We start from the raw sequence: 115,343 nt of genomic DNA on the forward strand, positions 1-115,343 counted from the left end.
TGAACCCGACTCCTCCGGATCCGATGCAAGCGAAGGTCATGAAAATGATGCCAATCATCTTCACCTTCTTCTTCCTGTGGTTCCCGGCTGGTCTGGTGCTGTACTGGGTTGTGAACAACGTACTGTCGATCGCCCAACAGTGGTACATCACACGTAAGATCGAAGCGGCTACCAAAGCAGCTGCCTGATTTACACTGTGGATAACCACTCAAGACGCCCCCTAGTGGGGCGTTTTGCTATCTGTCACTTTTGTCTGGATACCGGTTTATGAGCGCTCCGCGTGAAACCATCGCCGCCGTTGCCACAGCCCAAGGGCGCGGCGGGGTAGGCATCGTGCGTATTTCCGGGCCGTTGGCCAGCGTTGCGGCCAAGGCTTTCAGTGGTCGAGAACTCAAGCCGCGATTCGCCCACTACGGTGAATTTCTCGGTGACAACGACGAGGTACTGGATCAGGGTATCGCGCTGTATTTCCCCGGACCGAACTCGTTCACCGGCGAAGACGTACTGGAACTGCAAGGCCACGGAGGTCCGATTGTTCTGGATATGCTGCTCAAGCGTTGTCTGGAACTGGGTTGCCGTCTCGCCCGGCCGGGAGAGTTCAGCGAGCGCGCGTTCCTCAACGATAAACTCGACCTGGCCCAGGCCGAAGCCATTGCCGACTTGATCGAAGCCAGTTCTGCACAGGCCGCTCGAAATGCCCTGCGGTCCCTGCAGGGGGCATTCTCGATACGTGTGCATAACCTGACCGAGCAATTGATCGGCCTGCGTATTTATGTCGAGGCAGCCATCGATTTCCCCGAAGAGGAAATCGACTTTCTGGCCGATGGGCATGTGTTGAGCATGCTCGACAAAGTACGCGACGAGTTATCCACCGTGTTGCGCGAAGCCGGGCAGGGCGCCTTGTTGCGTGATGGCATGACCGTGGTCATCGCCGGCCGTCCGAATGCCGGCAAATCCAGTCTGCTCAATGCACTGGCAGGGCGCGAAGCAGCAATCGTGACAGAAATCGCCGGCACGACCCGGGACGTTCTTCGCGAACATATCCACATAGATGGCATGCCGCTGCACGTGGTCGATACTGCGGGACTGCGAGACACCGATGATCATGTGGAAAAGATCGGTGTCGAGCGCGCCTTGAAAGCCATTGGCGAGGCTGATCGTGTGTTGTTGGTCGTTGATGCCACTGCCCCCGAAGCCCTCGATCCATTCGCCCTGTGGCCGGAATTCCTCGAAACCCGCCCGGATCCCGCGAAAGTAACGTTGATCCGCAACAAAGCTGACCTGACGGGTGAAGCCATTGCCCTGGAAGTCAGCGAGGATGGCCACGTAACCATTAGTCTGAGTGCAAAGTCCGGGGGTGTCGGCCTGGAATTGCTGCGTGATCATCTCAAGGCCTGCATGGGTTATGAACAGACGTCGGAAAGCAGCTTCAGTGCCCGTCGTCGTCACCTTGAGGCGCTTCGTCATGCCAGCGCAGCCCTTGAGCATGGCCGGGCACAATTGACCCTGGCCGGCGCCGGGGAGTTGTTGGCCGAAGATTTACGCCAGGCGCAGCACTCCCTCGGAGAAATCACCGGGGCATTCAGCTCGGATGATCTGTTGGGAAGAATTTTTTCCAGCTTCTGCATCGGCAAGTAACAGCCTCGCTCCCTCAGACAGGCCGTTCGTGCCTGTCTGCATCTTCCTTTTTCTGAACCTGACGCCAGTGCTGAGCGGATTTTTTCCGCTTGAGCGGCGTTTTCACGTGTGGATTTTGTTCCTGCAGTCGCTTTTCTGTGGATTAAGCCCTGTGAATAACCGCGGCTAAGGCCAGTTGATAACAGGGCCTGAAAACTGAACATAACTGCCACTGTGGATAACCACCCCTTTCATCCACAGGCTTACACCGGTTATCCAAGGGCCTCATTGGCACATGATCACAGGGTTTTGAATCTCTATACACGACGTAAATAAAGGCCTACAGGATTCTATCCACAGAAAAGTAGGTGCATAGAAATAAACATAAAAACAAAGATTTAATAAATTTCTTTCTTTTTAATTTCTATAACTCCGACTTTTCCACAGCTGGTTAAATTTTGTGCAAAGGGTTCTTTAGGAACGGCGAAGTCCCTATACTTGTCGACCAGGTCCAAAAACCTGAGCTCAAACTATTCCTGAATTACCTACTTAAGCAGGCACGAGGTGCGTGGTGGATTTCCCTTCCCGTTTTGAAGTGATCGTCATCGGCGGCGGTCATGCCGGTACCGAGGCAGCACTGGCCTCAGCACGTATGGGGGTGAAAACCCTGTTGCTGACGCATAACGTGGAAACCCTCGGTGCCATGAGTTGCAATCCGGCCATTGGTGGTATCGGCAAAAGCCATCTGGTCAAGGAAATCGATGCCCTCGGCGGCGCGATGGCCATGGCTACCGATAAGGGTGGTATCCAGTTTCGCGTATTGAACAGCCGCAAAGGCCCGGCCGTGCGCGCTACCCGCGCCCAGGCAGACCGGGTGCTGTACAAGGCAGCTGTGCGCGAAACTCTGGAAAACCAGCCGAACCTGTGGATATTTCAACAGGCTGCTGACGATCTGATCGTCGAGCAGGAGCAAGTGCGTGGTGTCGTTACCCAAATGGGTCTGCGTTTCTTCGCCGATTCCGTGGTGTTGACCACCGGTACGTTCCTAGGTGGACTTATCCACATCGGCTTGCAGAATTTTTCCGGCGGTCGCGCTGGTGATCCACCATCGATCGCATTGGCTCACCGCCTGCGTGAGCTGCCATTGCGTGTGGGTCGTTTGAAAACCGGTACGCCGCCGCGTATTGACGGCCGGTCTGTGGATTTCTCTGTTATGACCGAACAACCGGGTGATACGCCGATCCCGGTGATGTCGTTCATGGGCAACAAGGAACAGCATCCGCAGCAAGTCAGTTGCTGGATTACCCACACGAATGCCCGCACCCACGAAATCATTGCTGCGAACCTCGACCGTTCGCCGATGTATTCCGCTGCCGGTGAGATCGAAGGTATCGGTCCGCGTTATTGCCCGTCGATCGAGGACAAGATCCATCGCTTTGCCGACAAGGAAAGCCATCAGGTGTTCATCGAACCGGAAGGTTTGACCACCCATGAGCTGTATCCGAACGGGATATCCACAAGCTTGCCGTTCGATGTGCAATTGCAGATCGTGCAATCGATCCGCGGCATGGAAAACGCGCACATCGTGCGTCCGGGTTATGCCATCGAGTACGACTACTTCGACCCACGCGACCTGAAGTACAGCCTGGAAACCAAAGTCATTGGCGGCTTGTTCTTCGCCGGGCAAATCAACGGCACCACCGGTTACGAAGAAGCCGGCGCCCAGGGTTTGCTGGCCGGAACCAACGCAGCACTGCGCGCACAGGGCAAAGAAGCCTGGTGCCCGCGTCGCGACGAAGCCTACATCGGCGTGTTGGTCGACGACCTGATTACCCTGGGTACCCAAGAGCCGTACCGGATGTTCACGTCCCGTGCCGAATATCGCCTGATCCTGCGCGAAGACAACGCCGACCTGCGCTTGACCGAAAAAGGTCGCGAATTAGGTCTGGTGGATGACGCGCGCTGGGCGGCTTTCTGCAAAAAACGCGAAAGCATCGAACTGGAAGAGCAGCGACTGAAAAGCACCTGGGTTCGCCCCGGCACTGAACAGGGGGATGCGATTGCCGAAAAATTCGGCACGCCGCTGACCCACGAATACAACCTGTTGAATCTCTTGAGCCGTCCGGAAATCGACTACGCTGGTCTGATCTCCGTGACGGGCGGCGGCGCAGAAGATCCACAGGTTGCCGAGCAGGTCGAAATCAAGACCAAGTACGCCGGCTACATCGATCGCCAACAGGATGAAATCGCTCGTCTGCGGGCCAGCGAAGATACAAAACTGCCTGTGGATATCGATTACACGAACATTTCCGGTCTTTCCAAAGAGATCCAGAGCAAGCTCGGCGCGACACGTCCTGAGACCCTGGGCCAGGCATCGCGTATCCCGGGCGTCACCCCGGCAGCCATTTCGCTGTTGATGATTCATTTGAAAAAACGCGGCGCGGGCCGTCAGTTGGAGCAAAGCGCTTGAGTTCGTTGGTCACTTCGCAACACGCAGAAGAGTTATCCACAGGCGCTCGCCAGCTGGGCGTATCCCTGACTGAAACCCAGCACGCACAGATGCTGGGTTATCTGGCCCTGTTGATCAAATGGAACAAGGCTTACAACCTCACCGCGGTGCGCGATCCCGACGAAATGGTTTCCCGCCATTTGCTCGATAGCCTGAGCGTCATGTCGTTCATCGAAAACGGTCGCTGGCTTGATGTCGGCAGCGGTGGCGGCATGCCGGGAATACCTCTGGCCATTCTGTTTCCGGACTCCCAGGTGACTTGCCTGGACAGCAACGGCAAGAAAACCCGCTTCCTGACCCAGGTCAAACTCGAACTCAAACTGGATAACCTGCAAGTTATCCACAGTCGCGTCGAAGCCTTCCAGCCTGCTCAAGCCTTCAACGGGATCATTTCCCGGGCATTCAGCAGCATGGAGAACTTCAGCAACTGGACTCGCCACCTTGGCGATACCGAAACACGTTGGCTGGCAATGAAGGGCGTTCATCCCGCCGATGAGCTGGTAGCATTGCCGGCAGACTTCCACCTCGATAGCGAACACGCCCTGGCCGTACCCGGTTGCCAAGGCCAACGCCATCTGCTGATACTGCGCCGCAGGGCATGATTGGGAACACAAGCAAGAATGGCTAAGGTATTCGCGATAGCGAACCAGAAAGGTGGTGTGGGCAAGACCACCACCTGCATCAACCTCGCAGCATCCCTGGTCGCTACCAAGCGCCGGGTGTTGTTGATCGACCTCGATCCACAAGGCAACGCCACCATGGGGAGCGGTGTGGATAAACATGGCCTGGAAAACTCGGTCTACGACCTGTTGATCGGCGAATGTGATCTGGCCCAGGCCATGCACTTCTCCGAACACGGCGGTTACCAGTTGTTGCCAGCCAACCGCGACCTGACCGCGGCCGAAGTGGTTCTGCTGGAAATGCAGATGAAGGAAAGCCGCCTGCGCAGTGCGTTGGCGCCGATCCGGGAAAACTACGATTACATTCTGATCGACTGCCCGCCGTCGCTGTCGATGCTCACGCTGAACGCACTGGTCGCCGCCGACGGGGTCATTATCCCCATGCAGTGCGAATACTTCGCGCTCGAAGGCTTGAGCGACCTTGTGGATAACATCAAGCGTATCGCCGAGCTGCTCAATCCAAACCTCAAGGTCGAAGGCCTGCTGCGCACGATGTACGACCCGCGCCTGAGCCTGATGAACGATGTTTCCGCGCAGCTCAAGGAACACTTCGGCGATCAGCTCTACGACACCGTCATTCCGCGCAACATCCGCCTGGCCGAAGCGCCAAGCTACGGCATGCCGGCGCTGGCATACGACAAAGCGTCCCGCGGCGCCGTTGCCTACTTGGCCTTGGCGGGCGAGATGGTTCGTCGTCAACGCAAAAACTCACGCATCGCCGCAGCTCAGGCAACTTAAGGAATCCCCATGGCCGTCAAGAAACGAGGTCTCGGACGTGGACTGGATGCACTGCTGAGTGGTCCGACTGTCAGCGCACTGGAAGAACAAGCGATACAAGCCGATCAGCGCGAGCTGCAACACCTGCCGCTGGATCTGCTGCAGCGCGGCAAGTACCAGCCACGCCGCGACATGGACGCTCAGGCGCTCGAAGAGCTGGCTCAGTCGATCAAGGCCCAGGGCGTGATGCAGCCGATCGTGGTTCGCCCGATCGGTGGCGGTCGCTTCGAAATCATTGCCGGTGAGCGCCGCTGGCGCGCCAGTCAGCAGGCGGGTCAGGAAACAATCCCTGCAATGGTTCGCGATGTGCCGGATGAAACCGCCATCGCCATTGCGCTGATCGAGAACATCCAGCGCGAAGACCTCAATCCGATCGAAGAAGCGGTAGCCCTGCAGCGATTGCAGCAGGAATTCCAGCTGACCCAGCAGCAAGTCGCCGAAGCTGTGGGCAAGTCGCGGGTGACCGTGGCGAATTTGTTGCGCCTGATTTCGTTACCGGAAGTCATCAAGACCATGTTGTCCCACGGTGACCTGGAAATGGGTCATGCCCGTGCTTTGCTCGGTTTACCGGAAAATCAGCAGGTGGAAGGGGCGCGACACGTTGTCGCACGTGGGCTGACCGTACGCCAGACTGAAGCACTGGTTCGCCAGTGGTTGAGTGGTAAACCGGAGCCTGTGGAACCTGCAAAAGCGGACCCGGATATCGCCCGCCTGGAACAGCGCCTGGCCGAGCGCCTAGGCTCTGCGGTGCAGATCCGCCACGGAAAGAAGGGAAAGGGACAGCTGGTGATTGGCTACAACTCCCTGGATGAGCTTCAGGGTGTGCTCGCACACATCCGCTGAAACAATTCCCCATGTAGCGTGCAGTCGGAAATCACTACCTGACAGTTGAATAGGGGCTGAACCGCCCCTATACTCTGCGCGCATTTTGTCGGCACAAATTATGCCAAGTTATTGAATTTCGGCAGCCGGCCATGGGAGAGAAAAAGTGATGGAGACCCGCACGCCAAACCGCTTGCCGTTCCATCGCCTGGCAGTTTTCCCGGTGTTGATGGCTCAATTTGTCGTTCTGCTCATTGCCGCTTTGGCGCTCTGGCAACGGTATGGAGTTGTTACCGGGTACTCGGGACTCTGCGGAGGCCTGATCGCCTTGCTACCCAATGTTTATTTTGCCCACAGGGCGTTCCGGTTTTCCGGTGCCCGGGCAGCTCAAGCCATCGTCCGGTCTTTTTATGCCGGCGAGGCGGGCAAACTGATTTTGACGGCGGTGCTTTTTGCATTGACGTTTGCAGGTGTGAAGCCACTGGCGCCGCTAGCTGTATTCGGCGTCTTCGTGCTGACCCAACTGGTCAGCTGGTTCGCTCCCCTGCTGATGAGAACAAGACTTTCGAGACCTTAGGGCGTTTGAGGCAACCATGGCAGAGACAACCGCTTCGGGCTATATCCAGCACCACTTGCAGAACCTGACCTTCGGTCAGCTACCCAACGGCGGCTGGGGCTTTGCTCACACCGCAGCAGAAGCCAAAGAAATGGGCTTCTGGGCTTTCCACGTCGATACCCTCGGCTGGTCGGTCGCTCTGGGTCTGATCTTCGTACTTCTTTTCCGCATGGCGGCAAAGAAAGCGACTTCGGGTCAGCCGGGTGCTTTGCAGAACTTCGTTGAAGTATTGGTCGAATTCGTCGATGGCAGCGTGAAAGACAGCTTCCATGGCCGTAGCCCGGTGATTGCACCGCTGGCACTGACCATCTTCGTCTGGGTGTTCCTGATGAACGCCGTCGACCTGGTACCGGTCGACTGGATTCCTCAACTGGCCATCCTGATTTCCGGCGACCCCCACATCCCGTTCCGCGCCGTGTCGACTACCGACCCGAACGCGACCCTGGGCATGGCGATCTCGGTTTTCGCACTGATCATTTTCTACAGCATCAAGGTCAAGGGCATCGGCGGCTTCATCGGCGAACTGACCCTGCACCCGTTCGGCAGCAAGAACATTTTCGTTCAAGCCCTGCTGATCCCGGTGAACTTCCTGCTGGAATTCGTGACACTGATCGCCAAGCCGATCTCCCTGGCTCTGCGTCTGTTCGGCAACATGTACGCCGGCGAGCTGGTCTTCATTCTGATTGCTGTGATGTTCGGCAGCGGTCTGCTCTGGCTTAGTGGCCTGGGCGTAGTTCTGCAGTGGGCGTGGGCTGTGTTCCACATCCTGATCATCACCCTGCAGGCTTTCATCTTCATGATGCTGACCATCGTCTACCTGTCGATGGCACACGAAGAAAACCATTAAGACCAGTTTCGACTAGTCTGATGTCCCTCCCCGTCAAAAGGGAGGGGGCTCCTCACGGGGCATCTGAAACGATTTGTTTTACCGCTTTAATCTAAAAAACCTAAACCATACGACGTAAAAGTCGGGAGGAAAGATGGAAACTGTAGTTGGTCTAACCGCTATCGCTGTTGCACTGTTGATCGGCCTGGGCGCACTGGGTACCGCAATTGGTTTCGGCCTGCTGGGCGGCAAGTTCCTGGAAGGCGCAGCGCGTCAGCCAGAAATGGTTCCAATGCTGCAAGTTAAAATGTTCATCGTTGCCGGTCTGCTCGACGCCGTAACCATGATCGGTGTTGGTATCGCTCTGTTCTTCACCTTTGCGAACCCGTTCGTTGGTCAAATCGCTGGCTGATTACTCGGATCTTCCGGGTAATTTGGTGTGATGGACAACGTAACTGCGAGGTGTTGGCGTGAACATTAATGCGACCCTGATTGGCCAGTCCGTTGCGTTCCTGATTTTTGTACTGTTCTGCATGAAGTTCGTATGGCCTCCGGTCATCGCGGCTCTGCACGAACGTCAAAAGAAGATCGCTGATGGTCTGGACGCTGCCAGCCGAGCAGCTCGCGACCTGGAGTTGGCCCAAGAGAAAGCGGGTCAGCAACTGCGCGAAGCGAAAGCTCAGGCAGCTGAAATCATCGAGCAAGCCAAGAAACGCGGTAATCAGATTGTTGAAGAGGCTGTTGAAAAAGCCCGTATCGACGCTGACCGTGTGAAGGTTCAGGCTCAGGCCGAGATCGAACAGGAACTGAACAGCGTCAAAGACGCGCTGCGCGCCCAAGTGGGTAGCCTGGCCGTTGGTGGTGCTGCGAAGATCCTGGGTGCCACAATCGATCAAAACGCGCACGCAGAGCTGGTTAACCAACTGGCTGCTGAAATCTAAGCGAGGGCGATCATGGCAGAACTGACCACGTTGGCCCGACCTTACGCTAAGGCGGCCTTCGAGCACGCTCAGGCCCACCAGCAACTGGCCAATTGGTCAGCCATGCTCGGCCTGGCAGCAGCGGTGTCGCAAGACGACACCATGCAGCGCGTGCTCAAGGCCCCGCGACTGACGAGCGCAGAAAAGGCCGCCACGTTCATTGACGTGTGCGGCGACAAGTTTGATGCCAAGGCACAGAACTTCATCAACGTCGTTGCCGAAAACGAACGTCTCCTGCTGTTGCCGGAGATCGCCGCTCTGTTTGACCTGTACAAGGCCGAACAAGAGAAATCGGTAGACGTAGAAGTGACCAGTGCTTTTGCATTGAACCAAGAACAGCAAGACAAACTCGCCAAGGTTCTCAGTGCACGACTCAACCGGGAAGTGCGCCTGCAAGTCGAGGAAGACAAATCCCTTATTGGGGGCGTTGTCATCCGCGCCGGCGACCTGGTTATCGATGGCTCGATTCGCGGCAAAATCGCGAAACTTGCCGAAGCATTGAAATCTTGAGTTTGAAGGGGCAGCAGAGCAATGCAGCAACTCAATCCTTCCGAAATAAGTGAAATTATCAAGGGCCGCATCGACAAGCTCGATGTGACCTCCCAAGCCCGTAACGAAGGCACTGTCGTCAGCGTATCTGACGGTATCGTGCGGATTCACGGTCTGGCCGACGTAATGTACGGCGAGATGATCGAGTTTCCGGGCGGCGTCTTCGGTATGGCCCTCAACCTGGAGCAAGACTCCGTAGGTGCCGTTGTATTGGGCGCATACCAGTCTCTGGCTGAAGGCATGAGCGCCAAGTGCACTGGCCGCATCCTGGAAGTTCCGGTTGGTAAGGAACTGCTGGGTCGCGTTGTCGACGCACTGGGTAACCCAGTTGATGGCAAAGGTCCACTGGGCAACACCGAGACCGACGCGGTCGAGAAAGTTGCTCCAGGCGTGATCTGGCGTAAGTCGGTAGACCAGCCTGTACAGACTGGCTACAAGGCTGTCGATGCCATGATCCCTGTCGGCCGTGGCCAGCGTGAGCTGATCATCGGTGACCGTCAGATCGGTAAAACCGCTCTGGCGATCGACGCGATCATCAACCAGAAGAACAGCGGCATTTTCTGCGTATACGTAGCGATCGGTCAGAAACAATCGACCATCGCCAACGTGGTTCGCAAGCTGGAAGAAAACGGCGCCCTGGCCAACACGATCATCGTGGCTGCCAGTGCTTCGGAATCTCCTGCGCTGCAATTCCTGGCACCGTACTCCGGTTGCACCATGGGCGAATTCTTCCGCGACCGCGGTGAAGACGCGCTGATCGTTTATGACGATCTGTCCAAGCAAGCAGTGGCTTACCGCCAGATTTCCCTGCTGCTGCGCCGTCCACCAGGCCGTGAAGCTTACCCAGGCGACGTGTTCTATCTCCACTCCCGTCTGCTGGAGCGCGCATCCCGCGTTTCGGAAGAGTACGTAGAGAAGTTCACCAACGGCGCAGTGACCGGCAAAACCGGCTCCCTGACCGCATTGCCGATCATCGAAACCCAGGCTGGCGACGTTTCCGCGTTCGTTCCGACCAACGTGATTTCCATCACCGACGGTCAGATCTTCCTGGAATCGGCCATGTTCAACTCGGGCATCCGTCCTGCAGTGAACGCCGGTGTTTCGGTATCCCGTGTGGGTGGTGCCGCTCAGACCAAGATCATCAAGAAGCTCTCCGGTGGTATCCGTACCGCTCTGGCTCAGTACCGTGAACTGGCGGCATTCGCCCAGTTCGCTTCTGACCTGGACGAAGCGACCCGTAAGCAACTTGAGCATGGTCAGCGCGTTACCGAGCTGATGAAGCAGAAGCAATACGCACCAATGTCGATCGCTGACATGGCGCTGTCGCTGTATGCCGCTGAGCGTGGGTTCCTGACTGACGTTGAAATCGCCAAGATCGGCAGCTTCGAGCAAGCGCTGATTGCTTTCTTCAACCGCGATCACGCCGATTTGATGGCGAAGATCAACGTGAAAGGTGACTTCAATGACGAAATCGACGCTGGCATGAAAGCCGGTATCGAGAAGTTCAAGGCCACCCAAACCTGGTAAGCCGCAGCGGGAGCCGCAAGGCTCCCGCTTGCTAACCTGATAGGTGTTACATGGCAGGCGCAAAAGAGATTCGCAGTAAGATTGCGAGCATCAAAAGCACGCAAAAGATTACCAGCGCCATGGAAAAAGTGGCGGTCAGCAAAATGCGCAAGGCACAAATGCGCATGGCTGCTAGCCGTCCTTATGCGGAGCGCATCCGCCAGGTTATTGGGCATCTGGCCAACGCCAACCCGGAATACCGCCACCCGTTCATGATCGACCGCGAAATCAAGCGTGTTGGTTATGTCGTAGTGAGCAGTGACCGTGGTCTGTGCGGTGGCTTGAACACCAACCTGTTCAAGGCCCTGGTCAAGGACATGGCGGTAAACCGCGAAAACGGCGTCGAGATTGATCTGTGTGTCGTTGGTAGCAAGGGTGCGGCCTTTTTCCGCAACTTCGGCGGTAACGTCGTTGCAGCTATCAGCCACCTGGGTGAAGAGCCGTCGATCAATGATCTGATCGGCAGCGTCAAGGTGATGCTGGATGCCTATCTGGACGGCCGTATTGACCGCCTGTCCGTGGTGTCCAACAAGTTCATCAACACCATGACGCAACAGCCTACCGTGGAGCAGTTGATTCCACTGGTGGCAACCCCGGATCAAGACCTCAAGCACCACTGGGACTATCTCTACGAACCGGATGCCAAAGAGCTGCTTGACGGCTTGATGGTCCGCTACGTTGAGTCGCAGGTCTACCAGGCGGTGGTCGAGAACAACGCGGCTGAACAAGCTGCGCGGATGATCGCGATGAAGAACGCTACCGACAACGCCGGTGATTTGATCAGCGATTTGCAGCTGGTCTACAACAAGGCGCGTCAGGCTGCGATCACCCAAGAGATCTCGGAAATCGTCGGCGGCGCTGCCGCGGTTTAACGGTTCAAATATTCAGAGGATCCAGCTATGAGTAGCGGACGTATCGTTCAAATCATCGGCGCCGTTATCGACGTGGAATTTCCACGCGACAGCGTACCGAGCATCTACAACGCGCTGACTGTACAAAGCGCGGCCGGGACCACCCTGGAAGTTCAGCAGCAGCTGGGCGACGGCGTGGTTCGTACCATTGCGATGGGTTCCACCGAAGGCTTGAAGCGCGGTCTGGACGTAGTCGACTCTGGCGCAGCCATTTCCGTTCCAGTCGGTAAAGCGACCCTGGGCCGTATCATGGACGTCCTCGGCAACCCGATCGACGAAGCAGGTCCAATCGACACCGACGAGCGTTGGGGCATTCACCGTCCAGCGCCTTCGTTCGCTGAACAGGCAGGCGGCAACGACCTGCTGGAAACCGGCATCAAGGTTATCGACCTGGTTTGCCCGTTTGCCAAAGGCGGTAAAGTCGGTCTGTTCGGTGGTGCCGGTGTAGGCAAAACCGTAAACATGATGGAACTGATCCGTAACATCGCCATCGAGCACAGCGGTTATTCCGTGTTCGCCGGTGTGGGTGAGCGTACTCGTGAGGGTAACGACTTCTACCACGAGATGAAGGATTCCAACGTTCTGGACAAAGTGGCACTGGTTTACGGTCAGATGAACGAGCCGCCGGGTAACCGTCTGCGCGTAGCACTGACCGGCCTGACCATGGCCGAGAAGTTCCGTGACGAAGGTAACGACGTTCTGCTGTTCGTCGACAACATCTATCGTTACACCCTGGCCGGTACTGAAGTATCCGCACTGCTGGGCCGTATGCCTTCGGCAGTAGGTTACCAGCCGACCCTGGCTGAAGAGATGGGCGTTCTGCAAGAACGTATCACTTCCACCAAGGAAGGTTCGATCACTTCGATCCAAGCGGTATACGTACCTGCGGATGACTTGACCGACCCGTCGCCAGCGACCACCTTCGCCCACTTGGACGCCACCGTCGTTCTGTCCCGTGACATCGCTTCCTTGGGTATCTACCCAGCGGTCGATCCACTTGACTCGACTTCGCGCCAGCTGGACCCGAACGTAATCGGCCAGGACCACTACGACACCGCTCGCGGCGTTCAGTACGTTCTGCAGCGTTACAAAGAACTGAAGGACATCATTGCGATCCTGGGTATGGACGAGCTGTCGGAAGCCGACAAGCAGTTGGTAAACCGTGCTCGTAAGATCCAGCGCTTCTTGTCGCAGCCGTTCTTCGTGGCTGAAGTCTTCACCGGTGCATCGGGTAAATACGTTTCCCTGAAAGACACCATTGCTGGCTTCAAAGGCATCCTCAACGGTGACTACGACCACCTGCCAGAACAAGCGTTCTACATGGTTGGCGGCATCGAAGAAGCGATCGAGAAAGCCAAGAAACTGTAATCCCGGCGCCCGGCAACGGGCGCTAATTTAGGTTGAGGCAATCAGATGGCTATGACAGTCCATTGCGATATCGTCAGCGCGGAAGGAGAAATCTTTTCCGGTCTGGTCGAGATGGTGATTGCGCACGGTGCACTGGGTGATCTTGGTATCGCTCTGGGTCACGCGCCGCTGATCACTAATCTGAAGCCAGGGCCGATCCGCCTGGTCAAGCAGGGCGGGGAAGAGGAGGTGTATTACATCTCCGGTGGTTTCCTCGAGGTTCAGCCGAACATGGTCAAGGTTCTTGCCGACACCGTGCAACGTGCTGCCGACCTGGATGAAGCCTCCGCTCAGGAAGCCGTTAAGGCTGCCGAGAAGGCCTTGCATGAACGTGGCGCGGAATTCGATTACGGTTCTGCTGCCGCACGTCTGGCCGAGGCGACAGCTCAGCTGCGCACCGTCCAGCAGATCCGCAAGAAGTTCGGCCATTAAGGCAGCGCTTGTTGTGTGATTGATTAAAAAGGGTAGCCTCGGCTACCCTTTTTCTTTTCCGTTTTTTAAACCCGGTCGCAGCCGCTGACCACCCAGGATTGGTAGCCAGTCATGTCTCTTGAAATCGTTATCCTCGCTGCTGGCCAAGGCACGCGTATGCGCTCGGCGTTGCCGAAAGTCCTGCATCCGATTGCCGGCAACTCGATGCTTGGCCATGTTATCCACAGCGCCCGTCAACTTGATCCACAACGCATTCACGTGGTGATTGGCCATGGCGCCGATGCCGTGCGTGAACGCCTGGCGGCAGATGACCTGAATTTCGTCCTGCAGGACAAACAACTGGGTACTGGCCACGCGGTTGCCCAGGCAGTGCCGTTCATCAAGTCCGATACGGTGCTGGTTTTATACGGCGACGTGCCGTTGATTGAAGTCGAAACCCTGCAACGTCTGCTCAAGCAGGTCGGTCCGCAGCAATTGGGTCTACTGACTGTCGAACTGGATGACCCGACCGGGTACGGTCGCATCGTTCGTGATGGCGCCGGCAAGGTAACCGCCATCGTCGAGCAGAAAGACGCCGATGAAGCCCAACGCCAGATCACCGAAGGCAATACCGGCATCCTGGCATTGCCTTTCGCTCGTCTCGGCGACTGGATGAGCCGACTGTCCAATAACAACGCCCAAGGCGAGTACTACCTCACCGACGTGATCGCCATGGCGGTCAGTGATGGTCTGGTCGTTGCCACCGAGCAACCTCACGACGCCATGGAAGTGCAGGGCGCCAACGACCGCAAGCAGCTTTCCGAACTGGAGCGGCACTACCAACTGCGTGCCGGTCGCCGCTTGATGGCCCAGGGTGTGACGCTGCGCGACCCGGCACGTTTCGACGTTCGCGGCGAAGTGACCGTAGGCCGCGATGTGCTGATCGACATCAACGTGATCCTCGAAGGCAAAGTCGTCATCGAAGACGATGTGGTGATTGGTCCGAACTGCGTGATCAAGGACAGTACCCTGCGCAAAGGCGTACAGATCAAGGCCAACAGCCATATCGAAGGCGCGATTATGGGCGAAGGTAGCGATGCCGGTCCTTTTGCACGCTTGCGTCCAGGCTCCGTGCTGGAAGCGCGTGCCCATGTGGGTAACTTCGTTGAATTGAAGAATGCTCATCTGGGTGAAGGCGCCAAGGCTGGTCATCTGACTTACTTGGGCGACGCCGAGGTCGGCGCGCGTACCAACATCGGCGCCGGTACCATCACCTGCAATTACGACGGTGCCAACAAGTGGAAAACCGTGCTGGGCGAAGACGTGTTCATCGGCTCCAACAACTCGTTGGTGGCACCTGTGGATATCCTCGACGGTGCAACCACTGCGGCGGGTTCGACCATCACTTCGACTGTGGATAAATCCCAGTTGGCCATCGGGCGTGGCCGTCAGAAGAACATCGATGGCTGGAAGCGTCCGGTTAAGATCAAGAAAGTCTGAGTTATCCACAGAATCTGTAGGAACTGGCTTGCCGGCGATTTCGGTGCATCAGATACACCGTGTCGCCAGAATCGCCAGCAAGCCGGCTCCTACAGTTATCCACAGCTCCTTTTTATCGGCTCACGCTTGACGAAGTTTCGCCGATAGGTTTTGATTGCTTCCGTTATCTTTCGAATCGAAACTTAATCGAACATGTCGAAGCGCAACACGCCACAACGCCGTCACAACATTCTCGCCTTGCTCAATGAGCAGGGCGAAGTCAGTGTGGATGCGCTGGCCAAGCGTTTCGAAACCTCGGAAGTTACGATTCGCAAGGATCTGGCGGCACTCGAAAGCCACGGTTTGCTGCTACGTCGTTACGGCGGCGCTGTCACCATGCCTCAAGAGCTGGTGGCCGACGTCGGTCAGCCGGTTTCCAGGTACAAACAAGCCATTGCCCGCGCCGCCGTTACACGGATTCGCGAGCATGCCCGGATCATTATCGACAGTGGCAGCACGACGGCGGCGATGATTCCGCAACTCGGCCAGCAGCCGGGTCTGGTGGTGATGACCAACTCCCTGCATGTCGCCAATGCCTTGAGCGAACTCGAGCATGAACCGGTGCTATTGATGACCGGCGGCACATGGGACCCGCATTCCGAGTCCTTTCAGGGACAGGTAGCTGAGCAGGTCCTGCGTTCCTACGACTTCGATCAGTTGTTCATCGGAGCCGATGGCATCGATCTGGTTCGCGGTACGACCACCTTCAATGAATTGTTGGGCTTGAGCCGGGTCATGGCCGAAGTCGCCCGCGAAGTCGTTGTAATGGTGGAGGCCGACAAAATCGGCCGCAAGATTCCTAACCTGGAGCTGCCCTGGAGCAGTGTCCATACCCTTATTACCGATGATCGCCTGCCGCTGGAGGCACGGGATCAGATTCAGGCCCGCGGTATCACTTTGATTTGCGCGGCAGTCAGTCAGGAGAAATAGCATGTGCGGAATTGTCGGTGCAGTTGCGGAACGTAATATCACTGCCATCCTGGTCGAAGGCTTGAAGCGTCTGGAATACCGTGGGTATGACAGCGCGGGCGTGGCGGTCTACACCAATGACGAAAAACTCGAACGCCTGCGTCGTCCGGGCAAGGTCAGCGAACTGGAACAGGCACTGGCCGAAGAGCCGCTGGTTGGCCGCCTGGGTATCGCCCACACCCGCTGGGCTACCCACGGCGCGCCGTGCGAGCGCAACGCGCACCCGCATTTCTCCGGTGATCTGGCGGTGGTGCACAACGGCATCATCGAAAACCACGAAGCCCTGCGTGAGCAGCTTAAGGCTTTGGGCTATGTGTTCACCTCTGACACCGACACCGAAGTCATCGCTCACCTGCTGAACCACAAACTCAAGGACCTGCACGACCTGACCGTTGCCCTCAAGGCAACAGTGAAGGAGTTGCACGGTGCTTACGGTCTGTCCGTTATCAGCGCCAAGCAACCAGACCGCCTCGTCGCTGCCCGTAGCGGCAGCCCACTGGTAATCGGCCTGGGCCTGGGTGAAAACTTCCTGGCATCCGACCAGTTGGCCCTGCGTCAGGTTACCGACCGCTTCATGTACCTGGAAGAAGGCGACATCGCCGAAATCCGTCGTGACAGCGTGCAGATCTGGGATGTGAACGGCCAAGCCGTCGAGCGCCAGACGGTGCAATACAGCGACGGTGCCGAAGCCGCCGACAAAGGCGAATTCCGCCACTACATGCTCAAGGAAATCCACGAGCAACCGGCCGTGGTGCAACGCACCCTGGAAGGTCGTTTGAGCCAGAACCAGGTTTTGGTGCAGGCGTTCGGTCCGCAGGCTGCCGAGCTGTTCGCGAAAGTGCGCAACGTACAGATCGTGGCGTGCGGTACCAGCTATCACGCCGGCATGGTCGCCCGTTACTGGCTCGAAGAGCTGGCCGGCATTCCTTGCCAGGTCGAAGTCGCCAGTGAGTTCCGCTACCGCAAAGTCGTGGTCCAGCCTGATACGCTGTTCGTGACCATCTCTCAGTCGGGCGAAACCGCCGACACCCTGGCCGCCCTGCGCAATGCCAAGGAACTGGGTTTCCTCGCCAGCCTGGCGATCTGCAACGTCGGCATCAGCTCGCTGGTGCGCGAGTCCGACCTGACCCTGTTGACCCAGGCTGGTCGTGAAATTGGCGTGGCCTCGACCAAGGCCTTTACTACCCAGTTGGTCGGCTTGCTGCTGCTGACGCTGTCCCTGGGCCAGGTTCGTGGCACTTTGGGCAAAGACGTCGAGGCTACTCTGGTCGAAGAGCTGCGTCGCTTGCCGACTCGCCTGGGCGAAGCGCTGGCCATGGACAGCACTGTGGAAAAAATCGCCGAGCTGTTCGCCGAGAAAAACCACACCCTGTTCCTCGGTCGTGGCGCGCAGTTCCCGGTGGCGATGGAAGGGGCACTCAAACTCAAGGAAATCTCCTACATCCACGCCGAAGCGTACCCGGCGGGTGAGCTGAAACACGGCCCGCTGGCGCTTGTGGATAACGACATGCCGGTGGTTACCGTAGCGCCGAACAACGAGTTGCTGGAGAAACTGAAGTCCAACCTTCAGGAAGTCCGCGCCCGTGGTGGTGAGCTGATCGTCTTCGCTGATGAACAGGCTGGCATGACCAACGGCGAAGGCACGCATGTTATCCACATGCCGCACATCCACGACATCCTGTCGCCGATCCTCTACACCATCCCGTTGCAGCTGCTTTCGTATTATGTCGCTGTGCTCAAGGGTACCGACGTAGACCAGCCGCGCAACCTGGCGAAGTCGGTCACTGTGGAATAAGTTATCCACAGGTGGTTGAGCTGCATGGTCCTTGAAAGTTATTCAAGACCGTTAGCTCAACGCAACATGACGGGGCGACAACATCGCCTCGTCATGCTTTTCCCTTATCATTCCTGTATAGCCATCCCCTCCGCGACCCGTTCAACCATCATCTGGCTCGAACGGCCTGCAGCTGAGCATCAATTGGTGACCAGCAGTTCCGGGCCGAGGTAGTTGTTGATCTGGTCGATATCGTCGTCACCCAGGCTGCCCACCGAAGAGGCCAGGCGCAGGCGCGACATCAAATAACGCAACTTGGCATCGAACAGGTCGTGGCGCGCAACGAAGAGCAGCTCTTCGGCATTGAGCACGTCCGAGTTGGTGCTGGTACCGCCTTCCTTGAAGCCCTTGCGTGTCGAAAGCAGTGAGCGCTCGTTGGACGCTACGGCCTTCTCCAATGCGCGAATACGTTTGGCTCCGCTCTGTATGCCTTGATACTCACGGGTGGTTCCGGTGATGACTTCCTGTCGTGCGGCGTCGAGTTCGTTCAGGGCCTTATCGCTATTGGCGCTGGCCTGACGTGTCAACGCGCTGACGCCGCCACCGGCGAAAAGCGGGACATTGACTTCCAACCCGATCGAGCTGTAGCGGTTGCGTTGATTCAATTCGGAGAGTGATTGGCTGTCACCCGCCGTGTAGCCAGCGATAAAATCCAGTGTTGGCCAGTGACCGGCCCTGGCACGATTCACCTCTTCTTCGGCGAGGTTACGGCTATGACGGCGCGCATGGATCAGCGGGCTATCTGCCTGGGCTTTGACCAACCAGTCCTGCAGGTTGCTCGGCATCAGCGGCGGTGTGTCGAAGTCCGGACGCAAGGTGGTCAGCGATTCCGGGGTTTCACCAATATATTCCTCGAGCTTGCGGCGGGCGTTCACCAGGTTGTCTTGTGCTTCGATCAGTTCGGCTTCGGCCAAGTCGCGGCGAGCGGCCGACTCGTCGATGTCGGTGACGGTGCCGGCACCCAGCTCCATGCGCCGTTTCGCCGAGGCGAGTTGCTCATCGAAGGCACTCAATTTGGACTTGGCCAGGACGATGGTTTCGCTGGCCAGGAGCACGTCGAAATAGCTTTCGGCCAGGCGCACCGCGGAATCCTGACTCTTGGCATCGAACACCGCACTGCTGTAGTCGGCACGCTGCTGACCCTGACGGTACTCGGCCATCTTCTGCTTGTTGAATAGTGGCTGGCGCAGGCGCAGGTTGGCGCCCTTGGAGTCGTAGTCCAGATCTCTCTCGATGCCGCTCTGGCGTTGCGTGCCATTGACCTTATTGTCGTAGGCCGAGGCATTGATCTGCGGTAGCAGGCCGGCCTTGCCAATGGCGCGGTTTTCCTGGCCGGCTTCTTTTTCATGCACGGCGGCCTGGTAGATAGGGCCTTGGTACTGCAACAGATCCCAAGCTTGTTTGAGGTCCATGGCACTGGCCGGCAGGGCCAGCCCTAGCAGGCAGTAGAGCAGGCAATGACGGTCCATTTCATTGTTCCTTGAATGAGCTGTCTACACGTTCGAGCATTGGTTTAAGAAGATAGCTCATCATGTTGCGCTCGCCGGTCTTGATGGTGACGGTGGCGGGCATGCCGGGGCGAATGTGGTTGCTGCCAAGCAGGTCCATGCCTTCCGGCGTGACTTCCACTTGGGCCAGATAGAACGGTTCTTTGCTTTCCTCGTCCATCAGGCGGTCGGCGGAGATGGTTTTCACACGGCCGGGGATGTTTGGCGTCTGGGCATGGTTGAAGGCCGGGAAGGCAATGTCCACGGCAAGGCCCGGGAACATCTTGTCGATGGCCTGCACGGGAATCATTGCGTCGACCTGCAGCGGTTCGTCGACCGGAACGACTTCCATGATCTTGAAGCCGGGCTGAATGACCCCGCCGACGGTGGCAATGCTCAGTGCCTGGACAATGCCATCGATAGGCGACCGAATCACCGTGTGGGTCACTTCATAATCGAGTGCGCGCAAGCGGTCAGCCAGAGTGGTGTTTTCCTTGGCGGTCTCGGTCAGTTGCGATTCGACCTCCTTCAAGTAATCGTGCTGGCGTTGCAGGATGCGCAGCTTGATTTCGGTGGTCTGGCTACGCACGCGAGCGATGTTGTTGAGGTTCTCGGCCTGGCCGGCGGAGAGGTCGGCGTTGCTGCGTTCCAGCTCGAGCAGGCGGTTGCGCGGTACATAGCCTTCGGCCGACAGCACGCGGGTGCCCTGCAGTTCCTGGTTGAGGAAGTTGATCTGCGAAGCGCGGGCGCCATAGACCTGCTGCAAGCCCTTGAGCTGCACGGCCGACGCTGCCAGGGTTTCCTGCAGGATGCTGATTTCTCCGGCGAGACCGGCGCGGCGGGTGTCGAGCAAGCGCTGTTGCAGGTCCATGGCGGCCACCAGGCGGTAGTCATCCTTGAAACGCTTGATTAATTCGGGATCGAAGTTCACCACAGCGCGGCCGTCGCGTTCCGCTTCCAGGCGGTTTTCCACTGTTTTGCTGACAATGTACTGGGCGCTGATCGCCCCCTGTTCGGCGACGGCACGCAACGAGTCGAGGCGAACCACCTCCTGGCCTTTTTTCACTAAATCGCCTTCGCGAACGAGAATGGCCTCCACGGTGCCGCCGCTCAGATGCTGCACAGTTTTGCGATTGCTGGTGATTTTGACTGTGCCTGTCGCTACCACGCCGGCATCCAGCGGCGCCAGCCAGGACCACAGGAGGAAGCCGCCGAAGCCGGCGATCACCAGCCATATGCCCCACCGTGCGGGTTTGCCGACGTCCAGATCTACCACGCTCCTGGGATCGGCTTGAATCATGTCGGTGTGTTGGCTCATGTTCATGATCGGTCACTCCCGTGCTTTGACGGAGGCCAGCGGGGTCGACGCGCCTGCCGGCATGACGCTGGCCTTGCGCAGCGCTGCGAATACTTCATCGCGCGTGCCAAGCATCTGCACGCCACCGTCGCGCAGCATCAGCACCTTATCGACGGCGCAGAGTACGTTGGGACGGTGGGAGATCAGAACGACGGTGGCGCCACGGCCCTTGAGTTCGGCCAGCGCATCGACCAAAGCCTTTTCGCCGACGTCGTCGAGGTTGGCGTTCGGCTCATCCAGCACGATCAGACTGGGTTCGCCATACAAGGCGCGAGCCAAGGCGATGCGTTGCTTCTGGCCACCGGAAAGCGGGCTGCCATCGCTGCTCAGGCAGGTGTCGTAACCCTGCGCAAAACGCAGGATCATCTCGTGCACTCCAGTGATCTTGGCGGCGCGGATGACGGCTTCGCTGTCCACTTCACCAAAGCGCGCAATATTGTCGGCAATGCTGCCTTCGAACAGCTCCACGTCCTGTGGCAGGTAGCCGAGCGAGGGGCCAAGTTCACTCTTGTTCCAGGTGAATATGTCCGCGCCATCCAGGCGCACCTTGCCGGCCTGCGCCGGCCAGACGCCAACCAGCAGGCGGGCGAGGGTGGATTTGCCTGAGGCAGACGGACCGATGATGCCAAGGCTTTCACCGGGGACAAGGCTGAAGCCCACACCGCGCAAAATGGTGTTGTTGGTACCGGGTGCACCGGCATACACATTCTCCACCGCCAACATGCCCTGCGGCCGCTGCAGTGACATGCTCGGTGGCCGACGCGGATAGTCGTGCAGCATCTCGTTGAGCCGACCCCAGGCCGAACGGCAGCCGAGCAGTTGCTTCCACGAGGCGATGACCTGTTCCACCGGGCCCAGTGCGCGGCCGGTGAGGATCGAGCAGGCAATCATCATCCCGGGGGTGATCTTGCCTTCGATCGCCAACAGCGCGCCGGCGCCGAGTATCAGCGACTGCAACGTGATACGTACGAAGCGACCGGTGCTACTGATAACGGCGGCGCGGTCGGAGGCCAGGGTCTGCATTTCCAGAATGCGCAAATGGCTTTGGAACCAGCGCTTGCTGATCGACGGCAGCATGCCCATCGCCTCGATGACCTCGGCGTTGCGCAGGTTGTTGTTGGCATATTGGGCTGAGGACATGGCCGCCTGATTAGCTTCGGCCAGGGGTTTCTGTGTCGCTTTTTCAGTGAGGTAAGCCAGGCCCATCAGAATCAGCGAACCGATCAGCGTGATCAATCCGAGGATGGGGTGGATCCAGTAGGCGACCAGCAGATAGATCGGTGTCCACGGGGCATCAAAGAAAGCGAACAGGGAATTGCCGGTGACGAACTGACGAACCTGGGAGAGATCTTGCAGGGCCTGGGCCGGATTACCCCCGGCGCGGCTCAAATTGCGCTCGAACGCAGCGTTGAAAATGCGTCGGTTGAGGTCCATGTCCAGGCAGTTGCCGACCCGGATCACAACGCGGGTGCGGATCATTTCCAGGGTGGACATCAGCAAGAACAGACCTACCACCAGGACGGTCAGCATCGTCAGCGTCGTGACATTGCGACTGACCAGGGCTCGATCATAGACCTGCAGCATATAAATCGCTGGCGTCAACATCATGACGTTTATGACGCCGCTGAACCCTGCCAGTAAGTAAAAACTGCGGCGCATGCGAAAGAGAGCGTCGGCCAGTTCGGAACGGATGCTCGACTGCTTGGGCATTTTGATCCTCCCACTTCGAAAAGCGGTTGCCCGGCTGGCGCAACAGCTAATAGCAAATGTAGTCCCTGAAACCGCTTTTGGACACGCAGGCTGGTCGCTCTATGGATGGCGAGTCTTTCCGAAAACTCTGCGCTGCTCCCTTATTGAGCAGCGTAGGTGGCGGCGTAGCAGTCCGAAATAACATTTCGCTCTATAGCTGCGCTCAACTGCCTATATGTCCTTTAAAAACAGGTAGTTGTAAGAGCAAATCACCAGTCGTCTGTTTTCATGACGTAATATTGACAAAGGATTGCTATGGAACTTTAGTCTTAGGTATCGGGAGGGCTGCCTGTCTGAAGCCTGCCAGCAATTTGGCAGTGCAAGACGCGGTGATTTTCCTGAGAGGAGCAGAGCTATGTCGATCATTGCGTGCTTTATCAGAGGGAATGGGCTGTCCAGGACATTCGCCTTCACTTCCAGATTCCATGGCCCGCCCCGGGCCCGAATTCGCTCCGCCTGATCGCCCGGCGAGCCATTCATTTCGCGAATTTCAGGCGGGTATCCCGGGTCTCGGGTAGCGCCAGCTCTCGCTAAAAAACAAAACCAACAAACTGCACAAGCCAGCACTTGACTTGGCGCGGGAGGACTTTCTCGTCCCGTGCTTTTCCCAGACAGATCGAGGGCAATCCAAAATGGCCAATTTCAACAAGTCGGACCTGGAGTTCATCCTCAAGCAAATCTTTATCGCAGAAGCGCATGCCGACGGCGCCGCTCTCACTGATTTGCTTCCTAACAGTCAGGTGCCATTCGGTCTGCGCACCGTCGATGGCAGCTTCAATAACCTGGTCACCGGGCAAAGCGAGTACGGCGCTGCGGACAATTCCTTCGTGCGCCTGCTTGACCCCTCGTTTCAAGGGGATTACGCCGGGACTGGAACTGTATTCGACGCGCAGCCACGGATCATCAGTAACCTCGTCGTCGACCAGACCGCCAACAACCCGGCGGCCTATGCCGCGGCTTTCGACCCGGGACTGGACGGTGTGCTCAACTTCGGTGTGGTGGGTGCGGGTAATGACGACGTACTCAAAGATGGCGTACAGATAGTCGCCAGCCCCGGTCTGGATGGGGTCTTCGGCACGGCCGATGACAAGGATGTGTTCTTCATGCCCAACGAGTCGCCGGACGTCGGCCTGACCGCCGGCTTCAACTCGTGGATGACCTTCTTCGGCCAGTTCTTCGACCACGGTCTCGACCTGGTGACCAAGAGCAGTACCGACTTCGTATTTATTCCGCTGCAGCCAGACGATCCGTTGTTCAATCCGAACAGCCCGACCAACTTCATGGTGTTGTCACGTGCCGTGCGTACTGCCGGCGCGGACGGTGTAGTCGGCACTGCCGATGATGGCCAGACCAACACCACTTCGCCGTTCGTAGACCAGAGCCAAACCTACAGCTCGCACCCGTCGCACCAGGTGTTCCTGCGCGAGTACGTCCTCGATGCTGCAGGTGACCCAGTTGCAACCGGGCGCCTGATTACCAACCGCGATCTCGGCGCCGATGGCATATTCGGCACTGCCGATGATGGCGCCGGTGACGGCATGGCGACCTGGGCAGTGGTCAAGGCTCAGGCCCGTGACATTCTCGGCATCAACCTGACTGACGCCGATGTTCACAACGTGCCGCTGCTGGCAACCGACGCCTATGGCAACTTCATCCGTGGGCCGAACGGTATGCCGCAGGTGGTGGTGCGCGTCGGTAACGGTGCTGACGGTATCGCCGGGACCGCCGATGACGTTACTGCACTGGTCGAAGGCAACCGGGCTGCGCCTATCAGTCTGACCAATGCCATTAGCAGCGGGCATGCCTTCCTCGACGACATCGCCCACAACGCCGCGCCGGTAGTCGTCGGCGGGGTTCTGCAGGCCGATGGCGACACCCTTACAGGCAATGGGCAGCCAATTGGTCCTGGCGGCAACAACCTGACCTACGACAACGAACTGCTCGACGCTCACTACATTGCCGGTGACGGCCGGGTCAACGAGAACATCGGCCTGACCACCGTGCACCATGTGTTCCACTCCGAGCACAACCGTCTGGTCCAGCAATCCAAGGACACCATCCTTGCCGCCGGCGACCTGGCCTTCCTCAATGAGTGGCTGGTGGACGACGTGGCTGCAATACCGACTACACCTGCCGGTATCGCGGCGTTGGTATGGGACGGCGAACGTCTGTTCCAGGCCGCCAAGTTCGGCACCGAGATGCAGTACCAGCACCTGGTGTTCGAGGAGTTCGGGCGGACCATTCAGCCACAGATCGACGAATTCCTTGCACCTAACGGCTATGACACCTCGATCAACCCTGCAATCCTCGCCGAGTTCGCCCACGTGGTGTACCGCTTCGGTCACTCGATGTTGACCGAGACCGTCGATCGCTTCGACCCTGAGTTCAATCCGCTCCTCACTGACCCGAACAACCCTGATTCGCAAATGGGTCTTATCGCCGCCTTCCTCAACCCGTTGGCGTTTGCCGGTAGCGGGGCGACTTCGGACGAAGCAGCAGGGGCGATCATTCGTGGCGTGACCCGTCAGCTGGGCAACGAGATCGACGAGTTCGTCACCGAAGCGTTGCGCAACAATCTGCTCGGCCTGCCGCTCGATTTGCCGGCCCTGAACCTGGCGCGTGGTCGCGATACGGGCATCCCCACGCTGAATGAGGCGCGGCGTGACTTCTTCGCGTCAACGGGCGACAGCCAACTCAAGCCTTACATCAGTTGGGCTGACTTGGTGGACAACCTCAAGCACCCCGAGTCGTTGGTCAACTTTATCGCAGCCTATGGCACCCATGGTTCGATTACCGGTGCGACCACGCTGGCAGAAAAACGCGCTGCAGCCTTGGCGCTGGTATTCGGTGGCGCTGGTTCGCCGGCGGACCGCCTGGACTTCCTCAACAGCACCGGTGCCTGGGCCAACGTAACGCAGGCCGGCAGGGATGGCCAACTCGGTACTGCAGATGACCTGACAGGAGTAACGATCACGGGGCTGGACGACATCGACTTCTGGGTCGGTGGCCTCGCAGAGCAAAAGATGCCGTTCGGCGGCATGCTCGGCTCGACCTTCAACTTCGTGTTTGAAACCCAGATGGAGGCGTTGCAGAACGGTGACCGTTTCTACTACCTGTCGCGTGTTGCGGGTCTGAACTTCGGTACCGAGTTGGAAAACAACTCCTTTGCCAAGCTGATGATGCTCAATAGCGACATCACCCACCTGTCGAACACCGTGTTCCTGACTCCGACCTTTACCCTTGAAGTGAATCAGGCCGATCAGTTCACCGGGCTTGGCGCCAACGGCAGAGCCGATCCGACTGGCGGCATCATGATCAACGGCGTGGAAGTCGTGCCGCTGGTGATCCGCAACAACCCCGATACGGTGGGGCCGGACACCAATTACCTGCAGTACACCGGTGAAGACCACGTCGTCCTGGGCGGCACCGCCGGCAATGACATCCTCATTTCCGGTGAAGGCGATGACACTCTTTACGGCGACGCCGGCAATGACCGCCTCGAAGGTGGTGCCGGGAACGATGCGGTACTGGGCGGCGCGGGCGATGACATCATTTCCGACTCGTTCGGCGACAACCGTCTGGAGGGTAATGACGGCAACGATGTGATCGTGGCTGGCAGCATGCTCGCTGCTGGCAACCTGATCCTGGGTGGCGACGGCCAGGACTTCATCATCACCACCGAAGACATTTCCCTTACCTTCGGCGGCCAGGGTGACGACTTTATCCTGGGTGCCAAGACCAACCTGCCAGCTACCGGTGGCGAAGGCGATGACTGGATCGAGATGGGCACCCAGGACGGTGCGCCTGGCGATAACGCTTCGCCGTTGAACAATGACGACGTGATCGGCAACGACATCTTTGTCGGTGGTCCCGGCTTCGACGAAATGATCGGCGAGGGCGGCGATGACATCTTTACCGGCAGTGATGCCCAGGACAATATGGACGGCATGTCCGGTTTCGACTGGGTGACCTACAAAAATGACAACTTCGGCGTGACTGCTGACCTGAGCTTGGCCGCGCTGGCGCAGCCACACGGCAATGCGCCAAACCAGAACACCGGGGTGTTCAATCCGGTCGGCGCCTCGCCGGCCTCGATCCTCGACCGTTTTGCCGAGGTCGAAGGCTTGTCCGGTTCGAACTTCGGCGATGTGCTAAGGGGCGATGATATTGATGCGGCCACCATCCTCGACCACGCTGGTACCACGGGCAGTGCGCTGACCAATGTGGCGTTGATCCGCGGACTGGCTCAGTTCCTGGCCGATGCCGGATTGCCGACCACCGGCTTTGCCACCGGCAACATCATCCTCGGCGGCAATGGCAGTGACCTGATCGAGGGTCGCGGTGGCGATGATCTGATCGATGGCGACAAATGGATCAACGTCAGAATTGCCGTTTATGCACCTGATGACGTCAACCATACCGGCCCCGAGATCGCCAGCTTCGACAGCATGGTCGACATGATCCCGTTCATGCTGGATCGTACTTATAACCCCGGTCAACTCAAAGCCGTGCGGGAGATCCTGCCCGGCACCTCGACGGGTGGGGCGGCCTTCGACACCGCCATTTTCTCCGGGGTCGAAGATGAGTACACGGTTAATCGTGACACCCGCGGCACGCTCGATGTGACAGACGATGTCTGGACAGTGACCGATACCGTAGCGGGTCGCGATGGCACCGATACCTTGCTGCATATCGAACGCCTGCAGTTTGCCGATACCCAGCAAGTGCTGGTGCCGGGGCTCAATGCCGAACCGGTTGGCAGACCGGCCATCATTGATGGAAACGGCGGGCCGATAAGGGTGGGCGACATGCTGACCGTTAACGTGGCCGCGTTGCTTGATGCCGACAACATCGCGGCTGGTAATCCGCTGGGTACGCTCAACAACTCCTCGGTATCCTACTATTGGCAGTTCGAGGCAGATCCAGGCACCGGCGTATTTGAGGACATCATCCTGTTGCCGGCCGGCGACCTGGCGTTCCAGAGTGCAGACGGCACTTCGTTCAAGGTCTCTCCCGATCTTGCCGGGCTGTCATTGCGGGTCAAGGCGATCTACCAGGATGGTAACGGCACCACTGAAGTGGTGTTCTCGCAACCGACTGGCGTAGTGGCTGACGGCGCGCCGGTTGTGCCGACAGCGCAGACTCCGGTAGTCGATGCCACCGAGGGTGGCCCGGGCCTGAACATGGTCCGCTCCGACCTCAACTTCATCCTTGACCAGATCAGGATTGCCGAGGCTAATGCGGCCGGTCAGGACATCCTCTCGCTGATCCCGAATATCCGCGCGCCGTTGGGCCTGCGTTCGGTTGACGGGTCGAACAACAACCTGCTGAACCTCAACGGCACCAACAACACCGGTTTCGGTGCCGCCGATAACACCTTTCCGCGCTTGACCGATCCGGTCTTCAATCCAGCGCAAGGGGCTCCTGCCGGCTTCTTCGGCCCCGGCTCGCCAGCCATCCCGGGGTCGTCGTATCAGCAAACCAGCGGCTCTGTGTTTGACTCGCAGCCGCGCGCCATCAGTAACCTGCTCGTCGACCAGACGTCGAACAACCCGGCAGCCTATGCCGCCGCTCACGACGCGGGTGCGGACGGTGTGCTCAACTTCGGCGCGGTGGGTAACGACGACGTGCTCAAGGATGGCGTACAGATCGTCGCCAGCCCCGGCCTGGATGGTCAGTTCGGCACTGCCGACGACCGCGATGTGTACCTGTTCGAGAACACCACGGCGGATGCCGGGTTATCTGCGCCGTTCAACGGCTGGATGACGTTCTTCGGGCAGTTCTTCGATCACGGCCTGGACCTGGTCAGCAAAGGCGGTTCGGGGACCATATTCATCCCGCTGCAACCGGATGATCCGCTGTTCGTGCCTGGCGGCAACGCCAACTTCATGGTGCTGACCCGCGCGACCAACCAGCCAGGGCCGGATGGCATTCTCGGCAATGCCGATGATATCCATGAGCATACCAACACCACCACGCCGTTCGTGGACCAAAACCAGACCTATAGCTCGCATCCGGCGCACCAGGTGTTCCTGCGTGGATATGTGCTTACCGCCAATGGCCCCGTAGCGACCGGCAATCTGATCACTAACCGTAACCTGGGGCCGGATGGCACGTTTGGTACGGCAGACGACAGCGAAATCGGTGGCATGGCAACCTGGGCAGTGGTCAAGGCTCAGGCCCGTGACATTCTCGGCATCAATCTGACCGACGCCGACATCGCCAGCGGTCCGCTGCTGGCGACTGATGCCTATGGCAACTTCATCAAGGGGCCGAACGGCTTCCCGCAGGTTGTCATACGTGTCAACAACGGGGCGGACGGCCTTCCTGGCACCGCCGACGACGGCACTACCCTTGTCGAAGGCAACCCGGCCAACCCGGTAAACCTCGCGAATGCGGTGCGCACCGGTCATGCGTTCCTCGACGACATCGCCCACAACGCCGCGCCGGTAGTCGTCGGTGGGGTTCTGCAGGCCGATGGAGACGCCATTGCAGGCAATCCGCAGCCCGTTGGCCCTGGCGGCAACAACCTGACCTACGACAACGAACTGCTCGACGCTCATTACATCGCCGGTGACGGCCGGGTCAACGAAAACATCGGCCTGACCGCAGTGCATGCGATCTTCCACTCCGAGCACAATCGGCTGGTCGCTCAGACCAAAGACACCGTGCTCGATTCCAATGACCTGGCCTTCCTCAACGAGTGGCTGCTCACTCCGGTGACCGCGCTGCCAGCCAGCCAGGCGGAGATCAATGCGCTGTTGTGGAATGGCGAGCGCTTGTTCCAGGCAGCCAAGTTCGGTACGGAGATGCAGTATCAGCACCTGGTGTTCGAGGAGTTTGCGCGGACCATCCAGCCTAACGTCGATCTGTTCTTCGCACCGACCCAGGTCTATGACGTCGACCTCGACCCATCGATCGTCGCCGAGTTCGCCCACGTGGTGTATCGCTTCGGCCACTCGATGCTGACCGAGACCGTTGATCGTTTCGACGCCAATTACAATGTGGTTGGCGCCGCGAATGATCCTGATCAGCAACTGGGCTTGATCGCGGCGTTCCTCAATCCGCTGGAGTACGCCGCCAGTGGCCTGACGCCAGATGAAGCGACCAGTGCGATCATCCGTGGGGTGACTCGCCAAGCCGGTAACGAACTCGACGAGTTCGTCACCGAGGCGGTGCGTAACAACCTGCTCGGACTGCCGCTCGACCTGGCGGCGATCAACATCGCCCGTGGCCGCGACGTAGGGATTCCGTCGCTCAATGCGTTCCGCCGCGACATCTACAGCCAAACCGGCGACACCCAACTCAAGCCGTACAGCAGCTGGGTCGACCTGGTGCAGCACCTCAAACATCCGGAGTCGTTGATCAACTTCATCGCGGCCTATGGCACGCATAGCACGGTCACTGCGGCGACCACGCTGGATGGCAAGCGCGCTGCAGCCTTGGCCCTGGTATTAGGCGGTACTGGTTCGCCGGCTGACCGTCTGGACTTCCTCAACAGCACCGGTGCCTATGCCAACGTGACGCTGCCCGGCAGGGATAACGTAGCGGGCACGGCCGACGACCTGAGGAATGTCACGATTACGGGTGTCGATGCCATCGACATGTGGATCGGCGGTCTGGCCGAACAAAAAACCCCGTTCGGCGGCATGCTTGGCTCGACCTTCAACTTCGTGTTCGAAAACCAGATGGAAAAACTGCAGGACGCCGACCGCTTCTACTACCTGGAGCGCACCTCTGGCCTGTCGTTGAATGCGGAACTTGAAAGCAACTCGTTCGCCAAGCTGATCATGGCCAACTCCTCGGCCACGCACTTGCCGGGCCTGGTGTTCTCGGACCCCGGGTACTACCTGGAAGTAGACCAGACCAAGCAATTCAACGATGACCTGGCCGCTGTCGATCCGCTCGGCCCGGACGGTGAGCAGGTGGTGTTCCGCGACAACCCGCTGACTGCGGGGGCGGATACCAACTACATCCGGTACACCGGTGATCAGCACATCGTGCTGGGTGGCACCGACAACGCAGACATCCTCATCGCCAGTGAGGGCGATGACACAGTCTGGGGTGATGGTGGCAACGATCGCATCGAAGGCGGTGACGGCAACGACCAACTGCGCGGTGGTGCCGGCGACGACATCATCTCCGATACCGGTGGCGACGATAACATCCAGGGTGGCGACGGCGACGACGTGCTGCATGGCGGTAACGGCGTCAACCTGATCATTGGTGGCTTCGGCAATGACTTCATCGTGACCGGTGAGGACGCTTCCGAGGCCATTGGTGGCCAGGGTAATGACTTCATCCTGGGCAGCAAAGCCAACGAACAGGACATGGGTAACGAAGGTCACGACTGGATCGAGAAGGGCACTTCGGACGGTGCACCTGGCGACAACTTCGACCCGCTAGGCAACGACCCGATCATCGGCCACGATGTCTACATCGGTGGTAGCGAAAACGATAAGTTCAATGGCGAAGGCGGCGACGACATCATGGTCGGCAGTCTCGGCTTCGGTGACCGCTATATCGGCGGCTCCGGCTATGACTGGGCGACTTTCAAGGGGCTGGCCCAAGGCGTGACCGTCGATTTCAGCGACCGCTTTTTCGATGTTCCGCCGGTACCGGGTTCAGGCGCCTCGGCGCTGGTGCGTTTCGACGTCATGGAAGGTCTGTCGGGCTCGGCGCACGGTGACTTCCTGCGCGGTGATAGCGTAGATGCCGCAGCTATGGCTACCGCAGGTGCAACCGGCAGTGTGCTGACCAACATCAGCCTGATCAACGGCCTGGCGGATCTGCTGCCAGCCGGAGCGACGTTCTTCGACGGCGGTAACATTATCCTCGGTGGCAGCGGCAGCGACCTTATCGAAGGTCGCGGCGGTGACGACATCATCGATGGTGACAAGTGGCTGAACGTACGCATCAGCGTGCGGGCCAACGCTGATGGCACTGGCGCGGAAATCGCCACGTTCAACAGCATGGAGCCGCTGGTTCCGCTGATGATGAACGGTACCTACAACGCCGGCCAGTTGGTCATCGTGCGGGAGATTCTCACCGGCACTGACAACTTCGATACCGCGGTGTATTCCGGTAATGCGTCGGAGTACAGCGTCACGGTCGAAGGCAACGCCGTGATCGTCACCGATCTGGTGGCGGGGCGTGATGGCGTCGATCGGCTGACGAGCATCGAGCGTGTGCAATTCGCTGACCAGTCACAGGTCACCGGATCTGGCGGCGGCGTGAACAACGACCTGTCAGGTCGTCTGGCGATCCTTGATGCCGCCACCGGTTTGCGTGATGACACGTTTGTCACCGGTCAGTTGCTGCGCGTCAGCAATCGGTCGATACACGATTTCGACAACGCAGGCGGGGCCAATCCAACCGGCGCAGTTACCGGTGCGATGGCTTACTACTGGCAGGTCGAAACCGTGGCCGGTTCGGGTGTCTATGAAGACATCACCGTTGTCGCCGCAGGCGAGGCATCGCGGGCGCTCGGCACCACCTTCCGGGTGACCGACGATGTCGCGGGTCAGAACATCCGCGTGCGGGCGGTGTATCAGGATGGCGCGGGTACGCTGGAGATCGTCGACTCGTCGGCGAACAACACACCGACCGCAGGGCCAACCGTCACCGGGCTTCTGATACAGAACCAGGTATTGACCGCTGATACATCGACCATCGTCGACATCGATGGCCTGAGCAATCCTCAATTCACCTACCAGTGGCAGGCGACCAACGGGGTAAACTTCGTCAACATCGCTGGTGCCACAGCCAGCACGTTCACCCTTACACAGGCTCAGGCTGGCGACCAGGTACGGGTGGTGGTCAGTTACGTGGATGACTTCGGCGTGGCCGAAAGCATTGCGTCTGACCCTTCGGACCCGGTGGCCAATGTCAACGATGCACCGACAGGTGCGTTGCTGGTCAGCGATACGACACCGACTCAAGGCCAAGTGCTGACCGCGCTGACGGCCGGGATTGCCGATCCGGACGGGCTGGGCACGTTCAGCTACCAATGGCAGCAAGGTAGCGGCACGACTTTCACCAATATCGCCGGCGCGACTGCTGCGACCTTCACCCCTGGTGCGGCGCAGATCAATCAGCAATTGCGGGTGATCGCACGCTATACCGATGGCTTCGGCACACTGGAGTCGGTCACCTCTGCGGCGACGGCGGTGGTACTGCTCTTGGGTGCGGTGCAACAGGGCGATGCTGTGGCCAACATCCTCGTTGGCACCGCAGGTAGCGATGTGCTGCTTGGCCTGGGCGGGAACGATACGCTTATTGGCCTGGGCGGAGTCGACCAGTTGTTTGGCGGCATCGGTGACGACAATCTCAGCGGCGGGGACGGCAACGACTTCATCAACGGTGAGGCCGGCAACGATTTCCTCAATGGCGGTGCGGGTAATGACCAGATGCTGGGGGGAGTCGGCAACGATACCTTCCGCGTCGACTCAGCCGGGGACGTGTTGATCGAGTTGGCGGGTGAGGGTGAGGATTCCGTACAGACCTCGCTGGCCAGCTTCACACTGGGCGCCAATATCGAGCATCTGCTCTCCCTCGGACTCGGCAACTTCGTGGGCAACGGCAACGCGTTGAATAACGTCATGACCGGTGGGCTGGGCAATGACACCCTCAACGGCGGTGACGGCAACGACACCCTGATGGGTGGACTCGGTAACGACGTCCTCACTGGCGGCGCGGGTAATGACGCGATGGTCGGTGGCTTGGGCAACGATACCTTCCGCGTCGATTCAGCCGGTGACCTGGTGGTCGAGGTGGCGGGTGAAGGCTCGGATTCGGTGCAGACAACGCTGGCCAGCTACACACTGGCTGCCAATGTCGAGAACCTGCTCTTCACCGGCGTCGGCAACTTCGTCGGCAACGGCAACGTGTTGAACAACGTCATGACCGGTGGGGTGGGTAACGACACCCTCAACGGCGGCGACGGCAACGACACATTGCTCGGTGGTGGCGGCAACGATGCCCTCTTTGGCGGTGCGGGTAATGACCGGATGGTCGGTGGACTTGGCAACGATACCTTCCGCGTCGATACGCTCGGGGACCTGGTGGTAGAGGTGACGGGTGAGGGTGCGGATTCTGTACAGACGTCTACGGCCATTTACACTCTGGGCGCAAATGTCGAGCATCTGCTCTCCCTCGGACTCGGCAACTTCGTCGGCAACGGCAATGCGTTGAATAACACCATGACCGGTGGGGTGGGTAATGACACTCTCAACGGCGGTGGCGGCAACGACACATTGCTGGGTGGCATCGGCAACGACGTCATCGACGGTGGTACGGGTGCTGACCGGCTCGAAGGTGGAGTCGGTAGCGATACCTACATTGTCGATTCAGCTGCAGACGCATTGATCGAACTGGCGGGTAACGGTGAGGATTCCGTGCAGACCTTGCTGAATAGTTACACATTGGGCGCTAATGCCGAGCATCTGCTTTTCACCGGAGTCGGTAACTTCGTCGGCAGTGGCAACGCAGCGAACAACGTCATCACTGGCGGGGTGGGCAGTGACACTCTCAATGGCAATGGCGGTAACGACACATTGTTGGGTGGTCTCGGCAACGACATCATCGATGGCGGTATTGGCAACGATAGCGTTGCGGGCGGTGCCGGCAACGACACGATGGTTGCCAGCAGTGGCGACGATATCTTCGTGTTCGCAGCGGGCTTCGGCAACGATCGGATCACCGGTTTCGATGCCAATCCACTGGGAGGCCAGGACCTGCTCAATTTCGTCGGGTTCAACATCACGGCTGCGACCTTTAACACCAGCGTCACCATCACCGATCTCGGTGCGGATACATTGCTCGGCTTCGGAGGAGCCAATTCCATCCGCCTGGTAGGTGTGGACGACGCAAACTCCATCAATGCCACAGACTTCATCCTGGCCTCTTGAGGGTTTGAACAACACTGTTACACAAACGTGGACAACAAAAGGGAGGGCAATGGATGCCCTCCCTTTTGTTTTGGTGGTGTACACGGGGCGGGACCCCAGCTTGCTGGCGATGGTCGTCAACGATAATGCGTGTGAGCGGGTTAAGCGCGTTGTACTTGAGTCCATCGCCAGCAGGTTGGCTCCCACACATTTTTGCGCTTATCGCGGTTGCGCCACACGACGTGGAATTTGCAGGAACCGGTAATCACCCTGCTTGTGCCTTTTTTCTTAGTGGCACTAAAGGGAGTGACCTTCTTCAGGAGATGGCTTGAGGGCTTGGCGACGTTCCCGTCGCGTGTCGAGCAGATAGACCATGGCGCAGGCATACAACGTCACCAGGATGAACAGGCCCATGCGGATGGCGAAGGCGGTGTAGACATCCTTGCCTGCTGCGCTGTCCTGTACCGATTGGCCGAGCAGAATGATCAGCGTCGCCAGGCTGTTGATCCAGAACCCCGGCTTTTGCAGGGTCGGGCTAAGGCCGTAGAGTCTTCTGGCTACCAGCAGGCCGAACAGCAGCATCCACAGGAAAAACATCCACAGGTTGACGAACAGGCTCAGCGCGCACCAGAAAAAAATCGCCATCAGGCCGCCGAGCAAGGTCGACCCGAGCAATTCCTGGCCGGCGCTACGGGCGCTGGTTGCGCAAGTTTGCTGGCCCAGGCCCACGGCTTTCATGACGATCGGCAGGTAGCTGGCCGGGTCGATCATTGCCAGCAGAAAGGCCGGCAGCACCACCAGTGTGGCCCTCAGGGCCAGCCAGCCGGTTTCGATATTCGATAAGGACGGCGGGGGTTTGGCCGCGGGGGCACTGGCAGGCTCGGGAAACAACCAGTGGCTGATGGTCAATGAGGTGACTGCCAGGAACAGCCCCTTGACCAGGGCCACTATGACCTCCAGCGCCAGGCTGAATTCAGCGGTCCCGGACGAACTGATCAAGGTCAGGCCTACCACCAGGAAAGTGGCCACAAGCGAGTTGCCGCCGCGCAGCCCATAACTGAAGGCCAGGAACAGACACAGTCCGACCATCATCACGCCACTGAACGCGTAGTGGCGCAGCAGCGGAATCAACAGCAACCCGGTGCCGGTGGTCAACATCACGATCAAGGCCAGACCCAGGCTGGCCTTGAACGGCAGCGGTCGGTTCATCGCTGCCAGCATCATCAGCGCCAGCATCGGCGAGAGAAACGGGATGGGCAAGGCCAGGCCAAAACTCGCCGCCAGGCACAGCGCTGTGCCGAAGCTCAGGCGCAGGGCCCGCTGTACGCGGGCCGAGCGCTCAATAGACATAGGACAGCCAGCTCATCAGACGCAGGAAAATGCGCCCGAGCAAATTCAGCGGGTTGGTTTCGTTGGGGAACGCCATGACCTCGGCCTGGCCGCCGGAACGGATGCCCTCGGGGCCGGTCAACTCACCGGGCTCGAATTCGATGATGACCGGAAAGCGCTGGGCCGGACGTAGCCAGTCGCGGCTGTTCTCAACCGTCGGCAAGCCGCCAGGCTGGGTTTTCTGGCCGATATCGACGCCATAGCCGACGCTGCGCACATGGCCCTTGAAAATGCGTCCGGGCAGGGAGTCTAGAACGATAGACACCGGTGTACCGGGGCCGACCTGGCCAAGGTTGTTTTCGGTCATGTCGGCGCTGACCCAGACATCGTGGATGGCGATCAGGGTCATCACCGGCGCGCCGGCAGCGACGAACTGACCGACATCGGTGCGCAGGTCGGTAATCAGACCGGCCGAACGGGCACGGATCTGCGTATTGCTCAGGTCCAGTTCGGCTTTTTGCAGGTTACTGGCGGCGCTCAGCAACTGGGCGTTTTCCTCTTCGCCGCCGCCCTGTGTCTCCTTCGCGCGTTGCACTTCAGCCTTGGCGGCGGCAACCTGGCTGGTGGATTCGGCCAACGTGGCGCGGGATATTTCCAGGCGCCGCAGAGAGATGGTGCCCGGGTCTTCGCGGTAGAGGCGTTCGAGCCGAGAGATGTCCTGGCGAGCCTTGACTTCATTGGCCTGGGCCGCTCGCAGGGACGCTTGCTTGGAGTCGACGCCGGCGGTATTGGCGCCCACCTGGCGACGGGTAGTTTCAAGATCTGAGCGGGCGCGATCAACGGCAATCTGGTACTGCTGCGGGTTGACTTCAAACAGCAATTCGCCGGCTTTGACGTCCTGGTTATTGTGCACGTGTACCTTGATCACCCGGCCTGCCACCTCAGCCGCCACCGGCACTACGAAAGCCTGCACCCTGGCTTGCTGCGTATAGGGTGTGTAGCGGTCAGCGAACAAGTACCAGACCAGGCTCAGGATGATGATCAGCACCACCCAACGGGTCGCTTTTTTCGCCGGGTCGGCCGCGGGTGTCGAGTCGTTTGCGTCGACGGCTTGCGGGCTGTCAGTCATTGGGTACCTTCCTTCGGTTCGTCGAGCAGATCGCCCCAATCGGTACGTTGCTGCATTTGTTGGCGGGTTGCCTTATCGATCATTGGTTGGTCGCTGTACCAGCCACCGCCCAGAGCCTTGTACAAGGCGATCAGGTTATTGACGGCGTTGCCGCGGTTGATCAGGTAGGAATCCTGCTGGGCAAACAGGGCGCGCTGGGCATCAAGCACGCGCTGGAAATCCGAATAGCCTTCAAGGTATTGGGCGTTGGCGAGGGTCACCGACCGGTCAGCGGCCACCGAGGCGTCGCTGAGGATACGGTCACGTTCCAGGGACTTGATCAAGCCGGTCGCGGCATCGTCGGCTTCGCGCGCGGCTTGGCGCACGCTGTCCTGGTAAATCACGATCAATTGCTGCAGGCGCGCGTCCTGAACGCGGACATTGTTGGTGATCCGGCCATGGTCGAAGATGTCCCAGCGCAGGCTCGGGCCGCCCACCAGATCAAGAGTATCGGATGCCCCGGTGAGTGAGGTGGTGGACCAGACAATGCTGCCCAACAGGCTCACGGAGGGGTACAGGTCGGCCTCGGCCACACCGATCAATGCCGACTGTGATGCCACTTGTAATTCGGCAGCGCGAACATCCGGGCGCCTTACCAGCAGATTCGCCGGCACGTCCTGCAAGACTGCGGTATTGAGCAGTGGCACTAGCCCCGAGTTGCGATCCAGTTCGGCAAGTGCGCCGGGTGGTCGGCCGATCAGGGTGGACAGGGCATTGCGAAAGCTTGCTACCTGGTTTTCGAAGTCGGGGATGGTGCTCAAGGTGCTCAGGTACTGGGTCTTGGCCTGCTGCAGGTCAAGTTCGGCTTCGGCCCCGCTGTTGAACAAGCGCTCGGTGATCTCGAAGCTGCGCTTTTGCAGCTTGGCGTTACTGCGCGCGATTTCCAGGCGTGCTTCGGCGGTGCGCAAGGCGTAGTAGGTTTGCGCCAGTTGCGCGTGCAGTAGCACCAGAACGTTTTCATAGTTGGCCTGGGCGGCGAACCAGGAGGCGTCGGCCGACTCGATGGCACGGCTGAAGCGCCCCCAGAAATCCAGCTCCCAACCAACATCGAAGCCGACGCTGTGTTGCCAGAAATGCGAATCCTGCGGGTTGGCACCGCCGGATTGATTACGGTCCAGGTACAGGCTGTCGGCGCTGGCCTGTTGAAATTGCGGGTAGCGCCCACTCAGGGCGATACCCAATTGCGCGCGCGATTCCATCACCCGCAGGCCAGCAACCTGCAGGTCAGCGTTGTGGATGTCGGCTTCGGCGATCAACTTGTCCAGCACCGGGTCGCCAAATACATGCCACCACTGGCGGCTATCCGGCTGCGGACGCTTTTGGCCGGCGAGCGCCAGGGACGGGGTGTCCCAGTGCTCGACCCAGGGCTGGGCCGGCGACTGGAAATCCGGACCCAGTCGCACGCAACCACTTAACAATAGGGTGCCACACAGCAACAGCCGGCTGACGCGAACAGGGCAAGGCATCAAACGCTCACTCCTCAGACAGGATGTTGATCGTTCAGTACCTCGAGTTGCGCGGGCTCGGTCACTACATCGACCTCGACTTCGGCAGGCGGCTGGTCATCGACCCATTGCCAGAACAATTGATAGCCCACAGCCAGCGCTACCGGACCGATGAACAATCCGATGAAACCGCCGCTGACCATGCCGCCCAAGGCGCCAATCAGAATCACTGGCATGGGTACGTCGACGCCGCGGCCCAGCATCAAGGGCTTGAGAACGTTATCGGCCATCCCGGTGATAAGGCTGTAGATGCAAAACACCACAGAGGCCAGGGTGGTACCTTCGGTGGCGAATACATAGGCGATTACCGGAATGGTCAGAACCACTACCGGCAATTGCATGATCCCCATCAACAGCGCAACCATGGCCAGCAGGCCGGCACCGGGAACGCCCATGAGCACGAAGCCCACCCCGACCAACATCATCTGGATAAAAGCGATACCGACCACGCCTTGGGCAACCGCACGAATGGTGGCGGTGCACAGTTCGGTAATGCGCGGGCCACGCTCCGGCCCGGAAAGGCGGCTGGTGATGGCCATGGCGCTTCTTTCGCCATTTTGACCGTAGGCCATCAACACGCCGGCAATGATCAGGGCGCCGATAAACAACAGGAATCCCACACCAACGTCGGCCATTTTACCCAACAGGGTCAGGCCGACGGACTTGATGTAGGGCATCAACTTCACCAGCACACTGCTCATATCGGTTGCGGCCTGCATCCAGTAGGTGTAGAGCGGCTTGCCAATGAGCGGCAGGGAAGCGATTTTTTCATTGGGCAGAGGGACTTCCAGCGTGTCGGACTTGAGAACAGTCAGAGCGCCTTCGATCGACTCACTGATCGAGGTTCCCAGCAGGTAGATCGGCACCATCAGCAAAGCGAGAGCGACCACCACTATAAGGGTGGCGGCCCGACCGTCTTTGCCGCCAAGTTTGCCCTTGACCTTGGTATGCAGCGGATACAGGGTGATTGCCAAAATCACCGCCCATATCATCAGGTTGAGGAAGGGGTTGAAGATCTGAAAGCAGAACAGCACCAACACTGTGATCAGCCCGGCGCGAATCAGTACATCAAGTAATCCACCGGATAGTGCTCTAGCAGAAATGTTTGTGCGCAACATTGTCTAACTCCTTGCGGTGTCATCAGGCTTAGCCAGCTAGTTAAAGTTTCAAGTCAAATCAACCGAGCATCTGAGCAAGTTTTATGGATATCCGTCTAGCCACTAGTGGCTAGCAAGGCCTGATTTCCATGTAAGGAACTTGAAAAGTCGCACTTACAGAAAGTTCAACAGGTCGTAGACTGGTTTGTAGTATAGGAGCAGTCTCGTTTTCTGCCTGATTAAGCAGAAGGAAATCTAAAGCCTGTGATGGCTTCCTGCTTTTTTGAAGAAAGGATCTGTCAGGAAAGGGACTGACTTTTTGTAATAATCAGCCTTCGGTTTTCGAATATCGTTGTTTGTGACAGGCTTGATTGTCGCTCCGGTTGTTTTGGATTCTGAAAAAAGGACACGCCATGGACCGCTTTCAGGAAATGCAGGTCTTCGCCGCCGTTGCCCAGGAACAGGGCTTTTCCGCGGCGGCGCGACGCTTGGGTCTATCGGCGGCCAGCGTTACCCGGGCGGTAGCAGCTCTGGAAAAGCGCATTGGAACGTTGCTGCTCACACGCACGACGCGCAGCGTGCATTTAAGCGAAGCCGGTCAGCGTTATCTGGAAGACTGCCGCAGAATTCTCGCCGAGGTGCAGGAAGCTGAAGACTCTGCGGCGGGCAGCCACATCCATCCACGTGGGCAGCTGACGATCACCGCGCCGGTCCTGTTTGGGGAGCTGTTCGTCACGCCGTTGATGGTGAGTTATCTGACACAGTTCCCCGAGGTCCATATCAACGCTTTGCTGGTAGATCGGATAGTCAACGTCGTCGAGGAAGGTGTCGATGTGGCTATACGTATCGGTGCACTGCCCGATAGCAACCAGCATGCGATACGGGTGGGGGAGGTGCGGCGAGTGGTCTGCGCATCGCCAGGTTTTCTGGCGAGCCATGGTCGACCGGAACATCCACAAGCGTTGGCTCAGGCGCCGATCATTGCGACTACTGCTTCAGGTCAACTGCGGAGTTGGCCATTTATCGATGAGGGCGAATCCCTGAGTGTGCGCACGGAGCCGCGCCTTGTGGTGACTGCCAATCAGGCAGCCATTGCCGCAGCTTGCTTGGGGTTGGGGTTCACTCGTGTCTTGTCTTATCAGGTTGCCAGCAAGGTTGCTGCCGGCGAGCTGGAAATTCTCCTGGCCGATTTCGAACTGCCGCCCATGCCCATCCATGTGCTCTATCAAGGTGGACGCCAAGCCCCGGCGCGAGTGCGCAGTTTCGTCGATTTTGCTGTGAAAGCCCTCAGGGCACACCCGGCATTGAGGGCGATATAATTTCGCCAGGTGAAATAAATGATTGCACTTACTGGTTATTCTTTTGTTTTGGTTGCAGGTAGAACATACGACCCAGGACGCTGAACTCGCCTTGAGCAGCGCACCACCCAAGGAGTCGACCATGCAAGCGATCAAACTCTATAACTTCCCACGCTCCGGTCATGCCCATCGCGTCGAACTGATGCTGTCGCTGCTGAAATTACCCACCGAGTTGATCCTCGTTGACCTGGCCAAGGGTGAGCATAAACAGCCGCCGTTCCTGGCGCTCAACGCGTTTGGTCAGGTGCCGGTGATTGACGATCAGGGCGTGGTGCTGGCCGACTCCAACGCGATCCTGGTTTATCTGGCGCAAAAATATGGCGAGGGTCGTTGGCTACCGAGCGATCCAGTGGGCGCTGCCAACGTACAGCGCTGGCTGTCGGCAGCAGCTGGCCCGATTGCATTCGGCCCGGCGCGAGCGCGTTTGATCACTGTGTTCGGTGCCCCGTACAACGCTGAAGAAGTTATTGCTTACGCCCACACCGTACTTAAAGTGTTCGAACACGAACTGGCCGATTCGGCCTATCTGGCCGGCACCACACCGACTATTGCCGATGTCGCTGCCTACAGCTACATCGCCCACGCCCCCGAAGGCAATGTGTCCCTGGATGATTACCCCAGCATTCGTACTTGGTTGGCTCGCATTGAAGCCTTGCCCGGTTTTGTCGGCATGCCGCGCACTGTCGCCGGTCTGCAGAAAACTGCCTGATGCTGGTGGCCCGACCTGTGCGGGCCACCCTCATACTGCGCCGATGGCGCGGGGGAGCAACCCCAATGGACCGTTCACCTTGGCATGCCGGTGAGAAACAGCTGCAGGCGCACGTGGGTGTGGCCGAACGAATGGAAGCCTTCGGTCGTAAGGTGATTCGCAGCGAGATGCCGGATCAGCATCGTAAATTCTATGAGCAACTGCCCTTCATGTTGTACGGGGCGGTGGATGCGCAAGGGCATCCCTGGGCCAGCATTCTTGAAGGGCAACCTGGTTTCGCCTGTTCGCCCGAGCCTGGCCTGTTGCAATTCAACAGCGTGCCGGGGGCCGACGACCCTGCGCTACTGACCGATGGTGCGGCGATTGGCCTGCTGGGCATCGAGCTACACACCCGGCGGCGCAACCGCATCAATGGGCATATCAAGGCCATGACCGCGGCTGGCTTCGGCGTGACAGTCGATCAGTCCTTTGGCAATTGTCCGCAATACATTCAGTTGCGGCAGTTTCATTCTGTGCCGCTGGCTGACCCCTCTACGCGTATCGCGCAACATTTCACCGGGTTGGATGACGTGGCCAAAAGCATGATCGCCGAGGCAGACACCTTCTTTGTCGCCAGCTATGTGGATGTCGATGGCGAGCGTTCGGTCGACGTTTCCCATCGCGGCGGCCAGGCCGGTTTCGTACTGGTAGAAGGCAATCGTCTGACCATCCCGGACTTCGCCGGCAACCTGCATTTCAATACCTTGGGCAATCTGTTGCTCAATCCCAAGGCGGGCCTTTTGTTCATCGATTTCGACTCGGGCGATCTGCTACACCTCAGCGGCCGCACCGAAATCATCCTGGAAGGATCACAGGTCGAGGCGTTTCAAGGAGCTGAGCGACTGTGGATGTTCCACGTGGAACAGGTTGTGCGTCGTCCTGCGGCGCTGGCTTTACGCTGGCGCTTTGACGGCGTGTCACCCACTAGCCTGCTCACCGGCACCTGGGCGCAAACCAAAGCAAGATTGCAGGCCAAGGCGTTGGGCGATCAGTGGCGGCCGTTGCGCGTGGTGCGGATCGAAGCGGAAAGCCACAACATCCGTTCGATTTATCTTGAACCTGCAGATGACGCCGGGTTGCCGCTGTTTCAGGCGGGGCAACATCTGCCGTTGCGGTTCAATATCGCAGGCGAGGTGCATATCCGCACCTACAGTCTGTCGAGCGCGCCGTCGGATGATTTTTTCCGCATCAGCGTCAAGCGTGACGGGCGGGTATCCACGCATCTGCATGAACAGATTCGCGTCGGTGACGTATTGCAAGCGCGGGCCCCGCAGGGGCATTTCACTGTGGCGCCTCATGAACATCGACCACTGGTGCTGTTGGCCGCCGGGGTCGGCATCACGCCGCTGCTGTCGATGCTCCGTGAGGTTGTTTATCAAGGTCTGCGCACACGGCGTATCCGTCCTACCTGGTTTTTCCAGAGTTCGCGGACCTTGGCGGATCAACCCTTTCGTCCCGAGCTGGACCGATTGCTTGATGGAATCGGTGACTCTGTGCGCGTGATGCGTTTGCTCAGTCAACCGGAGTCCGACGCCCGCGAGGGTGAAGACTTCGACCTGACAGGGCGCATCAACACTGACCTGCTCAAGAACATGCTCGAAGTGGAGGATTACGATCAGGTGGATTTTGTCCTCTGTGGCCCGGGAAGTTTTACTCAGGGGCTGTACGACAACCTGCGTGATCTGGACATCCGCGACTCAAGGATTCATGCCGAAACTTTTGGCCCCTCCACGCTACGTCGCAAGCCGGATTCGGACGCTGTGCTTATCGAGCAAATTCCGGCCGCCACCGTTTCGGTGCCCGTGGTGTTCCAGCGCTCGGCCAAAGAGGCGCGTTGGCAACCGGGTGGCGGCAGTTTGCTGGAGTTGGCGGAAAGCCGTGGCCTGCACCCGGAGTTCAGTTGTCGCGGTGGCTCGTGCGGCACCTGCAAGACGCGGCTGATCAGCGGAACGGTGAATTATCCACAACCGCCTGCTGAGGTCCCCGAGCTTGGAGATGTGCTGATTTGCTGTGCTGTGCCGGCCGAGGGTTCGCAGCCGCTGGTGTTGGACCTGTAGGCTGGAAAACTAAATTGCGTCAGGAGCGAGCAGGCTCGCTCCGACAAAAGCAGTCAGGCGTAAGAGAGGGATTTTTCTTCCAGCAGTTCTTCGTACAGCTTCGTCCACTTGCGGCCCATTTCGTCGGCTGTGAACAATTGGCGATATCGGGCTTGTGCCTTGATGCCCATTTCGGCTGCGCGCGTCGGGTTTTCCCACAGCGTGCGCATCGCTTCACGGAAAGCCTGTGGATGACTCGGCGGCACCACCAGCCCGGTTTCGTTGTGGATGTTGATGAAGCTGGTGCCCGTGCCGATTTCACTGGAGATCATCGGTTTGCCGTACATCGCGCCTTCAAGAAGCGAGATGCCGAACGCTTCGGAGCGCAAGTGCGATGGGAAAACAATGGCATAGCTCAGTTGCAGCAATGCCACCTTGTCCTCGTCACCCAAGCGCCCCAGGAAGTGAATATTGCGCAGCCCCAACGCCGCAGCCTGAGCGTGCAGTTCGGTTTCCAGTGGCCCGGCGCCGACGATCACTACCGGGTAATCCACATCTTTCAAGGCGTCGAGCAGGATGTGCAGGCCCTTGTAATAGCGCATCACACCAACGAACAGAAAAAACTTATCCCCAAGCTTTTGCCGCCAATGCGCCATACGGTCACTGGCGGGCTGTGGATAACCGGCTTTGTTCAGGCCATAGGGGATGACTCGGGTCTTGTCGTGAAACTGCTGCAATACATCACTGGTGTGCAGGTAGTTGGGGGACGCGACGACAATTCGGTCAGCGCTGGCGAGAAAGCGGTTCATCAGTGGCCGATAGAGCTTGAGCAGGTGTTTCTGGCGGATGATGTCTGAGTGATAGGTCACTACGCTCGGTTTGTTCAAGCCATTGAAAAAATGCACCAGGTCCATGAATGGCCACGGGAAGTGGTAATTGACCACGTCCGCTTCGGCGGCCAATTCGCGAAACTTCTTGAAGACGCTGTAGGAAAAGCCTGTAGAAGCGAACTGAATGTCGAGTTTGGCCCTATGGACTTCGTGTTGACCAAGCTGCACCACGGCCGGTGTCGGATCGGCACTGAGGGTCAGGACCTGGCCATCAACGCCGTGCTGGGCACCGCTTTCACATAACTGGAAGATCACTTGCTCGATGCCGCCGACCGAGTCAGGCAGGTACGTCTTGAAAAAATGAAGTACTCGCATTCAACCTCCCATAGCCTGGCGGTAGGCGCGGGCGGTGACCTGCGCGCAACGCTCCCAGGAAAACATCCTTGCTTGTTGTAATCCGGCGTCCGAGCATTCCTGCCAGTGCGCCTGATCGTGGATCAGACGGCGCATTGCATCACGCAAACCGTCTGGATCGTCAGGTTCGATATAGTTGCCGGCAGCTCCCGCGACTTCGGGCATTGCCGAACGCCGGGCCAGAACCACTGGCGTACCGCAGGCCATGGCCTCCAGCACGGGTAGGCCGAAGCCTTCGTAGAGCGACGGAAAAATCAGTGCCCGAGCGCCTGCCAACAACTGCGCGACGTGCTCGTCGGGCAGATAACCCAGCAGGCATACATGGCCGCTGGCCAATGCCTGGTGCAGCTCTTCGCTGAATTGCTCACGCTGCCAGCCAGCCATGCCGACGATCAACAGCGGGTAACGCTGGCGTATGGCGTGCGGCAACCTTGCGTGGGCACGCAGGGCCAGTGTCAGGTTCTTGCGCGGCTCGAGGGTGCCGACGCAAAGGAAGTACTCACCTGCATCGACGCCATGGGCCTTGAGGACTGTATCGATGGATTCGGGCGCACGAGGATGGAAGCGCGATGCCACGCCCAATGGCGCCACGACGAAGCGTTCAGCCGGCAAGCCGAAATGGAGCTGGGCCTCGTCGGCAATGAACTGCGAGTCGACCAGGATCAGCTTCGCCCGCTGCACACCATCGGCCAATCGCCGTTCTATTTCTCGCAAGCGCGCCGCCGGCTGTGTTTCGGGGTAGTGCAGGTGGGTCAGGTCATGCAAGGTGATGACGGTCGGGCCGTCGAACGACAGCGGCCACAAGCTCGGTTCGTGGTAGAGGTCAATCGGCTGCGTGTGACCTTTATCAAAGCGTTTTTGCTCCAGCCAGCGCCGCGCCTGATAAGCCCCTGGAATCTGCCGCAGCAGCGGTGTCAGTCGGGAATAGCCTGGCATGGCCGCTTCCGGCAGCGCAGAGCTCCAGCCCCAACCATGGAACAGTGACAGCTCAACATCCGGTTCACAGGCGAGCGCACCGACCAGTTCGGCGACGTAATGGCCGATACCGGTGCGCGGGGCCTGGAGGATCCGGGCGTTAAGGGCAATTCGCATGTTGACTCTCAGGGACCGGCTGCGGGCTGTTCAGGTTGCGCTCGATCCGTTGTACGAATTGCGCACTCGCCTCGCGCCAGCTCAACCAACGCCATTGCTCGAGGGCAAGCGGTGCCGGAAATTTACCGGACCCTTCCATGTCCATTACCAGTTTGGTCAGGCTCTGCGGATCCGCCAGATCGAAGTACGCCATGTAGTCGCCACCGATTTCCCGGAACACTGGAATATCGCTGCCCATCGCTGGCAGGCCGCGCTGCATGGCCTCTACCAGCGGTAGGCCGAAGCCTTCGACATGGGACGGGAACACCAGCGATGTGGCGTGGGAATAGGCGTGCTCCAGGCTCTTGTCCGAAAGCGTGTTGAACATGAACAAGCGTCGGTTCAGCTCGGGATGTTGACGGATTCGTTCGATCAACGCATCACACTTCCAGCCAATCTTCCCGGCAATGCACAACCTGGCTTTGGACCCGGCTGCCCAGGCACGCTCGAAGGCATCGAGCAGGTAGCCGTGGTTTTTCCGTGGTTCGATGGTGCTGACCATCAGGAACACTGGCTCCGGCGTCTTGAACATTTGCAAGAGGCCCCGATCGACTTCGGAGCGGGCATCGCTCAAGTCCAGTTCGGAACCGAGATGGAAATAGTCGAACCAGCGTTGCTGGACTCGCTGCGTTCCTATCCGGCGCAGCATTTCCTCGCGCACCTGATCGCGGATGGTGGTGGAGATTGCCACATAACCGTCGGCGGTACGGGCGATCCAGTCGAACCAGTCGTTGAATACCTTGACCAGCCCGGCGTCGCAAAACTGCGGATGGGTCAGCGGAATCAGGTCGTAGATGACCGAAACGATGCCGACCCCGTCACGCTTGAGTTGCTCGGCCAAGGGGAAAAAATTGGCGTGCCACGACGAGTCGAGCAGCACCAATTGATCACCGGCCCGATGCTGCAACGGCACGCATCGTTCGGGAATTGGCTTGCCCTTGAGGACTTTGTTGAGCAGGCGCATCGGCAGGCTGAAGCAGGCGAATGCGCCAAGGCGGCAGCCGACATACAGCACCCGCCGGGCGAAATGCGACTGGCTGAAGGGGCGGCGCCGTTCCAGCGCGCGGTGGCGCAGCCAGAATGTGTTGGCCCATTGTTCCAGCTTCACGCGCAGGCTCATCAGATCGACTTTCGGTGTCTTCAACGGGGCCAGGCTGTTCACCTGATAGAGGCCGCCATTGATCATCACCACCGGAATGCATTCGCGTTTTGCACTGGCCGCCGGCAGTTGTTGAATAACGTTGCGGACCACGCGTTGAATGCCCGAGTTAGCCTCCGGATGCTCGAAGACGTAAGTGCACTCCACCAATAATCGGGTCATTGCGACACCTCCGTTTGCACAACGCTTTCACTGGAGCGGGTGATCGTTGTCTGCGCCTGCAGCCACGAGCAGCCGACGAAGTCTTCCTGGCGATTGTTGATCACATGGAAGACCAGGCCGTAATCGCGCCATTCGAAGTTGCGATCCAGGTGCGAATCCAGGCGCGACAGGCTCAAGGCGACCGAATAGTTGCCCTTGCCCAGGCGCATGTCGAAGGCAAAGCGGAAGGTGACGCGCTCACCGGCACTCAGGTCGGTGACGGGTTTGTCCAGGCGATGGGTGTTGATGCCATAAATCGCCTGGCCCAGCCGATCCTTGATCATGAAGCCCAGAATCAGTCGTTCGATGTCCTCCCGAACCTCGGTCTGTACTTCCAGCACCATCGGCTGGCCAACCTCTGCCACTTCGACAGAGCGCCCCTGTGCGTCGAGCAGGCGCACGCTGAGAATCCCGGCCTCACCGGTGCCGGAAATGGTCTGTACCTGGCCGTTGGCGAGCATCTCCTGGCGCACGGTCTGGCCTTCGCGCTGGGCGAGCATGGCGTTGTAGTAATCCATGACCTCTTCGGGTTTGCCATGCATGGCCATGCGCCCGTTTTCCAGGAGAATGGCCGTGTCGCAGATCGACTGGATCGCCGAGCGGTCATGGGAGACGATCAGCAGGGTCGTACCGGCCTTGCGGAAATTGCGGATGCGGTCGAAACTTTTGTGCTGAAAGTAGGCGTCGCCCACCGACAGCGCTTCGTCGACTATCAGGATATCCGGGCGCCGCGCGGTGGCGACACTGAACGCCAGGCGCATCTGCATGCCGCTGGAATAGGTGCGCACCGGTTGGTCGATGGCGTCGCCGATTTCGGCGAAGCTTTCGATTTCCGGCATCAACGCTTCGATCTCTTCAATCTGCATGCCCAGCAACTGGCCGGCCATGAACACGTTCTGGCGCCCGGTAAAGTCCGGGTGAAAGCCCATGCCCAACTCCAGCAATGCAGCCACCCGACCTTCCAGTTGAATCTGGCCACAGGTCGGTTGGGTGGTGCCGGTGATCATCTTCAGCAAGGTGCTTTTGCCCGCACCATTGACGCCGACGATACCGACGGCTTCACCGGGTTTGATCTCGAAATCGACGCCTTGCAGGATCCAGTGAAGGTGATGATGGGTGCCGGCAAACGGCACCATCCATTCGACCAGCCGGCTCCAGCGATTCGGGTACTGTTTGTAAGCCTTGCCCAGGCCACTGACGCGTATAAGTCCCATCAGAGCTCGTCCACCATTTCACCTACACGCTGACGGAAAAGCCGCAGCGCCATTACGCAGAACAACAGCCCGATCACCATCAACGGGATCAGTGAGTTCCAGTCCGGCCATTGGTTATAGAGAAAGACGTTCTGGTAGCTGTTCATCAGGGCCGTCATCGGGTTGAGCCTGATCAGCTCCTGGATGCCCGACGGCAGGATTGAGACGGGATAGACGATTGGCGTCAGCCAGAACCAGAACTGCAGGCAGATGCCAAAAAGCTGGCCGACATCCCGAAAGAACACGTTGAGAACGCCGAGGATCATCCCCAGGCCGGCGGCGAACATCACTTGCAGGATCAGCAGTGGTATCAGCGCCAGCAATGCCATGCCGGGCAACCGTCCGCTGATCAACAGAAAGCCGAAAAACAGCCCCATGATGATTGCGAAGTTGATGCCGGCATTGAGCAGGGCGATCACCGGCAAGCAGATGCGCGGGAAGCTGATTTTCTTCAGCAGGTTGGCATTCTCCAGAAACATGCTCTGGCTGCGTGTGGTGATTTCCGCGAACAGGCCCCAGGTCAGCAGCCCGGCGCACAGGTAAACGCTGTACGCCAGGCCGTCCTCCACGCCCGGCAAGCGGGCGCGCATGATCTGGGAGAAAATCACCGTGTACACGACGATCATCGACAGTGGGTTGAGTACGGTCCACAGGGCACCGAACAGCGAATTGCGATAGCGCGCTTGAAACTCTCGCTTGACGCTGCCGAGGATGAATCCGCGGTAACTCCACAGCGAGCGGTACAGATTAAGCAGCATTCAAACCGTCCTGCCATATTGGTCTTCGAAGCGGACGATATCGTCCTCTCCCAGGTATTCGCCGCTCTGCACTTCGATGATCACCAGATCAATCACGCCCGGATTTTCCAGGCGATGCTTGTGACCGGCGGCAATGAAGGTCGACTCGTTTTTCGCCACCAGATGGGTACCGGTGCCGTTGTTGGTGACCTTGGCCATGCCTTCGACAACCACCCAGTGTTCATTGCGGTGGTGGTGCATTTGCAACGACAACTTGGCGCCAGGCTTGACCACGATGCGCTTGATCTTGAAGCGCGGGCCTTCCTCGAGCACGGTGTAAGTGCCCCATGGCCGGCTGACGGTGCGGTGCAGCCGATAGGCTTCGTGTTGTTTGTCCTTGAGTTGCTTGGCTACCCGGCGCACGTCCTGGGCGCGCTCGGCGTGGGCCACCAGCACCGCGTCGGCGGTGTCGATGATGATCAGGTTATCCACACCCACCGTGGCCACTAACCGGTCCTCGCTCTGGACGAAGTTGTTGTGGCTGTCGATAAAAGTCGCATCGCCGCTGCTGCGGTTGTTCTGCGCATCGGCCGGCACCAGTGCCGCAACTGCATTCCAGGAGCCGATATCGCTCCAGTCGAAACCGGCGGGCACCACGACCACTTTGTCCGAGCGCTCCATCAAGGCGTAGTCGATGGATATGTCGGTGATTTCAGCGAACAGTGCTGGCGACAACTCCTGTTGCAGGCAGCCGCTGGTCTCTACGGGAACGCTTGCTGCCATGCAGGCTTGCGTCTGCGCCAGCAGGTCGGGAGCGTGGATCTGCAGCTCGGCCAGCAGGGCCGCCACCGAGAAGCAGAACATCCCGGAATTCCACAGGAAGTTACCGCTTTCCAGGTAGTGGGTTGCGGTTTGCAGGTCGGGCTTTTCGACGAAGCGCTGCACTCTGGCCGCACCTTTGCCGTCCAGAGCTGCACCGGCCTCGATGTAGCCGAAGCCGGTTTCCGGGGCGGTCGGTACGACGCCGAACGTCACCAGGAATCCATCCCTGGCCAATGCCACGGCGTGCTCGACCGCTTTCTTCAATGCGGCTTCATCGAGGATCAAATGGTCGGCCGGCATGACCACCATGATCGCTTCATCGCCGTGCAGCGCTTGCAGTGACAGCGCTGCGGCTGCGATGGCCGGGGCGGTGTTGCGGCCGGTCGGCTCGAGCAGAAAATGTCCGCGATGCCGGGCCAGGTGTGCGCCCTGGTAGTGATCCTTGCTCTGGAAGTAATAGTCGCGGTTCGTGACCGTGACGATATCGCCACGACCATCGAGCAAACCGGCTGCACGCCGATAAGTCTTGCCCAGCAGCGACTCGCCGTCGGGCAACATCATGAATGGCTTTGGGTGGCCTTCACGGGACACAGGCCACAAACGCGTACCGGCACCGCCGGAGAGAATCACGGGAATCAGCATGGCCTACTCCTTGGCGACGCGCTTCATGTCCGCATCCATCATCATGCGGATCAAGGTATCCAGGTCGGTTTTTGGTTTCCAGCCGAGTACGCGCTGGGCTTTGGCAGGATTGCCGAGCAGCACTTCGACCTCGGCCGGGCGGAAGAACGCCGGGTCGATCTTGACGAAATCGCGGTAGTTCAGGCCGACGTGGTCGAAGGCGATGCGGCACATTTCGCGCACGGTGGTGGTCACGCCGGTGGCGACGACGAAGTCATCTGCCTTGTCCTGTTGCAACATCAGCCACATGGCTTCGACATAGTCGCCGGCAAAACCCCAGTCACGTTTGGCGTCGATGTTGCCCAGACGCAACTCCTGCTGTTTGCCCTGCTTGATGCGCGCGGCGGCGTCGGTGACTTTGCGGGTCACGAACTCGATGCCGCGCAGCGGTGATTCGTGGTTGAACAGGATGCCGCTGCTGGCGTGCAGGTTGAAACTCTCGCGGTAGTTCACGGTGATCCAGTGGCCATAAAGCTTGGCCACGCCGTACGGGCTGCGCGGGTAGAAAGGGGTGTTCTCGTCCTGCTGCTCGGCCTGGATCAGGCCAAACATTTCACTGGTGGACGCTTGATAGAAACGCGTGTGCGGGCTGAACTGGCGAATGGCTTCAAGCAGGTGGGTGACCCCCAGGCCGTCGACGATGCCGGTGGTTACCGGTTGATCCCAGGAGGCGGCGACGAAGCTTTGCGCTGCCAGGTTATAAACTTCGTCCGGGGCTGACTTGATCACCGCGCGCTGCACTGAGCAGGCATCGGCCATGTCGCCGTCCAGGTAAACGATGTCGCCCTCGACCCCCATCTCGCGCAGGCGCCAGCGCGAATCACTGCTGCGCCGCGCAACCAGGCCGTGAACTTTATAACCCTTGTCGAGCAGCAGTTTGGCCAGATAGGCGCCGTCCTGCCCGGTGATCCCTGTGATCAGTGCACTTTTTGTCATTCTTCATTTACTCGCTTCTCCCAGTCGGACAGGATCGCCCGCAGGGATTGTTGTGTTGTGATTCCAGGCGTCCATCCTGTGGCCTGGGCAAGCTTGGTATGGCTACCGCAAACGCGTCGCTGATCCGCGTGGCGAAGACGCGCAGGATCCTGAACCAATTGCACGTCGACCTGGGCGAGGTCCCCCATCTGTTCGATCAGACTGCGGATGCTTTGCTCGCGCCCCGAGCAAATGTTGTAGACCTGCCCCGGCGCGCCCTTTTCCAGCAGCGCCAGGTAGGCCGATACCACGTCACCCACATCGAGGAAGTCCCGCGTGACGTCGATATCACCGACTTCCAGTTGCGGGGCTTGCAGGCCTTGTTTGATTCGGCAGATCTGCCGCGCGGCGCTGGCAATGACGAAGCTGTCTTTCTGCCCGGCGCCGATGTGGTTGAAAGGGCGTGCGACCAGCACTGACCAGCCTTCGCTCAACCCCCATTGCAGGCTGAGGAATTCCGCCGACAGTTTGCTCACGGCGTACGGGTTGCGCGGGCAGGGTGGCTGGAGTTCGGTAATCGGTAATTCGGATTCGCTGACCTGGCCGTAGACATCGCCGGAGCTGACATACAAAAAGGTACCGTTGAAGCCGCGAGCCTTGAGGGCCTGAAGCAGATTCAGAGTGCCGAGCAAATTGATATTGAAGGTGTTTGCCGGATCGCGGAACGCTTCGGGGACGAAAGTCTGCCCTGCCAGGTGAATGACCGCGTCGGGTAACTCCGGCCACAGGCCGTCGAGGCTTTGCGGCTGACTCAGGTCGTAGCGCTCAGCCACAGGCAGAAGCTCCCAACCCGAGGCATCAACCCTCAGACGGGATTGGATGTGCTGACCTACGAATCCGCTCAGACCCGTAACGAACAGACGTTTTTTCAAACAGCAGCCCCTTGGTCATTTATTTCGTCCATTTCCCGCAGGCTTTGGGGATATGTCTGACAGACCGGTTGGATTCCTGGGTCGAAAGACAGGCGAAATGGTTTGTTGTAATTATTTAGGCGTCAATTTGTGCCAACTTCGCGGCAATTTCAACAAGTCCTTCCGTGACTGATCAGTTCTCGTCAGCGTTAGCTGATTTATTCTGGCAGGGCGGTTCCCGGATCCTCGATGGATGTGTTTAGAATGCCCCTCGTCACGATTACTCAGGGTTCGGCCGATTGTTTTTGAACCTTGCGAAACTGGCCACTAAAACAAGAACGTAGACGAGCAAGAAGACGCTGGACGAGGGCCGGAGAATTTCGACTCGATCTTGCGCTTTGCTGTCATAGAGTGGGGCTGCCGGGACGGCGGTTTCATCGTGGGATGCCATGAATTTCATTCTTTACTCAGACGTCAATGACAGCTCCATCAGCCAGAGCCTCGGTCGTCCTGAATACAGTTATTTCTTCGTCTTGAAGGCTTATCGCCCTGTGCTCGAAAGCCTGGGGCGGGTGCATGTGGTGTCGTCGGTCGCAGAAGTCGACCCGCTGTATCGGCAACTGCAACAGGCCGGTGAGCAATGCCTTTTTCTTTCGTTCTCGCCGCCGCACAAAACCCCGACCGACCTGCAATGCCCGATGGTATGTGTGGTTGCCTGGGAGTTTGACTCGATCCCGGCCGAGCACTGGAACAACGATACGCGGCATGACTGGAGCCAGACCCTGGCGCGCCATGGTCGGGTGATTACCTTGTCCAGCCACACGGCTCAAGCCATCCACCGAACCCTGGGTGAAGACTTCCCGGTATTGGTGTTACCCACGCCGTTGTGGGAACGCTTCGCCGATGTGCGTCAAGTGTACCCGAGTAATCCGGTGAACCAGGGCACCACGTTGCAGATCAAAGGCTGCATCATCGACAGCCATGCCCTGGGGTTGTCAGCCGATGGTTTGATCGCGCCGCTACTCGACGAGCCGGAACTGCAAAGCGGTGCCGAGAGTGTTGAAGAACCGCAACCTGAGCCAACGCCTGAACCCGAACCGCAAGTCCTGGCGCCGCCACCGCTGACCCTGCGGCGGCGTGCCGTCATCAGCAAACATTACTTGTGGCTGTGGTATCGCGAAGCTGTGCGCGACCTGGTGCCGGATCCCGTTCATGCGCTCCTGGTCCGGTTTCGCTCGCTTGCACGACTGGCTGAACCCGCGCCATTACCGCAGCCTGAAGCGTTGCCAGTGGTGACAACCGGCAACGAAGCGCCGGAGCCGGTCGAGCACCCGCAAGCCATCCTTCCCGATACCAGTCAACGCGTCGAAATCAACGTCAGCGGCGTGGTGTACGTGAGCGTGTTCAACCCCGACGATGGCCGCAAGAACTGGCACCATCTGATCACCGCGTTCTGCTGGGCCCTGCGCGACGCGCAAGACGCCACGCTGGTGCTGAAGATGACCCAGAACGACTTGTCGACCTATTACGTCGAGCTGATCACCTTGCTCTCGCAACTTTCGCCATTCGCCTGTCGTGTCGTGATCATGCACGGCTACCTGCAGGACGAGGAGTTCGCCAGGCTTTATGGCGCGGCGAGTTTCTACGTCAACGCGTCGCGCTGCGAAGGCCTGTGTCTGCCGTTGATGGAGTTCATGTCTTGCGCCCGGCCGGTGATTGCGCCGAACCACACGGCGATGCGTGACTATATTGATGAGCGGGTCGCATTCATCGTCAAGTCCAGCCATGAGCCGACGATCTGGCCGGAAGACGCGCGCATTCTCTATCGTACCCTGCGCCATCGGCCGGACTGGGGCTCGCTCAAAGCCGCCTATGAGGACAGTTACGCCATGGCCAAAAACCATCCCGAGGCCTACCAGGCGATGGCCGCGGCCGCCAATGAACGCATGCGCGAATACTGCAGTTTTGCCCCAGTTCAGCAGCGTCTGGCGCAATTCCTCGGGCAGGTGCCGGGCAGCGAAACCAAGCCGTTGGCCGCCGAGGCCGGGATTGCATCATGCTGATCATCATTCATTCGGAAACCAACAAGAGCAACGTCCAGCAGAACCTGGGAAAGCCCGAGTACAGCTACTACTTTGTCCTCAAGGAGTTCCGCCCGGTGCTGGAGCGACTGGGTCAGGTCATCGAAGTCAGCAACCCTGAGGAGCTGGTCGATCACCTGTATTTCGATTGCTTGAGCCGTGGCGAAGACTGCGTCTTTCTGTCGTTCTCGCCGCCCCATCGCACGCCGGTTCACTACGCGTGCCCGACCATCCCGGTGTTCGCCTGGGAGTTCAGCACCATCCCCACTGAAAGCTGGCAGGGCGAACCCCGCCATGACTGGCGCATGGTGCTGGGTGCATCCGGGCGCGCGATAACCCATTCGACCTTCACGGTAAATGCCGTGCGCGATGTGATGGGCGCCGATTATCCGATCTGCGCCATCGCGGCGCCGGTGTGGGATCGCTTTGCCGCACGGGGCGAGCACCTGACCAAGCGTCCGGTGGTGGATCCGGTGCGGCTTAACCTGCGTGGCCTGTTGATAGACAGCCGTACAACGGATTTGCGCCCCTATGGTCCGCCAGCGTTGCGCGAAGGAACCCCGATCTCCTTTGCCGGGCCGCCGCAGGATTGTCAGTTGCAGCTTGAGGGCGTGGTCTACACCTCGGTGTTCAATCCTTACGACGGGCGCAAGAACTGGCAGGACATGATCAGCGCGTTCTGCACGGTTTTCCGCGACACCCCCGATGCGACTCTGGTGCTAAAACTCACTCACCATGACATCGCCAACGCGTTGAACGACATGCTGCATCACGTCTACAAAAATCAGTCGTACCAGTGCCGGATCGTGCTGATCCACGGCTATCTGGCAGACGTTGATTACGAGAGGCTGGTCCAGGCCACCAGTTACGTGGTTAACAGCTCTTACGGCGAAGGGCAGTGCATGCCGCTGATGGAGTTCATGTCTTGCGGCAAGCCGGCGATCGCGCCCCTCAATACAGCGATGGCCGATTACGTCGATAACGATAATGCCTTCATCGTCGACTCCACTGATGAGCTGACGTCCTGGCCCCACGATCCCCGGGCGGCCTATCGCACGCTGCGTTACGTGACGGATTGGGATTCCTTGTGTGCGGCCTATCGCGCCAGCTATGACGTGGCGAAAACCGATGTCGAACGCTACGCCAGCATGTCGGCTCATGCGGTCAGCAGTCTGGAGCGTTTCTGCAGCCAGGCCGGCACCGAAGCGCGACTGCGGACATTTTTCGAACAGCGATTGCAACAGCTCCGGGCACCCTCCGTGGAAGCCTCTGACGCATGATCCGCCGTCTGCTTGCACGATTTCGCCCGGCACCACTGCCTGCGCCTGCGCCAGCTCCGCTCGATTGTCTGTCGCCGCGGGATGTTGGCTTGCATGACGCTGTCCTTGACGGCTGGTTTCTCAATGACAGCGGCGAACTGCTCAAGGGCTTTGCAATAACTGCTGATGACACCTTGCTTGATGTTGGTTGTGGCGAGGGTGTGGCGTCTTTGTTTGCGGTGCGCCAGGGTGCATCGGTGATTTTCACCGACAGTGAAGAGGACAAGGTGCGCGACCTCGCCCGGCAAATTGAAGCGCTAAGCAGCAAGCCGAATCTGGGCCTGGTCAGCAACAGCCTGCCATTGCCACTGGCCGATGGTTGCGCGAGCAAGGTGGTGTGCATGGAAGTATTGGAGCACATCGACCAGCCCGAGCCATTCATGGCCGAACTGGTGCGCATGGGCCGCCCCGGCGCGCAGTATCTGCTCAGTGTGCCGGCACCCGTCGGTGAGCACTTGCAGCAAGGCATCGCCCCGGCCAGTTATTACCAGACGCCCAACCATGTACAGATTTTCACCCCGGAGCGTTTTGCCGCCCTGGTGGAGGACGCGGGTCTGGTGATCGAGCATCGTCAGGCCAGTGGATTCTTCTGGGTGATGGGCATGATCTTTTTCTGGGCCAGTGAGCGCGCCGCCGGGCGTGATCCGGGCGGCGCAGTACGCGACCGGATTCAGGCACCGTACCCACCGCTGATGGAAAGCTGGGCGCGAACCTGGCAAGACCTGCTGGCTCGTCCAGACGGACTGGCCATCAAGCAGACGCTCGACCGCTTCATGCCCAAGAGCCAGGTGATCATTGCCCGCAAGCCACTGAATGCGGAGGGCCGTCATGAACGCTAAACGGATCATGGACATTGAAGTACTGCGCGCTATCGCGGTGCTGGGTGTCCTGTTCCATCATTTGCAGGGATCGCTGTTCACCGACTCCGTGCCAGCGCTGGAAAAAATCCATGCATGGGCGCAGCCATGGTGGGGCGTCGACCTGTTTTTTGCGATCTCCGGATTCGTCATCGCTCGCAGCCTGATACCCGCGCTGCAAGGTTGCAGCGCGCGCCAGGAGTACTGGGAACAGACGCGTAATTTCTGGTTGCGACGAGCGTTTCGCCTGTTGCCATCGGCCTGGTTGTGGCTGGCGTTGATGCTGCTGGCGTGTGTGTTCCTCAACCGCTCGGGGGCGTTCGGTTCACTGTACGCCAACCTGCAAGCCACCCTGGCAGGGGTGTTTCAGTACGCCAATTTCCGCTTCGCCGACAGCTTCTTTCATTACGAATACGGCAGCAGTTTTGTGTACTGGAGCCTGTCGCTGGAAGAGCAGTTTTATCTGCTGTTTCCGCTGTTGATTCTGCTGTGCCGCAAACATCTGGTGTGGGCCTTGTTGGCATTGGTCGCCGTGCAGCTGTTCACCCTGCGGACACCCTTGCTGATGGTCGTTCGTACCGATGCACTGGCCCTCGGTGTGCTGCTGGCGATGTGGAGCGCTCAGCCGGGCTACCGGCGCTGGGAGCCGACCTTTTTGCGTCATCCATGGGCGGGCGTGTCGACGTTCATTGTTGTCGGCATGCTGTTGAGCTACATGGCCACCGATCGTTTCACCTTTGTCAGTTACCGCATCGGCGCAATCGCCGTGCTCAGCGCGCTGCTGGTATGGATAGCTTCCTATGACCGCGATTACCTGTTGCCAGCCGGCCAATTGCAACGGTTGATGGCCTGGATTGGCAGCCGCTCCTACGGTATCTACCTGATTCACATTCCGGCCTATCAACTGGTGCGTGAGCTGATCTTTCGCTTGCAGGGCGCTGGCATGCCGAGCCCTGCCGGGCATCCGGTCCTCACATTGTTGATCGCTTTCGGCCTGATCGTAGTGCTCAGTGAACTGAATTACCGCTTTATCGAAATGCCTATGCGCAACCGTGGTACCGCTCTGGTCAAGCGCCTCGGTACGTCACGAACCGCCGTCCCATCCTCTGGAGCCACCTCATGCTGAGCCTTTTGAAGAAACTCACGGCGGCGACGCCTGCACCGGCCCCGACGCAGCCTGTCGCGCCGGTTGCCGACAAGGTCGATCCGTACATGCTTGGTCTGCACGATGCGATGCTCAGTGGCTGGTTCAACCAGGAGACCGGCGAGTTATTCAAAGGCTTCCCGGTGACGGCTGATGACACGCTGCTGGATGTCGGCTGCGGAGATGGCGGCAATGTGCACTTTTGCGCTATGCGCGGAGCCGGCATCATCATTGCCGACATCGATGGCGCCAAGGTTGAAGCTACTCGCCAGCGCCTGAGCGACACGCCGGCGCGGGGCGTCGAGTGCCACGTCACGGACTGCAATCCGCTACCGATTGCCGATGCCACCGCCACCCGGGTGGTGTCTACTGAAGTCATCGAGCATGTCGACGACCCGGCGCAGTTCCTCGCCGAGCTGGTGCGGGTGGGCAAGCCCGGGGCATTGTATTTGCTCAGCGTTCCGCACCCGAGTTCTGAAGATCTGCAAAAAGATATCGCCGCGCCGCAGTATTTCCAGAAGCCCAACCACATTCGCATCATCAGCGAAGAGCAATTCAAGGCGATGGTCAGCGACGCCGGCCTGGAAGTCATCAGCCATAGCCAGTACGGGTTCTATTGGTCAATGTGGATGCTGTTGTTCTGGGAAGCCAAGGTCGATTTCAGCAACGCCGACCATCCGTTGCTCAACCATTGGGCCGACACCTGGCAGGCGGTTTTGTCCTCGCCCCGGGGTGCCCAGATCAAACAGGCGCTGGACGCGGTCGTGGCAAAAAGTCAGGTGATCATTGCCCGCAAGCCAATGGATGCGTAGGGTAACGAGCAGAGCGACAAAGGGCCTTGAGAGGCCCTTTTTGCATTTCAGGAACAAGGTTATTCATGACATTTTTTACCCGCTTGAGCGTTCTGCTGGCAGTGCTGTTGCTCAACGGTTGCGAGCGTCAGGACGCGCCGCCGCTCGATCAACAACTGTATGTCTGGCAACGGCAATGGACGCCAGCCCATGACGCCGCGCTGCGCGACAGCCGCGACGATTTTTCTACCTTGCGTGTGCTGGCCTTGCAGGCGTTTTCCCAGGCCGGCTGGAGCCGGGCGCGAATCGATCCGACGTTGCTCAAGCGAGATGGCCGACCGCTGATTGCAGTGATTCGTTTGGACGGGCAGCTCAAGAAGTTGGATCGGGACGAGGTCACGGCGCAGATCCAGCAGGTACTTAGCGATTGGCAAGGGCAGGGTCTGGTGCTCTCCGGGGTGGAAATCGACCACGATGCGGGCAGCGCCCGGCTACCGGTTTACCGCGAATTTCTAGCGCATTTGCGCGCCGCATTGCCGGCCTCCTTGCCACTGAGCATCACCGCTTTGCCGGCCTGGCTCGACAGCCCTGAATTGCCGGCGTTGCTGGCGACGGTCGACAGTAGCGTATTACAGGTGCATGCGGTGAGCGATCCGCGGCGCGGATTGTTCGACGCGGATCAAGCGCGCCAATGGGCCTGGGCCTGGAGCCGCATCACCAGGAAGCCGTTTTATCTGGCCCTGCCGGCTTATGGCGTGGCGTTGTTGCCGGGAGACGCTGGCGCACCCGTCGTGGAAAGCGAGGTGCCTATCGAAAGGGTTGGCAAACGCCGTGAGTTGTTGGCCGACCCGCTGCAACTGAGCGAACTTGGCGCCCGGTTGCGCGCTGATCCTCCTGCTCATCTGGCCGGGTTGATCTGGTTTCGCCTGCCACTGGTCACTGACCGCAGGGCCTGGAGCCTGACGACTTTGGCGGCTGTCGCACGCGGTGAAACCCTCGACAGTCGTCTGGGCTTGAAGCTTTCGGCGCAGGACGGGCTCTACGACATCAGCATCAACAATGAGGGCAACCTCGACAGCGCCTGGCCCGAACGCCTGACGCTGGCGGTGCAGGGTTGCGAAGGTGCCGACGCATTGGCCGGTTATACATTGCAACAGCAACCGCAGATGCTTACCTTCACGCGCCTGCGCGACGGTCGAATTGCGGCCGGCGGGCAGCGCGCCATCGGTTGGGCTCGCTGCGCACACATTGATCAAGGAGGTTCGAATGTTCACCCGTAATTGGCCGCGTCATTTGCTGTGCCTGAGCCTCAGCCTGCCGCTGGGGTCGGCTCTGGCCTGCGGTCCGGACTTCCCCATGCGTCTGCTGGACAACCGTGGGCAGTCGCTTGCAGAGCTGCCGGAAGGCAACTTCGCTTTCGAGATCAGTCACTTCGGCCAGGCCATCGCGGGGCTGAAAAACGTCACGGCCGCCACCCATAATCCGGATTACAGCTACGGCGATACGCCTGATTATGCCGATCAGCGCAGTGCAGCCGAACAGGCTGGCTTGACGCCTGAGCAGCAAGCGCTGGTGCAACAACTGCGCAGCCTGACGGATGCCAATCAAGTTGTAGAGCAAGGTTCGAACCTGCCGGCCGAGTACAGGTTCTATCTGGCCGGTGCCGTGGCGTTCAACGCCGGTAACCGTGAGCTGGCTGCCGACTACTTTCAGAAAGTACTGGCGCTGCCGATGGATCAACGCCCGCTGCGCAGCACCTGGGCGGCGTACTCGTTAGGGCGGGCGCTGTTCGCCCTGAGTTCAGAGGCGGGTGCCGACCCCGACCTGTTGACTCAAGCTCGAAAGGCCTTCGAGCAAACTCGACAGCTAAGCATCGATGGCTTCAGTGATCCGCTGGAACTGGGTGTCGCCAGCCTTGGTGAGGAAGCCCGGGTGGTGCGCACAGCTGGCGACTGGAACCGGGCAATCGAGCTCTATGCCGCGCAAAATCTCCACGGATCGGCAGTGGGCTACAGTTCGCTGAAACTGTTGATGGCTGATCTGGCGGCGATGCCAGAGGACCAACTCGCCGAACTGCTCAAGGGTAAACCGGTGCAGCAGTTGGTGACTGCGTCGCTGATCAGTCGACTCGGCTGGTCATTTGGTGATGAACCGGAAAACCAGAAGAAACTGGTCAAGACGTTGCAGAACACCACTCGCGGCAGCCTTGAAAACGCCGATCGACTGGCGGCGATGAATTATCAGCAGGGCGATTACGCCAGTGCCAAGGCTTTCCTCGAACATGCCGGAGATGGCGGGCTGGCGTGGTGGCTGCGGGCAAAACTGGCCGTGCGTGAAGGCGATAAAAGCGCTGCGGCCGCAGCATATGCCAAGGCGGCCCAGGCCTTCCCACAGAGTGAGGCGTGGGGTGAGCGACGCACTCCGGACTTCGATTACGAAGCGCTTGCGCCCAAATGTCGGGTCGAGGGTGAAAGCGCAATTCTCGCCCTGCAACGGGGAGACTACCTGCAAGCCTTCGATCAACTCTATCGCAGCCAGGGCGTCTACTGGTTCGACGCGGCCACCGTCGCTGAACGGGTGTTGACCCTCGAAGAGCTCAAGCAGTACGTCGACACTCAGGTGCCGGCACCACCGGTGCTCAGCCAGCAGGATCGCGACAATTACGTGCCCTTGCCGGTGGCTGCGAGCCTGCGAAATCTGCTTGGGCGGCGATTGTTGCGTGAAGGGCATTACGAGCAGGCGCCGGCGTATTTCGATAACCCCGGTTTGCAGAACAAGGCCAGGCTGTATGGCCAGCAGCGTCAGACTGCCGATTCGGCGTGGTGGCCGACCCGGCGCGCTGCTGCGCTGTTCAATGCTGCGTGGACGGCGCGGGAGTGGGGGATGGACATTCTCGGCTATGAAATGGCGCCGGACTACGCCACGTTGGGTGGTAATTTCAGCCTGGGAAGCACTGAGCTCAAGGTCGGCCCGCTAGTGACTGAAGACGAGGTGAAGCGCCAGCAGGCCAGTGCCGCTCAGCCTGAGGAACGTTATCACTATCGCTTTGTGGCCACGGCGCTGGCCAGTCAAGCCGCGGACAATCTGCCGCATACCAGCCAGGCGTTTGCCGCCGTGCTGTGCGAGGCGTCGGGCTGGAACAGCAGCCTTGCGGACCAAAGAGCGCTGTACCAGCGTTACGTCAAGGAAGGGCCATACGTGGAATGGGCGGCCAACTTCGGTCATCAATGCCCGTATCCCGACTTCGAGAACGCCGACAAGCGCTACGTGACCCAAGTGACCGACGCCGCGCGTTCGGCGTTGCGGCCCTACAAGACGCCGCTGCTGCTCGGTGGCGTCGGGCTCATTGCCGCGGTGTTGTTGATCAGTCATCGGCGCCGCAAGGCTCGGTAGGGCTTAAGCCTGTTGCACGAAGGTCAGCCGCACCGCGAATCCGATCAACAGGCTGCCGAACAGCCACTGCTGCAGGCGCTGGGCTGAGGGGCTGCGTTGCAGCCAGCGGCCAAGCGCCGCGCCGACCAGGGCGTAGGCGCTGTCGAACATGAGGCCGACAGCGACCAGCACCAAGCCCAGCATGGCAAATTGTCCGAGCACCGACCCGGCTTGCGGATCGATGAACTGCGGCAGCAGCACCGAGCAGAACAGCAACGCCTTGGGATTGAGCAGGTTGGTCAGCACGCCGCGCTGGATTGCTGTTCTCCAGCGCGGTTTTTCACCGCTCGGGTCAGCACCGCCGAGGCTCGGCAACATCGTGGTTCGCAGGCACTGAATGCCGATCCACAACAGGTACGCAGCACCTGCCAGGCGCACAACGTCGAACGTCCAGGGCGCCGTCTTGAACAACGCCGCAAGTCCCCATGCCGCCAGCGCCACGTGACAGGCCCGGGCGACAGCCAGGCCTACCGCCGTGGCCAGCGCGGCACCTTTGCCCTGGCGGGCCCCCGTCTGCAACAGCAAGATCATGTCCGGCCCGGGCAGCAGGTAAATCACTGCCAGTGCCGGGAAAAACAGCCAGAGCCCTGTCATGTAGCACCCCATTCGTTGTCGATTCGGTACGGCCAGTCTAGGGCTGAAGGGCAGGGCAGGTGGTTGCGTAGTCAGCTTCTAAAGAGCACTGGATTGGCATAACCTGCCATTAAAGAAAGGTTCAACCATCAGGATCTGCCAAACCATGAAACTGGATGCCTACGACCGCAAGATTCTCGCCGCGCTACAACGGGACGGTCGCCTGAGCAATGTGCAACTGGCTGACGAGATCGGCCTGTCGGCCTCACCCTGTTTGCGCCGGGTGCGGATGCTCGAAGAGGCTGGGGTAATTCGCGGTTACCAGGCCAACCTGGATCGGGATGAAGTCGGGTTGGGTTTGACCGTGTTTGTCGGGGTCAAGGTCGAGCGTCATAACGATGAACAGGCCGAGGCCTTTCGCCTGGCAGTGACGGCATTGCCCGAGGTGATATCGGCGTTCCTGGTGTCAGGGGAGTCGGATTTTCTGCTGCAAGTGGTGGTGCCGGACCTGCGCGCCTATGACCGTTTTCTTACTGGCCGGTTGCTGACGCTGCCCGGCGTGAGCGATATCCGCAGCAACTTTGCGATTCATACGGTGAAGACCCCGGGGGCTTTGCCGTTGGAGCATTTGCCTGCTTGAAAAACAAAAGATCACAGCTTGCAGCAGCTCTCACCGATCTAAGTAGGCGCTGCCGCAGCTGCGAGCTTTCGACCTTGCTACATCTGCGTCGCCATCCCCTCCACATTCATCGCCGCCTGGCGCAGCGCCTCGGAGCGCGTCGGGTGTGGATGGCAAGTCAGGGCAATGTCTTCGGCCGAAGCGCTGAACTCCATGGCCACGCAATATTCGCCAATCAACTCACTGACACTTGGGCCGACCAGGTGCACGCCGAGGATTTCGTCGGTGCGTTCATCGGCGATGACCTTGGCGAAGCCCTCGGTCTCGTGGTTGATCTTGGCCCGGCTGTTGGCGGTGAAGGGAAATTTACCGACCTTGTACGCCCGACCTTCAGCCTTGAGCTGTTCTTCGGTTTTGCCGACGCTGGCCAGTTCCGGTTTGGTGTAGATCACACTGGGGAGCAGATCGTAATTGACCTCCCCGGCCTTGCCGACGATCTGCTCGACGCAGGCCATGGCCTCGTCTTCGGCTTTGTGCGCGAGCATGGGGCCTGACGTCACATCGCCAATAACCCAGACGCCTGCCGCCTCGGTGCGGTGGCCCTTGTTGGCGAGCATGCCGCGTTTGTCCGTGGCGAGGCCGACATTTTCCAGCCCCAGGCCCTGTGTATACGGTCGCCGTCCGATGGCCACCAGCACGTAATCGGCCTCAATCAATTCGGCAGTACCGCCCGCGGCGGGTTCGACGCTGAGCTGGACACTGTTGGCGGATGCAGTGGCGCTGGTCACTTTTGAGCTCAATTTGAAACTGATGCCTTGCTTGCCCAGTGAGCGCTGCAGAGTCTTCCCGGCTTCGACGTCGACCCCGGGACAGATTCGGTCGAGGAACTCGACGACCGTCACCTGCGCACCCAGACGTCGCCACACGGAGCCCAGCTCCAGCCCGATCACGCCAGCTCCGATTACCACCAGATGTTTAGGTACCTCGGCCAGCGACAGGGCGCCGGTGGAATCGAGGATGCGCTGGTTATCGATGTCCACGCCGGGCAGGGGAGTGGGCTCGGACCCGGTAGCGATGATGATGTCCTTGGCGCTCAGTTCAGATTTGCCACCCGCATTGTCTGTCACCGTGACTTTGCCCGGACCGTCTATGTGGCCCCAGCCCTTGATCCAGTCGACCTTGTTCTTGCGAAAAAGAAACTCGATGCCCTTGGTCAGCCCGCTAACACTCTCATCTTTCTGCTTCATCATCTGGGCCAGATTCAGGCTGGGTTTGACCTCGATCCCGAGGTTGGCGAACTCCGCTCCCATGGCCGCATCGTAAAGTTCGGAGGCGTGCAGCAATGCCTTGGAAGGCATGCAGCCGACGTTAAGGCAGGTTCCACCTAGTGTCGCTCGTCCTTCGACGCAAGCCGCTTTCAAACCCAGCTGACCGGCACGAATTGCCGCGTTGTAGCCGCCTGGACCACCGCCGAGTATTACGACGTCATAAATGCTCATGGATTTGCTCCTTGGATTTGAAAGGGGATCGAATGGTTAAAAGTAGTCGGTGTATAAACCAAGGACGCAATTTGTTTGTCCTCGCGCGTGCCGCTCAGGCATTTGGTTCCACGTGGAACAAAATGATTTAAGCGGCGTTGATTTCTCGGCCAGGGATGAAAAACGACAGCCTTGAGAGCGTTCATGTTTTCGAACTGTGCGGCTGATTCGTAGTCACTGAATTGAGGGCACATCTTTTGTGCATTCGCGACGATGAGTCGAGGTGGCGCGAATCATTGGAATTGGCTATTCAATCGGTAGCCGGCTATTTTTCAAAAAGATGGTCTACCCTCTGATCAGAAGTCTGAAACAAGGGGAATTTTCATGCTCGCGCAACTTCCACCGGCCTTACAGAATCTGCAGTTACCGCTTCGCCTGCGACTCTGGGACGGCCACGAATTCAATCTGGGGCCGACGCCCAGCGTCACGATTGTGGTCAAGGACCCGCAAATGGTCACCCAGTTCACCCATCCCAGCCTGGATGCGCTCGGGGCGGCATTCGTCGAAGGCAAGCTGGAACTCGAAGGCTCCATCAGCGATGTGATTCGCGTCTGCGATGAATGGAGTCAGGCCTTGTTGAACGAGGAAGACGACAATCAGCCGGTGCGCACCGTCCATGACAAGGACACCGACGCCAAGGCGATCTCCTATCACTACGACCTTTCCAATGCCTTTTATCAGCTGTTTCTCGACAGCGACATGGCCTACTCCTGCGCATATTTCGAAACCGGCAGCGAAACCCTTGAGCAAGCCCAGCAGGCCAAGTTTCGGCATTTGTGCCGCAAATTGCGCCTGCAACCTGGCGAATATTTGCTGGATGTTGGCTGCGGCTGGGGCGGACTGGCGCGATACGCGGCGCGAGAGTTTGGCGCGAAAGTGTTCGGTATCACGCTGAGCAAGGAGCAACTGGCGCTGGCCCGTGAACGGGTCAAAGCCGAGGGCCTGGAGGACCTGGTCGAACTGCAATTGCTCGACTATCGCGACCTTCCCCAGGACGGGCGTTTCGACAAAGTGGTCAGTGTCGGCATGTTCGAACACGTCGGTCACGCCAATCTCGCCGAGTACTGCAAAACCCTGTTCGGCGCGGTGAAAGAGGGCGGTCTGGTGATGAATCACGGTATCACGGCCAAATCCATCGATGGACGGCCGGTGGGACGCGGTGCCGGTGAGTTCATCGGGAAGTTCGTATTTCCTAACGGCGAGTTGCCGCACCTGTCGATGATTTCCGCCGAGATCAGCGAGGCTGGGCTGGAAATCGTCGATGTCGAGAGCCTGCGCCTGCACTATGCGCGCACGCTGGATCACTGGAGCGAACGTCTGGAGGACAACCTCGACGCCGCTTCCAGACTGGTGCCGGAACAGGTGCTGCGGATCTGGCGCCTGTACCTGGCAGGGTGCGCCTACGGTTTCGCAAGGGGCTGGATGAACCTGCACCAGATTCTCGCGGTGAAAGCCCACGCCGATGGCAGTCATGAACTGCCATGGACCCGGGATGATATTTACAACCCTTAAAGAATCGGCGCAATAAGCCGGGCGACCCGCATGCCGACTTTTTGCAGGCGGTGGGCCTCCCGGCCTTCATCCTTGGCGATTTCAGTGGCTAGGGCGAAGTCGTCGTTCAGCATCTGTTCCACCTCGGCGGCGAACTTTCTGTCGACGGTCAGCAACATCACTTCGAAATTCAGGCGGAACGAACGGTTGTCCATGTTGGCGCTGCCGATGGCACTGAGCTCGTTGTCGATCAGCAACACTTTCTGATGCATGAACCCGGGTTCGTAGCGGAACATCCGCACACCTGCGCGCGCGGCTTCGAAGGCATAAAGACTGGAAGCGGCGTAGACGATACGGTGGTCAGGCCGGGCCGGCAGGAGGATCCGCACATCGACGCCGCGCATCACTGCCAGGCGCAAGCCGGCGAACACCGCCTCGTCAGGAATGAAGTAGGGCGTGGTGATCCATATCCGTTCGGTGGCAGCGTAGATAGCTTCAAGGAAGAACAATGAACATGTCTCGAAGGAGTCTGCCGGGCCGCTGGCGAGTAATTGGCATAGCACCCCGTCGTCAGGGTAGACCTGTGGAAGGATCAGCGGTGGCAGTTTACGCGCCGCCCAGAACCAGTCCTCTGCAAAGGATTCCTGCATGCAGGCTACTACCGGGCCGCGTACTTTTACGTGGGTATCGCGCCAGGGTGCCAGAGGCGGTTTCTCGCCCATGTATTCATCGCCGACGTTGTGCCCGCCGACAAAACCAAGAACTCCGTCCACCACCACTATCTTGCGATGGTTGCGAAAGTTGACCTGAAAGCGATTGAGCCAGCCGCTGCGAGTGGCGAAGGCCTTGACCTCGACACCACCATCGCGCAATGCCTGTACGTATTTGCGGGGCAGGGAGTGGCTGCCGATGCGGTCGTATAGCAAATAGATCGCCACACCCTCGGCCGCTTTCTTCAGCATCAGGTTATGAAGGCGTTGACCGAGACGGTCGTCGTGGACGATGAAAAACTGAATCAGTACGGCTTCCTTCGCCTGGCTGATGGCCTCGAAAATGGCGTCGTAGGTGGCTTGGCCATTGATCAGCAGGCGCACTTCGTTGTTTGCCAGGCACGGCATATGTCCGAGCTTTGGCATCGCTCGCAAGGAGTCGTAGGCGCTGGAAGCACGAGCACTAAGCGCTTCTTCTACCCAAGGGCGCCAGTTGAGCTCGGAGATGGCTTTGCGCATCTCCTCGTTGGCCTGGCGGCGGGCCTTGATGTAGCCATCGAAGGTGCTGCGGCCGAACACCAGATACGGGATAAGCGTCAGGTAGGGTATGAAAAACAACGACAGGGCCCAGGCGATCGAGCCTTGGGCTGTGCGAACGGTCAGCACCGCGTGTATGGCCGCGATCATGCCAAGCGTATGCACCAGTGCAATGGTGTAACCGAAAATATGTGGTCCAAAATAATCCATGGGGGCAGCCCTGCTCCTGAAGATTCAATGCTTAACAGACCATGTTCCGTGCAGAATGTCGCTAATTAATTGGCCCATGAACCGAAGCCGACGGCTGACGTCTAACAGCCACTACTGATCAGGAGTTACTCAATGAACGTTCGTCTGCTGGGTTTGGCCATGGTGTTGGGGGTGGCACTTCCTGTCGCCGCTCAGGCTCAGATGCTTCAGCCAGGTTTGTGGGAGCTGACCACAAGCAACATGAAGGTCGATGACCAGAACATGCCGGACCTGCAATTGATCCTTGGACAGATCCAGAACCAGATCACTCCTGAACAGCGTGCTCAACTGGAGAAGCAGGGCATCTCCATGGGCGGCAAGGGCATTCGCGCCTGCCTGACTCCGGAGCAGGTCAGGACCGACGACATTCCGTTGACCGACCCGCAATCGGGCTGCAAGCAGGAAATCACCGAACGCACCGGTAATCAGTGGAAGTTCCGCTTCAGCTGTCCACGTGCCCAGGGTTCAGGAGTGGCCACATTCCTCAGTGATCGCGAATTCACTACCAAGGTCAACGGTACCTTCAACGCCACCGGTATTCAGCAGAAGGGTAGCCTAGAATCCCGCGCCGTGTGGCTGGGCGGAGATTGCGGCACAGTCAAGCCCAGGGCTTAAAGAAGTCCGGGATTACCTGGCAAGCTCGTTTCAACAATGGGTTGCAGTCATGCATCCGATGTGGGAGCGCGCTTGCTCGCGATGGCATCTGCACCGGCGGCGAATATACCCGGCTGGTTAAACCACTGGCACAGCGCTTCGATCTCCATCCTGCCAAAATTCGCCCCGTTGCGACTACGCACGCTGACAAACCCACCGGCTTCTTCCCTCTCGCCAATCACCACCAGATACGGCACGGTCTGGCTGTGTTCACGGAGCTTGTAGTGGACTTTCTCGTTGCGTAAGTCTGCACTGGCGCGGATGCCGCTTTGACGTAAGGTCTCGGTCACGGACTGGGCATAAGTCGCCTGTCGGTCGTCCATGCTAACGACCATCACTTGCGGTGGAATACGCCAATCCTGTAGTTCCTGGTGGCTGGACCAGCACGTGCCATAGATCCGTTGCTGCAACGTTCCGCTGATGTGATCCAGGGCGAACGCCTGCAATACCCTGGTAGCAGGCACCTGAGGGCCTGTGGTCAGGTAATCGGTGTCCCCGAGACGGTATAAAGACAGGGCCTTGGAGGTCCTTGCCATTTCCTGACGCCGGATTGAATGGTTGGTTGCCGCCAGCGCCTGCATGCGAGCTTCGATCAGCGGCAGATCGACCGGCAGCAACGGCTGCTCGACTACGAATTCGTAGTAAAACCCATCTCCCAATTCCGACCCCGCACGCAGTTGTGCCGTGGGGTGGAGCTGCTTGAGCGCCATGGCCAGCATCAGCGCACAGGAGCGGCGCAGGATCTCCAGGCCATCTGGCTCCCTGGGCGTGACGATACTGACACGAGCATTCGCCTGGATCATGTGTTCGCAGTCAACCAACATCCCATCCACCCGACCTGCTACCGCTGCGCTGGCCAGACCCGAGCCAATGCTCGCAGCCAACTCGTGTACGGTCAGGGGCTGGTCGTATTCACGCAATGAACCGTCGGGCAAGGTGATCTGGATCATGTTGATATTGTTCTCGGCTATTTCGATCACATGCGCTAGCGTCTTAACCATAGAGGCAGTACCGGCCGCTGTCATTTAGACGATTGTCTTGCGCGGTCATCAACAGTGGCCTTCATGCTCAGAACTCGTTCTGCAGGGCTTTGTAGCCACGTACCAGATCGACGTTCGTACGAGCTACATCCTCGGAAAACTCCGAAGCACAGGCACTCACCATTGGAAAACGGCTGAGGTCGGTTTCGGGGCCGATACGGGTGGTAGAGGCCACGTAAAAGGCATCCGGCAAGTTGCGGCCGTCGACCACCGAGTTGTGCCGTACCACGCAGCGGTTACCGACTACACAGTTGAACAGCACGCTGTTGAAACCGATGAAAACTCGATCGCCCACGGTGCACGGGCCATGAACAATCGAGCGGTGGGCGATGGAGGTGAACTCGCCAATCGTCACTGCCACTGCGTTGCATGGGTGTGGATGCAATCAATCATTTTACCTCCCAGTTGAAGGCGCTCTCGGCGATGGCGTCATGGGCATGAAGGCTTTCGGCGTGGACGACACGGATGTGGAAGGCGGTGATGCCCGGGGAGCGTTTCAGGGACAGGTTCAGGCGTCGGGCGGCGTCTTCGCAGAACATCAGGTTCTGACCGTTGGCCAAGGCAAATGCTTGTTCGTCGGCGCGCTTCACTGCTGTTTGTACAGCGGTGCCCAGTGCTTTTTCTGCGTTGTCGATGATCGCAATCAGCGGCAGATCATCCAGAAAGTCATCCAGCCGCAGACGCAGCTTCGCTGTGCTTCGTTGGCTGTGGGGCGTGGCGACAATGCCGTTGGTAGAGCCGAGCCAAACCAGAACATCGGCGTGGTCCAGCGTGCGGTTAGCAAAATCATCGACAAATTTCTGCTGGATCAATTGACGCGATAGCGCTGCGGAACATGGGCAAGTTGAGGAATAAGGCACATCGATTTTTAGTTCCACGTGGAACATCGGGTATTTCAAATGCGCTTCGATGCTAACCGGATAGCTTTTCCAGCCGCTCAATGGACTGATCAATGCCGGTCTTTTCAGCAGCACTTGCATGTGAATTTTTAAGTGAGCTGCGTTGGATAGGCCTTCGTGGCTTTCAAGAAAGTTCTGCAGAACGCGCCGCAATGAAGCTGGAGACAGGCTTTCGTGCTCGAGCCCTTCCAAGGCCAGGTACAGCCGAGACATATGAATGCCGCGCGCGTTTCCATCATCCAGGCTGACACCGGCATCGACGCTCGCGTTTAGGCGCTGGCCATCGAACAACACGGGTAGAGCAATACCGCACATGCCCACCCACTCCAGCGGTATGGTTTCGTGTGAGGTTTGCGTGGCGATATCTGGCATAAGCAACGCGTTCATCGGCAGGTCCATCAGAGCAATTGATTGAAATGTTATAGTATATCAATTAGCGTGACGATGCTTTTTTCTCCTGTGAGGAACGTCCTGATGCCCAACCGCCTTCCCGTGACCGTCCTTTCCGGCTTTCTGGGTGCCGGAAAAAGTACACTTCTCAATTACATACTACGTAATCGCGACAATCTTCGAGTCGCCGTAATCGTTAACGATATGAGCGAAATCAACATCGATGGCAGTGAAGTCCAGCGTGATGTCAGCCTGAATCGCGCAGAAGAGAAGCTGGTGGAGATGAGCAATGGCTGTATTTGCTGTACGTTGCGCGAAGACCTGCTCGAGGAAGTGAGCAAACTCGCGAGGGACGGTCGTTTCGACTACCTGTTGATCGAATCTACCGGCATTTCCGAACCTTTACCCGTGGCGGAAACCTTTACCTTTCGCAATGAGGGCGGGCAGAGCCTGGCCGACATCGCCCGTCTCGACACCATGGTCACAGTGGTCGACGGCGTGAACTTCCTGCTCGACTATCAGGCCGCCGAAAGCCTCGCTTCCCGAGGTGAAACCCTCGGTGAAGGCGACGAACGTTCGATCACTGATCTGTTGATCGAGCAGGTCGAGTTTGCCGATGTGATTCTGATCAGCAAGATCGATTTGATCACCCGTTCCGAGCGCCAGGAGCTGATCGCCATACTGGAGCGGCTCAATGCCCAGGCGGAAATCATTCCGATGGTCATGGGTGAAGTTCCGCTGGGGAAAATCCTCGACACTGGTTATTTCGACTTCGACAAAGCCGCTCAGGCACCAGGCTGGCTGCGCGAACTGCACGGCGAACACGTCCCGGAAACCGAGGAGTACGGTATCGCCTCCAGCGCTTACCGAGCGCGCAGGCCGTTCCATCCGCAGCGCTTCTTCAGTTTTATCGATCGCCCGTGGGTGAACGGGAAGCTGTTGCGCTCCAAGGGCTTTTTCTGGCTGGCGAGCAAGCATATGGATGCCGGGAGTTGGTCCCAGGCCGGCGGTTTGATGCGCCACGGTTTTGCCGGGCGCTGGTGGCGTTTCGTACCGAAGGACCAGTGGCCGCAAGACTGGGAGGGTAAAGCCGCCATCATGGAAAACTGGACTGAGGCCAGCGGTGATTGCCGCCAGGAGCTAGTGTTTATCGGTCAAAACATCGACTTCGCGCAACTCAGTACCGAGCTCGACGAATGCCTGCTGACGGACGATGAAATGGTCCTTGGCGTCGAGGGATGGCGCTTGTTCCCGGATCCGTTCGGCCCCTGGTATGAAGAAGCTGCCTGACGCCTGCAGTGATTATCGGGCATATTGGCGATCAGCCAGATAACCCTCAGAAATCACCAGACATGCTGCAGAACATTCCCACCCACGTCATTGCCGGTCCGTTGGGCGCCGGCAAGACCAGTCTGATCAAACATCTGATGGCTCAACGTCCTGACGGCGAGCGCTGGGCGGTGTTGATCAATGAGTTCGGCCAGATCGGCCTCGACGCTGCGCTACTTGCCCAGGACGACGACGGTATCGCCTTGGGTGAAGTGGCTGGCGGCTGCTTGTGTTGCGTAAACGGCGCGCCATTTCAGATCGGCCTGGGGCGATTGTTGCGCAAGGCGAAGCCGGATCGGCTGTTCATCGAACCTTCGGGGTTGGGGCATCCTGCGCAGTTGCTCAGGCAATTGAGCGAGGCGCCGTGGCAAGGGGTGTTGGCCGTACAACCTTGCGTGCTGGTGCTGGATGCTCAGGCACTCGCGTCCGGCAGGCCGTTGCCGGATGCGCAGCAGGAGGCACTGCACACGGCAGGGCTCCTGGTGCTGAACAAGTCTGAAAATCTCGATGATGACAGTCGCCGGCGGATCGCCGCACAGCTGCCATTGCGACCCTTGTATTGGGCGCAGCAAGCAGCATTGCCTTTAGTTGAGTTGCCGGGACTTGCCGCTCAGGCGGTAGCCGGTGTGGATAACTTCATCGCACTCAAAGGATTGGCGCAGATGCCGGCCGTCTGGATCGATCCCGAACTACCGATTTGCCTGAGTCAGGAGCAGGAAAACAGTTGGAGCATCGGTTGGCGCTGGCATCCGAGCCAGGTTTTCGACACTGCGCTCACCGATCAGTGGCTGGCAGGTTTTGCCTGGAGGCGGGCGAAGCTGGTTATCCGCAGTGCAGAGAAGTGGGTGTCGGCGAACGCGTTGGATAACTCGGCGCTGGACTGGCAGCCCAGTGAATGGCGGCAGGACTCTCGCATCGAGTTGATTTTCAGCGAACCGCAGAATATCGAAGAGCTGCAGCGTGGACTGGCGGGTTGCCGCTAAAAATTGAATTGAAGGCTCAAGGCTTCCACTTGGAATGTTCCTGACGCCACTGGCTCAACTCGATCACTTCGGCACGAGGTTTCACTACATCGACCACCGTCTCTGGCTCGTCGAATGGTACCGGGTAGGGCGCCAGTTCAATCTGTGCGCTGTGAGCGCCAAACTGGGTGATGGTGCCGTTGTGGCGGGTTTCGCCGGTGACGGTGAACTCGAAGTTGTACACACGGGCCAGGCGTCGGCGACCATTGGCGTCTTTGATAAAACCGATTTTTTTCAGGGCCACGTTGCCATCCAGCAACTCGACCCCGAGTTTGCTGCAATGCTGCTTGACCCGCTCCAGCGCCCGCTCGCGCAAGCCGTGGTTGTGCCACAGCCATGCGCCAGCGGTGGCGAACAGCATCAGCACGAAGATATTTCCAAGGGTCAGCATCAACTGGGTGCTCCAACAAGATAGTGTCAGCTTAACTGCGTCGCCGGTCTGTCGTACAGGCTGTGTTTAGTCGCATACTGCGCGGCTTGAATTTCAATCGTTTTACGGATATCCACCGCATGAAACGTACACCCCATTTGCTCGCTATCCAGTCCCACGTGGTGTTTGGTCACGCTGGCAACAGTGCCGCAGTTTTCCCGATGCAGCGGGTCGGGGTAAATGTCTGGCCGCTCAATACCGTGCAGTTCTCCAACCACACCCAGTACGGCCAGTGGGCCGGTGAGGTGCTGGCACCGCATCAGATTCCTGATCTGGTCGACGGCATTGCGGCGATTGGCGAGCTGGGTAACTGCGATGCAGTGCTCTCCGGTTATCTGGGCAGCGCAGCCCAGGGCCGAGCGATTCTGACGGGTGTGGCGAAGATCAAGTCGATGAACCCCAAGGCACTGTATCTGTGCGATCCGGTGATGGGACACCCGGAGAAGGGTTGCAGCGTACCGGCTGAAGTCAGCGACTTCCTGCTGGAGGAGGCCGCCGCCGTGGCGGATTTCATGTGCCCCAATCAACTGGAGCTCGACAGCTTCTCGGGCCGTAAGCCGCAGTCACTGCTCGATTGCCTGGCAATGGCCCGGGCGCTGCTGGCGCGTGGCCCGAAGGCGGTGCTGGTCAAGCATCTGGACTATCCCGGCAAGTCGACAGAAGTCTTTGAGATGCTGCTGGTGACGGCAGAAGGCAGCTGGCACTTGCAGCGACCGCTGCTGGCGTTCCCGCGTCAGCCGGTGGGTGTCGGCGACCTGACTTCCGGTCTGTTCCTGGCGCGCGTGCTGATTGGCGATAGCCTCGTCGCAGCGTTTGAATTCGCCGCCTCGGCGGTGCACGAAGTCCTGCTGGAAACCCAGGCCTGCGCCAGTTATGAACTGGAGCTGGTGCGGGCTCAGGACCGGATTGCCCATCCGCGAGTGCGGTTTGAGGCGACAGCGATCAGTCTCTGATTCGGGTATGGCGAAACGATCGCCGCCTGCGGCAACTACAGGTTTTGTGTACACCCGTAAATTAACGGTTGTACCGGACTCCTGTAGGAACTGCCGCAGGCTGCGATCTTTTGCTCTTCTACCCAGGCAATTGGATTCGATCCAAAGCCCGGTTCACCGCCAACTCCCCCAGCATGATGACTTGCGCGATTCCCAACAGGGTATTACGACTCGCCCCCACCGTCCGGTCCGCCAGATCCATTGTCATGATATTGGCCGAAGCCAACGATTCACACGCATGGGCCAGGAGGCTTTCGGTACCGAGTTCAGGTTTAACGAAAAACATCGTGCACAGTTTCCGGGGAGTGGCTCGGATATCGGCTGTTGAGGGGATGCGCTCGAATGTTGTTGCGGGATTGTCGTCGGGCGGATTCGGTGTTGGTTTGATCATAAGTGCTTCCTTAAGTAGTAGGACCGCACCATCTCGCGACTAAACGAAGGGGTGGCGGCTGTGCGCAAGTTAGTCGACCGGCAAGGAAAGCAAAAACCGGCGCGCCCGAAGACGCCAAGCGCACAGCCACCATCAAATGCAGGCGTGTACCTGACTGAGGTTGCTCATGCGACCGCTTTAACCTTGCCCGGGCGACTAAACCCGATCACTGGCAATCAGTGACGCGAATCAAGTTACCGAGGGCCCCTAGGGCGCACAAGCCGACGGATTCTGGCGTAACCGTAGGCAACGGCGCAAGGTGATGTAGCTTTCGCGAAGTAACCTCGAAGACGTTTAAACAAGTATCGGTTCGCTCGCAAAAACGCTGCAAATAAAAGCCAAAAAAACCTCGCCACAACCAATCGGCAATTCCGTACAAGACCTGACAGACCTGGCGCGCCGCCATCCCAGACCGATCCTACGTTCCTTCGGGACATTTCCTATTTCTACGATTTCGAGCTTCCAGAAGACTGTCGGACCGTTATCGCTCTGAATTAACCGAGCATGAATCTGATGCCCCGGGACGTGTGCATCTCTCTGGTTGACCCCTTTTGCAAAACAAGGAGCGACATGCAACATGGCCAGTGTTCTTCATCGACTTTTTGGACTCCACAAGTACGACACCACTTCGCGATCTGATGCAGCGCAGGTCTCTGACTTGCCCGAGCCTGATAGCCATTCTTCCCCCGCATCCCCTTTTGCAGAGCCTGCCCCCAGCACACTGCGCCCCGTGGAAAACTGGTGCCATCCGTTCAAGGACATGCGCGATCCGCTCATGCAACTGACTCACCTGGCCAAAGCGGTGGCCGGCTATTACCCACTTGGAAGCGCCGGCATGTGGCACGGCGGTGTTCACTTTGACAAAGGCACCGTCGGAACCCTGCAGCAATCCAGCGTGTTTTGCCTGGCTGACGGGGAAGTGGTGGCTTACCGCATCGATACGCATTCGCCGAGAACCGCCTACTTCGACAAAGATAAAACAGTCGAAAAACCCTTTTCGCGCAACTTCGTGTTGGTTCGCCATCACCTCCAGCCGCCGAAGATTCAAGGCAGTCAGGACATTCCACCGAGCCTGACTTTCTATAGCCTCTACATGCATCTGCAGGATTGGGCGAAGTACCAGCAGGATGCCAACCTCGCCCGCCCGCCATTCTGGCCCGAGCGTGCAACTTTTCGTGTGAAACAGACGGCAAAAGACGCTCGCCCCGGTCGGCCCGAGCAGCTTGGGTTGAATGTTTACAACAGGCGGCATGGCAAGGTCATCGACTTTCTGCCGCGAGGCGCCGAAGTAGCAATCAGTGGCACCGGCGAGTTCCGCAGGTTGGAGAGCAGCCTGGGACCGGCGAAGTTGCTCAAACCGGACGGTTCGATCAAAGGATATGTCGCCGCCCGGTTGCTCATATACCCGGACCGCAAGGAAACTCGCGTGACGAAGGCAGTGAACGTCCGGGCTGAACCGGTGATTGCAGGTTCAGATAACATCCTTTTCGTGTTGCCGGTTGACTCGCAAGTCACGGTCAGTGGGGCTGGCGAGTTTCGCAAGCTCGAACGCATTGATCAGTATGTGCATTTTGACTCACTGGAAGGCGCCATTGAGCCAGTAGAGACCGATCAGATAGTGGTGCTTGATCAGCCTGTTGCAATTAAGGCGGGTGACTTGATCGGCCACCTCGGTCTGTATCAGGACGGCGGCGTAAGTCAGCCGGATGAGAAACTTCACCTGGAAACCTTCAGTGGTGATGACGTCGAGGACTTCATCGATGCCTGTCGGGAGTGGGCCAAACGCCTGCCGGAGAAAGACAAAACCTGGCTGAAACTCCCCATGGGCACGCCCGTCGTGCCCCCAGAAGGAAATGACACGGCTGCGCTATTGCAGGCGTCGAGTAAATCCAGCCCGCGCAGTGCTGCCGATTTGCTGGTCCCCAAAAAGTTGCTGGATGGACTGCCGGCAAATCAAAAAAACCACGTGCCCGCGACTTCGACGCGCAAAGCGCGTACCTGGTATTACCTGAAACATTTGCTTCACGACACCGACAACAATCCTCTTGATGGCTGGGTGTGCGATGAGCCGGACGTCACGTGTTGGGTCAGCCCGTGGGCTTGGGAGGGCTACGGCGTCATCGTCGACTACAGCAGACCCAAACACATGCTGGCTTCTTTTCTCAGCACCATCGGCCGCTTAAGCGAGGAGGAACGCGAGCGCTACCGTGCCATTGCCGAAAAAGACGACAAGGGCCCGATGAAAACGCGGTTGTACGAAATCATCGGTCGCAAACCCGACGGCACGCTAACGACTGATGAACTGAAAGCGGCCCTCGAGCGCCCGGCTGATGCGCAGTTGATTTCGCAGATGATCCTTTACAAGGAAAGCGAGTGGTTTCAGCAGCCGAAGATATGGGACGCACTGGATGAGCTGCTTGGCCATAGCGGCTCGACGCCGCACTTGAACTGGATAGCGGAGAAACAGCGGATTGCGCAGATGGGGTGGTGGAGGGAGGTAGCGGAAAAGGTGGGATTGCCTTCGTGGGGGAGTGCTTATCACTTTCATCCGATTGGATTAGCAGCCAGGTTTAATACTGAATGCCCTAACGAGTGTGTAGTGGAAACTTATGAGTTGGAGGGGACGGCAGGACTTCTTGTAGTTTCAAAAGAGTCTTTTCAGTTTATTTTGGACAAGGAAGGATATAGCAAATATCCTTATGTGCCGGCTGGTGCCAGCGGAGTAACTATTGGCTATGGATATGATTTGGGGCAGCAGTCGGCATTTCAAGTTCGTCAAGATCTTTCTCAAATCTATGCTCGGTCAGATATTGAAATTTTAATAGGTGCTATCGGGAGACAAGGGGACCAAGCTAGAAGTATCTTGAGTACCGTAAGCCACATCTCAATTAGCGAGGCGAATTCTATAGCTCTTGCCATAAGAATGAAAAAGCGCTACGCGCAGTTAGTGATTGATGCTTATCCGGGAGTGATGGAACTGCATCCACACTGCCAAGGAGCATTGCTGTCTCTCGTAGTGAATAGAGGGATCTCATTTACTCGACCAACTACTGACTCTCGATTAGAAATGAAACAAATTTACGACGACTTTTTGAGTCGAACTCCCGAGAAAATCCCATCTAGACTGCGTTCAATGAAAAGACTTTGGGAGGGGAAAGCCGGGCTTGGAGGGCTAATAATTCGGCGAGAAGAAGAGGCTCGACTTTTTGAGAGAGGTTTAATATGCGATTGCTGGCACTAACGTTTTGCGCTATTAGTTATTTATGGATTTCGCCAGCTTTTGCTGATGGAAATTGCAATAAAAATAGCTTTGTTACTAAAGATATCTTGCAGTGCGCGGATGTTGCGTACAAGAAAATTGATAAAAAACTTACCGAGCAGTATTCGGCGATGGTTGCAAATTCAGAGTTTTCTCATGAGAATTTGCTTCTGGATAGTGAGCGGGCTTGGATTCAATACAAAGCAGTTCATTGCGAAAATGTTTACGTGTCTGTATCGCCAGGTGAAGAGGCGGAAATTGAAAAAGTGGCGTGCCTCACTTCTTTGACAGTATCAAGAGTGATGGAGTTATTATATTTAGACACGGGCGTTAACGCTGATGGCTTTTATAACGCACTTTCTGTTATGGCGGGAGCTTCTTCTGTGACAAGGGAAAAAATATTTTCGCATATAGAAAATTTGACAAGTTCACCTGAGGAGGCTAGGTACTACAGGAAAAACTGTGAGCTAGTAGGCACTATTCATGCAGAAGAGGAAAGAATCTGTCAGATTCGAATGAAATTTCAAGCGATAGCTCGCTAAGGGCTTTGGAGTGAAAAAGATAACAATTATTCTTATAATTGCGTGCGCCCTAACTCAAACAGAATCTTGGGCGAGAGATCCATACGTGGATATAAATGAAACAATGTGCGTGGAGGGGGGAGGATATTTATATTAGTTGTGCCTTTGATGTCAAACGGAGTCGGCATGATTATATAGGGAAGGCTGCGTCTATTTGTGCAAAGGGGAATGCATCATCCAGATGCTGGATATGGGCAATATCGCTTTGGGAAACCGTCCTATGGCTCCGGTCAGGCAAAAATCGAAATGCAGTTTCCCGAAAGGAGAGTTCCACCAAAAGAAATTTTCACCATCTATACCTCGGTAAATTCTGAAACTATTGGGAGTGCGCTTCGGTTTGTAAGTGGCAAGTATCTCTATTCATTTGAACGTTCGTCAATGTTAGGTTATAAAGTTGTTGTCAGGAAGCAAGACGTGAAGGTATTCAATAAGAGTTGCACCCTTCCTGGTGTAAGCTACTTTGTTGATGGCGCATATGAAGGCATTCGGACGATAGATCTTGGTGAAGAAAATATATCCGAAGAAAACAGATGAATTGACGCGATGTTGTTTCTATGGGCGTAACAAGAGTCATGACTTTCTCTTTCTGGGGTGTGTTCTTCGGCGGTGCGAGCGCAAATGCATCTGAAAATAATTTGTGTGAGTCCGATGAGTTTGTAGCCGCGTCATGCAGCTTGGGCGAGATAAGGAATAGACTTGTATCTTTTTTGTGATAGCGCAGATGCACGAACAATATTTTATCGATTCGGCACCAAGGCACGAATTGAGTTGATAAAAGGTTTTTCAAGTGGAGATCCGGTTTTTCGTTGGACATACGCTGCGACATATACAACATATTTTTGGCGTAGAGTCTCAGAGTAAGCGTGTGTGTTTGGTGTTCCGCACGAAACGCTACGGGTGAAAGCTTTTCTGGAAGTGACAGGCTTGAACGCGGACGTGATGAATCGCACATGTACTGGAAATTTTTATGGAAGAAAACAGTTGTTAGCGAAGCGATAGAAGAGGTAGGTGATGCTGTGGTTAGAGATTCTGGTTATTTTTTTTCACTGAGTGATAGGTAGAAGTTTCATGTTCGATGCAAATAACGGGGGTCGACGCAAGTCTTGGTTTTAACCTGTTCGATCTATTGTTTGTTGAAGATTAATAATTTCTATTGGGGGTGTAGATGGATTTAAGAAGGTTGTGTTTTGAAGTCGGGGTAACTTAATAATGCCAATCAGACTGGATAAAATGCCACCGCTCGCACCGAGCCCCCAGCGACCTCGATTTTTACTTTGGCTTGGTATGTTGCTGTTCTGTTGTTTGCTGGGAACCGGTGGGGCGTTGTTGTTCGGTGGCGAATCGTTACCTCAGAAACCTTCGGATTTCTGGACCTTTGCCTTGGGCATTCCGTTTTTGGCTTGGTGCGTGCTCGGATTCGGACGTTTGCTGTTGTACGTAGGTGAACAAGGCGTCGCCGATGGTTGGGATAGCGCTCGCGAAAAAGACTTGAACCGGAAGGTGCAGCAGGGGCGTCGTTCGCAGCAGGTATTGGGCGTGAGCTTGCAGACTGCTCTTGGAGACCCTGCGGGTGATTCGGAACTACAACTGGAGGCACTAATGAGTGGGGAGCAAGCGCTGAAGTCGCAGGCGTCGAGGGTGGATGGAAAGATACTTCGCCATAGTTGTTTGTCTTGCGATGCAGATGAAAATCCGGAATCCATCTTGCTGAGTATTTGGACGCAGACGCTCGCCGACCTGGCGCTGACCCTGGCGCAGTTGCCTGCCGATCAACCCTTGGCCCTGTTGCTGGATGTCGATACCGGTTTGCCGGAGAAACAGTGGCGCCGTGTTTGGCGACAGGCATGGCGAGAATCCGGCATTCGCCAGCAAACGACTCCAGTTGATGGCCGCGGTCTGACGGCACTGGACCAGTGGCTTGACCAGCGTATCGATGATCGGGCGATGCTGATGGTTGTGGCCGTGCAGTTTGCGCCGCAGCAGCCTGAAGGCACGGCAGAAGTTGCCGTCGGGTTGTTGTTTGGCAACCGTCTGACGCAAGCCACGTTACCGCCGATAGCCTACCTTCACCGACCGGAGCAGGAGCGCAAGCCCCCCTCCGGTGATTTGCTTTACGCTACGCGCCAGGCGCTTGATTGGCTGCCGCCTGAATCGAGATCAGTCCAGCAGGTTTGGCGAGCGGGTATTGATGCTCGCGGGGCGGGCGCCATTGCCAGCGTGATGGTTAAAGTCGGCATGCCAGTGAATGGATCGGGTGTGTACGACATTGATGCAATGCTGGGTCATCCAGGCTGTGCTTCACCCTGGTTGGCCATCGCTGCCGGGACGCAGGCGATTCGGCGTGGTGCCGGGACGCAATTTGTCTTCAGTGGTGGCGCGGCTGCGGCTGGTCTGTGGGGCACGGCGTTGATTCCCGTGTCGCCAGTTTTGAAGCAGGTGTCTTGAGGGTAGGTCTGGCGGGTGGGGTTTATTGGCACCAGATGAGTATCTCGCCGGAAACTGTGCGCAGGAACTGAAAGTCAAAGATCGCAGCCTGCGGCAGCTCAGGGAGCTGCAGCAGGCTGCGAACTTTACTTTAAGCGTCGCCCTTGATCTCCTGATAGCGTTTTTCCAGCTCCTGACGAATCTGCCGGCGCTGTTGAGCCTGGATGAAACGACGCTTGTCTTCGCTGTTCTGCGGTTGCAGCTGTGGTACCAAGGCTGGTTTGCGCAGGTCATCGACCGCGACCATGGTGAAGAAGCAGCTGTTGGTATGGCGCACCGAGCGCTCCCGGATGTTCTCGGTCACCACCTTGATACCCACTTCCATGGACGTGTTGCCGGTGTAGTTGACCGACGCGAGGAAGGTCACCAGTTCGCCGACATGGATCGGCTCGCGAAAAATCACCTGGTCCACCGAAAGGGTCACCACGTAGCGGCCGGCATATCGGCTGGCGCAAGCGTAGGCCACTTCGTCGAGGTACTTGAGCAGGGTACCGCCGTGCACATTGCCAGAGAAGTTGGCCATGTCGGGGGTCATCAATACCGTCATCGACAGCTGGGCGTTTCCGGGTTCCATAACGTTCTCACGGATCAGGGCAAGGTTTGAGGGACGCACCTCTGCGGGTGCCTCGGCGGTTTTTTCAAACCATCAGTTATCGGGACGCCGGGTGTCTGGTCGCCGTCACGCCGGATCGATCTGTTTCCATATATTGCATCGCCTTTTTGCCACAAGTCGCGGTGTTACGCTGCGAAAAGCCATTTTTTCCAATGGCTATTCTTGCGCGCAGTAATGTCATCAAGGAGCCACACGCCATGCATGCCATCAGTTTCATTCAGGATCTGGCAGTGATCATGTTGATCGCAGGTGTGGTGACCGTGGTGTTTCACCGACTCAAGCAGCCGGTGGTGCTGGGTTATATCGTCGCCGGCTTCATCATCGGCCCGCACACCCCGCCGTTCGGCCTGATCCACGACGAAGAAACGATCAAGACCCTGGCGGAACTCGGGGTGATTTTCCTGATGTTCTGCCTGGGGCTGGAGTTCAGCTTGCGCAAGCTGTTCAAGGTGGGTGCCACGGCATTCATCGCGGCGTTCCTGGAAATCGTGCTGATGATCTGGATCGGCTACGAGATCGGCCGCTGGTTTGACTGGAACACCATGGATTCACTGTTTCTCGGCGCGATCCTGGCAATCTCCTCGACCACCATCATCGTCAAGGCACTCAACGATCTCAAACTGAAAAACGAGCGTTTTGCGCAGCTGATTTTCGGCGTGCTGATTGTTGAAGACATACTCGGCATCGGCATCATCGCCTTGCTTTCAAGCATCGCGGTCAGCGGTACGGTCAGTTCCGGCGAGGTGTTCTCGACCGTCGGCAAACTTTCGTTGTTCATGATTGTAGCCCTGGTCATTGGCATCCTGCTGGTGCCGCGCCTGTTAGCCTATGTGGCCAAATTCGAAAGCAATGAAATGTTGCTGATCACGGTACTGGGACTGTGTTTCGGTTTTTGCCTGCTGGTGGTCAAGCTCGAGTACAGCATGGTGCTTGGCGCGTTCCTGATCGGGGCGATCATGGCCGAGTCCCGGCAGTTGCTGAAAATAGAACGCTTGATCGAGCCGGTTCGCGACCTGTTCAGCGCCATTTTTTTCGTTGCCATCGGTTTGATGCTCGACCCACAGATCCTGTTGCAGTACGCCTGGCCAATCGCGGTGATCACCGTAGCGGTGGTCCTTGGCAAGATGCTGTCCTGTGGTCTCGGTGCGTTTATCGCCGGCAATGATGGCCGCACTTCGCTGCGCGTCGGTATGGGCTTGTCGCAGATTGGCGAGTTTTCTTTCATCATCGCTGCGCTGGGCATGACCCTGCAGGTCACCAGCAGCTTTCTGTATCCGGTGGCCGTGGCGGTTTCGGTCATTACAACGTTGCTGACGCCCTATCTGATCCGCGCGGCCGATCCATTGTCGATCAAGTTGGCGGGGATCGTGCCTGAACGCCTGGGGCGGGTGCTGGGGATGTATGGCGAATGGCTGCGCAGCATCCAGCCCCAAGGCGAGGGAGCGCTGCTGGCGTCGATGATCCGGCGGATTTTGCTGCAGGTAGGGGTCAATCTGGCGCTGGTGATCGCGATCTTTTTCTCCGGTGCGTACTTCGCCGAACGCATGTCGGCTTATCTGCAAGACTGGATCGCTGATCCAAGCTGGCAGAAAGCGTTGATCTGGGGAGGCGCGCTGTTGTTGTCGCTGCCATTCCTTATCGCTGCGTATCGCAAGCTCAAGGCGCTGTCGATGCTGTTGGCGGAAATGGGCGTGAAACCCGAGATGGCGGGGCGACATACCCAGCGGGTGCGTCGGGTAATTGCCGAGGTGATCCCGATCCTGTCGCTGTTGGTGATTTTCCTGCTGCTGGCAGCCTTGTCGGCCAGTATTTTGCCGACCAACAAGTTGCTGGTGCTCATTGCCATAGTCGCGGCCACCGTAGCGGCGGTGCTATGGCGCTGGTTCATCCGCGTGCACACGCGGATGCAGGTGGCGCTGCTGGACACCCTCGACAACCACAAGGAGTCGTCCGGGCATTGACCACCTGGAGTGTGGTCTGACTCAGCTCTCGAGCCAGACGTCCCGCGCCCAGTGCCACACCGATTCCCAGGTTTCCTCGGTAATCAGCTCTTCTTCGGCGGACCAGAGCACGACGGTGCCGTCTTCTTCAACGCAGTAATAGTCGTCGCCGTCCTGGCAAATCGGGATCAGGCTGCGATCGACGCCTGCGTCCCAGGCGTTGGCGGCCACATCCGGCAGATAGGTGTGGGATTGCGGGTCGGTAACAGTCACTGGCTCCAGGCTGCCGTAGACTACGTCGCTAACGGTCAGCAGAAACTCTCTGAAGACGAATGGAATGTCGATGAACAGTTGTTCTTCGATTTCGACCAGCAGATCTTCGTCGGGCAACTCCAAGGGGACCGGTACCGGCTCGTTGGCTTCACGCAGTTGTTCGATGATTTCTTCCACGTCCGGGATCCTCTTGCTTGTATGGCGCGGTTTATATGGGGCGGTTTATACAGTAGCTCGCTATAGATGCAACCGCGAAATAGAAAACCCCGGCAAGCCGGGGTTTTTATTTACAGCGGATGAGGCGCGGAAGGTTATCAGCCGTTCTGGCGGATACCCGCGACCAGCCAAGGCTGGTTTTCGCCCTGTGCACGCTCCATGTTCCAGCTTTCGCTGAACACTTCGCCCTGGTCGAAACGCGAGGTTTTCGACACGCCGTTGAAGGTCAGGGTGGCGATGGTCTTGTCGGCGCGGTCATCCACACCGTCCAGCTGCACATTGAGGTTATCAATGTAGGTGGACTGGAAGCCGTCGCCCAGGTCAGCACGCTCGCGCTTGAGGAACTCAAGCATTTGCGGGGTCACGAACTCGGCGATCTTGTCCATTTCGTTGGCGTCCCAGTGTTGTTGCAGGGACTGGAAGTGGTTGCGCGCGGCTTCGATGAAGCTGCGTTCATTGAACCAGGCTGGAGCATTGATGACTGGACGAGCAGCAACAGGTGCTGCCGAACCGCCGAAGATCGAACCACCAGCAGGCTTCTGTTCGAAGACTTCACGCTGCATTGGCGCGTGACCGGCCGGGGCGTAATGCGCCTGCTGCTTGCGACGACGGGCAGCGATGAAGCGGAAGACCAGGAAGGCGATGACCGCCATGATCAGGATGTCGAAGATCTGCATGCCCTGGAAGCCGTCGCCCATGAACATGGAGGCCAGCAGGCCACCGGCGGCGATACCGGCCAGGGGGCCGAGCCAGCGCGAAGCGCCACCGGCCTTGGCGGCGGCGCCAGCGGCACCGGCAGCACCAGCGGTCGCCGCAGCGCCGCCCATGCCTGGAGAAGAAGGAGCCATCTGGCTGGTCTGGTGCGTCGGCGCAGCGCCGGCGCTCTTGCCACCACCGAAGCGCTTGGCGGCATTGACGTCGAGACTCATCGTCAGGCCGATGCACAACGCCATGGCGATGCTAAGAAAACGTTTCATATAGGGAATTCCCATTTGTGGAAGGCACGCGCGCCATGTTGCACAGCTGAAGTGTTACTGGCTAGCGGCAGAGTGTTTCGGGCTTTTGCCTGACAGGTAATATTCAGCTTGTGTCAGTGCAATAGGACCTGTTGCCTTTGGACTGTCAGATGAGTGGACGAGTTCTGTAGGAAGTCTCGTGTGGCGAGGGGGCTTGCCCCCGTCGGGGTCGCGAAGCGGCGCCAAAATAGTAGTCTGGGTCTACTGCGTAGCCCAACGGGGGCAAGCCCCCTCGCCACAGGCGAGCCCCCCCGGCACAACAAAACCCTTCACTACACAAGCTCTACTCCCACAGGAAAGAGCCTTTAAATGGCCTCCAGCTTCGCGTAGCCCAGCATCAGCCACTTGCTGCCTTCGCTGAAATTCACCTGCACCCGGGCCTGAGCACCGGCCCCCTCGAAGTTGAGGATCACGCCGTCGCCAAATATCGAATGACGTACGGTCTGGCCCAGGCTAAACCCGGTTTCTGGAATCTCGCTGCCACTGAACAGGTTGCTGCCGCTCATCGATTGATTGCCACCGAACGGACGGCTGACGCTATTGGACAGCCGCACTTCCTGAATCAGGCCTTTCGGAACTTCGCGTACGAAACGCGACACCTTGTTGTAGGTCTCGCTGCCGTAAAGGCGTCGGGTTTCAGCGTAGGTCATCACCAGGTTCTGCATGGCACGGGTGATGCCGACATAGGCAAGGCGACGCTCTTCCTCAAGACGGCCGGGCTCTTCCAGGCTCATTTTGTGCGGAAACAGGCCTTCTTCCATGCCCACCAGGAACACGTAAGGGAATTCCAGGCCCTTGGCGCTGTGCAGGGTCATCAACTGAATGCTGTCTTCGTGTTCGTCGGCCTGGGTGTCACCGGCCTCCAGCGACGCGTGGCCGAGGAAGGCCGCCAGCGGCGTCAGGTCCTCGTCTTCTTCGCTGTTTTCGAAGTTGCGGGCGGCGCTGACCAGTTCCTCAAGGTTTTCTACCCGGGCCTGGCCTTTCTCGCCTTTTTCCGCTTCGTGGTAGGCGATCAGCCCCGACTGCTCGATAACTGTCTGGGTCATCAGGTGCAGCGGCATTTCCATGCACTTGGCGGCGAGATTTTCGATCAGTTCGATAAACGCACCGAGAGCACCGGCAGCGCGGCCGGTCAGGCCTTTGTTGGCGACCAGTTGGCGCATCGCTTCCCACATCGACACATCGCTGTGGCGCGCATGATCACGAATCGCTTCGACGGTTTTCTCACCGATACCACGGGCGGGAACGTTGATCACCCGCTCCAGCGCGGCATCGTTGCCGCGACCTTCGAGCAAACGCAGGTAAGCCATGGCGTTCTTGATTTCTGCACGCTCGAAGAAGCGTTGCCCGCCATAAATGCGGTACGGAATGCGCTCGCGCAGCAAGGCTTCTTCCAGAACGCGCGATTGGGCGTTGGAGCGGTACAGGATCGCGATATCGCTGCGAGACAGGCCGGTTTTCAGCGCACTTTCGATGGTTTCCACAACATAGCGAGCTTCGTCGTGCTCGTTGAAAGCGGCATACAGGTTGATCGCTTCGCCGTCACCGCCATCGGTCCACAATTCTTTACCCAAGCGTCCGGTGTTGTTGGCGATCAGGGCGTTGGCGGCTTTCAGGATGCCGGCAGTGGAGCGGTAGTTCTGCTCCAGGCGAATGGTCTCGGCGTCCGGGAAATCTTCGGAGTACTGGTAGATGTTTTCGATTTTCGCGCCACGCCAGCCGTAGATCGACTGGTCGTCGTCACCGACCACCATCAGGCTGTCGCCACCTTTGGCCAGCAGGCGCAACCAGGCGTACTGCACGGCGTTGGTGTCCTGGAACTCATCCACCAGAATGTGCCGGAAGCGCTTCTGATAATGCGCCAGCAGGCCCGGGTGGTCGCGCCACAGGTCGAGGGCACGCAGCAGCAGTTCGGAGAAGTCGATCACGCCCGCGCGCAGGCAGGCGGCCTCGTAGGCTTCATAAATGCCGCGCATGGTCGCCAGGAACAGGTCGCCGCTGGCTTGAATGTGTTGCGGGCGCAGACCTTCGTCCTTTTGCCCGTTGATGAACCACTGTGCCTGGCGGGCCGGCCAGCGTTGTTCATCGAGGCCAAGCTCGCGGATCACCCGCTTGACCAGCCGTTGCTGGTCGTCACTGTCGAGAATCTGGAAAGTCTGGCTCAGGCCGGCTTCCTGCCAGTGCGCCCGCAGCAAGCGGTGCGCCAGGCCGTGGAAGGTGCCGACCCACATACCGGCCGGGTTGATACCCATCAACTGCTCGATGCGATGACGCATCTCGGCAGCGGCCTTGTTGGTGAAGGTCACCGACAGGACGGAGTGGGGCGAGGCGTTTTCGACCTGGATCAACCAGGCGATACGGTGCACCAGCACTCGGGTTTTACCGGAGCCAGCACCGGCCAGGACCAACTGACGACCCACGGGGGCCGCTACGGCCTGACGTTGGGCATCGTTGAGGGAGTTCAGCAAAAGGGAGAGATCATCGCGCATCGGGGCATTCTAGGGGGCGGCGTCACACCGGGCAAACACCGCTTTGCTTTAATCGATGAATGTCAGGTGAATGACGACCGGTCGGTCATCGCCTGCAGGCGTTGCCGGGCGTGCTCGTGCTGTTTTCAGGCCGGCATCGGCGACCAAAAGTTTTGGCGAATATTTGATCAGTAGCTGTTTGGTCCACGGGCTTGCTTGTGTATGCTCCGTCGACGTTTCGGGCTCATGCTCATTAATATAAGAACAAGAACATCGCCTATGACCCTCAGCTCTGACCTGTCGGGCCCTACTGTGGAGCCCCGGGTTATCCGCAAACTGTACGCCATGGAAATGGCGGTCGAGCGCACGCGCCTGCTGTATCAAGGTTCTTTGCTACCCACGTTGTTCATGCTGATCAATGGCCTGGTGTGTGCCGGATTGCTCTGGAGTCCACAGCGCCACTTCCTGGTGAGTGTCTGGCTGATCTGGTTGTTATCACTGGTGGCATTGCGAGTGATTCAGGTCGCCGCCTTTGATTCGGCGATTCCTGATCGTCAGGCCCATCCGGTCTGGGGTCGCATGTTTCTGCTGGGCTCGGGGCTTACCGGGCTGACTTTGGCCGGCGCGGGTATTGCCCTGGCGCCCGCTGACAATTTCATTCAGCAAGCCTGGGTGTTCGGTCTGATCGGTGCCGCTGCACTTTCGGCCAGTGTTGCCTACGCGGTCAGCCTGCCGGCCTTCCTGTCTTTTACCTTGCCCTGCCTGCTGCCCGCCATTGCCTATATGTTTTGGTTGGCGGACGAACAACAGCAGGGTTGGGGGTGGTTCGGCCTGATCCTCCTGGGCGCGTTGAGTGTGGTTGCCTGGCAGGTCAATCGCTTGATCGATCGCGGCCTGTTGCGGCGCTTTCAGAATCAGGCGCTGATCGAGCATCTGCAGCAGGCCCAAAGCAGCAGTGAGCAACTCAACAACAAACTCGCCAGTGAGATTGACCAGCGCCGTCGCGCCGAAGACGAACTGCGGCAGATTCAGATCGAACTGGAAAGCCGCGTTGCCCAGCGCAGCCTGGAACTGGATGCCGCCAACCAGGCCCTGAGCAAGAGCGAGGCGCGTCTGGCGCTGGCGCTCAAAGCCAGCGAACTGGGGCTGTGGGACTGGAACCTGCAGACCGATGAAGTGCATCACAGCCACATCCAGGAATTATTTGGCCTGGAACCTGAGTATGTGACAGCGATGCTGCGCCATCTCAAGCCCCGCCTGCACCCTGAAGATCTACCGGTGCTACGCCGGGCAATGATCGATCATTTGAAAGGGCGCACCGAGGACTACCAGGTCGAATACCGCGTGCGTCATCGCGATGACCGCTGGGTGTGGATCGAGGACCGCGGCCGGGCCGTCGAACGCAGCAAGAATGGCCGGGTGACCCGCATGGTCGGCACCCGTCGTGACATCAGCGTCGGCAAGGCGCTGGAAGAGCAGCAGCAACTGGCGGCGACGGTATTCGAGGCGGCCAGCGAAGGCATAGTCATTTTCGACCCGGATTACGCATTGATAGCAGTCAACCAGGCTTTCTGTCGCGTGACCGGCTATGACATCGGGGAACTGCTCGGGCGTAATGTGGCCGAGTTGCCTTGCAGCCGGGATGCCCGCCGGCACTACGCAGCGATTCATCAAACGTTGGAGCAACATGGCAGCTGGCAAGGCGAACTGGTGGAAACCCGCAAGAATGGCGAGATGTATCCGCAATGGTTGCACCTGAGTGCTGTGCGTGACTCCCGGGGAAATGTCAGCCACGTTGTCGGCTTCTTCGCCGATCTGTCGGCGCGACGCGAATCCGAAGAGCGCATGCGCTATCTGACCCATTACGACGAACTGACCGGCCTGGCCAATCGCTCCCTGTTTCGCGAACGCCTGAACGAAGCACACCAGCGCGTGCGTCAGGGTGGTTATCGCAGCCTGGCGCTGCTGCACATCAATCTGGATCGTTTCAAACTGCTCAACGACAGCCTCGGCCACGATATCGCCGACCGGTTATTGCAGAAAATGGCCCGGCGGTTGGTGAACGCGCTGCCGGAGGCGGATACCATCGCTCGTCTTTCCGGCGACGAGTTTGCGGTGTTGTTCAACGCCTACGGCAACCTGTCCAGTCTGGCGCGGGTGGCGACCCGATTGGCAGCCAAGTTGCGCGTGCCGGTGACGGTCGACGGGCATGAGCTGGTGATCAGCGTGTCGATGGGCATCAGCCTGTTGCCGGACAACGCCCGGGAAATTTCCGCATTGGTCAGTCAGTCGAACATGGCAATGCAGCACGCCAAACACTTGGGCGGCAATAATTTCCAGTTTTATACCGACAGCCTGCAAGCCAGCACGCTGGAGCGGTTACAGCTGGAAAACCACCTGCGCAAAGCCGTCGAAGAAAAGCAGCTCAAGGTGTTCTACCAACCGAAGTTATGTCTGGCCACCGGTCGGCTGAATGCTGCCGAAGCCTTGGTGCGCTGGGATCACCCGACCATGGGGCAGGTGCCACCGGGGGACTTTATCGGCCTGGCCGAGGAAACCGGGTTGATCGGCCCGATCGGTGAGTTCGTGCTGCGCCAGGCCTGCTGGCAAGCCTGTGAATGGCAACGCCAGGGCCTGGAGCCGATTCGGGTTTCGGTCAATCTGTCAGTCCATCAATTGCGTCAGGGCAAGCTGGTCAGCCTGGTGCGTCAGGTTCTGGAGGAAACCGGGTTGGCGCCGCACCTGCTGGAGCTGGAGTTGACCGAAAGCCAGTTGCTGGACAGCGTCGAGCATATCATCGCGACCTTCCAGCAATTGCGTGATCTTGGAGTGCAGCTGGCGATTGACGATTTCGGCACTGGTTACTCATCCTTGAGTTACCTCAAGCGTATTCCAGTGGACTACGTGAAGATCGATCAGGCGTTTATCCGCGGGCTGGGGGAGGGCACGGAGGATGCGGCCATCACCCGGGCGATCATTGCCATGGCCCATGGTCTGTCGTTGAAGGTCGTGGCTGAAGGGGTGGAGCGGCAGGAGCAGCTTGAATTCCTGCGCGGTGAACGCTGTGACGAAGTGCAGGGCTACCTGATCAGCCGGCCGATCGAGGCGCAAGGTTTGGCGCAGCTGCTTAAGGATCAACACCAGGTGAATGAGGGCGCAGGTCGAAACTGATCTTGCGCCAGACGCGGTGACAGCCGAGCGGGAGCCACAGCACCACGCCTGATCTGAATGGGCTGGCCTTGAACTCATGCGCGGATAATGCGTTTTTAGCGCTACATGAGACGCACGCACCTGTAATCGAGGGATCTGGTTACGCATTGAGCAGGCAAAAAGCCGATTCATGTAGTATAACTACAAGCATGCTACATCCCCGGCGCCTGCCCACCACAAAGAGTCCAGCCCTTTGAATCTGCTGCAACACATCGCCCAGTCTCGACACCTGTTACGCAAGTCGGAGCTCAAGGTCGCCGACCATGTGCTGCTCGATCCTGCGGCCGTGATGCACAGCTCCATGGCCGACCTGGCCCACAGCGTGGGTATCAGTGAGCCGACCATCGTGCGTTTCTGCCGTGCCATTGGTTGTTCCGGGTTCCAGGACTTGAAGCTGAAACTGGCCCAGAGCCTGGCAGCGGGTGCGAGCTTCGGGCAGTTCGCAATCCATGAAGACGATTCGGTCGCTGACTACAGCCTGAAAATCTTCGACACTACTTTGCATACGCTGATGGAGGTTCGCGAGAAGCTCGATCCGGTGGAATTGCAGAGGGCTGTGACGCTGATGTCCCAGGCCCAGCGTGTCGAGTTCTACGGTTTCGGCGCCTCGGGTGCCGTCGCGGCGGACGCCCAGCACAAGTTTTTCCGTCTGCTGCTGACTGCGGCGGCGTATTCCGACCCGCACATGCAGGCGATGTCGGCGGTGACGTTGAAGCCGAGCGATGTGGCAATCTGCATTTCCCAGTCCGGGCGTTCCAAGGACCTGTTGATCACGGCCAACCTGGTGCGTGAGAGCGGCGCCTCATTGATCACCCTGTGCCCAAGCCAGACACCATTGGCCGAACTGTCGACGGTTAACCTGGCAATCGATGTGCATGAAGACACTGAAATTTATACACCGCTGACTTCGCGTATCGCCCACCTGGTGGTGATCGACGTGTTGGCAATGGGTGTGGCCATGGCCCGTGGGCCGAGCCTGGTCAATCACCTCAAGAGCGTCAAGCGCAGCCTGCGCAGCTTGCGGTTGTCGCCCAAGTCGGTGAAGGCGCTGGACGACTGACCTGTGGCGAGGGGGCTCGGCGTTCCGACAAGCCCCCTCGCCACAGGGCGCCCAACAATTGTTCATCGCTTTGTAACCATCGAGCCGCCAAACCGTCATCCCCCGCGCCTATCTTGAAACTCCCGTACTCGTCTTGGGAGACTCGAAATGGCCCTGCCTTACGAAGAACGCAACAGCGCAGTCAAAACCCGCCGCCAGCAAGAAGATCAGCGCCGCATGGAGTTTCGCCGCGCTATCGAAGATCGCTGCGAACGCCGGCAGCTTCTGGCCGAAATCGGTGAATTTCCCGAAGGTCTGGAGCTCAATTTCTGGCAGGCAACCCCCGTGACTTCCCGTCGAAACGCTCAACCAGCGCGCTGATCTGAATACGTTCGCTACGGATGAACGCAAGGAATGCGTGAGCCACCGGTGACAGGCGTTTCGCCTTGGCCTGCACCAGGCACCAGCTGCGATACAACGGCAGCTCTTCAATCGGTAGTTCGATCAGCCCACCAGTTGCCAACTCAAGGTTCAGGGCGTGACGCGTCAACAGCGCAACGCCCAGACCCGCCAGTACACACTCGCGTTGAGCTTCGGCAGACGAGACTTCCTGGGTCTGATTGAAGTGCACGCGCTTTTCTTTGAAATACTCTTCGCAGGCCATGCGCGTCCCGGAGCCGTGTTCGCGTAACAGCAGCGTGTAAGGCTCCAGATCCTGCAGGCGCAAGGGCCCCGCATGGCACAACGGGTGATCCGGTGGCGCAACGGCGACAATCGGATTATTCAGAAACGGCAGGAATTCCAGCCCCATGTCCTGCGGCACCATGGACATGATCACCAGGTCATCGCGGTTGTCCGATAGGCGCCGGATCACCTGCCCGCGATTGACCACCGTCAGTTGCAGGTTAACTTCCGGATGCTGGCGTTTGAACGCGGCAAACAGGTGTGGCACGAAGTACTTGGCGCTCGATTCCACGGCCAGTTTCAACTGCCCCTGCAGCGAGCCCTGCATGTCCGATAGCTGCATATCGAGGTTTTCCAGGCGCCCGAAAATGTCACGACTGGCCCGCTGTAACGCTTCAGCCGCTTCGGTCATGTAGAGTTTTTTGCCCACGTAATCGAACAAAGGTTGCCCAACCAGTTCCTCAAGTTGACGAATCTGCAAGCTGACAGCGGGTTGTGTGAGTGACATTTCGTCGGCTGCCCGACTGTAGGAACGCAAATCGCAGACTTCGTTGAAAATCTGAAGTTGCCGTAAAGTCATACGCATCAATGACTTACGCATTATTCGAACACTCCCGACACTGGCTGATGGGTCAACTATAAGTCTTTACTTATGCATGACCCAATTTTTATTCATTTTGGTTAATCCCTCATGAGCGCTAGTGTGGCGCTGCGACTAAATTGAAACATTTGGTCACGCGTCGACCTGGGTCTAGCAGGTCGTGGGTACCACCGGCTCAAGGGAAACTCCAAGTGATAACAAAGATCCTGATCGCCAACCGTGGTGAGATTGCCGTACGAATCGTACGTGCCTGTGCCGAAATGGGCATTCGCTCGGTCGCGATCTATTCCGACGCCGACCGTCACGCCCTGCACGTTAAACGTGCGGATGAGGCCCACAGCATTGGTGCCGAGCCGTTGGCAGGCTACCTGAACCCGCGCAAGCTGGTGAACCTGGCTGTGGAAACCGGTTGCGACGCACTGCACCCCGGCTATGGCTTCCTTTCGGAAAACGCCGAACTGGCGGAGATCTGCGCCGAACGCGGGATCAAGTTCATTGGGCCGTCGGCCGAGGTCATTCGCCGCATGGGCGACAAGACTGAAGCCCGTCGCAGCATGATCAAGGCCGGTGTGCCGGTAACCCCAGGCACCGAAGGCAATGTCTCCGGCATTGAAGAAGCCCTGACCGAAGGCGATCGCATCGGTTACCCGGTGATGCTCAAGGCCACCTCCGGTGGTGGCGGTCGCGGCATTCGTCGCTGCAACAGTCGCGAAGAGCTGGAACAGGCTTTCCCTCGAGTGATTTCCGAGGCCACCAAGGCCTTCGGTTCGGCGGAAGTGTTCCTGGAAAAGTGCATCGTCAATCCCAAGCATATCGAAGCACAGATTCTCGGTGACAGCTTTGGCAACGTGGTGCACCTGTTCGAGCGTGACTGCTCGATCCAGCGCCGTAACCAGAAGCTGATCGAAATCGCCCCGAGCCCGCAGCTGACCCCGGAACAGCGCGCCTACATCGGCGACCTGTCGGTGCGTGCGGCCAAGGCCGTGGGCTACGAGAACGCCGGCACCGTGGAGTTCCTGCTCGCCGAAGGCGAAGTGTACTTCATGGAAATGAACACCCGGGTGCAGGTGGAACACACCATCACCGAAGAAATCACCGGTATCGACATTGTCCGTGAGCAGATTCGCATCGCCTCCGGCCTGCCACTCTCGGTGAAGCAGGAAGACATCCACCACCGTGGTTTTGCCCTGCAGTTCCGGATCAACGCCGAAGACCCGAAAAACAACTTCCTGCCGAGCTTCGGCAAGATCACTCGCTACTACGCCCCCGGCGGCCCTGGCGTGCGTACCGATACAGCGATCTACACCGGCTACACCATTCCGCCGTTCTACGATTCCATGTGCCTGAAGCTGGTGGTGTGGGCGTTGACCTGGGAAGAGGCGATGGACCGTGGCTTGCGTGCCCTGGACGACATGCGTCTGCAAGGGGTCAAGACCACCGCCGCGTACTACCAGGAAATCCTGCGTAACCCGGAATTCCGTAGTGGCCAGTTCAACACCAGCTTCGTAGAAAGCCACCCTGAACTGACCAACTACTCGATCAAGCGCAAACCCGAAGAGCTGGCCCTGGCCATCGCCGCCGCCATCGCCGCCCACGCAGGCCTGTGAGGAATATAACAATGAGCAAAAAAATCTACGTAACCGACACTATCCTGCGCGACGCCCACCAATCGCTGCTCGCCACCCGCATGCGCACCGAAGACATGCTGCCTATCTGCGACAAGCTCGACAAAGTCGGCTACTGGTCGCTGGAATGCTGGGGCGGCGCGACGTTCGACGCCTGCGTACGTTTCCTGAAAGAAGATCCGTGGGAGCGTCTGCGCCAACTGCGCGCAGCGCTGCCTAACACCCGTCTGCAAATGCTCCTGCGCGGCCAGAACCTGCTGGGCTATCGCCATTACAGCGACGACGTGGTCAAGGCCTTCGTCGCCAAGGCTGCCGTCAACGGCATCGACGTGTTCCGCATCTTCGATGCCATGAACGACGTGCGTAACCTGCGCGTAGCCATCGAAGCGGTGAAAGCCGCCGGCAAGCACGCCCAGGGCACCATTGCCTACACCACCAGCCCGGTGCACACCATCGACGCGTTCGTAGCCCAAGCCAAGCAAATGGAAGCCATGGGTTGCGACTCGGTGGCAATCAAGGACATGGCAGGCCTGCTGACCCCGTACGCCACCGGCGAACTGGTTCGGGCGTTGAAAGCCGAACAGTCGCTGCCAGTGTTCATTCACTCCCATGACACCGCCGGTCTGGCGACCATGTGCCAGCTCAAGGCCATCGAAAACGGCGCCGATCACATCGACACCGCGATCTCCAGCTTCGCCTCGGGTACCAGCCACCCTGGCACCGAGTCGATGGTTGCTGCGCTCAAGGGCACCGAGTTCGACACCGGCCTGAACCTGGAGCTGCTGCAAGAGATCGGCCTGTACTTCTACGCCGTGCGCAAGAAGTACCACCAGTTCGAAAGCGAGTTCACCGCAGTCGACACCCGCGTTCAAGTCAACCAGGTACCGGGTGGGATGATTTCCAACCTGGCCAACCAGTTGAAAGAGCAGGGTGCTCTCAATCGCATGAGCGAAGTGCTGGCAGAAATTCCACGGGTTCGTGAAGACCTCGGCTTCCCGCCGCTGGTAACCCCGACCTCGCAGATCGTCGGCACCCAGGCGTTCTTCAACGTGCTGGCTGGTGAGCGCTACAAGACCATCACCAACGAAGTGAAGCTTTACCTGCAGGGCGGCTACGGCAAGGCCCCGGCCCCGGTGAACGAGCAACTGCGCCGCCAGGCCATCGGCAGCGAAGAAGTGATCGACGTGCGTCCTGCTGACCTGCTCAAGCCGGAAATGGCCAAGCTGCGCGCCGACATCGGTGCCCTGGCCAAGTCTGAAGAAGACGTGTTGACCTACGCCATGTTCCCGGACATCGGTCGCAAGTTCCTCGAAGAGCGTGCTGCCGGCACCCTGACCCCTGAAGTGTTGCTGCCGATTCCGGAAGCAGGCGGCGTGGCCTCGGCCGGCGGCGAAGGCGTACCGACCGAGTTCGTCATCGACGTCCACGGCGAAACTTACCGCGTCGACATCACTGGTGTAGGCGTCAAGGCTGAAGGCAAGCGTCACTTCTACCTGTCCATCGATGGCATGCCGGAAGAAGTGGTGTTCGAGCCACTCAACGAATTCGTCGGCGGTGGCAGCAGCAAGCGCAAGCAAGCCACTGCACCGGGCCACGTCAGCACCACCATGCCGGGCAACATTGTCGATGTGCTGGTCAAGGAAGGCGACACCGTGAAAGCCGGCCAGGCCGTGCTGATCACCGAAGCGATGAAGATGGAAACCGAAGTTCAATCGGCCATCGCCGGCAAAGTCACCGCCATCCACGTGGCCAAGGGCGACCGGGTCAACCCGGGCGAGATCCTGATCGAGATCGAAGGCTGATTTAACAGCCTCGATACAAACGCTTTATACCTCGGGGGAGCATGTGCTCCCCTTTTTTTGTCCGCAATTTGAGAGGCCTTAGCCCCGGCACTCCACCAACCCTTTTACCTGCCCCGACGCCGTCTGGTTCTCATCACTCAACCAGTGCTCGAACCCCGCGCCGATTGCCGGCCATTCCGAGTCGAGAATCGAGTACCACGCCGTGTCGCGATTCTTGCCCTTGACCACCATGTGCTGGCGGAACACGCCTTCAAAACTGAAGCCCAGGCGCTCGGCCGCGTATTTGGAGCGGGCGTTGTCGTTGTTGCATTTCCATTCCAGGCGACGGTAACCCAGGGCAAAGGATTCTTTAGCCAGCAGGTAAACCGCCTCGGTACTCTTCGGCGAGCGCTGCATTGGCGCGCCAAAGGTGACGTGGCCGATTTCGATACGGCCCTGGGCCGGAACGATCGACATCAGGCTGAGAATGCCTTGGACTTCGCCCGTCGCTTTGTCGATCACGCTGAAGAAGTACGGATCACTGTTAGCGGCATGATTGTTCAGCCAATCGTGGAACGCACTGCGCTCGGGGAATGGGCCGTACGGCAAGTAATCCCATAGCTTCGGGTCGGCGCCAGGGCCTTGCAGGGCGTTGAACAAGCCGTCGCCGTGGCGCGCCGGGTCGAGTTTTTCCAGGCGGATGAAACGGCCTTCGATTAGCTGAGTCGCGGGGGCCGGGGCGCCTTTCCAGTCGGCGGGTGAAGTCGTCATGCTGTTCTCCTTGAACCTTAAATGGCTTTGCGAAACTGGATGAAACCGGGGCGCTCGGCGATGCGTTCATAGAGCTGGATCGCGGTAGCGTTGGTTTCGTGGGTCAGCCAATGCACCTTACAGCAACCGTCTGCCTTGGCCGTGGAGTAGACGAACTCAATCAGTTGCCGGCCGACGCCGGTGCCCCGTGTTTCAGGTGTCACCAGCAGGTCCTGCAGGTAGCAGGAGTCCTCGATGCTCCAGTTCGAACGATGGTAGATGAAATGCACCATGCCCACGGCTTTGCCGTCTGCCCAGGCGAGGGCTGCGTGGGTCGGTTCGTTAGGGGCGAGCATGCGCTGCCAGGTGCTTTGGGTGACGGCTTGCGGCAGATCGGTGTTGTAGAAGCGCAGGTACGCCTGCCACAACGGCAGCCAGGCGGCGTAATCGTCGGCGCTGACCTGGCGGATTTCGATCTGAGTCATGTTCATTCCTTGGGCATCAGGTGGGCTACTGCCTGGTCGCGGGCATCAGGGCTGGCACTGAGCCCTTCGCGCACGCCGGCGATGTCTGCACTATTGCGGTTCTGACCGAGTTTGCGTTTGCCTTCCAGGCGCTGGATCGGCAGGGCAAAACCGACGATGGCCTTGAGCATGCCATCGATGTAATCGGCGGGGGCGTCGGCGACTTTCCATGGGCGGGCCTGACCGGCCTCATGACGATCAGTCAGGCTGCTGACCAGATGGAGCAGGCGCTGGGCGTCGGTGAACACTTCGGCAGTGCCATATGCGTGTACAGCGACGTAGTTCCAGGTCGGCACTACTTTGCCGTGCTCGGCCTTGCTCGGATAGAACCCGGGGCTCACGTAAGCGTCCGCTCCGGCAAATATCACCAGCGCCTCGGCACCGTTCTGCAACTCCTTCCATTGCGGGTTAGCTTTGGCGAAGTGACCGTAGAGGGTGCCGTTCGGGCCTTGTTCGGTGTTCAGCAGTAACGGCAAGTGGCTGGCCTGCAGACCTTGCTCACCATGGGTGACCAGCATGGCAAGGCGGGTGCAGTGGATCTGCTGCTGCAGTTCCTGTAAGTCGTCGATGGCAAAAGCTCTGGGTAAGTACATGGAAAGTTTTCCTTGGAGAATGTCTGCATCCTAGGCAGGCTATTGGTCTGTTGTAAGAGCCATTAATGACCAATTTCATAGGTCCATTACCATGTCGGACGTGCCACTTTCGCTATCCTTCAACCCTGCGGGCATTGAACTTGATCGCCGTCAGGGACTGAGCCGCCAGCTTTATCAGGCGCTGCGCCTTCGCGTCCTCGACGGTCGATTGGCCAGCGGTACGCGTCTTCCCGCCAGTCGTGACCTGGCAGCGGCGTTAGCGATTTCGCGCAATAGCGTAGTGCGGGCCTACGACCAGCTGTATGCCGAAGGCTTCATTGAGGGGCGAGTCGGTGACGGTACTTATGTGGCGCAATTACCTCAGGCGGCACTGTCGGCAAAAAAATTATCCACAAAAGTATCCACAGGGTTTTCAACAGGCTTACCCACAGCCTTATCCACAAATTGGCCCGATTTACCTGTGGATCCATCCAGCAAGGTTATCCACAGTGATGCGTTGACTCGCGTCGAAAAGAACCATTTGGCCATGCCCCCAAGTGGTCCGCCCCGTGCATTTCGAGTCGGTGTTCCGGCTTTTGATCTATTCCCTTTTGAGGTCTGGGCCAAGCTGAACGCGGCTTTCTGGCGCAAACCGGATCTGCAGCAACTGTGTTACGGCGATCCGGCCGGCGATGCGCGGCTGCGTGGAATGATTGCCGCCTACTTGCGCAGTTCCCGTGGTATGCAATGCACCGCTGAGCAAATTGTGATCACCAGTGGCGCGCAGCAGGGGATTAGCCTTTGTGCACAGTTGTTGGTGGAGCCGGGCGCTGGGGTGGCGATTGAAAATCCCGGGTATCGGGCAGCCGCTCATGCCTTCGCCGTTGCCGGAGCGCGTTTGCATGGGGTGGCGGTGGACGGCGAGGGAATCGACTGTGGTGAGCTGGCGAGGCTCGGTGATTGCCGGCTGGCGTATGTTACGCCGTCACACCAGTACCCCACAGGCGTGGTCATGAGCCTCGCTCGGCGCCTGGAGCTGCTGGCCTGGGCCGAGCGTAGCCAGGGCTGGATAGTCGAGGATGATTACGATGGCGAGTACCGCTACAGCGGTGCGCCTCTGGCACCTCTGGCGGCGTTGGACCGGCAAGGACGGGTACTTTACGTGGGCACCTTCGGCAAAGTGGCGTTTCCGGCATTACGCCTGGGATATCTGGTGTTGCCTATGGGGCTGGTGGACGCGTTTTCCCGGCGCCGTGCCGTGGACGTACGTCACTCCGAGGTCAGCACCCAGGCGGTGATGGCCGAGTTCATGGCGGCCGGGCATTTCCAGCGGCACGTGCGGCGCATGCGCCGCGCGGCCCTGAGCCGACGCAACACCTTGCTGGCCGGTTGGCCGAAGGATATTCCCGGTGTGGGCAGCCTGCCGACTGTCGCGGCAGGGCTGCATATGACGGTGCCTGTCGAGTCCCGGGCCCGCGAGCAGGAGCTGATCGAGAAAGCTGCGAGTGTCGATGTCGAGATCAATGCCCTCAGCAGTTATTGGCTGCCGGATTCACAAACCCCGCTGGACCTGCGAGCAGGACTGGTCCTGGGGTTTGCGGCAGTGCCTGAAGCCGCGATCAGCGAAGCGCTTGGTCGTCTTCAAAACGTGTGGCGCTGACGATCAATCGCCAGGATTTTTTTATTGCCTGTGGGAGCGAGCTTGCTCGCGCCACAGGTTTTGTGTTCTGTCAGCTCAACTCGCCGCAAAGGTCGAGCTCAACGAGGCGGCGGACTTCTTGCGTTTCAAGCCCTGCACCCAGCAGCGCATGCAGCTTGCCGAACGCGGCCTCACGGGTCATCCCGCCGCCGGACAATACGCCAACGCCACGCAAACGGCTGCCAGCCTCGTACACGTCCAGCTTGACGCCGCCTTCATGGCACTGCGTTACCGCGACCACGACCACGCCGTTGTCCCGCGCACGGCCGAGGCTGGCGAGGAACTCAGGGTTGTCACTGGGTCCGGTGCCACTGCCATAGCACTCGAGAACCAGGCCTTGAATGCCGCTGTTGATCAAGCCATTCACAACTTCGGAACCGACACCGGGAAACAGTGGCAGCACGGCAACATTCGCCAACGGCCGTGGCTGGTTGTAACTCAGTGCGGCGGGAGTCGAAATCGCCTTCTCGCCACCACCCTGACGCGCCAGACGCTTGAACGGATTCCGGCCAAAACTGCGTACTTTCGCGCAGCGCGTCGGATCCAGCAGCTCCCCGTGGAAGTACAGGTGTACGCCCGGCGCCAGGCCCTGGCCCAAGGCAACCAGCGCGCCGCTGAGGTTTTCCCAGGCATCACTGTCAGTTGCGCCGGCAGGAAGCATTGAGCCGGTGAAGCACACGCGGGCCTGCATGCCCAACAACTGAAAACTCATGGCCGCGGCGCTATAGGCCAGGGTGTCGGTGCCGTGCAGGATCAGTACGCTGTCGCAACCTTGTACATCGACGGCGTCGACTACGGCTTCGCGCAGTTGCTGCCAGTAGGTCGGGGTCATGTTGGCGCTGTCGATCAGTGGCGACATCTCGCGAAAGCGCCACTGTGGCACCACCAATTGCGGTTGGCTGTGCAGGTAGTCTCGCATCCGCGCTTCGAAACCGGACGCCGGGGCCAGCCCGTGGGCGCTGGCCTGCATGCCGATGGTGCCACCGGTGTAGAGCACCATGACGTGCTGAGCGGCAGGGTAGGTCGACGAATTCATGGAGGTTCTCCGAGAACAATGACGTCCTGTGGGAGCGAGCAGGCTCGCTCCCACAAGGGATTGCGCACTTTAACCGATCAGCGTTGCGCTGCGGTCACGCCTTGTTGCTCGGCCTGAGCTTGAGCAGCGGCAGGCGGATTGGCCGGCCATGCCTGGCGATCGAGATCCAGATCGGGGAATTTGCTCGAATCGAACACCGGCGTCTTGATCCCGGCAGCGCGCTGGTCATCGTAGTCACGCAGGATGCGCATACCGACCTTGAACAGCAGGAACAGGGCGATCAGGTTGACGAACGCGAGCATGGTCATGGTGATGTCGGCAAAGGCGAACACGGTACCGAGGTTTTCGATGGCACCCCAGAAGATCAGCATCAGTACCAGCGCACGGTAACCCATCAATGCCTTGCGGTTTTCACCGATCATAAAGCGCAGGTTGCTCTCGCCCAGGTAGTAGTTGTAGAGGATCGAGGTGAACACGAACAATGCCAGCGCCACGGAAATGAACATCCGGCCCCAGTCACCGACCACGGCGGCCAGGGAGTTCTGGGTCAGCGCGATGCCGTCACCTTCGAAGCCTGGGGTGTAGAAGCCCGACAGCAGGATCAGCAGCGCGGTGCAGGTGCAGATCACGAAGGTGTCGAGGAACACGCTGAACGCCTGCACCACACCTTGGGCTACCGGATGCTCGACCGACGCGACGGCGGCCACGTTTGGCGCACTGCCGAGACCGGCTTCGTTGGCGAACACGCCGCGCTTCACGCCCATGACGATTGCAGTGCCGATCAGGCCGCCGAAGGCTTGGTCCAGACCGAACGCGCTTTTGACAATGGTCATCAGCATGCCCGGCACCTGGTCGAATTGCAGCACGATCACGTAGATGGTCACGCCGATATACGCCAGGGTTTTCACCGGCACCAGCAGGTCGGCGACCTTGGCGATGCGTTTGATCCCGCCGATGAACACCAGGCCCAGCAGTGCAGCCAGACCTATGCCGGTCCAGGTGGTGTCGAAGCCGAATGCATTGTTCAGCGAATGGGTCACGGCATGGGCTTGCAAGCCGTTGAAGGCGAAGCCGAAGGTCACAAGCAGGAGGAACGCCATGACCATGCCCAGCCAGCGTTTTTGCAGGCCGTGCTGGATGTAATAGGACGGGCCGCCACGGAACTGGCCTTCGGAATCACAGCGCTTGTAGAGCTGGCCGAGGGAGCATTCGAAGAAGCTGCTGGACATACCGACCAGCGCGGTTACCCACATCCAGAACACTGCACCGGGGCCGCCGAGGGTTACGGCGATGCCGACACCGGCGATGTTGCCTGCGCCAACCCGGCCGGCGAGGCTGAGCATCAAGGCCTGGAAGGAACTGAGTTGCCCGGCGCTGCTTTTGAGGCTGTCGCCGAAAACCGTGAACATGTGGAAGAAGTGACGCAGTTGAACGAAACGCGAGCGGATCGTGAAGTAGCTACCGAGCCCGACAATGAGCACGATCAGTACTTTCCCTGAGAGGAAGTCGTTGATGACTTCGAGCATGGAGTATTCCTCGCTGTTTTTTGTGTAGGCAATGTTGGCCGGACAGACACATCGAGTTACTTCCGCTTGCGCTCGGCGCAAACGGCGGGTCGATGTTCGTCCCGGCTTCATATCGCGGGTTTGTTATTAGTTCGGGTTTCGCATGTGACTGGTCTCGCTACCGCCGACCGCTCACGCGAAGAGGGGCGGCACTATACCGATGAGCGTACCGTTCGTCTGCCCTATTGTGGTGCGTCAGGTTTTGCTTGCAGAAAAAAATCAAAAAAAAGGGCCTGCAGAGCGATCTCCAGGCCCTCAAAAGGTGAGAGGTGTCTAGTCCCTCGACCTGGTGAGCGGTGCTACAAGTAACGTGTCAGGTTATGCCTTCAGGGGCACCAGACGCGGAGCAATCATGTTTTCCGGGCGCAGGATGTCGGCGAGCATGGCTTCGTCGAGCAGACCTTCTTCGCGCACCAGTTCCAGCACGCCGCGGCCGCTTTCAAGGGCGATACCGGCGATACGGGTGGCATTTTTGTAGCCGATGTATGGGTTCAGTGCGGTGACCAGGCCGATCGAGTGCTCGACCAGTTCGCGGCAGCGGGCTTCGTTGGCGGTGATGCCGACGATGCAGTGCTCGCGCAGCATGTCCATGGCGCGTTGCAGCAGGCGGATCGAGTCGAAGATCTTGAAAGCGATCAGCGGCTCCATCACGTTCAGTTGCAGCTGGCCGCCTTCGGCCGCCATGGTCAGCGCCAGGTCGTTACCGATGACCTGGAATGCAACCTGGTTCACAGCTTCCGGGATAACCGGGTTGACCTTGCCGGGCATGATCGAGCTGCCTGGCTGACGCGCTGGCAGGTTGATTTCGTTGATGCCGGTGCGTGGGCCGCTGGACAGCAGGCGCAAGTCGTTGCAGATCTTCGAAAGCTTGACCGCGGTGCGCTTGAGCATCCCGGAGAACAGCACGAAGGCGCCCATGTCGGAGGTGGCTTCGATCAGGTCGGCCGCTGGCACCAGCGGTTGACCGCTGATCAGCGCCAGACGCTGTACCGCCAGCGCCTGATAACGCGGGTCGGCGTTGATGCCGGTACCGATCGCGGTGCCGCCCAGGTTCACTTCAGTCAGCAGTTCCGGGGCCAGCGTCTTCAGACGGGCCAGGTCTTCGCCCATGGTGGTGGCGAAGGCACGGAATTCCTGACCGAGGGTCATCGGCACGGCATCTTGCAGTTGGGTACGGCCCATTTTCAGGACGTGATCGAATTCTTTACCCTTGGCCGCGAACGCCTGAATCAGGCTGTCGAGGCTGGCGAGCAGGGTGTCGTGACCCAACAGCAGACCCAGGCGGATGGCCGTCGGGTAGGCGTCGTTGGTCGACTGCGCCATGTTCACGTCATCGTTCGGGTGCAGGTACTGGTACTCGCCTTTCTGGTGACCCATGGTCTCCAGTGCGATGTTGGCGATCACTTCGTTGGCATTCATGTTGGTCGAAGTGCCAGCGCCGCCTTGAATCATGTCCACCACGAATTCTTCGTGGAAGTCGCCGCGGATCAGACGTGCACAGGCTTCGCTGATGGCAGCGTGCTTGGCTTCGCTCAGGTGACCCAGCTCACGGTTGGCGTCAGCGGCGGCCTGTTTAACCATGGCCAGACCGACAACCAGTTTCGGGTAGTGCGAGATCGGAACGCCCGAGAGGCGGAAGTTATTCACCGCTCGCAGGGTCTGGATACCGTAATACGCTTGCGCAGGTACTTCGAGTGCGCCAAGCAGGTCATTTTCTGTGCGGAATGATGCAGCGGAGGACATGATAGAAATCATCTCAATATGGACCCGGTCTGTGCCGGAACGCTGTGAATGCTAGGCTTGTGCAGAATTTTGGGCCAATGCTGTTAAACACTAGCCTATGCACATTCGGCATAATGTCCGTGTGACGCCGTGTTGACGGCGAACGTGTGACCTAAATTGGTGCGTACCCGGGAGGGCGTGATGAATCTGGAAAGCAAATGGCTGGAGGACTTTAGTGCCCTGGCCGCCACCCGCAGCTTCTCCCAGGCAGCCGAGCGGCGCTTCGTGACCCAGCCGGCGTTCAGTCGGCGAATTCGCAGCCTTGAAGCCGCACTGGGGCTGACGCTGGTCAACCGCTCGCGCACGCCGGTGGAGCTGACAGCGGCGGGTCAATTGTTTCTGGTTACCGCGCGCACCGTGGTCGAACAGTTGGGTGAAGTGCTGCGCCATCTCCATCATCTGGAGGGTGGGCAGGGCGAGGTGATGCAGGTCGCCGCCGCACACTCATTGGCGCTGGGTTTTTTCCCGCGCTGGATCGCCCAGTTGCGCAACGAAGGCTTGAACATCGCCACACGCCTGGTGGCGACTAACGTCGGTGACGCCGTGCATGCATTGCGCGAAGGCGGCTGCGATCTGATGCTGGCGTTCTACGACCCGGACGCGGCGCTGCAGATGGACCCGGAAATCTTCCCGTCGCTGCACCTTGGCCATACCGAGATGTTGCCAGTCTGCGCGGCGGACGCGCAGGGCCAGCCGCTGTTCGATCTGGAAGGCGAGGGCAGCGTGCCACTCCTGGCCTATAGCGCCGGGGCTTTTCTTGGTCGTTCGGTGAACATGCTGTTGCGTCAACGGGCGTTGCGTTTCACTACTGTCTACGAAACCGCCATGGCTGACAGCCTGAAAAGCATGGCCCTGGAAGGGTTGGGTATCGCCTGGGTGCCGCAATTGAGTGTGCGCGCCGAACTGGCGCGCGGTGAGTTGGTGGTCTGTGGCGGGCCGCAATGGCATGTGCCGCTGGAGATTCGCCTGTATCGCTGTGCGCTGGTGCGCAAGGCCAATGTCCGGTTGTTGTGGCGCAAGCTTGAAGGCGGTGCGGCAAGCGCCAGCGTTTAGGCCGGTATCGGCAGAAGCGTTTACTTTGCTCCTGTCGTTAATGGGAGCGATGACGTCAATCTTTCTTGGCCAGGTAGTTCTTGATGTTTTGTCGGTTGGCGGGGCTGAAGGCGTAGGCATTGGATCTGATAATGTCTCGCTCTGGGATCATATAGGTTTCGGCCCACCAGCCGTTGTACTGAACTTGCGAGTCCTCATGTTTGGCTCCCAGTAAGTGACCAATTTCATGGCCTACTGTCGAATAGGAGGCCAGTGATGCGATGGCAAATGTTCCGGCGTTGGTTGGGGCCCAAACAAGTGCGACTCCTGCTTCTCTAGCATTCAACATATCATTTGTAACCAAAATGACTTTGGTCAAAAGATCTGTATCAAAACCCTCTTTTCTCATTTCAACCAGATATTCATGACCCAGAGCTTCCCAGCGCCGCAGGGTCTTCGTTGTATCTTCGCCTTTGTAATCGAAGTTGCTGTAAGGCTTGCCGCCGCTGAAAACGACGTGGACTTTTCGCTCGGTGAAGCTTTCCAGCTCTCTTACGAGAGGTTGGAAGTAGTCGGCATAAATCGTTTTGCTCGTTGATTTCGGAACGTCATCATGAACGATGGCGAAAATGGTAATGGCGTTTTTTGTCTGCGGTATCGAAGTCATCCCTGAGTCCTTTCTGAATTACTTCTTGAGTAAGGCTAAAATAAATAGCTATTGGAATATCGGGGCTGAAAAACATTAATGGTCCTCAGCGATAGTCAAACTAACCAAGACGTATTGGTTTCGCGACTCCAGGTATATTTCTTGCTGTTGCATGACGTCGAAGCCCTATGCAGATTCAACTTTCAAAGAATTGATTGGTGTAGAGAATCGCGCATTCGAGTAATTGAATTGCCCTCTAGGGTTGGGCTATTTCGGCTGACCTGCGAGTCAATAAATTCACCGGCTTGCGGCAAATGACAGATGGTCGCACTGGGGGCTGTTTATCTGCTTCATTGAGGTATACTGCGCGGCCTTCGGCCGGTTACGACCGGCCATTTTTCGTACAATCAAGCCACGCATTCTGCGTGGCTTGTTGTTTTTGACGCGCCTGCGGGCGCCCAGAGAGAAGAGGCACGACGATGAGTGCACTGGTTGGCGTGATCATGGGCTCCAAGTCCGATTGGTCCACCCTTAGCCACACCGCCGATATGCTGGAAAAGCTCGGCATCCCTTACGAGGTGAAAGTGGTTTCTGCCCACCGCACCCCGGACCTGCTGTTCCAGTACGCCGAAGAGGCCGAAGCGCGAGGCATCGAGGTGATCATCGCTGGTGCCGGTGGCGCAGCCCACTTGCCTGGCATGTGTGCGGCCAAGACCCACTTGCCGGTACTGGGCGTACCGGTACAGTCGGCGATGCTCTCGGGCGTCGACTCGCTGCTCTCTATCGTACAGATGCCGGCGGGCATTCCGGTTGCCACCCTGGCCATCGGCAAGGCCGGTGCAATCAACGCAGCACTGTTGTCGGCGAGCATCCTGGGCGCCAAGCACCCGCAGTTCCATGAGGTGCTGAAAACCTTCCGTGCTGAGCAGACAGACAGCGTCCTGGACAATCCAGACCCACGCATCGCCTGAGGTTGTTGACGATGAAGATCGGTGTAATCGGTGGCGGCCAGTTGGGTCGCATGTTGGCGCTGGCGGGTACTCCGCTGGGTATGAAATTCGCTTTCCTGGACCCGGCGCCGGATGCTTGCGCAGCCGCGTTGGGCGAGCACCTGCGAGCCGATTACGGCGATCAGGACCATCTGCGCCAACTGGCCGATGAAGTCGATCTGGTAACGTTCGAGTTCGAAAGCGTTCCGGCAGAAACCGTGGCGTTCCTCTCGCAGTTCGTCCCGGTCTACCCGAGTGCCGAAGCCCTGCGCATCGCCCGGGATCGCTGGTTCGAGAAGAGCATGTTCAAGGACCTGGGGATTCCAACCCCGGCGTTTGCCGACATCCAGTCCCAGGCCGATCTGGACGCCGCGGTGGCATCCATTGGTCTGCCGGCTGTGCTGAAGACCCGGACCCTGGGTTACGACGGCAAGGGCCAGAAGGTTCTGCGCACCCCTGAAGACGTGATCGGCACCTTCGCCGAACTGGGCAGCGTGGCCTGTCTGCTGGAAGGCTTTGTACCGTTCACCGGCGAAGTTTCGCTGATCGCCGTACGTGCCCGCGACGGCGAAACCCGCTTCTATCCGCTGGTGCACAACACCCACGACAGCGGCATCCTCAAGCTGTCCGTGGCCAGCACCGACCACCCGCTGCAAGCCCTGGCCGAGGACTACTCCAGTCGCGTGCTCAAGCAGCTGGATTATGTCGGCGTGATGGCGTTCGAGTTCTTTGAAGTCGACGGTGGCCTCAAGGCCAACGAAATCGCCCCGCGAGTGCACAACTCCGGGCACTGGACCACCGAAGGCGCCGAGTGCAGCCAGTTCGAAAACCACCTGCGGGCGGTTGCCGGTCTGCCACTGGGTTCGACAGCAAAAGTCGGTGAAAGCGCGATGCTCAACTTCATCGGTAAAGTGCCGGACACGGAAAAAGTCCTGGCGATTGCCGACTGCCATTTGCATCACTACGACAAGGCCTTCAAGGCCGGTCGCAAGGTGGGTCACGCCAACCTGCGTTGTGCGGACCGAGAGACACTGGCAGCCCAGATCCTCAAGGTGGAAGCACTGATCGCCGAATAGTTTTTATGTGCAGCGGTGGAACCTTCCGGGTACACCGTTCTCTCATGGCAGGTTACGAAAGCCTGACTAGGCTTTTGAGTAGCGACTTCATTAAGAGGGGAATGCCATGGGAATTATCGGAACCATCTTTATCGGCTTGATTGTTGGCCTGCTGGCACGGTTCCTGAAACCAGGCGATGACAGCATGGGCTGGATCATGACCATTTTGCTCGGTATCGGCGGTTCGCTGGCGGCTACTTACGGCGGCCAGGCACTGGGTATTTATTCGGCTGGCCAGGGCGCAGGCTTCATCGGTGCGCTGGTGGGCGCCGTGGTGCTGCTGGTGGTGTACGGACTCATCAAAAAGAACTGATCCAGGCGACAAAGCCCTCTCCGGCAAGGCAGCCAGGAGGGCTAGAATGCTCGGCGTTTTCTGTTCTTCCACTTTCCGAGCCCCTTCATGCGCCGTCTTCTGATTACTCTTCTGTTTCTGGGTACGGGCCTTGCCCACGCCGGCGACCTGCCGGAAACCGATTGGCTCGAACTGATGCCCAAGTCGGACCAGAAAGCCCTCGAGGCCATGCCCGAAATCGACCACGACACCCCCGAGGCCAATGGCACCTTTACCGAAAAAGGTGGCATGAAACAGAGCAAGGGTTTACCGGCGGTGATGTACTCGAGCAAAACCGTGCCGTCGATGAACGACAAGAACATTCGTATCGGCGGTTATCCCGTGCCGCTGGAGTCCGATGCCAAGGGCAACAGCACGCTGTTTTTCCTCGTGCCGTACCCCGGTGCCTGCATTCACGTGCCGCCTCCGCCGCCCAATCAACTGGTACTGGTGCGCTACCCCAAAGGCCTGAAGCTGAACGATATCTACACGCCGCTATGGGTGACCGGAACGTTGAAGATCGAGAAGGTCAGCAATGACCTGGCTGATGCGGCGTATGCGCTGGATGCGGCGAAAGTGCGGGTTGTGAAAGAGTCGGATTTATAAGAGATCCACATGTGGAAGCGGGCTTGCTCGCGAAAGCAGGTTATCAGTCAACTGGATGTTGAATGTGATGGCCCTTTCGCGAGCAAGCCCGCTCCCACATTGATTTTTAGAGTTGCCTAGAGCGATTTGCTGCCGATACTGACGCCCAATGTATGACTGGCGCCCGGGGCCAGGTTCACCACGTCGCCCATCACATTCGCCGTTTCGATGCACAGCATGCGCTGCCAGCCATCGTCGGCCATGTCACTGAAAGCGGCGGCGCGATCGATCCATGGGTTCCAGATCACCGCTGTGCGCGAACCGCTGCTGGTGAGTTCGATGCGTCGCTCCCAGGCCGGGTCGACGATGCTGAGTTTTTCTGGAGCGTCGAGGTAGATTCGGTCGGTCTCGCCGCTGAAATTCAGGTCGCCGGTCTGCGTCACGGTTTTCCAGTCATCCAGGGTTTCGATGTAACTCAAGCCATCCACCCCTTCGACATGCACTTGGCGAACATCGCTGACCGCGAAATAACTGTGCAGCGCCTGGCTGATGCTGACGGTTTCAGCGCTCTGGTTGTGGCTGGTCAGGCTGATGTGCAATTGCTCATCGAGACGAATAGCCAGCTTCAGGCCCACCTGATGTGGCCAGCCCGGCAGTCCGCCTTCGGGGTAGGGCAGGAGAAACTCGATCTTCAGGCTGTCGCCTTCGGCTTCTATGCCACCCAATTCCCAGTCCATGGCCCGAACCAGCCCATGAGCCGTCGGCGCTTGATCACTGATACGCATGGCCTGGACGCTCTGCGGGTTGCGAGCAAAGTTGCCGAACCACGGCCAGCACACCGGTACACCGGCGCGGATGTTCTGGCCGGTCTTGAACACGGCCTCGTCGTTAAGCCAGATCAGTGGCGGTTGGCCGACCAGTTGATAACTGAGGATGTGCGCGCCTTGCTGGGCCACCAGTAATTCGGCCTGACCATGGCGGATTCGCCAGCAGTTCAGTTCATCCAGTTTTACGGCTTCAACGTTGGGCGTACTCATGGGACAGCTCTCAATCAGGAACAAGGACGGCTATGGACCGCAAAATGCTCGTCAGGTTTACGCTGTCCGGATTAACGAGCCCTGGGCGGAACCGAACGGGTACGACCACTGCCATCAATGGCAACGAACACAAAAACCGCTTCCGTCACTTTACGCCATTCGCTGGACAGCGGATCGTCGCTCCAGACTTCGACCATCATCTTGATCGAGCTGCGGCCGATTTCCAGTGCCTGGGTATAGAAGGAGAGCTGAGCACCTACCGCCACCGGAACCAGGAACGCCATGCGATCGATCGCCACGGTGGCCACGCGTCCGCCGGCGACCTTGCTGGCCATTGCGGTGCCTGCCAGATCCATTTGCGCTACCAGCCAGCCGCCGAAAATATCGCCGAAGCCGTTGGTTTCGCGGGGGAGCGCGGTGATTTGCAGGGCCAGGTCGCCTTGCGGGATTGGATCTTCTTGTTCGAGCTCTATCATTCCGGGGGTGCCTCTGACCCGTGACTCTTCGTTGGTACTGCTGGTGGTAGCCGTCTTCGGGAAAAACGATTCAGCACCGAACATACTACGTTCGTCACGTTTTTCGTAAGGCAACTAAAGGGAAACTCTGCGAAATCGCCTACAACCCGGCAGGCGCTTTCGCACAGCAACCCTTTCAATCTGTTGCAAGAACACGAGTATATCGGTCGGTAGACTCCGAGACGACCGTCCGGTTCTCATTTTGACTGTCAAAAACGCGCCTCTATGTGCTTTTTCGAACAATTTGCTATGGTGCCGGACCTGCCCAAGCCTCAGCCAGCGTTGTTGAGGTAGCAGATTCGACTATAAGAGAAGCCCTTGCCATGACCACAGCGCCCTCGAGCATCGCGCAGCCAGACCAACCCGCCCGTCCATTGACCCGCAGTGACTACAAGACTCTGTCGTTGTCCGCCCTGGGTGGTGCGCTGGAGTTTTACGATTTCATCATCTTCGTATTCTTCGCCACGGTAGTGGGCAAGCTGTTCTTCCCGGCCGACATGCCCGAATGGCTGCGCCTGATGCAGACCTTCGGCATATTCGCCGCCGGCTACCTGGCGCGGCCGCTGGGCGGGATCGTGATGGCACACTTCGGCGACCTGCTGGGCCGCAAGAAGATGTTCACCCTGAGCATTTTCATGATGGCTGTGCCGACCCTGATCATGGGCCTGCTGCCGACCTATGCGCAGATCGGTATGTGGGCGCCAATCCTGTTGCTGTTGATGCGAGTGATTCAGGGCGCGGCGATTGGTGGTGAAGTGCCGGGCGCCTGGGTCTTCGTTTCCGAGCACGTCCCGCAACGGCACATCGGTTATGCCTGCGGCACCCTCACCAGCGGTCTGACGGCGGGCATCCTCCTCGGTTCACTGGTCGCCACGGCAATCAACAGCATTTATACCCCTGTGGAAGTGGCGGATTACGCCTGGCGTATTCCGTTCCTGCTCGGGGGGGTGTTTGGGCTGTTCTCGGTGTACCTGCGCCGCTGGCTGCACGAAACACCGGTGTTCGCCGAGTTGCAACAACGCAAGGCGCTGGCTGAAGAAGTGCCGCTGCGCGCGGTGCTGCGTGACCATCGTGGTGCCATCGCGATTTCGATGCTGCTGACCTGGCTGCTGTCCGCCGCTATTGTGGTGCTCATCCTGATGACGCCAACCGTGTTGCAGACGGTCTACCACTTCTCGCCGACCACGGCTTTGCAATCCAACAGTGTGGCGATCGTGTTCCTGAGTATCGGCTGCGTCGTTGCGGGGGCGCTGGCGGATCGCTTCGGCGCCGGGCGGGTCTTTGTCTTTGGCTGCGCGGCGTTGCTGGCCAGTTCCTGGACCTTCTACCACAGCCTGGCCGATCACCCCGACTGGCTTTTCCCTATGTACGCCGTGACCGGTCTGCTGGTCGGCACCATCGGTGCGGTACCCTATGTGATGGTCAAGGCCTTTCCACCGGTCGTGCGCTTCAGCGGTCTGTCGTTCTCCTACAACGTGGCTTACGCCATCTTCGGTGGCCTGACACCGATGATTGTCAGCCTGTTGCTCAAGGAGAGTGCGATGGGGCCTGCTTATTATGTGGCGGTGCTGTGTGGGGTCGGGATCGTGGTGGGTGTCTGGTTGTGGAAGAAGGGGCGTTGATCCCGATTATGTATTGACTTCACTTTCGCCTTCGCGAGCGAGCCCGCTCCCACCTGCGACCGCAATTCTCCTGAGGAACTCGGTTAAATGTGGGAGCGGGCTTGCTCGCGAAGAACGATGACGCGGTATGCCTGCAAAACCCAAATACTGGCCTTTCATCCAATTGTCATATTTCAGCCATAGAGTGTTCACACGGCCTGCTGATACTTGGCCCCGACTTAACACACCCTATCTGCTAGGAGTAAGGCATGAAACTGAAGCGTTTGATGGCGGCAATGACTTTTGTCGCTGCTGGCGTTGCGACTGCCAACGCGGTTGCCGCTGTTGACCCTGCTATCCCGAGCTACACCAAGACCACTGGTGTGTCGGGCAACCTGTCCAGCGTTGGTTCCGATACCTTGGCCAACCTCATGACCCTCTGGGCTGAGAACTACAAAAAAGAATACCCGAACGTAAACATCCAGATTCAGGCCGCCGGTTCTTCGACCGCGCCACCTGCGCTGACTGAAGGCACCGCTAACCTGGGCCCGATGAGCCGCAAGATGAAGGACAACGAGCTGCAAGCCTTCGAAACCAAATATGGCTACAAGCCAACCGCTATCCCGGTTGCCGTGGATGCTCTGGCAGTATTCGTACACAAGGACAACCCGATCAAGGGTCTGACCATGGAGCAAGTCGACGCGATCTTCTCGTCCACTCGCCTGTGCGGTGCTAAAACCGACGTGAAAACCTGGGGCGACCTGGGTGTGACCGGCGACCTGGCGAACAAGCCGGTTCAGTTGTTCGGTCGTAACTCGGTATCGGGCACCTACGGCTACTTCAAAGAAGAAGCCTTGTGCAAAGGCGACTTCAAGCCAAACGTCAACGAACAACCTGGTTCGGCTTCGGTCGTGCAGTCGATCAGCTCCTCGCTGAACGGCGTTGGTTACTCGGGTATCGGCTACAAGACCGCAAGCGTGAAAACGGTAGCTCTGGCCAAGAAAGGCAGCACCGATTTCGTCGAAGACACCGAAGAAAACGCCCTGAACGGCAAGTACCCGCTGTCGCGCTTCCTCTACGTTTACGTCAACAAAGCCCCGAACAAGCCTCTGGCCCCGCTGGAAGCCGAGTTCGTGAAACTGATTCTGTCCAAACAGGGTCAGGAAGTTGTTGTGAAAGACGGCTACATCCCGTTGCCAGCCAAGGTTGCTGCAAAAGCACTGGCTGACCTGGGTCTGCAGGAAGGCGGCGCTGAAGTCGCAAAAAAGTAACAAATTGAGTCCGGATTTACTCCGGGCTCTGTAGGAGCCGGCTTGCTGGCGATGGTCATCCATCCGCAGAAAACGCGTCGGATGTACCATTTTTCGCCAGCAAGCCGGCTCCTACACCCCCCAAATTCTCTATCCACTGCCAGTCCCTGCTGGCAGCGGATTTGTTGCGTCACTGCATTGTCATCTTTCTGTCATACAGGATCGCTAGGGTGTGCGCATGAATGATCTGGCCAATTCCAACATGACTACAAATCCCCCCAAGCGAATTGATTTCAATACGCCTGAGCTGCAACGCAAGCGCCGCATCCGTGCGCTCAAAGATCGCCTGACCCGCTGGTACGTCCTCGTTGGCGGCCTCGCCGTGCTCGGCGCGATCACCCTGATTTTCTTCTTCCTTGCCTACGTCGTCGCGCCCCTGTTCCAGGGTGCCGAACTGACCGCCAAGGACGCCATCACGCCTGCCTGGATGCAAGACGCCGGCAAGCCGCTGATGATCTCCCTGGAAGAGCAGAACCAGGTGGCCATGCGGGTTTCGGACAAGGGCCAGGCACTGTTCTTCGATATCGACAGTGGCGCCGAACTCAAACGCGTCGATCTGGCTGTCCCGGCCGGCGCCACCGTGACCTCCATCGGTGAAGATCAGCCAGGTCACCCACTGGTGGCAGTGGGCCTGTCCAACGGTCAGGCACTGGTGTTCCGTCACACCTACAAAGTCAGCTACCCGGATGGAAAGAAGACCATTTCGCCGGCGATCGAGTACCCGTACGGCGAAGCGCCGATCGCGCTTAATGAATCCGGCGGTGCCCTGGAGCACGTAAGCCTCAATGCCAACGACTCGACCCTGATGCTGGTCGGCGCCACCGGTTCGCAACTCAATGTTTTGTCGCTGACCAGCGAAGAAAACATGATGACCGGCGAGATCACCAACGAGCAGAAGCGTATCGATCTGCCGCAAATGAGCGAGCCGGTGAAGAACATCTTCGTCGACCCGCGTCAGCAGTGGTTGTATGTGATCAACGGGCGTGCCCAGGCCGACGTGTTCAGCCTGCGCGACAAAAGCCTCAACGGTCGCTACAAACTGCTTGAAGATGGCGAAGCGCAAATCACCGCCAGTACGCAACTGGTGGGTGGTATCTCGCTGATCCTCGGCGACTCCAAGGGTGGCCTGGCCCAGTGGTTCATGGCCC

90 protein-coding genes and 1 pseudogene (2 of these 91 cut by a window edge) are annotated in these 115,343 nt (G+C 58.7%); 54 read left to right on the top strand and 37 right to left on the bottom strand.

What is annotated here, in order from left to right; genetic code table 11:
* The 18 genes from yidC to glmS form a co-directional block, all read left to right on the top strand.
* Positions 1 to 188 carry the 3' end of a membrane protein insertase YidC gene (yidC, locus tag KW839_RS03795; RefSeq protein WP_218423460.1) on the top strand. It extends 1,492 nt beyond the left edge of the window, so only the last 188 of its 1,680 coding nucleotides appear in the window; its start codon lies off the left edge, out of view; it ends in the stop codon at positions 186 to 188.
* A gap of 79 nt (positions 189 to 267) precedes the next feature.
* Positions 268 to 1,638, top strand: coding sequence for a tRNA uridine-5-carboxymethylaminomethyl(34) synthesis GTPase MnmE (gene mnmE / locus KW839_RS03800; RefSeq protein ID WP_060540281.1), 1,371 nt, complete (start codon positions 268 to 270; stop codon positions 1,636 to 1,638).
* Positions 1,639 to 2,188: 550 nt separating this feature from the next.
* Positions 2,189 to 4,087 (top strand): tRNA uridine-5-carboxymethylaminomethyl(34) synthesis enzyme MnmG, encoded by a 1,899-nt coding sequence (mnmG, locus tag KW839_RS03805; protein ID WP_218423461.1) that lies wholly within the window; start codon positions 2,189 to 2,191, stop codon positions 4,085 to 4,087.
* A complete protein-coding gene (rsmG, locus tag KW839_RS03810) occupies positions 4,084 to 4,728 on the top strand; it encodes a 16S rRNA (guanine(527)-N(7))-methyltransferase RsmG (protein WP_218423462.1) in 645 nt (214 codons plus the stop codon). The genes mnmG and rsmG overlap by 4 nt, the downstream gene beginning before the upstream one ends.
* Positions 4,729 to 4,746: 18 nt before the next feature.
* Positions 4,747 to 5,544, top strand: coding sequence for a ParA family protein (locus tag KW839_RS03815; protein WP_060540279.1), 798 nt, complete (start codon positions 4,747 to 4,749; stop codon positions 5,542 to 5,544).
* Between the two features lie 9 nt (positions 5,545 to 5,553).
* Complete coding sequence (locus KW839_RS03820) at positions 5,554 to 6,426, top strand: ParB/RepB/Spo0J family partition protein (RefSeq protein ID WP_060540278.1); 873 nt, start codon at positions 5,554 to 5,556, stop codon at positions 6,424 to 6,426.
* 148 nt (positions 6,427 to 6,574) lie between these two features.
* Positions 6,575 to 6,982, top strand: a complete 408-nt coding sequence (locus KW839_RS03825) for a F0F1 ATP synthase subunit I (RefSeq protein ID WP_218423463.1) — start codon at positions 6,575 to 6,577, stop codon at positions 6,980 to 6,982.
* 16 nt (positions 6,983 to 6,998) lie between these two features.
* Positions 6,999 to 7,868: a F0F1 ATP synthase subunit A gene (gene atpB, locus KW839_RS03830; protein ID WP_060540277.1), complete on the top strand. Its 870-nt coding sequence runs from the start codon at positions 6,999 to 7,001 to the stop codon at positions 7,866 to 7,868.
* A gap of 133 nt (positions 7,869 to 8,001) precedes the next feature.
* Positions 8,002 to 8,259: a F0F1 ATP synthase subunit C gene (atpE, locus tag KW839_RS03835; protein ID WP_003097235.1), complete on the top strand. Its 258-nt coding sequence runs from the start codon at positions 8,002 to 8,004 to the stop codon at positions 8,257 to 8,259.
* 58 nt (positions 8,260 to 8,317) lie between these two features.
* Positions 8,318 to 8,788: a F0F1 ATP synthase subunit B gene (locus KW839_RS03840; RefSeq protein WP_060540276.1), complete on the top strand. Its 471-nt coding sequence runs from the start codon at positions 8,318 to 8,320 to the stop codon at positions 8,786 to 8,788.
* A 12-nt stretch (positions 8,789 to 8,800) separates the two neighbouring features.
* Complete coding sequence (locus tag KW839_RS03845; RefSeq protein ID WP_060540275.1) at positions 8,801 to 9,337, top strand: F0F1 ATP synthase subunit delta; 537 nt, start codon at positions 8,801 to 8,803, stop codon at positions 9,335 to 9,337.
* Between the two features lie 21 nt (positions 9,338 to 9,358).
* Positions 9,359 to 10,903 carry a F0F1 ATP synthase subunit alpha gene (gene atpA / locus KW839_RS03850; RefSeq protein ID WP_030132553.1) on the top strand — a complete coding sequence of 515 codons (1,545 nt, stop codon included), beginning with the start codon at positions 9,359 to 9,361 and terminating at the stop codon, positions 10,901 to 10,903.
* 50 nt (positions 10,904 to 10,953) lie between these two features.
* Positions 10,954 to 11,814, top strand: a complete 861-nt coding sequence (gene atpG, locus KW839_RS03855; protein WP_008045673.1) for a F0F1 ATP synthase subunit gamma — start codon at positions 10,954 to 10,956, stop codon at positions 11,812 to 11,814.
* A gap of 27 nt (positions 11,815 to 11,841) precedes the next feature.
* Complete coding sequence (gene atpD, locus KW839_RS03860) at positions 11,842 to 13,221, top strand: F0F1 ATP synthase subunit beta (RefSeq protein WP_060540274.1); 1,380 nt, start codon at positions 11,842 to 11,844, stop codon at positions 13,219 to 13,221.
* Between the two features lie 45 nt (positions 13,222 to 13,266).
* Positions 13,267 to 13,692: a F0F1 ATP synthase subunit epsilon gene (locus KW839_RS03865; RefSeq protein ID WP_028620319.1), complete on the top strand. Its 426-nt coding sequence runs from the start codon at positions 13,267 to 13,269 to the stop codon at positions 13,690 to 13,692.
* Between the two features lie 111 nt (positions 13,693 to 13,803).
* Positions 13,804 to 15,171, top strand: coding sequence for a bifunctional UDP-N-acetylglucosamine diphosphorylase/glucosamine-1-phosphate N-acetyltransferase GlmU (gene glmU / locus KW839_RS03870; RefSeq protein WP_060540273.1), 1,368 nt, complete (start codon positions 13,804 to 13,806; stop codon positions 15,169 to 15,171).
* Positions 15,172 to 15,363: 192 nt separating this feature from the next.
* On the top strand, positions 15,364 to 16,140 hold the full coding sequence (locus KW839_RS03875; protein WP_060540272.1) for a DeoR/GlpR family DNA-binding transcription regulator: 777 nt from the start codon (positions 15,364 to 15,366) through the stop codon (positions 16,138 to 16,140).
* 1 nt (position 16,141) lies between these two features.
* Positions 16,142 to 17,974, top strand: coding sequence for a glutamine--fructose-6-phosphate transaminase (isomerizing) (gene glmS / locus KW839_RS03880; RefSeq protein WP_218423464.1), 1,833 nt, complete (start codon positions 16,142 to 16,144; stop codon positions 17,972 to 17,974).
* A 179-nt stretch (positions 17,975 to 18,153) separates the two neighbouring features.
* On the opposite strand, the gene KW839_RS03885 is transcribed toward glmS, so the two are convergent.
* The 3 genes from KW839_RS03885 to KW839_RS03895 are packed head-to-tail and all read right to left on the bottom strand — an operon-like array spanning position 18,154 to position 22,567.
* The gene (locus tag KW839_RS03885) at positions 18,154 to 19,482 is read right to left on the bottom strand and encodes a TolC family outer membrane protein (protein ID WP_218423465.1); all 1,329 of its coding nucleotides are present in this window, start codon (positions 19,480 to 19,482) and stop codon (positions 18,154 to 18,156) included.
* A gap of 1 nt (position 19,483) precedes the next feature.
* The gene (locus tag KW839_RS03890; protein WP_060540269.1) at positions 19,484 to 20,824 is read right to left on the bottom strand and encodes an HlyD family type I secretion periplasmic adaptor subunit; all 1,341 of its coding nucleotides are present in this window, start codon (positions 20,822 to 20,824) and stop codon (positions 19,484 to 19,486) included.
* A gap of 6 nt (positions 20,825 to 20,830) precedes the next feature.
* Complete coding sequence (locus tag KW839_RS03895) at positions 20,831 to 22,567, bottom strand: type I secretion system permease/ATPase (protein WP_060540268.1); 1,737 nt, start codon at positions 22,565 to 22,567, stop codon at positions 20,831 to 20,833.
* A 671-nt stretch (positions 22,568 to 23,238) separates the two neighbouring features.
* Between KW839_RS03895 and KW839_RS03900 the strand changes: the two genes are divergently transcribed.
* Positions 23,239 to 34,515 (top strand): peroxidase family protein, encoded by an 11,277-nt coding sequence (locus KW839_RS03900; RefSeq protein ID WP_218423466.1) that lies wholly within the window; start codon positions 23,239 to 23,241, stop codon positions 34,513 to 34,515.
* 276 nt (positions 34,516 to 34,791) lie between these two features.
* Here the strand turns inward: KW839_RS03900 and KW839_RS03905 are convergent, their stop codons facing one another.
* Genes KW839_RS03905 through KW839_RS03920 form a run of 4 tightly spaced genes read right to left on the bottom strand, consistent with a single transcriptional unit; the run spans position 34,792 to position 39,614 of the window.
* Positions 34,792 to 35,844, bottom strand: coding sequence for a DUF2955 domain-containing protein (locus KW839_RS03905; protein ID WP_218423467.1), 1,053 nt, complete (start codon positions 35,842 to 35,844; stop codon positions 34,792 to 34,794).
* Positions 35,834 to 36,952, bottom strand: coding sequence for an HlyD family secretion protein (locus KW839_RS03910; protein WP_218423468.1), 1,119 nt, complete (start codon positions 36,950 to 36,952; stop codon positions 35,834 to 35,836). Before KW839_RS03910 ends, KW839_RS03905 begins: the two co-directional genes overlap by 11 nt.
* The gene (locus tag KW839_RS03915; protein WP_218423469.1) at positions 36,949 to 38,457 is read right to left on the bottom strand and encodes an efflux transporter outer membrane subunit; all 1,509 of its coding nucleotides are present in this window, start codon (positions 38,455 to 38,457) and stop codon (positions 36,949 to 36,951) included. Before KW839_RS03915 ends, KW839_RS03910 begins: the two co-directional genes overlap by 4 nt.
* 14 nt (positions 38,458 to 38,471) lie before the next feature.
* Positions 38,472 to 39,614 (bottom strand): AI-2E family transporter, encoded by a 1,143-nt coding sequence (locus tag KW839_RS03920; RefSeq protein ID WP_060540264.1) that lies wholly within the window; start codon positions 39,612 to 39,614, stop codon positions 38,472 to 38,474.
* A gap of 392 nt (positions 39,615 to 40,006) precedes the next feature.
* On the opposite strand from KW839_RS03920, the gene KW839_RS03925 reads away from it, so the two are divergent.
* The 3 genes from KW839_RS03925 to KW839_RS03935 all read left to right on the top strand — a co-directional run bounded on the left by KW839_RS03925 (position 40,007) and on the right by KW839_RS03935 (position 43,756).
* The gene (locus KW839_RS03925; RefSeq protein WP_218423470.1) at positions 40,007 to 40,912 is read left to right on the top strand and encodes a LysR family transcriptional regulator; all 906 of its coding nucleotides are present in this window, start codon (positions 40,007 to 40,009) and stop codon (positions 40,910 to 40,912) included.
* Positions 40,913 to 41,033: 121 nt separating this feature from the next.
* A complete protein-coding gene (locus KW839_RS03930) occupies positions 41,034 to 41,660 on the top strand; it encodes a glutathione S-transferase family protein (RefSeq protein ID WP_218423471.1) in 627 nt (208 codons plus the stop codon).
* A 65-nt stretch (positions 41,661 to 41,725) separates the two neighbouring features.
* Complete coding sequence (locus tag KW839_RS03935; protein ID WP_218423472.1) at positions 41,726 to 43,756, top strand: pyridoxamine 5'-phosphate oxidase family protein; 2,031 nt, start codon at positions 41,726 to 41,728, stop codon at positions 43,754 to 43,756.
* A 53-nt stretch (positions 43,757 to 43,809) separates the two neighbouring features.
* On the opposite strand, the gene KW839_RS03940 is transcribed toward KW839_RS03935, so the two are convergent.
* Genes KW839_RS03940 through KW839_RS03975 form a run of 8 tightly spaced genes read right to left on the bottom strand, consistent with a single transcriptional unit; the run spans position 43,810 to position 52,810 of the window.
* Positions 43,810 to 44,940 carry a glycosyltransferase family 4 protein gene (locus KW839_RS03940; protein WP_218423473.1) on the bottom strand — a complete coding sequence of 377 codons (1,131 nt, stop codon included), beginning with the start codon at positions 44,938 to 44,940 and terminating at the stop codon, positions 43,810 to 43,812.
* Positions 44,941 to 46,071, bottom strand: a complete 1,131-nt coding sequence (locus KW839_RS03945) for a glycosyltransferase family 1 protein (RefSeq protein ID WP_218423474.1) — start codon at positions 46,069 to 46,071, stop codon at positions 44,941 to 44,943.
* On the bottom strand, positions 46,055 to 47,431 hold the full coding sequence (locus KW839_RS03950; RefSeq protein ID WP_218423475.1) for a glycosyltransferase family 1 protein: 1,377 nt from the start codon (positions 47,429 to 47,431) through the stop codon (positions 46,055 to 46,057). Before KW839_RS03950 ends, KW839_RS03945 begins: the two co-directional genes overlap by 17 nt.
* Complete coding sequence (locus tag KW839_RS03955) at positions 47,428 to 48,684, bottom strand: ABC transporter ATP-binding protein (protein WP_218423476.1); 1,257 nt, start codon at positions 48,682 to 48,684, stop codon at positions 47,428 to 47,430. The genes KW839_RS03950 and KW839_RS03955 overlap by 4 nt, the downstream gene beginning before the upstream one ends.
* A complete protein-coding gene (locus KW839_RS03960) occupies positions 48,684 to 49,481 on the bottom strand; it encodes an ABC transporter permease (protein ID WP_060540256.1) in 798 nt (265 codons plus the stop codon). Before KW839_RS03960 ends, KW839_RS03955 begins: the two co-directional genes overlap by 1 nt.
* On the bottom strand, positions 49,482 to 50,924 hold the full coding sequence (locus KW839_RS03965; protein ID WP_218423477.1) for a mannose-1-phosphate guanylyltransferase/mannose-6-phosphate isomerase: 1,443 nt from the start codon (positions 50,922 to 50,924) through the stop codon (positions 49,482 to 49,484). It abuts the gene before it with no gap.
* A gap of 3 nt (positions 50,925 to 50,927) precedes the next feature.
* Positions 50,928 to 51,899, bottom strand: coding sequence for a GDP-mannose 4,6-dehydratase (gene gmd, locus KW839_RS03970; protein WP_060540254.1), 972 nt, complete (start codon positions 51,897 to 51,899; stop codon positions 50,928 to 50,930).
* Positions 51,896 to 52,810 (bottom strand): GDP-mannose 4,6-dehydratase, encoded by a 915-nt coding sequence (locus KW839_RS03975; RefSeq protein WP_218423478.1) that lies wholly within the window; start codon positions 52,808 to 52,810, stop codon positions 51,896 to 51,898. Before KW839_RS03975 ends, gmd begins: the two co-directional genes overlap by 4 nt.
* Positions 52,811 to 53,238: 428 nt before the next feature.
* Between KW839_RS03975 and KW839_RS03980 the strand changes: the two genes are divergently transcribed.
* From KW839_RS03980 to KW839_RS04010, 7 genes are all read left to right on the top strand, one after another.
* Complete coding sequence (locus KW839_RS03980; RefSeq protein ID WP_218423479.1) at positions 53,239 to 54,852, top strand: glycosyltransferase; 1,614 nt, start codon at positions 53,239 to 53,241, stop codon at positions 54,850 to 54,852.
* On the top strand, positions 54,846 to 56,150 hold the full coding sequence (locus KW839_RS03985) for a glycosyltransferase (RefSeq protein ID WP_218423480.1): 1,305 nt from the start codon (positions 54,846 to 54,848) through the stop codon (positions 56,148 to 56,150). The genes KW839_RS03980 and KW839_RS03985 overlap by 7 nt, the downstream gene beginning before the upstream one ends.
* A complete protein-coding gene (locus KW839_RS03990; RefSeq protein ID WP_218423481.1) occupies positions 56,147 to 57,028 on the top strand; it encodes a bifunctional 2-polyprenyl-6-hydroxyphenol methylase/3-demethylubiquinol 3-O-methyltransferase UbiG in 882 nt (293 codons plus the stop codon). Before KW839_RS03985 ends, KW839_RS03990 begins: the two co-directional genes overlap by 4 nt.
* Positions 57,018 to 58,172, top strand: coding sequence for an acyltransferase (locus KW839_RS03995; RefSeq protein WP_218423482.1), 1,155 nt, complete (start codon positions 57,018 to 57,020; stop codon positions 58,170 to 58,172). Before KW839_RS03990 ends, KW839_RS03995 begins: the two co-directional genes overlap by 11 nt.
* A complete protein-coding gene (locus KW839_RS04000) occupies positions 58,166 to 59,002 on the top strand; it encodes a class I SAM-dependent methyltransferase (protein WP_218423483.1) in 837 nt (278 codons plus the stop codon). The genes KW839_RS03995 and KW839_RS04000 overlap by 7 nt, the downstream gene beginning before the upstream one ends.
* A gap of 65 nt (positions 59,003 to 59,067) precedes the next feature.
* The gene (locus tag KW839_RS04005; protein ID WP_218423484.1) at positions 59,068 to 60,261 is read left to right on the top strand and encodes a DUF3142 domain-containing protein; all 1,194 of its coding nucleotides are present in this window, start codon (positions 59,068 to 59,070) and stop codon (positions 60,259 to 60,261) included.
* Positions 60,248 to 62,374 (top strand): hypothetical protein, encoded by a 2,127-nt coding sequence (locus KW839_RS04010; RefSeq protein WP_218423485.1) that lies wholly within the window; start codon positions 60,248 to 60,250, stop codon positions 62,372 to 62,374. The genes KW839_RS04005 and KW839_RS04010 overlap by 14 nt, the downstream gene beginning before the upstream one ends.
* A 3-nt stretch (positions 62,375 to 62,377) precedes the next feature.
* On the opposite strand, the gene KW839_RS04015 is transcribed toward KW839_RS04010, so the two are convergent.
* Positions 62,378 to 63,007, bottom strand: coding sequence for a LysE family translocator (locus tag KW839_RS04015; RefSeq protein WP_218423486.1), 630 nt, complete (start codon positions 63,005 to 63,007; stop codon positions 62,378 to 62,380).
* 145 nt (positions 63,008 to 63,152) lie between these two features.
* On the opposite strand from KW839_RS04015, the gene KW839_RS04020 reads away from it, so the two are divergent.
* Positions 63,153 to 63,626, top strand: a complete 474-nt coding sequence (locus tag KW839_RS04020; protein WP_060540245.1) for an Lrp/AsnC family transcriptional regulator — start codon at positions 63,153 to 63,155, stop codon at positions 63,624 to 63,626.
* Positions 63,627 to 63,703: 77 nt separating this feature from the next.
* Here KW839_RS04020 and lpdA read toward each other — a convergent pair whose 3' ends face one another.
* Positions 63,704 to 65,104, bottom strand: a complete 1,401-nt coding sequence (lpdA, locus tag KW839_RS04025; protein ID WP_218423487.1) for a dihydrolipoyl dehydrogenase — start codon at positions 65,102 to 65,104, stop codon at positions 63,704 to 63,706.
* Between the two features lie 363 nt (positions 65,105 to 65,467).
* Here lpdA and cfaB point away from each other — a divergent pair, with 363 nt between their 5' ends.
* Entirely contained in the window at positions 65,468 to 66,655 is a 1,188-nt protein-coding gene (cfaB, locus tag KW839_RS04030; RefSeq protein WP_218423488.1) for a C17 cyclopropane fatty acid synthase CfaB, read from the top strand.
* Here cfaB and cls read toward each other — a convergent pair.
* A complete protein-coding gene (cls, locus tag KW839_RS04035) occupies positions 66,652 to 68,091 on the bottom strand; it encodes a cardiolipin synthase (protein WP_218423489.1) in 1,440 nt (479 codons plus the stop codon). The two genes, cfaB and cls, sit on opposite strands and share 4 nt — an antisense overlap.
* A 132-nt stretch (positions 68,092 to 68,223) precedes the next feature.
* Here cls and KW839_RS04040 point away from each other — a divergent pair, with 132 nt between their 5' ends.
* Positions 68,224 to 68,745, top strand: a complete 522-nt coding sequence (locus tag KW839_RS04040) for a DUF3617 domain-containing protein (RefSeq protein ID WP_218423490.1) — start codon at positions 68,224 to 68,226, stop codon at positions 68,743 to 68,745.
* Positions 68,746 to 68,792: 47 nt separating this feature from the next.
* On the opposite strand, the gene KW839_RS04045 is transcribed toward KW839_RS04040, so the two are convergent.
* The 3 genes and pseudogenes from KW839_RS04045 to folE2 all read right to left on the bottom strand — a co-directional run bounded on the left by KW839_RS04045 (position 68,793) and on the right by folE2 (position 71,110).
* A complete protein-coding gene (locus KW839_RS04045) occupies positions 68,793 to 69,734 on the bottom strand; it encodes a His/Gly/Thr/Pro-type tRNA ligase C-terminal domain-containing protein (RefSeq protein WP_060540406.1) in 942 nt (313 codons plus the stop codon).
* Between the two features lie 118 nt (positions 69,735 to 69,852).
* A pseudogene (locus KW839_RS04050) lies at positions 69,853 to 70,185 on the bottom strand (carbonate dehydratase); the annotation flags it as partial.
* Between the two features lie 28 nt (positions 70,186 to 70,213).
* Positions 70,214 to 71,110: a GTP cyclohydrolase FolE2 gene (gene folE2 / locus KW839_RS04055; protein WP_218423492.1), complete on the bottom strand. Its 897-nt coding sequence runs from the start codon at positions 71,108 to 71,110 to the stop codon at positions 70,214 to 70,216.
* Positions 71,111 to 71,197: 87 nt separating this feature from the next.
* On the opposite strand from folE2, the gene zigA reads away from it, so the two are divergent.
* On the top strand, positions 71,198 to 72,403 hold the full coding sequence (gene zigA, locus KW839_RS04060) for a zinc metallochaperone GTPase ZigA (RefSeq protein WP_218423493.1): 1,206 nt from the start codon (positions 71,198 to 71,200) through the stop codon (positions 72,401 to 72,403).
* Between the two features lie 62 nt (positions 72,404 to 72,465).
* Positions 72,466 to 73,425 (top strand): GTP-binding protein, encoded by a 960-nt coding sequence (locus KW839_RS04065; RefSeq protein ID WP_218423495.1) that lies wholly within the window; start codon positions 72,466 to 72,468, stop codon positions 73,423 to 73,425.
* A 16-nt stretch (positions 73,426 to 73,441) separates the two neighbouring features.
* Here the strand turns inward: KW839_RS04065 and KW839_RS04070 are convergent, their stop codons facing one another.
* The gene (locus KW839_RS04070) at positions 73,442 to 73,855 is read right to left on the bottom strand and encodes a DUF3301 domain-containing protein (protein WP_060540238.1); all 414 of its coding nucleotides are present in this window, start codon (positions 73,853 to 73,855) and stop codon (positions 73,442 to 73,444) included.
* 119 nt (positions 73,856 to 73,974) lie between these two features.
* Here KW839_RS04070 and pdxY point away from each other — a divergent pair, with 119 nt between their 5' ends.
* Positions 73,975 to 74,847, top strand: a complete 873-nt coding sequence (pdxY, locus tag KW839_RS04075; protein ID WP_060540237.1) for a pyridoxal kinase PdxY — start codon at positions 73,975 to 73,977, stop codon at positions 74,845 to 74,847.
* Between the two features lie 118 nt (positions 74,848 to 74,965).
* On the opposite strand, the gene KW839_RS04080 is transcribed toward pdxY, so the two are convergent.
* Positions 74,966 to 75,277: a DUF6124 family protein gene (locus tag KW839_RS04080; protein ID WP_218423497.1), complete on the bottom strand. Its 312-nt coding sequence runs from the start codon at positions 75,275 to 75,277 to the stop codon at positions 74,966 to 74,968.
* A 616-nt stretch (positions 75,278 to 75,893) separates the two neighbouring features.
* On the opposite strand from KW839_RS04080, the gene KW839_RS04085 reads away from it, so the two are divergent.
* From KW839_RS04085 to KW839_RS04100, 4 genes are all read left to right on the top strand, one after another.
* Positions 75,894 to 78,557: a hypothetical protein gene (locus tag KW839_RS04085; RefSeq protein ID WP_218423498.1), complete on the top strand. Its 2,664-nt coding sequence runs from the start codon at positions 75,894 to 75,896 to the stop codon at positions 78,555 to 78,557.
* Positions 78,539 to 79,117 carry a lysozyme inhibitor LprI family protein gene (locus KW839_RS04090; protein WP_218423499.1) on the top strand — a complete coding sequence of 193 codons (579 nt, stop codon included), beginning with the start codon at positions 78,539 to 78,541 and terminating at the stop codon, positions 79,115 to 79,117. The genes KW839_RS04085 and KW839_RS04090 overlap by 19 nt, the downstream gene beginning before the upstream one ends.
* Before the next feature lie 207 nt (positions 79,118 to 79,324).
* Positions 79,325 to 79,690: a hypothetical protein gene (locus KW839_RS04095; protein ID WP_218423501.1), complete on the top strand. Its 366-nt coding sequence runs from the start codon at positions 79,325 to 79,327 to the stop codon at positions 79,688 to 79,690.
* 675 nt (positions 79,691 to 80,365) lie between these two features.
* The gene (locus KW839_RS04100; RefSeq protein ID WP_218423503.1) at positions 80,366 to 81,601 is read left to right on the top strand and encodes a hypothetical protein; all 1,236 of its coding nucleotides are present in this window, start codon (positions 80,366 to 80,368) and stop codon (positions 81,599 to 81,601) included.
* Positions 81,602 to 81,731: 130 nt separating this feature from the next.
* Here the strand turns inward: KW839_RS04100 and KW839_RS04105 are convergent, their stop codons facing one another.
* Complete coding sequence (locus KW839_RS04105) at positions 81,732 to 82,214, bottom strand: acyl-CoA thioesterase (protein WP_060540236.1); 483 nt, start codon at positions 82,212 to 82,214, stop codon at positions 81,732 to 81,734.
* 236 nt (positions 82,215 to 82,450) lie between these two features.
* Here KW839_RS04105 and KW839_RS04110 point away from each other — a divergent pair, with 236 nt between their 5' ends.
* Positions 82,451 to 84,214: a cation:proton antiporter gene (locus tag KW839_RS04110; RefSeq protein WP_060540235.1), complete on the top strand. Its 1,764-nt coding sequence runs from the start codon at positions 82,451 to 82,453 to the stop codon at positions 84,212 to 84,214.
* 21 nt (positions 84,215 to 84,235) lie between these two features.
* On the opposite strand, the gene KW839_RS04115 is transcribed toward KW839_RS04110, so the two are convergent.
* The 3 genes from KW839_RS04115 to uvrD form a co-directional block, all read right to left on the bottom strand.
* Complete coding sequence (locus KW839_RS04115) at positions 84,236 to 84,643, bottom strand: SMI1/KNR4 family protein (RefSeq protein ID WP_060540234.1); 408 nt, start codon at positions 84,641 to 84,643, stop codon at positions 84,236 to 84,238.
* A gap of 137 nt (positions 84,644 to 84,780) precedes the next feature.
* Positions 84,781 to 85,659, bottom strand: coding sequence for a Tim44 domain-containing protein (locus KW839_RS04120; RefSeq protein WP_060540233.1), 879 nt, complete (start codon positions 85,657 to 85,659; stop codon positions 84,781 to 84,783).
* A gap of 344 nt (positions 85,660 to 86,003) precedes the next feature.
* A complete protein-coding gene (gene uvrD, locus KW839_RS04125; protein WP_218423506.1) occupies positions 86,004 to 88,187 on the bottom strand; it encodes a DNA helicase II in 2,184 nt (727 codons plus the stop codon).
* 258 nt (positions 88,188 to 88,445) lie between these two features.
* On the opposite strand from uvrD, the gene KW839_RS04130 reads away from it, so the two are divergent.
* From KW839_RS04130 to KW839_RS04140, 3 genes are all read left to right on the top strand, one after another.
* A complete protein-coding gene (locus KW839_RS04130; RefSeq protein ID WP_218423508.1) occupies positions 88,446 to 91,337 on the top strand; it encodes a GGDEF domain-containing phosphodiesterase in 2,892 nt (963 codons plus the stop codon).
* A gap of 232 nt (positions 91,338 to 91,569) precedes the next feature.
* Complete coding sequence (gene hexR / locus KW839_RS04135) at positions 91,570 to 92,436, top strand: transcriptional regulator HexR (protein WP_025131545.1); 867 nt, start codon at positions 91,570 to 91,572, stop codon at positions 92,434 to 92,436.
* 147 nt (positions 92,437 to 92,583) lie between these two features.
* Entirely contained in the window at positions 92,584 to 92,796 is a 213-nt protein-coding gene (locus KW839_RS04140) for a PA3496 family putative envelope integrity protein (protein WP_218423510.1), read from the top strand.
* Here the strand turns inward: KW839_RS04140 and KW839_RS04145 are convergent.
* A complete protein-coding gene (locus tag KW839_RS04145) occupies positions 92,738 to 93,700 on the bottom strand; it encodes a LysR family transcriptional regulator (protein ID WP_060540230.1) in 963 nt (320 codons plus the stop codon). The two genes, KW839_RS04140 and KW839_RS04145, sit on opposite strands and share 59 nt — an antisense overlap.
* Before the next feature lie 191 nt (positions 93,701 to 93,891).
* Between KW839_RS04145 and KW839_RS04150 the strand changes: the two genes are divergently transcribed.
* Positions 93,892 to 95,307: an acetyl-CoA carboxylase biotin carboxylase subunit gene (locus tag KW839_RS04150; RefSeq protein ID WP_060540229.1), complete on the top strand. Its 1,416-nt coding sequence runs from the start codon at positions 93,892 to 93,894 to the stop codon at positions 95,305 to 95,307.
* A gap of 11 nt (positions 95,308 to 95,318) precedes the next feature.
* Positions 95,319 to 97,127, top strand: a complete 1,809-nt coding sequence (oadA, locus tag KW839_RS04155; RefSeq protein WP_060540228.1) for a sodium-extruding oxaloacetate decarboxylase subunit alpha — start codon at positions 95,319 to 95,321, stop codon at positions 97,125 to 97,127.
* 78 nt (positions 97,128 to 97,205) lie between these two features.
* Here oadA and KW839_RS04160 read toward each other — a convergent pair whose 3' ends face one another.
* Genes KW839_RS04160 through KW839_RS04170 form a run of 3 tightly spaced genes read right to left on the bottom strand, consistent with a single transcriptional unit; the run spans position 97,206 to position 98,973 of the window.
* On the bottom strand, positions 97,206 to 97,877 hold the full coding sequence (locus KW839_RS04160) for a GNAT family N-acetyltransferase (protein WP_060540227.1): 672 nt from the start codon (positions 97,875 to 97,877) through the stop codon (positions 97,206 to 97,208).
* A gap of 17 nt (positions 97,878 to 97,894) precedes the next feature.
* Positions 97,895 to 98,341, bottom strand: coding sequence for a GNAT family N-acetyltransferase (locus tag KW839_RS04165; protein WP_218423512.1), 447 nt, complete (start codon positions 98,339 to 98,341; stop codon positions 97,895 to 97,897).
* A gap of 2 nt (positions 98,342 to 98,343) precedes the next feature.
* Positions 98,344 to 98,973, bottom strand: coding sequence for an FMN-binding negative transcriptional regulator (locus KW839_RS04170; protein ID WP_060540225.1), 630 nt, complete (start codon positions 98,971 to 98,973; stop codon positions 98,344 to 98,346).
* A 91-nt stretch (positions 98,974 to 99,064) separates the two neighbouring features.
* On the opposite strand from KW839_RS04170, the gene KW839_RS04175 reads away from it, so the two are divergent.
* Positions 99,065 to 100,612: a PLP-dependent aminotransferase family protein gene (locus KW839_RS04175; protein ID WP_218423514.1), complete on the top strand. Its 1,548-nt coding sequence runs from the start codon at positions 99,065 to 99,067 to the stop codon at positions 100,610 to 100,612.
* A 70-nt stretch (positions 100,613 to 100,682) separates the two neighbouring features.
* Here KW839_RS04175 and KW839_RS04180 read toward each other — a convergent pair whose 3' ends face one another.
* The 3 genes from KW839_RS04180 to aspA all read right to left on the bottom strand — a co-directional run bounded on the left by KW839_RS04180 (position 100,683) and on the right by aspA (position 104,995).
* Positions 100,683 to 101,687 (bottom strand): asparaginase, encoded by a 1,005-nt coding sequence (locus KW839_RS04180; RefSeq protein ID WP_218423516.1) that lies wholly within the window; start codon positions 101,685 to 101,687, stop codon positions 100,683 to 100,685.
* 77 nt (positions 101,688 to 101,764) lie between these two features.
* On the bottom strand, positions 101,765 to 103,213 hold the full coding sequence (locus tag KW839_RS04185) for a sodium:alanine symporter family protein (RefSeq protein WP_060540222.1): 1,449 nt from the start codon (positions 103,211 to 103,213) through the stop codon (positions 101,765 to 101,767).
* Positions 103,214 to 103,570: 357 nt separating this feature from the next.
* Entirely contained in the window at positions 103,571 to 104,995 is a 1,425-nt protein-coding gene (gene aspA / locus KW839_RS04190) for an aspartate ammonia-lyase (protein WP_060540221.1), read from the bottom strand.
* 180 nt (positions 104,996 to 105,175) lie between these two features.
* Between aspA and KW839_RS04195 the strand changes: the two genes are divergently transcribed.
* Positions 105,176 to 106,087: a LysR substrate-binding domain-containing protein gene (locus KW839_RS04195; protein ID WP_060540220.1), complete on the top strand. Its 912-nt coding sequence runs from the start codon at positions 105,176 to 105,178 to the stop codon at positions 106,085 to 106,087.
* Positions 106,088 to 106,142: 55 nt separating this feature from the next.
* On the opposite strand, the gene KW839_RS04200 is transcribed toward KW839_RS04195, so the two are convergent.
* Positions 106,143 to 106,733, bottom strand: coding sequence for a reprolysin-like metallopeptidase (locus KW839_RS04200; RefSeq protein ID WP_218423517.1), 591 nt, complete (start codon positions 106,731 to 106,733; stop codon positions 106,143 to 106,145).
* Positions 106,734 to 107,191: 458 nt separating this feature from the next.
* Here KW839_RS04200 and purE point away from each other — a divergent pair, with 458 nt between their 5' ends.
* From purE to KW839_RS04220, 4 genes are all read left to right on the top strand, one after another.
* Positions 107,192 to 107,683, top strand: coding sequence for a 5-(carboxyamino)imidazole ribonucleotide mutase (gene purE, locus KW839_RS04205; protein WP_008030713.1), 492 nt, complete (start codon positions 107,192 to 107,194; stop codon positions 107,681 to 107,683).
* Between the two features lie 11 nt (positions 107,684 to 107,694).
* Positions 107,695 to 108,777, top strand: a complete 1,083-nt coding sequence (locus tag KW839_RS04210) for a 5-(carboxyamino)imidazole ribonucleotide synthase (RefSeq protein WP_060540218.1) — start codon at positions 107,695 to 107,697, stop codon at positions 108,775 to 108,777.
* A gap of 106 nt (positions 108,778 to 108,883) precedes the next feature.
* The gene (locus KW839_RS04215; RefSeq protein WP_060540217.1) at positions 108,884 to 109,129 is read left to right on the top strand and encodes a GlsB/YeaQ/YmgE family stress response membrane protein; all 246 of its coding nucleotides are present in this window, start codon (positions 108,884 to 108,886) and stop codon (positions 109,127 to 109,129) included.
* Positions 109,130 to 109,216: 87 nt separating this feature from the next.
* Positions 109,217 to 109,753, top strand: coding sequence for a DUF3299 domain-containing protein (locus tag KW839_RS04220; protein ID WP_060540216.1), 537 nt, complete (start codon positions 109,217 to 109,219; stop codon positions 109,751 to 109,753).
* 116 nt (positions 109,754 to 109,869) lie between these two features.
* On the opposite strand, the gene KW839_RS04225 is transcribed toward KW839_RS04220, so the two are convergent.
* Positions 109,870 to 110,769, bottom strand: a complete 900-nt coding sequence (locus KW839_RS04225) for a D-hexose-6-phosphate mutarotase (protein WP_060540215.1) — start codon at positions 110,767 to 110,769, stop codon at positions 109,870 to 109,872.
* A 71-nt stretch (positions 110,770 to 110,840) separates the two neighbouring features.
* Positions 110,841 to 111,245, bottom strand: coding sequence for an acyl-CoA thioesterase (locus KW839_RS04230; protein ID WP_007942704.1), 405 nt, complete (start codon positions 111,243 to 111,245; stop codon positions 110,841 to 110,843).
* 362 nt (positions 111,246 to 111,607) lie between these two features.
* On the opposite strand from KW839_RS04230, the gene KW839_RS04235 reads away from it, so the two are divergent.
* From KW839_RS04235 to KW839_RS04245, 3 genes are all read left to right on the top strand, one after another.
* Positions 111,608 to 112,906: an MFS transporter gene (locus tag KW839_RS04235; protein ID WP_218423519.1), complete on the top strand. Its 1,299-nt coding sequence runs from the start codon at positions 111,608 to 111,610 to the stop codon at positions 112,904 to 112,906.
* A gap of 248 nt (positions 112,907 to 113,154) precedes the next feature.
* Entirely contained in the window at positions 113,155 to 114,156 is a 1,002-nt protein-coding gene (locus KW839_RS04240; protein ID WP_060540213.1) for a phosphate ABC transporter substrate-binding protein PstS, read from the top strand.
* Positions 114,157 to 114,373: 217 nt separating this feature from the next.
* Positions 114,374 to 115,343: the beginning of an ABC transporter permease subunit gene (locus tag KW839_RS04245; RefSeq protein ID WP_218423526.1), read on the top strand. The gene runs 1,313 nt beyond the window's last position; only the first 970 of its 2,283 coding nucleotides appear in the window; it begins with the start codon at positions 114,374 to 114,376; its stop codon lies beyond the right edge, outside the window.

It is taken from the genome of Pseudomonas sp. PDM31, assembly GCF_019218965.1.
Lineage (GTDB): Bacteria > Pseudomonadota > Gammaproteobacteria > Pseudomonadales > Pseudomonadaceae > Aquipseudomonas.

Coding starts and splice junctions, on each gene's coding strand:
- mnmE (WP_060540281.1), top strand. CDS start 268: ATGAGCGCTCCGCGTGAAACCATCGCCGCCGTTGCCACAGCCCAAGGG.
- KW839_RS03815 (WP_060540279.1), top strand. CDS start 4,747: ATGGCTAAGGTATTCGCGATAGCGAACCAGAAAGGTGGTGTGGGCAAG.
- KW839_RS03820 (WP_060540278.1), top strand. CDS start 5,554: ATGGCCGTCAAGAAACGAGGTCTCGGACGTGGACTGGATGCACTGCTG.
- KW839_RS03825 (WP_218423463.1), top strand. CDS start 6,575: ATGGAGACCCGCACGCCAAACCGCTTGCCGTTCCATCGCCTGGCAGTT.
- atpB (WP_060540277.1), top strand. CDS start 6,999: ATGGCAGAGACAACCGCTTCGGGCTATATCCAGCACCACTTGCAGAAC.
- atpE (WP_003097235.1), top strand. CDS start 8,002: ATGGAAACTGTAGTTGGTCTAACCGCTATCGCTGTTGCACTGTTGATC.
- KW839_RS03845 (WP_060540275.1), top strand. CDS start 8,801: ATGGCAGAACTGACCACGTTGGCCCGACCTTACGCTAAGGCGGCCTTC.
- atpA (WP_030132553.1), top strand. CDS start 9,359: ATGCAGCAACTCAATCCTTCCGAAATAAGTGAAATTATCAAGGGCCGC.
- atpG (WP_008045673.1), top strand. CDS start 10,954: ATGGCAGGCGCAAAAGAGATTCGCAGTAAGATTGCGAGCATCAAAAGC.
- atpD (WP_060540274.1), top strand. CDS start 11,842: ATGAGTAGCGGACGTATCGTTCAAATCATCGGCGCCGTTATCGACGTG.
- KW839_RS03865 (WP_028620319.1), top strand. CDS start 13,267: ATGGCTATGACAGTCCATTGCGATATCGTCAGCGCGGAAGGAGAAATC.
- glmU (WP_060540273.1), top strand. CDS start 13,804: ATGTCTCTTGAAATCGTTATCCTCGCTGCTGGCCAAGGCACGCGTATG.
- KW839_RS03875 (WP_060540272.1), top strand. CDS start 15,364: ATGTCGAAGCGCAACACGCCACAACGCCGTCACAACATTCTCGCCTTG.
- glmS (WP_218423464.1), top strand. CDS start 16,142: ATGTGCGGAATTGTCGGTGCAGTTGCGGAACGTAATATCACTGCCATC.
- KW839_RS03885 (WP_218423465.1), bottom strand. CDS start 19,482: ATGGACCGTCATTGCCTGCTCTACTGCCTGCTAGGGCTGGCCCTGCCG.
- KW839_RS03890 (WP_060540269.1), bottom strand. CDS start 20,824: ATGAACATGAGCCAACACACCGACATGATTCAAGCCGATCCCAGGAGC.
- KW839_RS03895 (WP_060540268.1), bottom strand. CDS start 22,567: ATGCCCAAGCAGTCGAGCATCCGTTCCGAACTGGCCGACGCTCTCTTT.
- KW839_RS03900 (WP_218423466.1), top strand. CDS start 23,239: ATGGCCAATTTCAACAAGTCGGACCTGGAGTTCATCCTCAAGCAAATC.
- KW839_RS03905 (WP_218423467.1), bottom strand. CDS start 35,844: ATGTCTATTGAGCGCTCGGCCCGCGTACAGCGGGCCCTGCGCCTGAGC.
- KW839_RS03910 (WP_218423468.1), bottom strand. CDS start 36,952: ATGACTGACAGCCCGCAAGCCGTCGACGCAAACGACTCGACACCCGCG.
- KW839_RS03915 (WP_218423469.1), bottom strand. CDS start 38,457: ATGCCTTGCCCTGTTCGCGTCAGCCGGCTGTTGCTGTGTGGCACCCTA.
- KW839_RS03920 (WP_060540264.1), bottom strand. CDS start 39,614: ATGTTGCGCACAAACATTTCTGCTAGAGCACTATCCGGTGGATTACTT.
- KW839_RS03925 (WP_218423470.1), top strand. CDS start 40,007: ATGGACCGCTTTCAGGAAATGCAGGTCTTCGCCGCCGTTGCCCAGGAA.
- KW839_RS03930 (WP_218423471.1), top strand. CDS start 41,034: ATGCAAGCGATCAAACTCTATAACTTCCCACGCTCCGGTCATGCCCAT.
- KW839_RS03935 (WP_218423472.1), top strand. CDS start 41,726: ATGGACCGTTCACCTTGGCATGCCGGTGAGAAACAGCTGCAGGCGCAC.
- KW839_RS03940 (WP_218423473.1), bottom strand. CDS start 44,940: ATGCGAGTACTTCATTTTTTCAAGACGTACCTGCCTGACTCGGTCGGC.
- KW839_RS03945 (WP_218423474.1), bottom strand. CDS start 46,071: ATGCGAATTGCCCTTAACGCCCGGATCCTCCAGGCCCCGCGCACCGGT.
- KW839_RS03950 (WP_218423475.1), bottom strand. CDS start 47,431: ATGACCCGATTATTGGTGGAGTGCACTTACGTCTTCGAGCATCCGGAG.
- KW839_RS03955 (WP_218423476.1), bottom strand. CDS start 48,684: ATGGGACTTATACGCGTCAGTGGCCTGGGCAAGGCTTACAAACAGTAC.
- KW839_RS03960 (WP_060540256.1), bottom strand. CDS start 49,481: ATGCTGCTTAATCTGTACCGCTCGCTGTGGAGTTACCGCGGATTCATC.
- KW839_RS03965 (WP_218423477.1), bottom strand. CDS start 50,924: ATGCTGATTCCCGTGATTCTCTCCGGCGGTGCCGGTACGCGTTTGTGG.
- gmd (WP_060540254.1), bottom strand. CDS start 51,899: ATGACAAAAAGTGCACTGATCACAGGGATCACCGGGCAGGACGGCGCC.
- KW839_RS03980 (WP_218423479.1), top strand. CDS start 53,239: ATGAATTTCATTCTTTACTCAGACGTCAATGACAGCTCCATCAGCCAG.
- KW839_RS03985 (WP_218423480.1), top strand. CDS start 54,846: ATGCTGATCATCATTCATTCGGAAACCAACAAGAGCAACGTCCAGCAG.
- KW839_RS03990 (WP_218423481.1), top strand. CDS start 56,147: ATGATCCGCCGTCTGCTTGCACGATTTCGCCCGGCACCACTGCCTGCG.
- KW839_RS03995 (WP_218423482.1), top strand. CDS start 57,018: ATGAACGCTAAACGGATCATGGACATTGAAGTACTGCGCGCTATCGCG.
- KW839_RS04000 (WP_218423483.1), top strand. CDS start 58,166: ATGCTGAGCCTTTTGAAGAAACTCACGGCGGCGACGCCTGCACCGGCC.
- KW839_RS04005 (WP_218423484.1), top strand. CDS start 59,068: ATGACATTTTTTACCCGCTTGAGCGTTCTGCTGGCAGTGCTGTTGCTC.
- KW839_RS04010 (WP_218423485.1), top strand. CDS start 60,248: ATGTTCACCCGTAATTGGCCGCGTCATTTGCTGTGCCTGAGCCTCAGC.
- KW839_RS04015 (WP_218423486.1), bottom strand. CDS start 63,007: ATGACAGGGCTCTGGCTGTTTTTCCCGGCACTGGCAGTGATTTACCTG.
- KW839_RS04020 (WP_060540245.1), top strand. CDS start 63,153: ATGAAACTGGATGCCTACGACCGCAAGATTCTCGCCGCGCTACAACGG.
- lpdA (WP_218423487.1), bottom strand. CDS start 65,104: ATGAGCATTTATGACGTCGTAATACTCGGCGGTGGTCCAGGCGGCTAC.
- cfaB (WP_218423488.1), top strand. CDS start 65,468: ATGCTCGCGCAACTTCCACCGGCCTTACAGAATCTGCAGTTACCGCTT.
- cls (WP_218423489.1), bottom strand. CDS start 68,091: ATGGATTATTTTGGACCACATATTTTCGGTTACACCATTGCACTGGTG.
- KW839_RS04040 (WP_218423490.1), top strand. CDS start 68,224: ATGAACGTTCGTCTGCTGGGTTTGGCCATGGTGTTGGGGGTGGCACTT.
- KW839_RS04045 (WP_060540406.1), bottom strand. CDS start 69,734: ATGATCCAGATCACCTTGCCCGACGGTTCATTGCGTGAATACGACCAG.
- folE2 (WP_218423492.1), bottom strand. CDS start 71,110: ATGAACGCGTTGCTTATGCCAGATATCGCCACGCAAACCTCACACGAA.
- zigA (WP_218423493.1), top strand. CDS start 71,198: ATGCCCAACCGCCTTCCCGTGACCGTCCTTTCCGGCTTTCTGGGTGCC.
- KW839_RS04065 (WP_218423495.1), top strand. CDS start 72,466: ATGCTGCAGAACATTCCCACCCACGTCATTGCCGGTCCGTTGGGCGCC.
- KW839_RS04070 (WP_060540238.1), bottom strand. CDS start 73,855: ATGCTGACCCTTGGAAATATCTTCGTGCTGATGCTGTTCGCCACCGCT.
- pdxY (WP_060540237.1), top strand. CDS start 73,975: ATGAAACGTACACCCCATTTGCTCGCTATCCAGTCCCACGTGGTGTTT.
- KW839_RS04080 (WP_218423497.1), bottom strand. CDS start 75,277: ATGATCAAACCAACACCGAATCCGCCCGACGACAATCCCGCAACAACA.
- KW839_RS04085 (WP_218423498.1), top strand. CDS start 75,894: ATGGCCAGTGTTCTTCATCGACTTTTTGGACTCCACAAGTACGACACC.
- KW839_RS04090 (WP_218423499.1), top strand. CDS start 78,539: ATGCGATTGCTGGCACTAACGTTTTGCGCTATTAGTTATTTATGGATT.
- KW839_RS04095 (WP_218423501.1), top strand. CDS start 79,325: ATGCATCATCCAGATGCTGGATATGGGCAATATCGCTTTGGGAAACCG.
- KW839_RS04100 (WP_218423503.1), top strand. CDS start 80,366: ATGCCAATCAGACTGGATAAAATGCCACCGCTCGCACCGAGCCCCCAG.
- KW839_RS04105 (WP_060540236.1), bottom strand. CDS start 82,214: ATGGAACCCGGAAACGCCCAGCTGTCGATGACGGTATTGATGACCCCC.
- KW839_RS04110 (WP_060540235.1), top strand. CDS start 82,451: ATGCATGCCATCAGTTTCATTCAGGATCTGGCAGTGATCATGTTGATC.
- KW839_RS04120 (WP_060540233.1), bottom strand. CDS start 85,659: ATGAAACGTTTTCTTAGCATCGCCATGGCGTTGTGCATCGGCCTGACG.
- uvrD (WP_218423506.1), bottom strand. CDS start 88,187: ATGCGCGATGATCTCTCCCTTTTGCTGAACTCCCTCAACGATGCCCAA.
- KW839_RS04130 (WP_218423508.1), top strand. CDS start 88,446: ATGACCCTCAGCTCTGACCTGTCGGGCCCTACTGTGGAGCCCCGGGTT.
- KW839_RS04140 (WP_218423510.1), top strand. CDS start 92,584: ATGGCCCTGCCTTACGAAGAACGCAACAGCGCAGTCAAAACCCGCCGC.
- KW839_RS04145 (WP_060540230.1), bottom strand. CDS start 93,700: ATGCGTAAGTCATTGATGCGTATGACTTTACGGCAACTTCAGATTTTC.
- oadA (WP_060540228.1), top strand. CDS start 95,319: ATGAGCAAAAAAATCTACGTAACCGACACTATCCTGCGCGACGCCCAC.
- KW839_RS04160 (WP_060540227.1), bottom strand. CDS start 97,877: ATGACGACTTCACCCGCCGACTGGAAAGGCGCCCCGGCCCCCGCGACT.
- KW839_RS04165 (WP_218423512.1), bottom strand. CDS start 98,341: ATGACTCAGATCGAAATCCGCCAGGTCAGCGCCGACGATTACGCCGCC.
- KW839_RS04170 (WP_060540225.1), bottom strand. CDS start 98,973: ATGTACTTACCCAGAGCTTTTGCCATCGACGACTTACAGGAACTGCAG.
- KW839_RS04175 (WP_218423514.1), top strand. CDS start 99,065: ATGTCGGACGTGCCACTTTCGCTATCCTTCAACCCTGCGGGCATTGAA.
- KW839_RS04180 (WP_218423516.1), bottom strand. CDS start 101,687: ATGAATTCGTCGACCTACCCTGCCGCTCAGCACGTCATGGTGCTCTAC.
- KW839_RS04185 (WP_060540222.1), bottom strand. CDS start 103,213: ATGCTCGAAGTCATCAACGACTTCCTCTCAGGGAAAGTACTGATCGTG.
- aspA (WP_060540221.1), bottom strand. CDS start 104,995: ATGTCCTCCGCTGCATCATTCCGCACAGAAAATGACCTGCTTGGCGCA.
- KW839_RS04195 (WP_060540220.1), top strand. CDS start 105,176: ATGAATCTGGAAAGCAAATGGCTGGAGGACTTTAGTGCCCTGGCCGCC.
- KW839_RS04200 (WP_218423517.1), bottom strand. CDS start 106,733: ATGACTTCGATACCGCAGACAAAAAACGCCATTACCATTTTCGCCATC.
- purE (WP_008030713.1), top strand. CDS start 107,192: ATGAGTGCACTGGTTGGCGTGATCATGGGCTCCAAGTCCGATTGGTCC.
- KW839_RS04210 (WP_060540218.1), top strand. CDS start 107,695: ATGAAGATCGGTGTAATCGGTGGCGGCCAGTTGGGTCGCATGTTGGCG.
- KW839_RS04215 (WP_060540217.1), top strand. CDS start 108,884: ATGGGAATTATCGGAACCATCTTTATCGGCTTGATTGTTGGCCTGCTG.
- KW839_RS04220 (WP_060540216.1), top strand. CDS start 109,217: ATGCGCCGTCTTCTGATTACTCTTCTGTTTCTGGGTACGGGCCTTGCC.
- KW839_RS04225 (WP_060540215.1), bottom strand. CDS start 110,769: ATGAGTACGCCCAACGTTGAAGCCGTAAAACTGGATGAACTGAACTGC.
- KW839_RS04230 (WP_007942704.1), bottom strand. CDS start 111,245: ATGATAGAGCTCGAACAAGAAGATCCAATCCCGCAAGGCGACCTGGCC.
- KW839_RS04235 (WP_218423519.1), top strand. CDS start 111,608: ATGACCACAGCGCCCTCGAGCATCGCGCAGCCAGACCAACCCGCCCGT.
- KW839_RS04240 (WP_060540213.1), top strand. CDS start 113,155: ATGAAACTGAAGCGTTTGATGGCGGCAATGACTTTTGTCGCTGCTGGC.